The 115,343-nt window shown below is 71.9% G+C and carries 96 protein-coding genes, 1 pseudogene and 1 riboswitch; of the genes and pseudogenes, 58 read left to right on the top strand and 39 right to left on the bottom strand.

Annotation, left to right across the window (positions count from 1 at the left end):
• The first annotated feature begins 180 nt into the window (after positions 1–180).
• On the top strand, positions 181–2,340 hold the full coding sequence (locus tag KUF83_RS24495) for a primosomal protein N' (protein WP_217457057.1): 2,160 nt from the start codon (positions 181–183) through the stop codon (positions 2,338–2,340).
• A gap of 128 nt (positions 2,341–2,468) precedes the next feature.
• On the opposite strand, the gene KUF83_RS24490 is transcribed toward KUF83_RS24495, so the two are convergent.
• On the bottom strand, positions 2,469–3,014 hold the full coding sequence (locus tag KUF83_RS24490) for a hypothetical protein (RefSeq protein ID WP_217457055.1): 546 nt from the start codon (positions 3,012–3,014) through the stop codon (positions 2,469–2,471).
• A gap of 402 nt (positions 3,015–3,416) precedes the next feature.
• On the opposite strand from KUF83_RS24490, the gene fmt reads away from it, so the two are divergent.
• On the top strand, positions 3,417–4,361 hold the full coding sequence (fmt, locus tag KUF83_RS24485) for a methionyl-tRNA formyltransferase (RefSeq protein WP_217457054.1): 945 nt from the start codon (positions 3,417–3,419) through the stop codon (positions 4,359–4,361).
• A gap of 244 nt (positions 4,362–4,605) precedes the next feature.
• Complete coding sequence (locus KUF83_RS24480; RefSeq protein WP_217457053.1) at positions 4,606–6,030, top strand: RsmB/NOP family class I SAM-dependent RNA methyltransferase; 1,425 nt, start codon at positions 4,606–4,608, stop codon at positions 6,028–6,030.
• A gap of 24 nt (positions 6,031–6,054) precedes the next feature.
• On the opposite strand, the gene KUF83_RS24475 is transcribed toward KUF83_RS24480, so the two are convergent.
• Entirely contained in the window at positions 6,055–8,283 is a 2,229-nt protein-coding gene (locus KUF83_RS24475) for an MMPL family transporter (RefSeq protein ID WP_217457052.1), read from the bottom strand.
• A 155-nt stretch (positions 8,284–8,438) separates the two neighbouring features.
• Between KUF83_RS24475 and rpe the strand changes: the two genes are divergently transcribed.
• From rpe to KUF83_RS24425, 10 genes are all read left to right on the top strand, one after another.
• The gene (rpe, locus tag KUF83_RS24470) at positions 8,439–9,125 is read left to right on the top strand and encodes a ribulose-phosphate 3-epimerase (protein WP_217457050.1); all 687 of its coding nucleotides are present in this window, start codon (positions 8,439–8,441) and stop codon (positions 9,123–9,125) included.
• Positions 9,126–9,203: 78 nt separating this feature from the next.
• A complete protein-coding gene (locus KUF83_RS24465; RefSeq protein ID WP_217457048.1) occupies positions 9,204–10,247 on the top strand; it encodes a sugar-binding transcriptional regulator in 1,044 nt (347 codons plus the stop codon).
• Positions 10,248–10,316: 69 nt separating this feature from the next.
• The gene (locus KUF83_RS24460; RefSeq protein WP_217457046.1) at positions 10,317–10,721 is read left to right on the top strand and encodes a ribonuclease domain-containing protein; all 405 of its coding nucleotides are present in this window, start codon (positions 10,317–10,319) and stop codon (positions 10,719–10,721) included.
• Positions 10,718–11,050, top strand: a complete 333-nt coding sequence (locus tag KUF83_RS24455; protein ID WP_217457044.1) for a barstar family protein — start codon at positions 10,718–10,720, stop codon at positions 11,048–11,050. The genes KUF83_RS24460 and KUF83_RS24455 overlap by 4 nt, the downstream gene beginning before the upstream one ends.
• Before the next feature lie 128 nt (positions 11,051–11,178).
• Positions 11,179–12,621 carry a GuaB1 family IMP dehydrogenase-related protein gene (locus tag KUF83_RS24450; protein WP_217457114.1) on the top strand — a complete coding sequence of 481 codons (1,443 nt, stop codon included), beginning with the start codon at positions 11,179–11,181 and terminating at the stop codon, positions 12,619–12,621.
• Between the two features lie 95 nt (positions 12,622–12,716).
• A complete protein-coding gene (locus KUF83_RS24445) occupies positions 12,717–13,226 on the top strand; it encodes a GNAT family N-acetyltransferase (RefSeq protein WP_217457113.1) in 510 nt (169 codons plus the stop codon).
• A gap of 63 nt (positions 13,227–13,289) precedes the next feature.
• Positions 13,290–13,685, top strand: coding sequence for a hypothetical protein (locus KUF83_RS24440; RefSeq protein WP_217457042.1), 396 nt, complete (start codon positions 13,290–13,292; stop codon positions 13,683–13,685).
• A 292-nt stretch (positions 13,686–13,977) separates the two neighbouring features.
• Positions 13,978–15,447 (top strand): amino acid permease, encoded by a 1,470-nt coding sequence (locus KUF83_RS24435; RefSeq protein ID WP_217457041.1) that lies wholly within the window; start codon positions 13,978–13,980, stop codon positions 15,445–15,447.
• Between the two features lie 61 nt (positions 15,448–15,508).
• Positions 15,509–15,961 (top strand): Lrp/AsnC family transcriptional regulator, encoded by a 453-nt coding sequence (locus tag KUF83_RS24430; protein ID WP_217457039.1) that lies wholly within the window; start codon positions 15,509–15,511, stop codon positions 15,959–15,961.
• 444 nt (positions 15,962–16,405) lie between these two features.
• Complete coding sequence (locus KUF83_RS24425; RefSeq protein ID WP_217457038.1) at positions 16,406–17,626, top strand: MFS transporter; 1,221 nt, start codon at positions 16,406–16,408, stop codon at positions 17,624–17,626.
• On the opposite strand, the gene KUF83_RS24420 is transcribed toward KUF83_RS24425, so the two are convergent.
• Positions 17,595–18,263, bottom strand: coding sequence for a Repetin (locus KUF83_RS24420; RefSeq protein WP_254644304.1), 669 nt, complete (start codon positions 18,261–18,263; stop codon positions 17,595–17,597). The two genes, KUF83_RS24425 and KUF83_RS24420, sit on opposite strands and share 32 nt — an antisense overlap.
• Before the next feature lie 349 nt (positions 18,264–18,612).
• Between KUF83_RS24420 and KUF83_RS24415 the strand changes: the two genes are divergently transcribed.
• Together KUF83_RS24415 and KUF83_RS24410 are read left to right on the top strand one after the other, a co-directional pair.
• Positions 18,613–19,401, top strand: coding sequence for a carbon-nitrogen hydrolase family protein (locus tag KUF83_RS24415; protein ID WP_217457037.1), 789 nt, complete (start codon positions 18,613–18,615; stop codon positions 19,399–19,401).
• A 57-nt stretch (positions 19,402–19,458) separates the two neighbouring features.
• A complete protein-coding gene (locus tag KUF83_RS24410; protein WP_217457035.1) occupies positions 19,459–21,150 on the top strand; it encodes an NAD(P)/FAD-dependent oxidoreductase in 1,692 nt (563 codons plus the stop codon).
• On the opposite strand, the gene KUF83_RS24405 is transcribed toward KUF83_RS24410, so the two are convergent.
• Positions 21,151–21,870: a DUF5995 family protein gene (locus KUF83_RS24405; RefSeq protein WP_217457033.1), complete on the bottom strand. Its 720-nt coding sequence runs from the start codon at positions 21,868–21,870 to the stop codon at positions 21,151–21,153.
• 173 nt (positions 21,871–22,043) lie between these two features.
• On the opposite strand from KUF83_RS24405, the gene KUF83_RS24400 reads away from it, so the two are divergent.
• On the top strand, positions 22,044–23,165 hold the full coding sequence (locus KUF83_RS24400; RefSeq protein WP_217457111.1) for a glycoside hydrolase family 6 protein: 1,122 nt from the start codon (positions 22,044–22,046) through the stop codon (positions 23,163–23,165).
• On the opposite strand, the gene KUF83_RS24395 is transcribed toward KUF83_RS24400, so the two are convergent.
• Together KUF83_RS24395 and KUF83_RS24390 are read right to left on the bottom strand one after the other, a co-directional pair.
• Positions 23,147–24,601 (bottom strand): uracil-xanthine permease family protein, encoded by a 1,455-nt coding sequence (locus tag KUF83_RS24395; protein WP_217457031.1) that lies wholly within the window; start codon positions 24,599–24,601, stop codon positions 23,147–23,149. The two genes, KUF83_RS24400 and KUF83_RS24395, sit on opposite strands and share 19 nt — an antisense overlap.
• A gap of 90 nt (positions 24,602–24,691) precedes the next feature.
• Positions 24,692–25,906 carry an MFS transporter gene (locus KUF83_RS24390; RefSeq protein ID WP_217457028.1) on the bottom strand — a complete coding sequence of 405 codons (1,215 nt, stop codon included), beginning with the start codon at positions 25,904–25,906 and terminating at the stop codon, positions 24,692–24,694.
• A 124-nt stretch (positions 25,907–26,030) separates the two neighbouring features.
• Here KUF83_RS24390 and KUF83_RS24385 point away from each other — a divergent pair, with 124 nt between their 5' ends.
• The 10 genes from KUF83_RS24385 to KUF83_RS24340 all read left to right on the top strand — a co-directional run bounded on the left by KUF83_RS24385 (position 26,031) and on the right by KUF83_RS24340 (position 35,299).
• Positions 26,031–27,239, top strand: a complete 1,209-nt coding sequence (locus KUF83_RS24385) for an ROK family transcriptional regulator (RefSeq protein ID WP_217457014.1) — start codon at positions 26,031–26,033, stop codon at positions 27,237–27,239.
• A gap of 321 nt (positions 27,240–27,560) precedes the next feature.
• Positions 27,561–27,691: riboswitch (FMN riboswitch) on the top strand.
• A 151-nt stretch (positions 27,692–27,842) separates the two neighbouring features.
• Entirely contained in the window at positions 27,843–28,478 is a 636-nt protein-coding gene (locus tag KUF83_RS24380; RefSeq protein ID WP_217457013.1) for a riboflavin synthase, read from the top strand.
• Positions 28,475–29,119 carry a nicotinamide mononucleotide transporter family protein gene (locus tag KUF83_RS24375; protein ID WP_217457012.1) on the top strand — a complete coding sequence of 215 codons (645 nt, stop codon included), beginning with the start codon at positions 28,475–28,477 and terminating at the stop codon, positions 29,117–29,119. Before KUF83_RS24380 ends, KUF83_RS24375 begins: the two co-directional genes overlap by 4 nt.
• Positions 29,116–30,414 carry a bifunctional 3,4-dihydroxy-2-butanone-4-phosphate synthase/GTP cyclohydrolase II gene (locus KUF83_RS24370; RefSeq protein WP_217457010.1) on the top strand — a complete coding sequence of 433 codons (1,299 nt, stop codon included), beginning with the start codon at positions 29,116–29,118 and terminating at the stop codon, positions 30,412–30,414. Before KUF83_RS24375 ends, KUF83_RS24370 begins: the two co-directional genes overlap by 4 nt.
• Before the next feature lie 20 nt (positions 30,415–30,434).
• Complete coding sequence (gene ribH, locus KUF83_RS24365) at positions 30,435–30,920, top strand: 6,7-dimethyl-8-ribityllumazine synthase (protein WP_217457009.1); 486 nt, start codon at positions 30,435–30,437, stop codon at positions 30,918–30,920.
• Between the two features lie 34 nt (positions 30,921–30,954).
• A complete protein-coding gene (locus tag KUF83_RS24360) occupies positions 30,955–31,227 on the top strand; it encodes a phosphoribosyl-ATP diphosphatase (RefSeq protein ID WP_031486114.1) in 273 nt (90 codons plus the stop codon).
• A gap of 65 nt (positions 31,228–31,292) precedes the next feature.
• Positions 31,293–32,150: an ATP phosphoribosyltransferase gene (gene hisG / locus KUF83_RS24355; RefSeq protein WP_217457007.1), complete on the top strand. Its 858-nt coding sequence runs from the start codon at positions 31,293–31,295 to the stop codon at positions 32,148–32,150.
• A 14-nt stretch (positions 32,151–32,164) separates the two neighbouring features.
• Positions 32,165–32,641, top strand: coding sequence for a PH domain-containing protein (locus tag KUF83_RS24350; RefSeq protein WP_217457005.1), 477 nt, complete (start codon positions 32,165–32,167; stop codon positions 32,639–32,641).
• A 199-nt stretch (positions 32,642–32,840) separates the two neighbouring features.
• The gene (locus KUF83_RS24345; RefSeq protein WP_217457003.1) at positions 32,841–34,199 is read left to right on the top strand and encodes a hemolysin family protein; all 1,359 of its coding nucleotides are present in this window, start codon (positions 32,841–32,843) and stop codon (positions 34,197–34,199) included.
• On the top strand, positions 34,196–35,299 hold the full coding sequence (locus KUF83_RS24340; protein WP_217457001.1) for a hemolysin family protein: 1,104 nt from the start codon (positions 34,196–34,198) through the stop codon (positions 35,297–35,299). Before KUF83_RS24345 ends, KUF83_RS24340 begins: the two co-directional genes overlap by 4 nt.
• A 144-nt stretch (positions 35,300–35,443) precedes the next feature.
• On the opposite strand, the gene KUF83_RS24335 is transcribed toward KUF83_RS24340, so the two are convergent.
• Both KUF83_RS24335 and KUF83_RS24330 read right to left on the bottom strand, forming a co-directional pair.
• A complete protein-coding gene (locus tag KUF83_RS24335) occupies positions 35,444–37,312 on the bottom strand; it encodes an AAA family ATPase (RefSeq protein WP_217456999.1) in 1,869 nt (622 codons plus the stop codon).
• Positions 37,313–37,746: 434 nt separating this feature from the next.
• On the bottom strand, positions 37,747–38,409 hold the full coding sequence (locus KUF83_RS24330) for a uridine kinase (protein WP_374106152.1): 663 nt from the start codon (positions 38,407–38,409) through the stop codon (positions 37,747–37,749).
• A gap of 245 nt (positions 38,410–38,654) precedes the next feature.
• Here KUF83_RS24330 and KUF83_RS24325 point away from each other — a divergent pair, with 245 nt between their 5' ends.
• The 3 genes from KUF83_RS24325 to KUF83_RS24315 all read left to right on the top strand — a co-directional run bounded on the left by KUF83_RS24325 (position 38,655) and on the right by KUF83_RS24315 (position 41,135).
• On the top strand, positions 38,655–40,034 hold the full coding sequence (locus KUF83_RS24325; RefSeq protein ID WP_217456998.1) for a peptidase C39 family protein: 1,380 nt from the start codon (positions 38,655–38,657) through the stop codon (positions 40,032–40,034).
• Positions 40,035–40,241: 207 nt separating this feature from the next.
• A complete protein-coding gene (locus KUF83_RS24320) occupies positions 40,242–40,388 on the top strand; it encodes an SCO1431 family membrane protein (RefSeq protein ID WP_217456997.1) in 147 nt (48 codons plus the stop codon).
• Positions 40,389–40,475: 87 nt separating this feature from the next.
• Positions 40,476–41,135, top strand: a complete 660-nt coding sequence (locus KUF83_RS24315; protein ID WP_217456996.1) for a TetR/AcrR family transcriptional regulator — start codon at positions 40,476–40,478, stop codon at positions 41,133–41,135.
• Between the two features lie 55 nt (positions 41,136–41,190).
• Here the strand turns inward: KUF83_RS24315 and KUF83_RS24310 are convergent, their stop codons facing one another.
• The gene (locus KUF83_RS24310) at positions 41,191–42,438 is read right to left on the bottom strand and encodes a glycoside hydrolase family 18 protein (protein ID WP_217456995.1); all 1,248 of its coding nucleotides are present in this window, start codon (positions 42,436–42,438) and stop codon (positions 41,191–41,193) included.
• Between the two features lie 318 nt (positions 42,439–42,756).
• Between KUF83_RS24310 and KUF83_RS24305 the strand changes: the two genes are divergently transcribed.
• The 3 genes from KUF83_RS24305 (at position 42,757) to KUF83_RS24295 (ending at position 46,658) form a co-directional block, all read left to right on the top strand.
• The gene (locus tag KUF83_RS24305) at positions 42,757–43,929 is read left to right on the top strand and encodes an acyl-CoA dehydrogenase family protein (RefSeq protein WP_217456994.1); all 1,173 of its coding nucleotides are present in this window, start codon (positions 42,757–42,759) and stop codon (positions 43,927–43,929) included.
• A 497-nt stretch (positions 43,930–44,426) separates the two neighbouring features.
• Positions 44,427–45,551 carry a hypothetical protein gene (locus KUF83_RS24300; protein WP_217456993.1) on the top strand — a complete coding sequence of 375 codons (1,125 nt, stop codon included), beginning with the start codon at positions 44,427–44,429 and terminating at the stop codon, positions 45,549–45,551.
• Positions 45,552–45,563: 12 nt separating this feature from the next.
• Positions 45,564–46,658, top strand: coding sequence for a phosphotransferase family protein (locus KUF83_RS24295; RefSeq protein WP_217456991.1), 1,095 nt, complete (start codon positions 45,564–45,566; stop codon positions 46,656–46,658).
• A gap of 33 nt (positions 46,659–46,691) precedes the next feature.
• Here the strand turns inward: KUF83_RS24295 and KUF83_RS24290 are convergent, their stop codons facing one another.
• Positions 46,692–47,129 (bottom strand): hypothetical protein, encoded by a 438-nt coding sequence (locus KUF83_RS24290; protein WP_217456989.1) that lies wholly within the window; start codon positions 47,127–47,129, stop codon positions 46,692–46,694.
• A gap of 266 nt (positions 47,130–47,395) precedes the next feature.
• On the opposite strand from KUF83_RS24290, the gene KUF83_RS24285 reads away from it, so the two are divergent.
• The 4 genes from KUF83_RS24285 to fxsA all read left to right on the top strand — a co-directional run bounded on the left by KUF83_RS24285 (position 47,396) and on the right by fxsA (position 51,536).
• Complete coding sequence (locus KUF83_RS24285) at positions 47,396–47,836, top strand: Lrp/AsnC family transcriptional regulator (RefSeq protein WP_217456987.1); 441 nt, start codon at positions 47,396–47,398, stop codon at positions 47,834–47,836.
• 69 nt (positions 47,837–47,905) lie between these two features.
• Positions 47,906–49,600 (top strand): amidohydrolase, encoded by a 1,695-nt coding sequence (locus KUF83_RS24280; protein ID WP_217456985.1) that lies wholly within the window; start codon positions 47,906–47,908, stop codon positions 49,598–49,600.
• A gap of 502 nt (positions 49,601–50,102) precedes the next feature.
• Positions 50,103–50,870: a polyprenol monophosphomannose synthase gene (locus KUF83_RS24275; RefSeq protein WP_217456983.1), complete on the top strand. Its 768-nt coding sequence runs from the start codon at positions 50,103–50,105 to the stop codon at positions 50,868–50,870.
• Positions 50,871–50,954: 84 nt separating this feature from the next.
• Positions 50,955–51,536: an FxsA family membrane protein gene (gene fxsA, locus KUF83_RS24270; RefSeq protein WP_217456981.1), complete on the top strand. Its 582-nt coding sequence runs from the start codon at positions 50,955–50,957 to the stop codon at positions 51,534–51,536.
• 353 nt (positions 51,537–51,889) lie between these two features.
• On the opposite strand, the gene KUF83_RS24265 is transcribed toward fxsA, so the two are convergent.
• From KUF83_RS24265 to KUF83_RS24250, 4 genes are all read right to left on the bottom strand, one after another.
• On the bottom strand, positions 51,890–52,264 hold the full coding sequence (locus KUF83_RS24265; RefSeq protein ID WP_003977404.1) for an RNA polymerase-binding protein RbpA: 375 nt from the start codon (positions 52,262–52,264) through the stop codon (positions 51,890–51,892).
• A gap of 255 nt (positions 52,265–52,519) precedes the next feature.
• Complete coding sequence (locus KUF83_RS24260) at positions 52,520–53,878, bottom strand: MFS transporter (RefSeq protein WP_217456980.1); 1,359 nt, start codon at positions 53,876–53,878, stop codon at positions 52,520–52,522.
• Positions 53,879–53,938: 60 nt separating this feature from the next.
• Positions 53,939–54,706 carry a glycerophosphodiester phosphodiesterase gene (locus KUF83_RS24255; RefSeq protein ID WP_217456979.1) on the bottom strand — a complete coding sequence of 256 codons (768 nt, stop codon included), beginning with the start codon at positions 54,704–54,706 and terminating at the stop codon, positions 53,939–53,941.
• Positions 54,703–55,401 (bottom strand): YitT family protein, encoded by a 699-nt coding sequence (locus KUF83_RS24250; protein ID WP_217456977.1) that lies wholly within the window; start codon positions 55,399–55,401, stop codon positions 54,703–54,705. Before KUF83_RS24250 ends, KUF83_RS24255 begins: the two co-directional genes overlap by 4 nt.
• A gap of 63 nt (positions 55,402–55,464) precedes the next feature.
• On the opposite strand from KUF83_RS24250, the gene KUF83_RS24245 reads away from it, so the two are divergent.
• Positions 55,465–56,964: a PLP-dependent aminotransferase family protein gene (locus tag KUF83_RS24245; protein WP_217456976.1), complete on the top strand. Its 1,500-nt coding sequence runs from the start codon at positions 55,465–55,467 to the stop codon at positions 56,962–56,964.
• 123 nt (positions 56,965–57,087) lie between these two features.
• Here the strand turns inward: KUF83_RS24245 and KUF83_RS24240 are convergent, their stop codons facing one another.
• Both KUF83_RS24240 and KUF83_RS24235 read right to left on the bottom strand, forming a co-directional pair.
• Positions 57,088–58,725 (bottom strand): ATP-binding protein, encoded by a 1,638-nt coding sequence (locus KUF83_RS24240; RefSeq protein ID WP_308403115.1) that lies wholly within the window; start codon positions 58,723–58,725, stop codon positions 57,088–57,090.
• A 37-nt stretch (positions 58,726–58,762) separates the two neighbouring features.
• Positions 58,763–58,957, bottom strand: coding sequence for a hypothetical protein (locus KUF83_RS24235; RefSeq protein WP_217456975.1), 195 nt, complete (start codon positions 58,955–58,957; stop codon positions 58,763–58,765).
• 313 nt (positions 58,958–59,270) lie between these two features.
• Here KUF83_RS24235 and KUF83_RS24230 point away from each other — a divergent pair, with 313 nt between their 5' ends.
• The 5 genes from KUF83_RS24230 to KUF83_RS24210 all read left to right on the top strand — a co-directional run bounded on the left by KUF83_RS24230 (position 59,271) and on the right by KUF83_RS24210 (position 64,773).
• On the top strand, positions 59,271–59,663 hold the full coding sequence (locus tag KUF83_RS24230; protein WP_217456974.1) for an ankyrin repeat domain-containing protein: 393 nt from the start codon (positions 59,271–59,273) through the stop codon (positions 59,661–59,663).
• 300 nt (positions 59,664–59,963) lie between these two features.
• Positions 59,964–61,382, top strand: coding sequence for a HEAT repeat domain-containing protein (locus tag KUF83_RS24225; RefSeq protein ID WP_217456973.1), 1,419 nt, complete (start codon positions 59,964–59,966; stop codon positions 61,380–61,382).
• A 222-nt stretch (positions 61,383–61,604) separates the two neighbouring features.
• Entirely contained in the window at positions 61,605–62,729 is a 1,125-nt protein-coding gene (locus KUF83_RS24220; protein ID WP_217456971.1) for a glycosyltransferase family 1 protein, read from the top strand.
• The gene (locus KUF83_RS24215; protein ID WP_217456969.1) at positions 62,726–63,919 is read left to right on the top strand and encodes a glycosyltransferase; all 1,194 of its coding nucleotides are present in this window, start codon (positions 62,726–62,728) and stop codon (positions 63,917–63,919) included. Before KUF83_RS24220 ends, KUF83_RS24215 begins: the two co-directional genes overlap by 4 nt.
• Positions 63,916–64,773, top strand: a complete 858-nt coding sequence (locus KUF83_RS24210) for an SGNH/GDSL hydrolase family protein (protein ID WP_217456967.1) — start codon at positions 63,916–63,918, stop codon at positions 64,771–64,773. The genes KUF83_RS24215 and KUF83_RS24210 overlap by 4 nt, the downstream gene beginning before the upstream one ends.
• Before the next feature lie 127 nt (positions 64,774–64,900).
• On the opposite strand, the gene KUF83_RS24205 is transcribed toward KUF83_RS24210, so the two are convergent.
• Genes KUF83_RS24205 through KUF83_RS24185 form a run of 5 tightly spaced genes read right to left on the bottom strand, consistent with a single transcriptional unit; the run spans position 64,901 to position 69,299 of the window.
• Positions 64,901–65,776, bottom strand: a complete 876-nt coding sequence (locus KUF83_RS24205; protein WP_217456964.1) for a biotin-dependent carboxyltransferase family protein — start codon at positions 65,774–65,776, stop codon at positions 64,901–64,903.
• Entirely contained in the window at positions 65,776–66,390 is a 615-nt protein-coding gene (gene pxpB / locus KUF83_RS24200; protein ID WP_217456962.1) for a 5-oxoprolinase subunit PxpB, read from the bottom strand. The genes KUF83_RS24205 and pxpB overlap by 1 nt, the downstream gene beginning before the upstream one ends.
• On the bottom strand, positions 66,387–67,145 hold the full coding sequence (locus KUF83_RS24195) for a LamB/YcsF family protein (protein WP_217456961.1): 759 nt from the start codon (positions 67,143–67,145) through the stop codon (positions 66,387–66,389). The genes pxpB and KUF83_RS24195 overlap by 4 nt, the downstream gene beginning before the upstream one ends.
• 19 nt (positions 67,146–67,164) lie before the next feature.
• On the bottom strand, positions 67,165–67,986 hold the full coding sequence (locus tag KUF83_RS24190; protein WP_217456959.1) for a putative hydro-lyase: 822 nt from the start codon (positions 67,984–67,986) through the stop codon (positions 67,165–67,167).
• Positions 67,983–69,299 (bottom strand): MFS transporter, encoded by a 1,317-nt coding sequence (locus KUF83_RS24185; protein ID WP_217456957.1) that lies wholly within the window; start codon positions 69,297–69,299, stop codon positions 67,983–67,985. The genes KUF83_RS24190 and KUF83_RS24185 overlap by 4 nt, the downstream gene beginning before the upstream one ends.
• Before the next feature lie 232 nt (positions 69,300–69,531).
• On the opposite strand from KUF83_RS24185, the gene KUF83_RS24180 reads away from it, so the two are divergent.
• The 4 genes from KUF83_RS24180 (at position 69,532) to KUF83_RS24165 (ending at position 77,680) form a co-directional block, all read left to right on the top strand.
• Complete coding sequence (locus KUF83_RS24180; RefSeq protein ID WP_217456955.1) at positions 69,532–70,224, top strand: GntR family transcriptional regulator; 693 nt, start codon at positions 69,532–69,534, stop codon at positions 70,222–70,224.
• A gap of 171 nt (positions 70,225–70,395) precedes the next feature.
• Entirely contained in the window at positions 70,396–71,922 is a 1,527-nt protein-coding gene (locus KUF83_RS24175) for a hypothetical protein (RefSeq protein ID WP_217456953.1), read from the top strand.
• A 130-nt stretch (positions 71,923–72,052) separates the two neighbouring features.
• The gene (locus tag KUF83_RS24170) at positions 72,053–72,934 is read left to right on the top strand and encodes a hypothetical protein (protein ID WP_217456952.1); all 882 of its coding nucleotides are present in this window, start codon (positions 72,053–72,055) and stop codon (positions 72,932–72,934) included.
• 63 nt (positions 72,935–72,997) lie between these two features.
• Complete coding sequence (locus KUF83_RS24165; protein WP_217456950.1) at positions 72,998–77,680, top strand: hypothetical protein; 4,683 nt, start codon at positions 72,998–73,000, stop codon at positions 77,678–77,680.
• Positions 77,681–77,737: 57 nt separating this feature from the next.
• Here KUF83_RS24165 and KUF83_RS24160 read toward each other — a convergent pair whose 3' ends face one another.
• From KUF83_RS24160 to KUF83_RS24120, 9 genes are all read right to left on the bottom strand, one after another.
• Positions 77,738–79,300, bottom strand: coding sequence for a GMC family oxidoreductase (locus KUF83_RS24160; protein ID WP_217456949.1), 1,563 nt, complete (start codon positions 79,298–79,300; stop codon positions 77,738–77,740).
• A 54-nt stretch (positions 79,301–79,354) separates the two neighbouring features.
• Positions 79,355–80,935 carry an APC family permease gene (locus KUF83_RS24155; RefSeq protein ID WP_217456948.1) on the bottom strand — a complete coding sequence of 527 codons (1,581 nt, stop codon included), beginning with the start codon at positions 80,933–80,935 and terminating at the stop codon, positions 79,355–79,357.
• Between the two features lie 171 nt (positions 80,936–81,106).
• Complete coding sequence (locus KUF83_RS24150; RefSeq protein ID WP_217456947.1) at positions 81,107–82,573, bottom strand: aldehyde dehydrogenase family protein; 1,467 nt, start codon at positions 82,571–82,573, stop codon at positions 81,107–81,109.
• Positions 82,566–83,723, bottom strand: a complete 1,158-nt coding sequence (locus KUF83_RS24145) for an aromatic ring-hydroxylating dioxygenase subunit alpha (RefSeq protein WP_217456946.1) — start codon at positions 83,721–83,723, stop codon at positions 82,566–82,568. Before KUF83_RS24145 ends, KUF83_RS24150 begins: the two co-directional genes overlap by 8 nt.
• 11 nt (positions 83,724–83,734) lie before the next feature.
• A complete protein-coding gene (gene solA, locus KUF83_RS24140) occupies positions 83,735–84,889 on the bottom strand; it encodes an N-methyl-L-tryptophan oxidase (protein ID WP_217456945.1) in 1,155 nt (384 codons plus the stop codon).
• A 127-nt stretch (positions 84,890–85,016) separates the two neighbouring features.
• Positions 85,017–87,467, bottom strand: coding sequence for an FAD-dependent oxidoreductase (locus KUF83_RS24135; protein WP_217456944.1), 2,451 nt, complete (start codon positions 87,465–87,467; stop codon positions 85,017–85,019).
• A gap of 47 nt (positions 87,468–87,514) precedes the next feature.
• On the bottom strand, positions 87,515–88,138 hold the full coding sequence (locus tag KUF83_RS24130) for an MBL fold metallo-hydrolase (RefSeq protein WP_217456943.1): 624 nt from the start codon (positions 88,136–88,138) through the stop codon (positions 87,515–87,517).
• Positions 88,135–89,220 carry an S-(hydroxymethyl)mycothiol dehydrogenase gene (locus KUF83_RS24125; protein ID WP_217456941.1) on the bottom strand — a complete coding sequence of 362 codons (1,086 nt, stop codon included), beginning with the start codon at positions 89,218–89,220 and terminating at the stop codon, positions 88,135–88,137. Before KUF83_RS24125 ends, KUF83_RS24130 begins: the two co-directional genes overlap by 4 nt.
• A 239-nt stretch (positions 89,221–89,459) precedes the next feature.
• Positions 89,460–90,278, bottom strand: a complete 819-nt coding sequence (locus KUF83_RS24120) for an IclR family transcriptional regulator (protein WP_217456939.1) — start codon at positions 90,276–90,278, stop codon at positions 89,460–89,462.
• Between the two features lie 215 nt (positions 90,279–90,493).
• On the opposite strand from KUF83_RS24120, the gene KUF83_RS24115 reads away from it, so the two are divergent.
• Together KUF83_RS24115 and KUF83_RS24110 are read left to right on the top strand one after the other, a co-directional pair.
• Positions 90,494–90,814 carry a bifunctional 3-phenylpropionate/cinnamic acid dioxygenase ferredoxin subunit gene (locus KUF83_RS24115; RefSeq protein WP_217456937.1) on the top strand — a complete coding sequence of 107 codons (321 nt, stop codon included), beginning with the start codon at positions 90,494–90,496 and terminating at the stop codon, positions 90,812–90,814.
• Between the two features lie 157 nt (positions 90,815–90,971).
• A complete protein-coding gene (locus KUF83_RS24110; protein WP_217456935.1) occupies positions 90,972–92,156 on the top strand; it encodes an NAD(P)/FAD-dependent oxidoreductase in 1,185 nt (394 codons plus the stop codon).
• A 267-nt stretch (positions 92,157–92,423) separates the two neighbouring features.
• On the opposite strand, the gene KUF83_RS24105 is transcribed toward KUF83_RS24110, so the two are convergent.
• Entirely contained in the window at positions 92,424–93,122 is a 699-nt protein-coding gene (locus KUF83_RS24105) for a hypothetical protein (RefSeq protein ID WP_217456934.1), read from the bottom strand.
• 420 nt (positions 93,123–93,542) lie between these two features.
• Here KUF83_RS24105 and KUF83_RS24100 point away from each other — a divergent pair, with 420 nt between their 5' ends.
• The 6 genes and pseudogenes from KUF83_RS24100 (at position 93,543) to KUF83_RS24080 (ending at position 99,032) form a co-directional block, all read left to right on the top strand.
• The gene (locus KUF83_RS24100; RefSeq protein ID WP_217456932.1) at positions 93,543–96,539 is read left to right on the top strand and encodes a nitrate- and nitrite sensing domain-containing protein; all 2,997 of its coding nucleotides are present in this window, start codon (positions 93,543–93,545) and stop codon (positions 96,537–96,539) included.
• On the top strand, positions 96,536–96,976 hold the full coding sequence (locus KUF83_RS24095) for a roadblock/LC7 domain-containing protein (protein WP_217456930.1): 441 nt from the start codon (positions 96,536–96,538) through the stop codon (positions 96,974–96,976). Before KUF83_RS24100 ends, KUF83_RS24095 begins: the two co-directional genes overlap by 4 nt.
• Before the next feature lie 9 nt (positions 96,977–96,985).
• Positions 96,986–97,381 carry a DUF742 domain-containing protein gene (locus KUF83_RS24090; RefSeq protein ID WP_217456928.1) on the top strand — a complete coding sequence of 132 codons (396 nt, stop codon included), beginning with the start codon at positions 96,986–96,988 and terminating at the stop codon, positions 97,379–97,381.
• 270 nt (positions 97,382–97,651) lie between these two features.
• Positions 97,652–98,038, top strand: a pseudogene (locus tag KUF83_RS42070) (hydantoinase/oxoprolinase N-terminal domain-containing protein); the annotation flags it as partial.
• Positions 98,039–98,047: 9 nt separating this feature from the next.
• Complete coding sequence (locus KUF83_RS42065; RefSeq protein ID WP_254644307.1) at positions 98,048–98,446, top strand: hydantoinase B/oxoprolinase family protein; 399 nt, start codon at positions 98,048–98,050, stop codon at positions 98,444–98,446.
• The gene (locus KUF83_RS24080; protein ID WP_217456925.1) at positions 98,427–99,032 is read left to right on the top strand and encodes an ATP/GTP-binding protein; all 606 of its coding nucleotides are present in this window, start codon (positions 98,427–98,429) and stop codon (positions 99,030–99,032) included. Before KUF83_RS42065 ends, KUF83_RS24080 begins: the two co-directional genes overlap by 20 nt.
• A gap of 206 nt (positions 99,033–99,238) precedes the next feature.
• On the opposite strand, the gene glpK is transcribed toward KUF83_RS24080, so the two are convergent.
• The 5 genes from glpK to KUF83_RS24055 form a co-directional block, all read right to left on the bottom strand.
• On the bottom strand, positions 99,239–100,750 hold the full coding sequence (gene glpK / locus KUF83_RS24075; RefSeq protein WP_217456924.1) for a glycerol kinase GlpK: 1,512 nt from the start codon (positions 100,748–100,750) through the stop codon (positions 99,239–99,241).
• 35 nt (positions 100,751–100,785) lie between these two features.
• The gene (locus KUF83_RS24070; RefSeq protein ID WP_217456922.1) at positions 100,786–101,511 is read right to left on the bottom strand and encodes an MIP/aquaporin family protein; all 726 of its coding nucleotides are present in this window, start codon (positions 101,509–101,511) and stop codon (positions 100,786–100,788) included.
• Between the two features lie 359 nt (positions 101,512–101,870).
• Entirely contained in the window at positions 101,871–103,505 is a 1,635-nt protein-coding gene (locus tag KUF83_RS24065) for a GGDEF domain-containing protein (RefSeq protein WP_217456921.1), read from the bottom strand.
• A gap of 114 nt (positions 103,506–103,619) precedes the next feature.
• Positions 103,620–104,810 (bottom strand): lipid-transfer protein, encoded by a 1,191-nt coding sequence (locus KUF83_RS24060; RefSeq protein ID WP_217456920.1) that lies wholly within the window; start codon positions 104,808–104,810, stop codon positions 103,620–103,622.
• Positions 104,807–105,232, bottom strand: coding sequence for a Zn-ribbon domain-containing OB-fold protein (locus tag KUF83_RS24055; RefSeq protein WP_217457109.1), 426 nt, complete (start codon positions 105,230–105,232; stop codon positions 104,807–104,809). The genes KUF83_RS24060 and KUF83_RS24055 overlap by 4 nt, the downstream gene beginning before the upstream one ends.
• Positions 105,233–105,533: 301 nt before the next feature.
• Between KUF83_RS24055 and KUF83_RS24050 the strand changes: the two genes are divergently transcribed.
• Together KUF83_RS24050 and KUF83_RS24045 are read left to right on the top strand one after the other, a co-directional pair.
• Entirely contained in the window at positions 105,534–106,343 is an 810-nt protein-coding gene (locus KUF83_RS24050) for a M15 family metallopeptidase (protein ID WP_217456919.1), read from the top strand.
• A 47-nt stretch (positions 106,344–106,390) separates the two neighbouring features.
• Entirely contained in the window at positions 106,391–106,927 is a 537-nt protein-coding gene (locus tag KUF83_RS24045; protein WP_217456918.1) for an NUDIX domain-containing protein, read from the top strand.
• Between the two features lie 89 nt (positions 106,928–107,016).
• Here the strand turns inward: KUF83_RS24045 and KUF83_RS24040 are convergent, their stop codons facing one another.
• A complete protein-coding gene (locus KUF83_RS24040; RefSeq protein WP_217456917.1) occupies positions 107,017–109,377 on the bottom strand; it encodes a glycoside hydrolase family 31 protein in 2,361 nt (786 codons plus the stop codon).
• 213 nt (positions 109,378–109,590) lie between these two features.
• Here KUF83_RS24040 and KUF83_RS24035 point away from each other — a divergent pair, with 213 nt between their 5' ends.
• Both KUF83_RS24035 and KUF83_RS24030 read left to right on the top strand, forming a co-directional pair.
• Positions 109,591–111,558, top strand: a complete 1,968-nt coding sequence (locus tag KUF83_RS24035) for an acetoacetate--CoA ligase (RefSeq protein WP_217456916.1) — start codon at positions 109,591–109,593, stop codon at positions 111,556–111,558.
• Between the two features lie 200 nt (positions 111,559–111,758).
• Positions 111,759–112,655 carry a hypothetical protein gene (locus KUF83_RS24030; protein ID WP_217456914.1) on the top strand — a complete coding sequence of 299 codons (897 nt, stop codon included), beginning with the start codon at positions 111,759–111,761 and terminating at the stop codon, positions 112,653–112,655.
• Positions 112,656–112,737: 82 nt separating this feature from the next.
• On the opposite strand, the gene ptsP is transcribed toward KUF83_RS24030, so the two are convergent.
• Both ptsP and KUF83_RS24020 read right to left on the bottom strand, forming a co-directional pair.
• Positions 112,738–114,408 carry a phosphoenolpyruvate--protein phosphotransferase gene (gene ptsP, locus KUF83_RS24025; protein ID WP_217456912.1) on the bottom strand — a complete coding sequence of 557 codons (1,671 nt, stop codon included), beginning with the start codon at positions 114,406–114,408 and terminating at the stop codon, positions 112,738–112,740.
• Between the two features lie 78 nt (positions 114,409–114,486).
• On the bottom strand, positions 114,487–114,936 hold the full coding sequence (locus tag KUF83_RS24020) for a PTS glucose transporter subunit IIA (RefSeq protein WP_217456906.1): 450 nt from the start codon (positions 114,934–114,936) through the stop codon (positions 114,487–114,489).
• Positions 114,937–115,343: the final 407 nt, after the last annotated feature.

Raw genomic sequence — 115,343 nt, 5'->3', positions numbered from 1 at the left:
GCCACCGGATCGGCCGACCCGTCAGCCGTGCAGCTCCGTACGCCGAGGGCCGCCCGGTGCGCCGGCCGCGCGTACTCCGTGGAGTGCGCACGGTGCGTGCGGAGAAGGTGGTTCACGAAGGGCTGCCGGACTGATCCCGGGCGGGCGGCGGTGTCAGTGCGGTCTGGTAGGAATGCAGCTGTGAGCAGCACGGACGGGCAGGCGGGCGGCGGGGCCGAGGGGGCGCCGCCCGAGCAGCTTGCGCTGATCCGGGACGCGGTGCGCAAGGCGCCGCGGGCCAAGCCGCGGACCTGGCGCGGCGCGGCGGTCGCGAAGGAACTGCCCGTCGCGCGGGTGCTCGTCGACAAGGGCGTGCTGCATCTCGACCGCTACTTCGACTACGCCGTCCCCGAGGAGCTCGACGCCGACGCGCAGCCGGGAGTGCGGGTGCGGGTGCGGTTCGGCGCCGGGCGGCACCGGGTGCGGGAGGGGCGGCGCGAGGGCGGCGGACTGATCGACGGGTTCCTCGTCGAGCGGCTGGCCGAGTCCGACTATCCGGGGCCACTCGCGGCGCTCGCCCAGGTCGTCTCGCCCGAGCCCGTGTTGAGCGAGGAGTCTCTCGGCCTCGCGCGAGCCGTCGCCGATCGGTATGCCGGGAGTCTGGCCGATGTGCTGCAGCTGGCCGTCCCGCCGCGCAACGCCCGGGCCGAGGGGAAACCGTCGCCCGAGCCACTGCCCGCGCCTGAGGTGCCCGCGGCGGGCACCTGGTCCAGGTACGCGCGCGGGGCGGCCTTCATCGAGTCACTGGCGGGCGGCGGGGCGCCCCGAGCGGTCTGGAACGCCCTGCCGGGCCCCGGCTGGGCCGAGGAGCTGGCCCGGGCCGTGGCGGCGACGCTCGCATCGGGGCGCGGCGCGCTCGTCGTCGTGCCGGACGGGCGGGCCGTCAGCCGGGTCGACGCCGCGCTGACGTCGGTGCTGGGGGAGAGCCGGCATGCCGTGCTCACCGCCGAGGCCGGGCCGGAGAAGCGGTACCGGCAGTGGCTGGCCGTGCGGCGGGGCTCCGTACGGGCCGTGGTGGGGACCAGGGCCGCCATGTTCGCGCCCGTCCGGGATCTGGGGCTGGTGGCCGTCTGGGACGACGGGGACGGCAGCCACAGCGAACTGCACGCGCCACAGCCGCACACGCGGGAAGTGCTGCTGCTGCGGGCTGCCCACGACAAGTGCGCTTTCCTGCTGGGCAGTCGGAGCTGCACCGTCGAGGCCGCCCAGCTCGTGGAGAGCGGCTGGGCGGCCCCGATCGTCGCCGAGCGGGAGACGGTACGGGCGGCGGCCCCGCTCGTACGGACCGTCGGGGACGGGGACCTCGCGCGGGACGAGGCCGCCCGGGCCGCCCGGCTGCCCAGCCTCGCCTGGCAGGCCGTCCGCGAGGGGCTGAAGCAGGGGCCCGTGCTGGTGCAGGTGCCCCGGCGCGGTTACGTGCCGCGGATGGCCTGTGCGCAGTGCCGGGCGCCCGCGCGGTGCCGGCACTGCGCGGGGCCGCTGGAAGGTCAGGACGCCGGGGGCCTGCGGTGCGGGTGGTGCGGGCGTGACGAAGGCGGCTGGCACTGCCCCGAGTGCGGCGGGTTCAGGCTGCGGGCGCAGGTCGTGGGGGCGCGGCGGACCGCCGAGGAGCTGGGGCGCGCATTTCCCGCGGTGCCCGTACGGACGTCGGGGCGCGAGCAGGTGCTGGACACGGTGCCGGGATCGCCGGCGCTCGTCGTCAGTACGCCGGGCGCGGAGCCCGTCGCCGAGGGCGGCTACGCGGCTGCTCTGCTGCTCGACGGCTGGGCGATGCTGGGGCGGCCCGACCTCAGGGCCGCGGAGGACGCGCTGCGGCGGTGGATCGAGGCGGCGGCCCTGGTGCGGGGCCAGCGGGACGGCGGGACCGTGGTGGTCGTCGCCGAGCCGACGCTGCGGCCCGTGCAGGCGCTGGTGCGGTGGGATCCGGTCGGGCACGCCGTCCGTGAACTGGCCGAGCGGGCCGAGCTGGGTTTCCCGCCGGTGTCGCGGATGGCATCGGTGGCCGGGACCGCGGAGGCGCTCGCCGGGTTTCTCGCCGCGGTCGAACTGCCCGGTGAGGCAGAGGTGTTGGGCCCTGTCCCGATGCCTTCGGCCGATCCGGGACGGCCGCGGCGGCCGGGGGCGCCGCCGACGGGGGAGCCATGGGAGCGGGCCCTGATCCGGGTGCCACCGGGGAAGGGCGCCGCACTGGCGTCGGCCCTGAAGAGCGCGCAGGCGGCCCGGATGGCGCGTGGCGGGAGCGCCGGCAGCGGGGGAAGCGATGCGGTACGGATCCGGATCGACCCGCCCGACATCGGGTGACCGCCCGGGCAACCCGGCAGGACGTCTCAGGCGGGGAACTGTGACCGGCTGCCGGTCGGGCGTACAGGTCTGCCCCCGAACTCGGTCGGGGGCAGCCAGGGAGTGCTCAGTACGGACAGGTGTGCGCGTCAGCCGTTGCGTGGGCCCGGGAAGGCGCTCGGCCTGACCTCCTCGCGGAGGGTGGGGCTGCCCGCCGTCGGCTGGGTCGGCAGGGGCATGGGCATGGAACGGGCGGCGGGGACCGTGGGCATGCCGGTGTTGACGGCGACTGCGCGGGATCCGGACGGCTCGGTCGCGCGCTCCGCCTCGGCGGCGGCCTGCGCGGTCGCTCGACGGGCTCCGTAACGGCGGTGCACCGCCTGCTTCGTGACCCCGAGAGCCGAGCCCACCGCGTCCCACGAGAAGCCCAGCGAGCGGTCGAAGTCCACGGCGGCCGTGACCAGGGTCTCGACGCTGTCCCGCAGCTCCTGGGCGAGGCGGACGGTCGGGGCGGGGGCGCGTCCGTAGACGACGAAACCCGTGGAGGGTCCGGAGCGGCGCGGGCGGTAGACGTTGCCCAACTGGGCGGTCAGCGTGCGCAGTGCGTCCACCTGCCGGCGGACCCGCTCGATGTCCCGCACCAGCAAGTGCAGGCTGGCCCGAGCCTGGGCGTCGTGGGTTGCGTGGTCGGCCATGAACAAGCCTCTCGAACCGGCGTTGAAAAGGACCGGGCCGCGATTGCGGCCCGTTTTGGTCAACTCTTTCTTGACCAACGCGTTTCGGGGTGAGTGGTCACGCAGCAGGGGCGTGGGGGCATATGCGTACGCCCCCGGCGGGCGGACGAGCGCTCGCCTCCGTACACCCCTGACAAGGGCTTTTGCCATGCCTCACGGGCCGTGCGGCGGCCTCGGCGGGACGTTCGGTGCCGTCGTCCGCCGCCCCCCGGGGAGGACCCGGGCGGCGGGCACAGGACGCCCGGCCGTCGTCGTGCGTTGCCGTCCGGCACGGTCCCGCGGGCGCAGGGGTCCACCGGCCCGGCGCCCCATAGACTGGTGCGCTGCCCGTTGTGAATCCGCCCGAGAGGCCGACTGTCACCCATGAAGCTCGTCTTCGCCGGTACCCCCGAAGTCGCCGTTCCCGCACTGGACGCCCTGATCGCCTCCGGGCGGCACGAGGTGGCCGCCGTCGTCACGCGGCCCGACGCGCCGGCCGGGCGGGGACGCAGGCTGGTCGCGAGCCCTGTGGCTCAGCGCGCCGAGGACGTCGGGATCGAGGTGCTGAAGCCGCCGCGGCCACGGGACGAGGCCTTCCTCGCGCGGCTGAGGGAGATCGCCCCGGACTGCTGCCCCGTCGTGGCCTACGGCGCGCTGCTGCCCCGGGTCGCGCTCGACATCCCCGCCCACGGCTGGGTCAACCTGCACTTCTCCCTGCTTCCCGCCTGGCGCGGGGCGGCGCCCGTGCAACACGCGGTCATGGCCGGGGACGAGATCACCGGTGCCTCCACCTTCCTCATTGAGGAAGGGCTCGACTCCGGGCCCGTCTACGGGACCGTCACCGAGGAGGTGCGGCCCACCGACACCAGCGGGGACCTGCTGACGCGGCTCGCCTTCGCCGGGTCCGGGCTGCTCGCGGCGACCATGGACGGGATCGAGGACGGCACCCTGAAGGCCGTGCCGCAGCCGGTGGACGGCATCACTCTGGCGCCGAAGATCACCGTTGAGGACGCCCAGGTGGACTGGGCGGCGCCGGCGCTGCGGGTCGACCGGGTCGTACGCGGCTGTACGCCCGCGCCCGGCGCGTGGACCGTCTTCCGCGCCGAGCGGCTCAAGCTGATCCAGGTCGTGCCGGTGCCCGAGCGGACGGATCTGGCGCCGGGGGCGTTGGCGGTCGGGAAGAACAACGTGTACGTCGGTACCGGGTCGTACGCCGTCGAGCTGTTGTGGGTGCAGGCACAGGGCAAGAAGCCGATGCGGGCGGGGGACTGGGCCCGGGGCGTACGGATCGCCTCCGGCGAGGTTGTGGGGGGTGGCGGGGCGCTCTAGTGGCGGGCCGTCGCCTGCCGGGGGCCGGTGTGACGTCATGCGCGGGTCGTTGGGGGTTGGTCGCGCCGTTCCCCGCGCCCCTTGAAGGACTGCGCCGTTCCCTGCCCCGCAAGAGCCTGCGCCGTTCCCCGCGCCTGTCCTGGGCTGCGCCGTTCGTCTTCGAAGACGTGGAGGGCGTGCTCGTGGGGTGGGCGGGCGACGTACGCTGGGGCGGTATCTCTTCCACGAGCCGGAGCACCTTTACGTGAACGAGCAGTCCCCTCGGCCCCGCCAGCAGCGCAAGCCCTACCGCCGTCCGCAGAAGGACCCCGTACGGATGCTCGCCTTCGAGGCGCTGCGGGCCGTGGACGAGAGGGACGCGTACGCGAATCTCGTCCTGCCGCCCCTGCTGCGGAAGGCCCGGGAGAAGGGCGACTTCGACGGGCGGGACGCGGCACTGGCGACGGAGCTGGTGTACGGGACGCTGCGCCGGCAGGGCACCTACGACGCCGTCATCGCGGCCTGCGTGGACCGGCCGCTCCGCGAGGTCGACCCGCCGGTGCTCGATGTGCTGAGCCTGGGCGCGCACCAGCTGCTCGGGACGCGGATCCCGACGCACGCCGCCGTGTCCGCGTCCGTCGACCTCGCGAGGGTCGTGCTCGGGGACGGGCGGGCGAAGTTCGTCAACGCCGTGCTGCGGAAGATCGCGCAGCACGATCTGGACGGCTGGATCGAGAAGGTCGCGCCGCCCTACGACGAGGACCCCGAGGATCATCTCGCCGTCGTCCACTCGCATCCGCGCTGGGTCGTCTCGGCGCTGTGGGACTCGCTCGGCGGCGGACGCGCCGGCATCGAGGACCTGCTGGAGGCCGACAACGAGCGGCCCGAGGTGACCCTGGTCGCCCGGCCCGGACGCTCCACCGCCGACGAGATCCTCGGCGTGCTCGGCGAGGAGAACGCGCTGCCGGGACGCTGGTCGCCGTACGCCGTGCGGCTGTCCGAGGGCGGCGAGCCCGGTGCCATCGAGGCCGTACGCGAAGGACGGGTGGGCGTTCAGGACGAGGGCAGCCAGCTGGTGGCCCTCGCCCTCGCCAACGCGCCGCTCGACGGGCCGGACAAGGCATGGCTCGACGGATGCGCCGGGCCGGGCGGCAAGGCGGCCATGCTCGCCGGGCTCGCCGCCGAGCGCGGGGCCGTGCTGCTCGCCTCCGAGAAGCAGCCGCATCGGGCCGGGCTGGTCGCGAAGGCACTCGCCGGGAACCCCGGGCCGTACCAGGTCATCGCCGCCGACGGGACGCGGCCGCCGTGGCGGGCCGGGACCTTCGACCGCGTCCTGATGGACGTGCCCTGCACAGGGCTCGGTGCGCTGCGCCGGCGTCCGGAGGCCCGCTGGCGGCGCCGGCCCGACGACCTGGACGGCTTCGCCCCGCTGCAGCGGGGGCTGTTGCGCACGGCGCTCGACTCGGTGCGGGTCGGCGGTGTCGTCGGCTACGCCACCTGCTCGCCGCACCTCGCCGAGACCCGGGCCGTGGTCAACGACGTACTCAAGCAGCACGACGCCGAACTCCTCGACGCCCGGCCGCTGTTCGAGGGTGTCCCGGCCCTGGGCGACGGGCCGGACGTCCAGTTGTGGCCGCACCTGCACGGCACGGACGCGATGTACCTGGCGCTGATCCGCCGGACGGGCTGACCTCTCCGGGCGCGCGGATCGGAGTCACTCCGCGGGGCCACCCGGCGAGGCCGGTTCCGACGCACCCGTCCCGGCTGCCGGGGCGGCCGGCGGCCGTGTCGTGGTCCCGCCCCCGGCGCCGTCCTCGTGCGCCAGCCGGTGGGGCCACCAGATCTTCGGTCCCACGTCCAGGAACAGGGACGTCACGAGGACCGAGCGCACGATGAACGTGTCGATCAGTACGCCCAGGGCCACCGCGAAGCCGAGTTCGGCGAAGGCGACCATCGGGAGGGTCGCCAGGGCCGCGAACGTGCCCGCGAGCACCAGGCCCGCCGAGGTGATGACCGCGCCGGTGGTGGAGAGGCCCGTCACCACCCCCTTGCGGGTGCCCTGGCCGGCTGCCTCCTCGCGGATCCGGGTGGTCAGGAAGATGTTGTAGTCGATGCCCAGAGCCACCAGGAAGACGAAGACGAACAGCGGGAAGTCCGTCGACTCGCCCGCGTAGTCGAAGACGTACCGGAACGCGAGCGCGCTGATGCCCAGTGCGGCGGCGAAGGACAGCACCACCGTGCCGATCAGCAGCAGCGGGGCGATCAGGGCGCGGAGCAGGACACAGAGGATCAGCAGCACCACGACCAGCACCAGCGGGATGATCAGGATGTTGTCGTGGGTCGTCGCCTCGTCCATGTCCAGCAGTGACGCCGTACCGCCGCCGACCTGCGCGTCCGCGTCCGGCACGTCGTGGACGGCGTCCCGTACCCGCTCGACCGTCTGTTTCGCGGCCTCGCTGTCCGCCGGGTCGGTCATCGTGGCCTCGAAGAGGACCTTGCCCTCGAACTCGGGTTTCGTGCCCGGTGGCAGGCCGAGGGATTCCGGTACGACTCCTCGGGTGTCCGCGACCGCCCGGCCGACCTCCTCGGCCTGGGCGCGGTTGCTGACGATGACGAGCGGATCGCCGCTGCCCGCGGGGAAGTACTGCGCGGACACCTCCTGGCCGACGATCGAGTCGGGTTCGCCGGTGAAGGCGTCGGCGTTGCTGATGCCCTCCGCGCGCAGTTGGATGAGGCCCAGCGACAGCAGCGCGAGGACCGCCGCCGTGACGGCCCAGATCATGCGCGGGCGAAGCGAGATGCGGCGGCCCATCCGGGCCCAGACACCGCGCTCGGTGGGGTCCGGGGAGCCGAGGTGCGGGATCACCGGCCAGAAGATCCAGCGGCCGCAGATCACCAGCAGGGCCGGGAAGAGCGTCAGCATCGCGATCAGCGCCACCGCGACACCGATCGCGGCGACCGGGCCGAGACCGCGCGTCGAGTTCATCTCGGCGGCGAGCAGCACCAGCATGCTCAGGACGACGGTGGCGCCGGAGGCGAGCACCGCGGGGCCCGCCCGGTGCAGGGCGAGCGCCATGGCCTCGTGGCGGTCCTCGTGGCGGCGCAGTTCCTCCCGGTAGCGGGCCACCAGGAGCAGGGCGTAGTCCGTCCCCGCGCCGAAGACGAGGACCGTCAGAATGCCCGCGCTCTGGCCGTTGACGGTCAGCCCCGCGTGCTCCGCGAACAGGTAGATCAGCGCCTGCGCGGTGAACAGCGCCGCGACCACGCCGAGCAGCGGCACCAGCAGCAGGGTCGGACTGCGGTAGGTCAGCAGCAGCATCACGATGACGACGATCATCGCCGAGAACAGCAGCGTGGAGTCGATGCCCTCGAAGGCCTCGGAGAAGTCCGCTGAGGTGCCGCCCGGGCCCGTGATGTGCACGGCGAGCCCGTCCCCGCCCTCGCCGACGTCCGCACGGATCGAGTCGACCGCGGGCCCGATCTGCTCCCAGCCCTTCTCGTCCATCGTGATCGGCACCAGGACCTGGGCCGCCCGTGGGTCCGTCTGCCGGTCGTAGACGGGGCCACGGGTCTCCGCGCCGCGGATGCCGTGCGCACGCAGTTCCTTGAGCTCCCGTACGTCCTCGGCGATCCGATCCCGGTCCTGTGCCGTGAGGCCTTCCGCACGGGCGTACACGACGATCGCGGGGATCTGCTCCGGCCTGAAGTCCTCGGAGATCTGCAGGACTTGGGTGGACTCGGCGGAACCGGGCAGCCAGGAGGCCGCGTCGTTGTCCTGGGCGTCGGTGAGTTTCTGGGCGAAGGGCGCCGTCAGGACCAGCAGCACCAGCCACAGTCCCACGACCAGCCACTTGGACCGCCGGCCGCAGACCAGCCAGCCGATACCGCGCCGGCCCTGCCCCTGCTGCCCCTGCTGTCCTTGGTTCCCCTGCGCGTCCGTCATGGCCACCCCCGTAGCCGTGTGTGGAGCTGGTGGGCCGCCAAGGATGGCACGCGCCGTCCGGCAGGTGCAGTCACTCGGCGGAGTTGGTACGTACCGACTGGTCCGGGTCGGGGACCGAGGAGGGCAACCGGCGCCGGGCATGGCAGGCTTGTGGCATGGCCGCGCAGATCAACCCCAGCATCCTGTCCGCCGACTTCGCCCGCCTTGCCGAGGAGGCAAGGGCGGTGGAAGGGGCCGACTGGCTGCATGTCGACGTGATGGACAACCATTTCGTCCCGAACCTCACGCTAGGTGTGCCGGTCGTAGAGTCCTTGGCGCGGGCGACGGACACGCCGCTGGACTGCCATCTGATGATCGAGGACGCCGATCGGTGGGCGCCCCAGTACGTAGAAGCGGGTGCCGGTTCCGTCACCTTCCACGTCGAGGCGGCCGCCGCACCCGTGCGGCTCGCCCGCGAGATCCGGGCCAAGGGCGCCCGGGCCTCCATGGCCCTGCGGCCCGCGACTCCCATCGAGCCGTACGAGGACCTGCTTCCCGAGCTCGACATGCTGCTGATCATGACCGTCGAGCCCGGCTTCGGAGGCCAGGCCTTTCTCGACATCATGCTGCCGAAGATCCGCCGCACCCGCGAGTTGATCAACAAGCACGGCCTCGAACTGTGGCTGCAGGTCGACGGCGGTGTCTCGGCCTCCACCATCGAGCGTTGCGCGGAGGCGGGCGCCGACGTCTTCGTCGCGGGGTCCGCGGTGTACGGGGCGGACGACCCCGCCCAGGCGGTACGTGCATTGCGCACGCAGGCGGAGGAGGCGACGGCCCAGGCAGCATGGGCATGCGGCCACTGAGCCAAGGGAACATGAACGCCGCCCCTCAGGGCTGATCAAGTACGCCGCATCTGCAAGGATGAACGGCGAATCCAGAGTGTGAACAGCAGTGAGGAGAACGCCGTGTCGGGTATGTCGGCGGGCCGGTCGGCCATGCGGATGGGACCCGCTGAGCTGGTGCAGGCGGCGGCCATGGCCCGTCGCTTCTACCTGGAGGGCAAATCCAAGATCCAGATCGCCGAGGAGTTCGGCGTCAGCCGCTTCAAGGTGGCCCGGGTCCTGGAGACCGCCCTCGAACGTGATCTCGTGCGGATCGAGATCCGTGTCCCCGCCGAGCTGGACGCGGAGCGCTCGGACGCGCTGCGTGCCCGCTACGGCCTGCGGCACGCCGTCGTCGTCGAGTCCCCGGCCGAGGCCGAGGAGTCACCCGACCCGGAGAACCTCGGCGAGGTGGCCGCCGACCTGCTCGGCGAGCTGGTCGCCGAAGGCGATGTGCTCGGCCTCGCCTGGGGCCGTTCCACCATCCACATGGCGGCCGCGCTCGACCGGCTGCCGCCGTGCACGGTGGTGCAGCTGACGGGTGTGTACGACGCCGGGACGGCCGAGCGCGGCTCGGTCGAGGCCGTCCGCCGGGCCGCCCAGGTCTCCGGCGGCGACGCCCACCCCATCTACGCGCCGATGCTGCTGCCGGACGTGGCCACCGCGGCCGCGCTGCGCAGCCAGACAGGCATCGCCCGCGCCTTCGAGTACTTCGACAAGGTCACCGTCGCCTGCGTGTCGATCGGCTCCTGGGAGGCGGGCATCTCCACGGTGCACGACATGCTCACCGAGGAGGAGCGCGCCCACTACGCCACCCTCGGTGTGGCCGCGGAGATGTCCGCGCACCTCTTCGACTCCGAGGGCCGTCGTGTCGGCCGGGACCTGGGGGAGCGGTGCATCACCGTCGAGGCCGACCGGCTTCGGCGGATCCCCGAGGTCGTCGCGATCGCCGGCGGACAGCGCAAGGCGGCCGCCATCGACGCGGTGCTGCGGTCCGGCCTCGTCACCAGCCTGGTGACCGACACGGCCGCCGCGGACGCCCTGATGACGGCGGGTCCGACACCCCGTCCCGCCCTCGACCGGGCGGACCCCGACGGCATGTGATCCTCCAGCCGGTCCGGCCGGCGGTTCGACAGCACGCCTCGCGGGGACGGCTGTGGCAGCATCGGCGACATGCTGCTCCGGTCCGTCCCCCGTCTGCTGTCCGGGCTGCTGATCTGTCTGGCCGTCCTGACGGCCGGCTGCTCGTCGACGGGCACCGGGACGGCCGCACCGGCCTCGGTCCCCGCCTGGGCCGCCGGGACGGAGACCGTCAGGGAGTCCGACCTGCCCGCCGAGGCCCGCCGGACGCTCACCCTTATCGACGAGGGCGGCCCTTTCCCGTACGCCAGGGACGGCGCCGTCTTCGGCAACCGCGAGCGCGAGCTGCCGCGGCGCGAGCACGGCCACTACCACGAGTACACGGTATGGACACCCGGCGAGCGGGACCGCGGAGCCCGGCGCGTTGTCACCGGGCGGGGCGGCGAGGTCTACTACACCGATGATCACTACGACTCGTTCAGGGCGGTGCTGAGATGACGGACGACGTGCCGGGCCGCCACGTGGTCACGCTGGACCTCGACGGTGTCACGGACAAGGCTGGCCTCATGGAGCGTTGCGTGAGCGCCCTGGGCCTGCCGGACTGGTTCGGACGGAACTGGGACGCGCTCGCCGACAGCCTCACCGACCCGTCCGTGTGGCCCGAGGCCGCCGGCGAGGGCGGACTGCTCGTCGTCGTCACCGGCTGGCGGGCGTACGCGCGGACGCGGCCCGAGGAGTGGGAGGTCGCCGAGGACGTGTTCGCCGGGGCGGCGGACCTCGTGCCGGCGCTCACCGTGGCGCTGGCCCTTGGAGGATCCCACCAGTAGGCCGCCGACCGGCCTGGACGATCGGCCCGGAGCGTGCGAACCCGTCGACATGGGACAATGAGGTACGTGCTCTTCCCCCGGGCTGTCCTGTTCGGGGGCCACCTCTGATCGACTGGGATGTGCAGCACGTGCGTTTCCTCAACGACATCCAGCCCGCGTACGACCTGACGTACGACGACGTCTTCATGGTGCCGAGCCGTTCCGCGGTCGGCTCGCGGCAGGGCGTCGACCTGGCTTCGCCGGACGGCACCGGCACCACGATCCCGCTGGTGGTCGCCAACATGACGGCGATCGCGGGCCGCCGCATGGCCGAGACCATGGCCCGCCGGGGCGGGCTCGTCGTCATCCCGCAGGACATCCCGATCGAGGTCGTCACCGAGGTCGTGTCCTGGGTCAAGAGCCGTCACCTCGTCCTGGACACCCCGATCATCCTCGCCCCGCACCAGACCGTCGCCGACGCGCTGTCCCTGCTGCCCAAGCGCGCCCACAACGCCGGCGTCGTGGTGGACGGGGACGGCAGGCCGGTCGGTGTCGTCACCGACGCCGACCTCAGCGGCGTCGACCGCTTCACCCAGCTGTCCGAGGTCATGTCGAAGGACCTGCTGCTGCTCGACGCGGACATCGAGCCCGGCGAGGCCTTCGGCAGGCTCGACCACGCCAACCGCCGCTACGCCCCTGCCGTGGACAAGGACGGCAGGCTCGCCGGCATCCTCACCCGCAAGGGCGCCCTGCGCGCCACTCTCTACACGCCGGCGACCGACGCGGACGGTCGGCTGCGCATCGCGGCCGCCGTCGGGATCAACGGCGACGTCGCGGGCAAGGCCAAGCAGCTGCTCGCCGCGGGCGTCGACACGCTCGTCGTGGACACCGCCCACGGTCATCAGGAGTCGATGATCGCCGCGGTCCGTGCCGTCCGCGGACTCGACCCGCAGGTGCCGGTCGTCGCGGGCAACATCGTCGCCGCCGAGGGCGTACGCGACCTGATCGAGGCCGGCGCGGACATCATCAAGGTCGGTGTCGGACCGGGCGCCATGTGCACCACGCGCATGATGACCGGTGTGGGCCGCCCGCAGTTCTCGGCGGTCCTGGAGTGCGCCGCCGAGGCGAAGAAGTACGGCAAGCACGTGTGGGCCGACGGTGGTGTGCGGCACCCGCGCGACGTCGCCATGGCACTGGCCGCGGGCGCCTCGAACGTCATGGTCGGCTCGTGGTTCGCCGGGACCTACGAGTCGCCGGGCGACCTCCAGCAGGACGCCGACGGCCGCCTCTACAAGGAGTCGTTCGGCATGGCGTCCGCGCGTGCGGTACGCAACCGGACGTCGGAGGAATCGGCGTACGACCGGGCCCGCAAGGCGCTGTTCGAGGAGGGCATCTCGACCTCCCGGATGTTCCTGGACCCGTCCCGGCCCGGCGTCGAGGACCTGGTCGACTCGATCATCGCGGGCGTGCGCTCCTCGTGCACCTACGCGGGTGCCAACTCCCTGGAGGAGTTCACGCAGAGGGCCGTCGTGGGCATCCAGAGCGCGGCCGGCTACGCGGAGGGCAAGCCGCTGCACGCCAGCTGGGGCTGAGCCCGACTCTCTTTCGTGCGGCCCCTGTTGCCCCGTGACGCGGGACAACAGGGGCCGCCCCGCGTCCGGTTGTCGCTAAGGTCGGGCGGATGCGGATGCGGATCGATGCCTGCCGGGCCGAGGACGTCGCGGTCCTGGAGCGGTTCATGCCCTCGCACAGCGTGGACGGGAGCCATGGGGCGCGGTTCGCGCGGCAGGAAGCGGGCGGGAGCACGTATCTGATCCCCTGGCTCGACGGCCGGCCCGTCGGTCACGCGGAGGTCCGCTGGACCGGTTGCGCGGCCACCGAGGTGCGCGCCGCGCGGCCGGGCTGCCCCGAGATCAACGGACTGTTCGTCTGGCCCGCGACGCTGCGCTCACGGGGTATCGGCGGGGCGCTCGTGCGGGCCGCCGAGGAACTGGCCGTCGCGCGCGGAACCGGGCTCATGGGACTCGGTGTCGGTGACGACAACCCGCGGGCCGCGGCGCTCTACGCACGGCTCGGCTACCGGCCCGTCGTGACGTACGTCGACCGCTGGGCGTACCTCGACGTCGACGGCGAGCGCCGCGAGTGCGCCGATCCCTGTGTCTTCATGGTCAAACGCCTTGATGCCCTGCAGGCGTGACGTCAGGCCACCTTGTCGTCAGGGCGTCTTGACGTCAAGTCTGCCTGACGGGACGCTGGGGTCATGACGACACCGCAGAGCACCGAGCCGCAGTACACGCTGCTGACCGCCGTGGCCCGTCTCGACGAGCTGAGGGTCCGGGAGTCACTGGCGGGAGCGGGCAGCGACGAGGAGGCCCTCGGGCGGGGCGAACTGCTGGAACTGCTCGCCCTCAGCGAGGTGGTGGCCCGAAAGGCGGCGTACGGCCGTCAGCTCAGCGTGCGCGCGGCCCGTGCGGCCGGGGCCTCCTGGTCGCAGATCGGAGCGGCCCTCGGGACCAGCAAGCAGGCCGCGTGGGAGGCCCACAACCGGTGGATCGACGAGCAGGCGGCCGCCCACGGACAGCCCGGACAGCTGGGCTTCGACGCGGGTGACGTGGCCGAGGCGCGAGCGATCGCCGGGCGGCCCGACGGCCTCTGAGCGGGCAGCACGCGCACCTCGCCGTCTGCGACTGCGGCCTGCGACTCCGGCCTCGGCGTGCTCGTTTCGCGCAACGGTCGAAAGGCCCCGCGCAACGATCGCCCGGCTGCCCCCGATGAACGCAACGATCCTGCGGACACGCGCAAGGTTGCTGCATTACGGCCGGAAAGCCAGGACTCATAGAGTCGTGCGCTGAACGTAGTGTGGCGGGGACCCCGTGCACGGTGGTCCCTCCTCAGGGCTGCCGTGGGGCCGCGCCGCCCTCACCGGCAGCGATGAAGGAGCCAGCCGCGTGCTCGACCACGGCGCACCCCCGCAGTCCCGCAGTCACCCCACCCCCGCGCCTCCGGGCCCCGGCGCGCGTCTGATGCGCCGCAAGCCCGTGGAGAGCCTGGTCGCCGAGGGCGGCCAGGGGGAGGGCGGCAGCCTGCGCCGCTCCCTCGGCCTGTGGCAGCTGACGATGATCAGCATCGGTGCCACGCTCGGCACCGGCATCTTCGTGGTGCTCGGCGAGGCCGTCCCGAAGGCCGGCCCGGCCGTCACCGTCTCCTTCGTGATAGCCGGACTCACGGCACTCTTCTCGGCCCTCTCGTACGCCGAGCTCGCGGGCACCATCCCGGTCGCCGGATCCTCGTACTCGTACGCGTACGCAACCATGGGCGAACTCGTCGCCTGGATCTGCGGCTGGTGCCTCGTCCTGGAGTACGGCGTCTCCGTCGCGGCCGTCGCCGTCGGCTGGGGCGAGTACCTGAACGAGCTCCTCGACGGCACGATCGGCGTCACCATCCCGGACGCGCTCTCCGCCCCGCCCGGCGACGGCGGGATCTTCAACCTGCCCGCGCTGATCGTCGTACTGCTCGCCATGGCGTTCCTGCTCGGCGGCGCCCGGGAGTCCGCACGCGCCAACACCGTCATGGTCGTCGTCAAGATCGCCGCACTGCTGCTGTTCTGCGCGATCGGCATCCAGGGCTTCCGCTCCGGCAACTACGAGAACTTCATGCCGCTCGGCATGGCCGGCGTCAGTGCCGCCGGGGCGACCCTCTTCTTCTCGTACATCGGGTTCGACGCGGCCTCCACCGCGGGCGAGGAGGCGAAGAACGCCCAGCGCGACCTGCCCCGCGCGATCATGCTCTCCCTGATCATCGTGACGGCCCTGTACGTGCTCGTCGCGGCCGTCGCCGTCGGCGCCAAGCCCTGGCAGCGGTTCACCGGCTCCGAGGCCGCCCTCGCCGGGATCATGAAGGACGTCACCGGTGACGCCGTCTGGGGCACGCTACTGGCGGCCGGCGCCGTGATCGCCATCGCGAGCGTCGTGCTGACCGTCCTCTACGGGCAGACCCGCATCCTCTTCGCCATGTCCCGCGACGGACTCGTCCCCAAGGTCTTCTCCCGCGTCCACCCGAAGACCGGGACCCCGCGCGTCAACACGGTCATCGTGTCCCTGTTCTGTGGCGTACTCGCCGCCGCGATCCCGCTCGGGCAGCTCGCCGACGCGACCAGCATCGGCACGCTCTTCGCCTTCGCGCTGGTCAATGTGGCCGTCGTGGTGCTGCGGCGGACACGGCCCGAGATGCCGCGCACGTTCCGGGTGCCGCTGTCGCCGTTGATGCCCGCGCTGGGCTTCGGGTTCTGCGTGTGGATGATGGGCAGCCTCGACACCGTGACCTGGGTGGTCTTCGGCGTCTGGATGGCTGTCGGGCTCGTGTTCTACTTCAGTTACGGCTACCGGCGCTCACGTCTCGCGACCGGGCCGGTCGGCTGAGCGGGTCCTCGCGGGGCCCGGCGGTTCCCAGCGGTCTCCGAAGAGAAGTGATCCACCCGCAGTGCTGAACAATCTCGACGAACGCATCGTCCACGCCCTTGCCGAGGACGCCCGGCGCTCCTTCGCCGACATCGGACAGGAGGTCGGGCTCTCCGCGCCCGCCGTGAAGCGGCGGGTGGACCGGCTGCGGGCCAGCGGGGCCATCACCGGGTTCACGGTGCGGGTGGACCCGGCGGCGCTCGGATGGGAGACCGAGGGGTTCGTCGAGATCTACTGCCGCCGGAACACCTCGCCCGAGACCATCCAGCGAGGGCTGGAGCGGTACCAGGAGGTCGTGGCCGCGTCCACCGTCACCGGGGAGGCCGACGCCGTCGTGCAGGTCTTCGCCTCCGACATGCGGCACTTCGAGCGGGTGCTGGAGCGGATCGCCGGGGAGCCGTTCGTGGAACGGACGAAGTCCGTGCTGGTGCTTTCGCCGTTGCTGCGGAGGTTTTCTTCCGGGTCCCCCACGTAGCGCTCCGCGGGTCGGTGGGGCTTGTTGCGCAGTTCCCCGCGCCCCTGGGGGTGGGTGGGTGTTCGGGATGGTGTGTCGTGTGCGGGTGGGTGGGGGCTGGTCGCGCCGTTCCCCGCGCCCCTGGGTGGGTGGGTGTTCGGGGTGGTGTGTCGCGTGGCCGCCGGCCTGGGCTGATCGCGCAGTTCCCCGCGCCCCTGAGGGTGGGTGAGTGCCCGGGGTGTAGGGCGAATGCGGGTCGGTCTGGGCTGGTCGCGCCGTTCCTCGCGCCCCTTTTCGGGGTGGGTGTGGGGGAGGCGTAAATCGCTGGGCCGGGGCGGAGGGGCGGGTCTAGCATCGGGGTATGACCTGGCGACATTGATCCATCAGCCGTGCCTCCCGAGGGCCGCCTCGGGCGCCGTATCTCCGGCGTCCGACATCTCTTCGCGGTCCCTTCGGGAAGGCCTCATGACACTCTCACCCGCGCGCGTGCCCGACACCTCCGTCCGGCGGCTGACGGCCACGCTGTACGGCTACGCGTTCCTCGACGACTTCGTTCTGCTCTACCCCGTGTACGCCCTGCTGTTCGCCGACAACGGGCTCACGGTCTGGCAGATCTCCTCGCTCTTCGCCCTCTGGTCGCTGACCGGTGTACTCCTGGAGATCCCCTCGGGGGCCTGGGCCGACGCCGTGTCCCGCCGTGCGCTCCTGTGGTTCGGGCCGCTGCTCACCGCCGCGGGCTTCACGCTCTGGGTGCTCGTCCCGTCCTACTGGGCGTTCGCCCTCGGCTTCGTCCTCTGGGGAGCCAAGGGGGCGCTCGGCTCCGGCGCGCTGGAGGCGCTGGTGTACGAGGAGCTCGACCGGCTCGGCGCCGCCGACCGCTACGGACGGATCATGGGCCGGGCCCGCGCCGCGGGACTCGTGGCCGTGATCGCGGCGCTGGGTCTGGCCGGCCCGGTCTTCGCGTTCGGCGGCTACCCGGCCGTCGGACTCGCCAGCGTGCTGGCCTGTCTGCTGACCGCGGTCACCGCGGCCCGGTTCACCGAGCACCGGGAACCGGCCCCCGCGGCCGGACCCGGCGAGGGATGGGCCCGCTCGCTGCGGGCCGGGCTCGCCGAGGCCCGCGAGGACCGGTCCGTCCGCGCCGCCCTGCTGCTCGTCCCGGCCGTCACCGCTGTATGGGGCGCGCTCGACGAGTACACGCCCCTGCTCGTCCGCGACACGGGAGTCACGGAGAACTCCGTACCGCACTGGCTGTTGCTGATCTGGGCGGGTGCGACGGTCGGCGGGCTGCTGGCCGGCGCGGGAGAGCGGCTGGGCAAGGGCGGGTTCGCGGCGATCCTGGCCGGTTCGGCCCTGGCGCTCGCCGTGGGCGCGGGGGTGCGGACCCCGGCCGGTATCGGCCTGGTGGCCCTGGCCTTCTGCGGATTCCAGCTGGCGAGCGTCCTGGCCGACGCCCGGCTCCAGGAGCGGATCGAAGGAACCGGCCGCGCCACCCTGACCTCGGTGGCCGGGGTGGGCACCGACCTGGCCACCATCGCCGTGTACGGCGCCTATGCCGTGGTCGGATCGGCGGCCACGCACGGCGCGGCCTTCGCGCTGTCGGCGGCGCCCTACCTCCTGACGGCGCTGATCGTGGCCACCGGGAGGAAGGCGGTCAGAGCTTCGGACGCCACGGCACGACCGTGAAGTCGCCGGTGCCCTTCCTGACCTTCTCGAAGGGCGCCGAGCCGACGCACTTGGGCAGTCCCTCGGTCTCGACGGGACTGCCCGTGGAGGCCCAGCTGTAGCCGAGCCGGTCCTGCCCTCCGGTGTCGTGGACGGTGATGCCGACCCGCTTGCCCTTCGCGCCGGGCAGGTCGGAGTCGGTGACGACACCGGAGACGACCGCCACCTTGCCGCCGGTGATCAGGCAGTCCACCTCGGCCTTCGCCCAGGCACCCTTGCCGCCGGCGTAGTGGCTCCATTCGAAGGTGCCCGTCGCCTTCAGCGGATCGGCGGTGTCCTCGGCCGCCAGGTGCGCGTCGAAGGAGAACGTGATGTCGTCGCCGGCCGACCGGTACAGCTTCGCGCTGCCGGTGAGCGCGGCGGCCTCGCGCGGCGACCGGCCGGACGAGCCGGAAGGGGCGGTCCCGCGCGGGGTGCCCGACGCCACGGCGGCCTCGCGCACGGTCTCGGACGCGGGCTCCGGCGCGCTCTCCGACGCGATGGCGGACCCCGCCAGCCCGGTGGTGACGAGCAGGGCCGCACCCAGCACGGCGCCCTTCGTCCGGCGGGTCGGGGTGATCCTCGTACGGAGGCTCGTCGCGGTGCTTCGACGGTTCATGACAGTCCTTTCGGCGGGTGCTGCGGACAGGACCCACTGTTCCGGCGCCGCCGCCGCGCCACATCGCGCCGGGGGCTGCACCGCACCTCCGCCACCCGGCGGGGAGCACGTCGGTGACCTGCGCCCAGGGGAGGACTGGCCCTCATACCGGGGGGCGCGCAACGAATCGCCGCCGGACCGCCGGTGGACGCAACGATTCGTCCACCGGCACGCAACGGCTCCTTCTTGTCCGCCCGAACCCGTCGCCCGTACCGTCTATCTGGCCCGCCTTTCCGGCCCGGCCGACCGGCCTTGTCCCTCCGGCCGTCCGCCCGGCTCCCACTCCCTTCCGTCCCGGTGAGGAACACGCATGCGCACCGCCCTGCTCCAGAGCTCCGGCCGACCCGGCTCCGTCGCCGAGAACCTCAGGGTCCTCGACGAGGCCGCGGGCCGGGCCGCCGCCGCGGGCGCCGGGCTGCTGATCACCCCGGAGATGTTCCTCACCGGCTACGCGATCGGCGCCGACGTGCACCGGCTCGCCGAGCCCGCCGACGGGGACTCCGCGGACGCGGTCGCGGAGATCGCCGGCCGGCACGGCGTGGCCGTCGTCTACGGCTACCCGGAGCGGTCCTCGGAGTCGGTCTTCAACTCGGTCCAGCTGATCTCCTGCGACGGCACGCGCCTGGCGAACTACCGCAAGACCCACCTCTTCGGCTGCTTCGAGCAGAAGTGGTTCACTCCTGGCGACGAGCCGGTCGTCCAGGCCGACCTGGACGGCCTCCGGGTCGGCCTCATGGTCTGCTACGACGTGGAGTTCCCGGAGAACGTCCGCGCGCACGCCCTGGGCGGCACCGACCTCCTCGTGGTGCCGACGGCCCAGATGCACCCCTTCCAGTTCGTCGCCGAGTCCGTCGTCCCGGTGCGCGCCTTCGAGAACCAGATGTACGTCGCGTACGTCAACCGGGTCGGTACGGAAGGGGAGTTCGAGTTCGTCGGGCTCTCGACCCTGGCCGGCCCCGACGGCGGCGCCCGCGCCCGCGCGGGCCGCGCGGAGGAACTCGTCCTCGGCGAGGTGGACCCCGCCTTCCTCGCCGCCTCCCGGGAGACGAACCCGTATCTGAAGGACCGCCGCCCCGGCCTCTACGGGTCCCTCGTCTGACACCCCCACCAGACCACCAGCCTCGCCCCAGCTTTCCCCGCAAGGAGTCCGTACCCCATGACGTCCACGGTGCCCCCCGCCGTCCCGCACACCGACGCGCAGCCGCCGATCACCATGTTCGGCCCGGACTTCCCGTACGCGTACGACGACTTCCTCGCGCACCCCGCGGGCCTCGGCCAGATACCGGCGACCGAGCTCGGCACCGAGGTGGCCGTCATCGGCGGCGGCCTCTCGGGCATCGTGGCCGCGTACGAGCTGATGAAGATGGGCCTCAAGCCCGTCGTGTACGAGGCCGACAAGATCGGCGGACGGCTGCGGACGGTGGGCTTCGACGGGTGCGACCCCTCCCTCACCGCCGAGATGGGCGCGATGCGCTTCCCGCCGTCCTCCACGGCGCTCCAGCACTACATCGACCTGGTGGGCCTGCGGACCGAGCCGTTCCCCAACCCCCTCTCCGAGGCCACGCCCTCGACCGTCGTCGACCTCAAGGGCGAGTCCCACTACGCCGAGACGGCCGACGACCTGCCACAGGTCTACCGGGACGTGGCGAAGGCCTGGAACGCCTGCCTGGAGGAGGGCGCCGACTTCTCCGACATGAACCAGGCGATGCGCGAGCGCGACGTGCCCCGCATCCGCGAGATCTGGGCGAAGCTCGTCGAGAAGCTCGACAACCAGACCTTCTACGGCTTCCTCTGCGACTCCGAGTCCTTCAAGTCCTTCCGGCACCGCGAGATCTTCGGCCAGGTCGGCTTCGGCACGGGCGGCTGGGACACCGACTTCCCGAACTCCATCCTGGAGATCCTGCGCGTCGTCTACACCGAGGCCGACGACCACCACCGGGGCATCGTCGGCGGCAGCCAGCAGCTCCCGCTGCGCCTGTGGGAGCGTGAGCCGCAGAAGATCGTGCACTGGGCGTACGGGACGTCGCTGGCCACGCTCCACGACGGTGAGCCCCGGCCCGCCGTGACCCGCCTGAACCGCACCGCGGGCAACCGGATCACCGTCACCGACGCCTCCGGCGACATCCGTACGTACCGGGCGGCGATCTTCACCGCCCAGTCCTGGATGCTGCTCTCCAAGGTCGCCTGCGACGACGCACTGTTCCCGATCGACCACTGGACCGCCATCGAGCGGACCCACTACATGGAGAGCTCGAAGCTGTTCGTGCCGGTCGACCGGCCGTTCTGGCTCGACAAGGACGAGGAGACGGGGCGGGACGTCATGTCGATGACGCTCACGGACCGTATGACGCGGGGTACGTACCTCCTGGACAACGGTCCGGATCAGCCCGCCGTCATCTGCCTGTCCTACACGTGGTGCGACGACAGCCTGAAGTGGCTGCCGCTGTCCGCGAACGAGCGGATGGAGGTCATGCTGAAGTCGCTCGGCGAGATCTACCCGAACGTCGACATCAGGAAGCACATCATCGGCAGCCCGGTCACCGTGTCCTGGGAGAACGAGCCGTACTTCATGGGCGCGTTCAAGGCCAACCTGCCCGGCCACTACCGCTACCAGCGGCGCCTGTTCACGCACTTCATGCAGGACCGGCTGCCCGAGGACAAGCGGGGCATCTTCCTCGCGGGCGACGACATCTCCTGGACGGCCGGCTGGGCGGAGGGTGCCGTACAGACCGCGCTCAACGCCGTGTGGGGCGTCATGCACCACTTCGGCGGCGGGACCGACCCGGCCAACCCCGGGCCCGGTGACGTCTACGACGAGATCGCCCCGGTGGAACTGCCGGAGGACTGATCACCAGGCCGGCGGCGGAGCGCTCAGCGGGGTGAGGAGACAGCGGCCGACCAGCCCCACCCCCGTGTCGAGGCGCTCGACGAACTCCTCGGCCAGGTCGGGGAGTTCGCGCAGCGCCCAGACGGCGCGGGCGGCCGACCAGGCAGCGTCCCGGGCCCGCTCCAGGCTCCAGGCGCCCAGCAGATGGGTCAGCGGGTCGGCGATCTGGAGGAGGTCCGGGCCCGGCATCAGATCCTCGCGGATGCGCTCCTCCAGCGAGACGAGGACGTCGCCCACGCGGTCGAAGTCGTCCTCCAGCTCGTCCGGTTCGCAGCCGAGCGTACGACAGGTGTCCACCACCGCGAGCGCCAGGTCGTGCCCGATGTGCGCATTGATGCCCGCGAGGGCGAACTGCAGCGGACGTACTCCGGGATGGCCCCTCAGCTGGAACAACGGCCGCCAGCAGGCGGGCGGCCGGCGCTCGTCCGCGACCGCCTCGACGGCCCTCAGATAGCGCTCCGCGAAGCGTACGTCCAGGGTGATCGCGGCTTCCGCGTCGGTGAAGTGCCCCGATTCCAGGCGCCTGTCGACCTCCTCGGTGACGGCGAGGTACACACGGTTGAAGACCGCGACACCGTCCCGCTCCGGCCAGCCCGCACCGAGCGCGCGCATCCGGTGCACGACCGCGTCGACGCCGTGCACGCGAGCCGTGTCCTGCCCGAAGCGTTCCAACCGCACCATGGGGGCAGGGTGCCAGGCCTAGGCTGTGCCCAGGGCCGCCGGGCCGAGCGCTTCCCCAGAACGGGGGAACACGCGGGACCCGGTGGAGGGGGGAGCACCACGTGTCAGGCCGACGTGCCGAGCGCCTGGCCGCACGGAGAGCGGAGCGCGGTCGCGCTGCCCGGCGCGGCGCCATGGTGGCGGTGGCATCCGCCGTCGTCGCGGTGGGGACCGTGACGGGAATGATGTCCGCGCTGGACGACGGCCGTGGATCCGACGAGGCACGCCCCGAGGTGACCAGCTCACCGCTGCTGCAGCCGCTGCCCGCCGTGCCGACGCCCTCACCCTCGAGGACGTCCGCCTCCCCGTCGCCGTCGCCCTCGCGGTCCACGGCGCGGCCGAGTCCGAAGCCCTCCAGGTCCGCGTCGACGAAGCCGAGGTCCGAGCCCGTGTCGGTGCAGCTGTACAGCCATCCCGATTCCCAGGTCCTGGACTGGGTCCGGGCCAACCGTGACGATCCGCGCCGCCCGGTCATCGAGTCCCGGATCGCCGACCGTCCCGCCGCGGTCTGGTTCGCGGACTACACGCCGTCGAACATCACCTCCCGCGTCAGGGCGGTCACCTCGGCCGGCTCGGCGAGGGGCAGCGTCCCCGTCGTCGTCCCGTACGCGATATCGAACCGCGACTGCGGCGGGGCCTCCCAGGGCGGGGCGCCCGACCTCGGCGCGTACGACGGGTGGATCCAGAAGTTCGCGGCGGGCCTCGGCTCCGGGGAGGTCGTCGTGATCCTGGAGCCCGACGCGATCGCCCAGTCCGACTGCCTCTCCGAGGGCGAACGGTCCGCCCGCTTCGCCTCGCTGGCCCGCGCGGGCCGCGTTCTGAAGGCGGCGAACCCGAAGGCGCGTGTCTACTACGACGCCGGGCACTCCGACTGGAACTCGCCCCAGAAGCAGGCCGGGCTGCTGCGCAGGGCCGGCGCCGCGTCCGCCGCCTCCTCGGACGGGATCTTCAGCAACGTCTCCAACTTCAACCGCACGGGCGACGAGGTCGCGTACGTCCGCCGGACCCTCGACGCGCTCGGCGGCCCCGCGGGCCTGGGCGCCGTCATCGACACCAGCCGCAACGGCAACGGCGCCCCGGCCGACGGCGAGTGGTGCGACCCCTCGGGCCGCAAGCTCGGCCAGGCGCCGACCCTGAGGACCGGAGAGGCACGGATCGACGCCTACCTGTGGGTGAAGCTGCCGGGCGAGTCCGACGGCTGCAAGGGCGCACCGGGGACGTTCACGCCCGACTACGCCTACGACTTGGCGCGCTGACCCCCCGCCGAGCCGGGGCCGGTGCCTGACCCGCTCTCCGGCTCCGTCCCGCTCTCCGCCCCGGCCTCGGAGCTGTACGAGGACGTGCCCTCGTCGAGCAGCGGTTCCTGCGCCTTGAGGTGCGCGGGGGCCAGCGCCCGCAGCGCGTGGTAGCCGGTGATGACCACCACCGTGCCGAGTGCGATGCCACTCAGCGAGAAGGTGTCGGTGAACTCCATCGTGACGTTGCCGACGCCGATGATGATGCCCGCCGCGGCCGGCACCAGATTCAGCGGATTGCGCAGGTCCACCCCGGCGTTGAGCCAGATCTGCGCGCCCAGCAGGCCGATCATGCCGTACAGGATGACGGTGATCCCGCCGAGTACGCCGCCCGGAATGGCGGCCACGACCGCGCCGAACTTCGGGCAGAGGCCGAAGAGCAGGGCGAAGCCGGCGGCGGCCCAGTAGGCGGCCGTCGAGTAGACGCGGGTCGCCGCCATGACGCCGATGTTCTCGGAGTACGTCGTGTTGGGTGGGCCGCCCACGGCCGTGGAGAGCATCGAGCCGACACCGTCCGCGGAGATCGCGGTGCCCAGCCTGTCGTCCAGCGAGTCACCGGTCATCTCGCCGACTGCCTTCACATGGCCCGCGTTCTCGGCGACCAGCGCGATGACGACGGGCAGTGCGACGAGGATCGCCGACCACTCGAACGACGGGCCGTGGAAGGCGGGCAGCCCGATCCAGTCGGCCTTCCCCACACCGGAGAGGTCGAGCCGCCAGTGGTCGACGAGTCTGCCGCTCGCGTCGAGCGAGTGGATCCGCCCGAAGACGCGGTCGAAGACCCACGAGATCCCGTACCCGAAGACCAGCCCGAGGAAGATCGCGATCCGTGACCAGAATCCGCGCAGGCACACCACGGCCAGCCCGGTGCACAGCATCACCAGGAGAGCCGTCCACTGGTCCTGCGGCCAGTAGGTGGCGGCGGTGACCGGCGCCAGGTTGAAACCGATCAGCATGACGACGGCGCCCGTGACGACGGGCGGCATCGCGGCGTGGATGATCCGCGCCCCGAAGCGCTGCACCGCGAGGCCGACCAGGAACAGGGCGACGCCCACGACGAACACGGCACCGGTCACGGTCGCGCTGGTGCCGCCCTGCGCGCGGATCACCGCGGCGACGCCCACGAAGGACAGCGAACAGCCCAGATAGCTGGGCACCCGGCCGCGGGTCGCGAGCAGGAAGATCACCGTCGCGACACCCGACATCATGATCGCGAGGTTCGGGTCGAGGCCCATCAGGACCGGCGCGACGAACGACGCCCCGAACATGGCCACGACATGCTGGGCGCCGAGGCCGGCGGTCCGGGGCCACGAGAGCCGTTCGTCGGGGCGGACGACCGCCCCAGGAGCGGGCGTCCGCCCGTCACCGTGCAGCTTCCAGCGCACGCCGAGGTCCATGGTGGGTCTTCGCTTTCTCTGTACCGGTGATTCCGTATGTGAAGATCAGCGCCATGGTAGGCCGGAGCCGGAACGGGAGCGGGAGGCGGTTCAGGTCCTGGGGCCGGGGACCTTCGCGTCGGTGACGGTGACCGCTTCGCCCGTCCGGCGGCCGCTGGCACGCAGGACGCCCGCGAACGCGGCGAGTCCGAAGGCCAGGACGGTCACCAGGACGAACGACGTCACCAGGCTCGTCGCGTCGGCGACGGTACCGATCGCGGAGGGCGCGATCAGGCCCGAGGTGTACGTGATGGTGGCGACGCCCGCGATGGCCTGGGCCGGGTTGGGGCCGCTGCGGCCGGCCGCGGCGAAGCAGAGCGGCACGACCACGGCGATACCGAGGCCCAGCAGCGCGAAGCCGGTCATGGCCACGGCGGCGTTGTCCGCCACGACGACGAGCACGCCGCCGAGGGTGGCGAGCACGCCGCTGACCCGGACGGTGCGGACCGGGCCGAACCTGTCCACCACCGCGTCACCGGCGAAGCGCGCGAGGGCCATGGTGAGCGTGAATCCGGTCGTGGATGCGGCGGCGAGTCCCGCGGAACTGCCGAGGACGTCCCGCAGATAGACCGCCGACCAGTCCAGACTCGCGCCCTCCGCGAACACCGCGCAGAAGCCGATCGCGCCGATGAGCAGGGCCGACCTCGGAGGCAGCGCGAAACGCGGGGGCGGTTCCTCGTCCTCGGTGGCGCGCAGGTCCAGTACGCCCTGACAGGCGGCCAGACCGACGAGAGTGAGCGTCACCGCCGCGAGCGCGTGGTGCAGCCGGGCGTCCGAGCCCAGGTGCGCGGCGAGCGTGCCGGCGGCCGAGCCGATCAGGGCGCCCGCGCTCCACATGCCGTGCAGCCCGGACATGATCGACTTGTCCAGCCGGTTCTCCACCTCGACACCCAGGGCGTTCATCGCCACGTCCGCCATGCCCGCCGTCGCCCCGTAGACGAACAGGGCCAGACACAGGGTGAGCAGGTTCGGCGCGAGCGACGGGAGTACGAGTGCGAGTGTCCACAGCGCCATGAGTCCGCGCAGGGCTGTGCGGGCGCCGAAGCGGTGGCTGACGCTGCCCGCGAGCGGCATCGCCACGGACGCGCCGATCGCGGGGAAGGCGAGCGCGAGGCCGAGCTGACCCGCGCTCACCGACGCATGGTCCTGGATCCACGGAACGCGCGTCGCGAACGAACCGGCGACGGCCCCGTGCACGGCGAACACCGCCGAGACGGCGTACCGGGAGCGCTTCACGTCGCGCTCCTCGTAGACCACTGCGCTCATGCTTCCGGCCCCTCCCTGCCCTCTTTCCGTCAGCCGCCGCCGTAAACTATCAGGCAGCCTGCCTGATAGATAGGCGGTATTGGGCCCCGCCGCCCGGCCGCCCCTGATCTGGAAGGATCCCGGCATGCCCGCATCTCCGAGCACCGCCCGGGCCATCAACGACCGGCTCGCCCTGCGTCTCCTCCAGCAGGAAGGCCCTTTGACGGCAGGCCGGTTGAAGCAGCTCACCGGCCTGTCCCGGCCCTCGGTCGCCGACCTCGTGGAACGGCTCGCCGCCGCCGGACTGATCGGCGTGGTGGGGGAGTCGGGCGAGCAGCGGCGCGGCCCGAACGCCCGCCTGTACGGCATCGTCGCCGACCGGGCGCACCTGGCGGCCCTCGACGTCCGCACCGAGGGCGTGGCCGTGGTCGTCGCGGATCTGCTGGGCTCGGTGCTGGCCGAGGCGTCGGTGCCGATCGCCTACGAGACGGACACCGGGCCCGCCGTCGAGCAGGCGGTCGCGCTGGTCGAACGCACGGCCAAGGAGGCAGGCGTCGAGCGGCTGCACACCGTCGGCATCGGTGCCCCCGGCCTGATCGACCCCGCCACCGGTGAACTCCGCGACTCCTCCGGGCTGCCCGAATGGCACCGCAGGCTCGCCGCCGCCCTCCAGGAGCGGCTCTCGGCCCGCGTCCTCGTCGAGAACGAGACCAACCTCGCGGCCCTGGCCGAGCAGCGCGACGGGGCCGCCCGTGACCGGGACACCTTCGTGCTGCTCTGGCTCGGCCACGGCATCGGCGCCGCCGTGGTCCTGGACGGCGTGCTGCGCCGGGGCGCCTCGGGCGGCACCGGCGAGATCGGCTTCCTGCCGGTGCCGGGTACGGACGGACTGCCGTCAGCGACGGGCTGCGACGGCGGCTTCCACTCCCTGGCGGGCGCCACCGCGATCGCCGAACTGGCGCGCCGCCATGGCGTCGTGACGGCCGTCGCCTCCCATGAACCGCATGCGGCGTCGTTGGTGCGGGAGGCGGTGTCGCGGGCCTCGGGCCCGGTCGCCGGACCGGTGTCCGACGCCGCCTCGGGATTCCTCGACGTGCTCGCCGACCGCGTCACCCTGGGCGCCGCGTCGGTGATCGCCGTGCTGGACCCCGGATGTGTGGTCCTCGCGGGGGAGATCGGGCGGGCCGGCGGCGAGGTGCTCGCCACCCGGGTGCGGGACCGGCTCGGCCGGATGTCGCCGCTGCCCACGGAGGTGCGGGCCGGCGCCCTGGGGGGCGGCGCCGTCCTGCGCGGGGCGCTGCTGATGGCGCGTGACGGGGCCCAGGACGAGCTGTTCGCGCCTCCGGAGAGGTGACCGGGGCGTGGACCTGCGTCCGCGCCCGTTTCCGGAACGGAGACCCGGCGGCGGGGCAAGGGCCTCCGTCACCGCCGCCGGGTCGATCTGGGGGCGGGCCGGCGAACGCGGACCCGAAGAGGCGTCGGTGAACGCAGACCCTAGAGAGGACTAGACCACTCCGTCAATAGGTATGGACCAGTACCAAGACGCCTCGTTCGCGGGGAACTTGACGCGTCACGAGTGTCCCGTGAAGTCCATCCGTACACCTTGTGAGCCACCCCACAGCATTCACCCGCATGGGCGTCGATCAGGCGTGGCACACTGAGTCTGTACCAGAAGCAGCGCACTCCGGGGTCGGTGAAAGTCCGAACCGGCGGTTACAGTCCGCGACCCGGTCGCTTCCAGCGGCCGGTTGACCAGGTGAAATTCCTGGACCGACGGTTAAAGTCCGGATGGGAGGCAGTGCGCGGCGGGCGGGCATTCGTGCGCGCCGCCGTCTGTTTCGACGTGTCCCACGGGCACGTCCTACGCGGCGTCGCCCCCGGTGTCCTCGTCCGCTCACAGCTGTCGTCATCGACAGGCCCCGGAGTCCGTGCCCTATGAGGCAGGAGGACCCGGGAAGTGTTCACCGGAATCGTCGAAGAGCTGGGTGAAGTCACCGCCGTCGAGAACCTCGGCGACGCCTCCCGTTTCCGGCTCCGTGGCCCCGTGGTCACCGAAGGTGCACGTCACGGGGACTCCATCGCCGTCAACGGCGTCTGTCTGACCGTCGTCGACCACGAGGACGGCGAGTTCACCGCCGACGTGATGGCGGAGACCCTGAACCGCTCCAGCCTCGGCGCCCTCACCGTCGGCTCCCGCGTCAACCTCGAACGGCCCATGGCCGTGGGTGAGCGCCTCGGCGGGCACATCGTGCAGGGCCACGTGGACGGCACGGGCGAGGTCCTCGAGCGCAAGCCGTCCGAGCACTGGGAGATCGTGAAGATCTCGCTGCCCGCGGACCTCTCGCGCTACGTGGTCGAGAAGGGCTCCATCACCGTCGACGGCATCAGCCTGACCGTCGTCGACGCCGGGCCCGACTTCTTCACCGTCAGCCTCATCCCGACCACCCTCGACCTCACCACGCTGGGCCGCAAGCAGCCCGGCGACCCGGTCAACCTCGAGGTCGACGTGATCGCCAAGTACGTCGAGCGCCTGCTCGGCCCGCGGGGACAACAGACGGCCGGCCTGCCCGGCATCCAGGGAGCGACCTCGTGAACTGGCTGAACTCCGAGGCGTTCACGCTCTTCGGCCAGCACATCAGGTGGGCCGACATGATCGGCAACGTGATCGGGCTGATCGGCCTCGCCCTCGGGTGGCGCCGCTCCATCTGGACCTGGCCCGTCCAGTTCCTGTCCGGAGCCATCCTCCTCGCGGCCTTCGCCACCGCCCACCTCTCGGGCAGCGCGGGCAAGCAGCTGGTCGTCATGGCCGTCGCCGTGTGGGGCTACTGGCAGTGGAACCGCGGCCGGGGCACCGCCCAGGACGGCTCCATCGCCGTCCGGTTCGCGACCTGGCGCGAGCGCGGCTACCTGCTCGGGGGCGCCGCCGTCGGCACCCTCGCGGTCGGGAGCCTCTTCACGGCGTACCCGTCGCTCTCCTGGGACCCCTGGCCCGACGCGTACATCTTCGTCGGCACCATCGTCGCGATGTACGCCCAGGCGCGCGGCATGGTCGAGTTCTGGTTCGCCTGGCTGCTCGTCGACCTGGTGGGCGTGCCGCTCAACTTCGCCAACGGCTTCGCCTTCTCCGGCTTCGTCTACATCATCTACGGCGCGCTCGTCCTGTGGGGCATGCGCGACTGGTGGCTGCGCTCCCGCAAGGCCGGGCAGCCCTCCCTGGAAGGAGTCCCGGCATGACAAGCGCACCTGTCTGGTACAGCACCGGGCATGATCAGGACACCTCGGACTTCGCTCTCGACCCGGTCGAGAAGGCCGTCGCGGACATCGCCGCGGGCCGCCCGGTCGTGGTCGTCGACGACGAGGACCGGGAGAACGAGGGCGACCTCGTCATCGCCGCCGAGAAGGCGACCCCCGAGATCATCGCCTTCATGATGAGCGAGTGCCGGGGTCTGATCTGCGCGCCCATGGAGGGCGACGAGCTCGACCGCCTCCAGCTCCCGCAGATGGTCGAGAACAACACCGAGTCGATGCGTACCGCCTTCACGGTCTCCGTCGACGCCGGCCCCGCCCACGGCGTGACCACCGGCATCTCCGCCGCCGACCGTGCCACCACGCTCCAGCTCCTCGCCGGCGGCCAGGCCGCGGCGGCCGACTTCGTCCGCCCCGGTCACATCTTCCCGCTGCGCGCCAAGCCCGGCGGCGTACTCGTCCGCAACGGCCACACCGAGGCCGCCGTCGACCTCGCCCGGCTCGCGGGCCTGCGGCCGGCCGGCGCCATCGTGGAGATCGCCGGCGAGGACGGGCGGATGCTGCGCCTGCCCGAGCTGATCCCGTTCGCCCGCAAGCACGGGCTGACGATCATCTCCATCGAGGACCTGATCGCCTACCGCCGCACCGCCGAACCCACGGTCCGGCGCGAGGCCAAAACCCATCTGCCCACCGCCTTCGGCGAGTTCACGGCCTACGGCTACCGCTCCACCGTCGACGGCGTCGAGCACGTCGCCCTCGTCCACGGCGAGATCGGCGACGGCGACGACGTCCTCGTGCGCGTCCACTCCGAATGCCTCACCGGCGACGTCTTCCACTCGCTGCGCTGCGACTGCGGCCCCCAGCTCGAAGCGTCCCTGCAGCGCATCCAGGCGGAGGGCCGCGGCGTCGTCGTCTACCTCCGCGGTCACGAGGGACGTGGCATCGGGCTCCTGTCCAAGCTGCGCGCGTACGAGCTCCAGGAGCGCGGCCGCGACACCCTCGACGCCAACCTCGAACTCGGCCTGCCCGCCGACGCCCGCGACTACGCTGCCGGCGCGCAGATCCTGGAGGACCTCGGCGTCCGCAGCCTGCGGCTGATGACCAACAACCCCGACAAGACCGACGCGCTCGTCCGCCACGGCCTCAAGGTCACCGACCGCGAGCCGATGCCCGTACAGGCGGGCGAGCACAACCTCCACTACCTGCGCACCAAGCGGGACCGGATGGGGCACGACCTGCCCTGGCTGGACACGACCACCGTGTCCGCCTGCGGCAACCAGTAACTCAGAGCACGAGGAGACACGTGAGCGGCAAGGGCGCACCCGAACTGTCCGTACGCAACTGCGGTGACCTGCGGGTCGCCGTCATCGCGGCACAGTGGCACACGAAGGTGATGGACGGACTCGTCGACGGCGCCCTGCGCGCCCTGCACGAGCTGGGAATCGACGAGCCGACCCTCCTGAGGGTCCCCGGCAGCTTCGAACTGCCGGTCGTCGCGAAGGTCCTCGCGGGCCGCGGCTACGACGCGATCGTCGCGCTCGGCGTCGTCATCCGCGGTGGCACACCCCACTTCGAGTACGTGTGCCAGGGAGTCACCCAGGGCCTCACCCAGGTCTCCATCGACACCGGGGTCCCCATCGGCTTCGGCGTGCTGACCTGTGACACCGAGGAGCAGGCCCTGGACCGCGCGGGCATCGAGGGCTCGAACGAGGACAAGGGGCACGAGGCGGTGACGGCGGCCGTGGCGACCGCGGCCACCCTCCGTTCAGTATCCGAACCCTGGCGCTGACGCGGGCCCCCGAGCGCGTAGGGTGAGGACCACCATGTCCAAGAAGACTTTCGAGGAGCTCTTCACCGAGCTCCAGCACAAGGCAGCCAACGGCGACCCCGCCACCTCCCGCACCGCGGAGCTGGTCGGCAAGGGGGTCCATGCCATCGGCAAGAAGGTCGTCGAAGAGGCCGCCGAGGTCTGGATGGCCGCAGAGTACGAGGGCAAGGAAGCAGCCGCCGAGGAGATCTCGCAACTGCTCTACCACGTCCAGGTGATGATGGTCGCCCGCGGCATCTCCCTGGACGACGTGTACGCCCACCTCTGAGCCTCTTCGGCCCCGAGCCCCTCGCCCCGACTCCCGCACCCGCACGAACGAAGGAAGCCGACCTCATGCTGCGCATCGCCGTCCCCAACAAGGGTTCCCTGTCAGGCCCCGCGGGGGAGATGCTGCATGAGGCCGGCTACCAGCAGCGCCGGGAGGCCAAGGAGCTCAGGATCGTCGACCCGGAGAACGAGGTCGAGTTCTTCTACCTCCGCCCCCGCGACATCGCGATCTACGTCTCCTCCGGCCGCCTCGACATCGGCATCACCGGCCGCGACCTGCTCATCGACTCCGCCGCCGACGCGGAGGAGATCCTGCCGCTCGGCTTCGCCCGCTCCACCTTCCGCTTCGCCACCAAGCCCGGCACCGCCGGGAGCGTCGAGGACCTGGCCGGCAAGACCGTCGCCACCTCGTACGAGGGCATCGTCGACAAGTACCTCGCCGACAAGGGCGTCGACGCGTCCGTCGTGCACCTCGACGGCGCCGTTGAGACGGCCATCGAGCTCGGCGTCGCCGAGGTCATCGCGGACGTCGTCGAGACCGGCACCTCGCTGCGCAACGCGGGCCTCGAGGTCTTCGGCGAGCCGATCATGAAGTCCGAGGCCGTCGTCATCCGCCGCACCGGCGCGGAGGTCACCGAGGAGACAGAGCCCAAGGTCCAGCAGTTCCTGCGCCGCCTCCAGGGCGTCCTCGTCGCACGGACCTACGTGATGATGGACTACGACTGCCGCGTCGAGCAGCTGGAGAAGGCCGTCGCCCTCACTCCCGGCCTGGAGTCGCCGACCGTCTCGCCGCTCCACAACGAGGGCTGGGTCGCCGTACGCGCCATGGTCCCGAGCAAGGAAGCCCAGCGGATCATGGACGACCTGTACGACATCGGCGCGCGGGCCATCCTGACCACGGCCATCCACGCCTGCCGCCTCTGAGGAACACCTTCGCCATGTCGGACGCACCAGAGCTGCCCGCTCTCCCCGTCACCTTCCGGCCGGGCCGTACCCGTGCCGTGCTGCTGACCGCCGGTGCCGCGATCTTCGTGGTCATCTCCACGGTCGCGCTGCTGCTCGAAAAGCTCGGCCCGGGGGAGCGGCTCAGCTTCGTCTTCACCGCCGCCCTGCTCTTCGGCGTACTCGCGCTGCTGTCGCGGCCGAAAGTCGTCGCCGACGAATCCGGCGTCACCGTCGTCAACATCGCCAGCCGGCGGCGGCTGGCCTGGGCGGAGATCCTGCAGGTCAACCTGCGCCCGGGGGACCCCTGGGTCTTCCTGAACCTCAGCGACGGCACCAGCCTGCCCGCGCTCGGCATCCAGCCGGGCATCGCCAAACAGCGCGCGATCAGCGACGCCCGTACGCTGCGCGCCCTCGCCGAGGCCCGCTCGCCCGGCGACGACGCCGGGCAGCACGACGAACATCACGCCTGACTCCCGGCCTTCCACCCTGCCGTACGGGGCCCTGTCTTGATTAACCTGTTGGCGGAGGCGTTTTCGTTGCGCCTCCGCCGCTGACCTTCCCCCCGGAACTCAGCGGCCCCCTGCTATTCGAGGAGTGACTCCCTCCAGCGATGGACGGATCGTCCTGTAGTACCTGCGCCGCCCCCTCCCGGCACATCGAGGCGGCGGCATGACCATCCCCCTGCTGCTCCTCGGGGCGGCATTTCTCCTGATTCTCGCCAACGGCTTCTTCGTGGCGGCCGAATTCGGCCTCGTCACGGTGGAGCGCCCCGAGGCCGAGAAGGCCGCGGCCGAGGGCGACCGACGGGCCCGTACGGTCGTCAACTCGCTCAAGGAGCTGTCCTTCCAGCTCTCCGGCACCCAGCTCGGCATCACCATCACCTCACTGGTGGTCGGCATGCTCGCCGAACCGGCGCTCGCCGAGCTGCTGAACGGACCCATCACCGCGGTCGGCATCCCCGGCGGAGCCGTGTCCGGCGTCGCCGTGGTCGTCGGCATGCTGCTCGCCTCGGCCGTGCAGATGGTGATCGGCGAACTCGTACCCAAGAACTGGGCGGTGTCCAAGCCCATGCAGGTCGCGCGGTTCGTCGCGGGCCCGCAGCACGCCTTCTCGACCGTGTTCCGGCCGGTGATCTCGGGGCTGAACTCCGTCGCCAACCGGCTCGTCCGCACCCTGGGGGTCGAGCCCACCGCGGAGCTGGCCTCCGCCCGCACCCCCGGCGAGCTCGTGTCCCTGGCCCGGCACTCGGCCCGGGCCGGCGCCCTGGAGCAGGACACCGCAGACCTGTTCGTCCGTACGCTCTCGCTGGCCGACCTCACCGCACAGCACGTCATGACCCCGCGGGTGAGGGTCAGCGCCCTCCAGTCCTCCGCGACCGCGGAGGACGTCGTCAACCTCACCCGCGCCACCGGCCTCTCCCGCTTCCCCGTCTACCGGGAGCGGATCGACGAGATCGTCGGCATGGCGCATCTGAAGGACGCCCTCGCCGTGCCCTCGCGCGACCGGCTGCGCACGCCCGTCACGAGGATCGCCCAGGCCCCGCTGCTCGTCCCGGAGACGCTGCCCGTGCAGCCGCTCCTGGAACGCCTGCGCAAGGAGCAGCCCATCGCCGTCGTCGTCGACGAGTACGGCGGCACCGCCGGAGTCGTCACCCTGGAGGACATCGTCGAGGAACTCGTCGGCGAGGTCCGCGACGAGCACGACGACGTGCTCAACGAACCGCCCGAGCTCGCCGCGGCGCCGGCCGAGGACGGCCGGCCCGCCTGGGACGCCGACGGCAGCTGCCGCGTCGACATCCTCCAGCGCATCGGCCTGGACGTCCCCGAGGGCCCGTACGAGACGGTCGCCGGCCTCGTCGCCGACCTGCTCGGCCGGATCCCCGCTCCCGGCGACCGGGCCGAACTGCCCGGCTGGCGTCTTTCGGTGCGCCAGGTCGGGCACTACCGGGCCGAGCGGGTCCGGCTCGTCAGGACCGCCGACGCCGGGTCCGTCTCCGCTCCCGTCCCCGCGGTGGAGGCCGTCCGATGAGCGTGCTCCAACTCCTGTTCGCCGGTCTGCTCGTGCTCGCCAACGGATTCTTCGTCGGCGCCGAGTTCGCACTGGTCTCCGTCCGGCGCAGCCAGATCGAACCGCTCGGCACCGCACGGGCCCGGCAGGTCATGTACGGCCTGGAGAACCTGCCGCAGATGATGGCCGCCGCGCAGTTCGGCATCACCGTCTGCTCGCTGACGCTCGGCGCGGTCGCCGAACCCACCGTGGCGCACCTCCTGGAGCCGGTCTTCCACGCCGTGCACCTGCCGGAGGGCATGATCCACCCGCTCGGGTACGTCATAGCCCTCGCCGCGGTCGTCTTCCTCCACCTGGTGGTCGGCGAGATGCTGCCGAAGAATCTGGCGATGGCCGCCCCCGAGAAGACCGCGCTGTGGCTCAGCCCCGGCCTGGTCGCCTTCGCCCGGCTGTGCAAGCCGGTCACCGTGGGCCTCGGCGCCTGCGCCCGCGTCATCCTGAGGCTCTTCCACGTCGAGCCCAGGGACGAGGTCGAGGCGGTCTTCACCAGCGAGCAGCTCAACCGGCTCGTCGAGGACGCCGGTCAGGCCGGTCTTCTCGACCCGGGGGAGCAGGAGCGCCTGGAGGACGCCCTGGAGCTGGGCTCCCGCCCGGTCACGGACGTGCTCCTGGACCGCGAGTCGCTGGTGAGCGTGGGCCCCTCGGTCACCCCGGGCCAGGTCGTCGCGCTCACCGCCCGCACCGGGTACTCGCGTTTCCCGGTGGTCGCGGAGAACGGCGCCTTCATGGGGTACCTGCACGTGAAGGACGTCCTCGATCTGGAGGAGTCCGAGCGGGCCGTACCGCAGCAGGTCTGGCGCCCGATGACCACCCTCAGCGCCGAGCTTCCGCTGGACGACGCCCTGACGGTGATGCGCCGGGCGGCGACGCATCTCGCGCAGGTCGCCGACGCGTCCGGGCGGGTGCTCGGCCTGGTCGCCCTGGAGGACGTGCTGGAGCTGTTGGTGGGCGAGGTCCGCGACCCCGCCCACCGGCAGGCTCCGGCGACCCGGGTGGGCGAGCCGCGCAAGGAGACACCGGGCCCGGCCCCGGAGGCGGCGGAGCAGGCGCTGGCCAGCTGACGCAGCAGGCCCCGCGCCCCTTCGTACGGGGGTGCGGGGCCTGCTGTGGCGCTTTCAGGGGTGCGGGGAACCGCGCGACAAGCCACGACGGTGCCGCTCACGCGGGACGACCTCAGGCTGCCGAGCTCGTGGGCGCACCCGCACCTACACGCCCGAGGGATCCTGGGGGCCCCGCCCCGACAGCACCTCTCCGTACGCCTGCATCAGGTCCGCCAGCCGCAGCGTCGACAGGTCGTCACGGCTCAGGCTGCCCGGGTAGCCCGACAGCCGCAGGTCGCGGTAGGCGCAGCTCTTCTCGTAGAGCGTGCGCAGGAACCGTCCGTTGCCGAGCTCGTCGATCCAGCCCTGGTCCACCACGTGCCCGCTGATGGAGCGCAGCTCGTCGAGGGCCTCCTCGTCCCACACGTCGCCGTTCTCGGCGGCCAGCACCTCGCCGATGGAGGTGAGTTCGAGCGGGCGGTACGAGGGGAAGTCGACGCGGGTCGTGAAGCGGGACGAGAGACCGGGGTTGGCGGCCAGCAGGCGGTCCATGCCCTCCGGATAGCCGGCCAGTATGACCACCAGGTGGTCGCGGTTGTCCTCGGCGCGCTTCAGCAGGACCTGGAGGGCCTCGTCCCCGTACGCGTCGCCCTTGCCGTAGCCCGAGTTGGAGAGCGAGTAGGCCTCGTCGACGAACAGCACTCCGCCGATCGCGGAGTCGATCAGTTCGTTGGCCTTCACGGCGGTCTGGCCGAGGTACTCGCCGACCAGGTCGGCGCGCTGGGCCTCGACGAGGTGGTCGCCGCCGAGCAGGCCGAGCGCGTAGAAGACCCGGCCGAGAATGCGGGCCACGGTGGTCTTGCCGGTGCCGGAGGGCCCGGAGAACACGAAATGCCGCTTCGGAGGCTGGACCGGCAAACCCTGACCGGCGCGCAACCGGGCCATGTTCAGCTGTGCCGAGAGCGCCTTCACCTGGCGTTTCACCGGTTCGAGACCGACCATGCGCTCCAGTTCGGAGAGCGCCTCCTCGAGCAGTGCGGGGTCGGTGGGACCGGTCGGCAGATGCGGTGGCAGCACCGGCACGATGGCCTTCTCGCGGACCCGGTCCGGCGGGGAGGGCAGCCCACCGGTCGGCGGCAGCTCGGGCTCCGACAGCTTCAGGTCACGGCCCTCGGCGCCGAACAGCGGTTCCACGCCGTCGGGGCCGTCCAGCATGTCCTGCCCGGCCCCGGTCAGCGTGATCGCCGCGAGGTCGGCCGTGTCGTCGTACCCGTCGCCCTCGGAGATCGCGGCGAGCCGGGCCGAGGTGTCCATGAACGCCGGATCGACCCGGTGGACCGCCCGGTAGAGGGGGAGAGCCGCGGCGGAGCGGCCCGTGCCCTCGTGCGCCCGCGCCAGCCAGTACCGCAGTTCCTTGCGCTGGGGCTGCTCGCTGCGGCAGCGCATCAGCGCCGACGACAGCAGCGGCTCGGCCTGTCCGAACATCTCCAGGCGCACGCGGGCCATGCCACCGAACAGGCCGGCCTCGATGCCCAGCATCGGATCGTCGATCAGCGGATCCGTGTGCCGGACCAACTGCTCCCAGTCCTTGACGAGATAGGCCCGGCAGGCGTGCAGGAACCGCACCTGCGGATCCGTGTCCACCGGGGGCAGACTCGCCAACGCCCGGTCCAGCTCCGGGACATGACGTCCGTCGAGCCAGTGCGAGGAGTGCGCGAGCAGCAGGTCGCGCGGCGACTCCAGGACCGGCTGCACCCACCAGCCCAGCCAGTACCAGGAGTTGAGCGTGCGCCGGTGGCGGGTGCGCTGCTCCCCGAAGCGGTCGCGGTGCCGGAACATCCGCAGCAGCGCGGTCGTCGTGTCGATGCGCAGCGCGTGCAGCCCGAGCCAGCCGTCCGCCATTCCCGGATCCATCCGGACCGCGGCGCGGAACTCCTCCTCCGCCTGCGGATAGGCCCCCATCGTGTAGGCGTCCACACCCCGCAGCCAGGCGAGGTCGGCCGGGGCCTCGGGGCCCTGCATGCCGAAGTCCATCACGTCCCCCACAAACCGTGCCCCCGTTGATCGCCGGGCGGGCCGGTGCCCGTCGGCAGTCTTCGTCGAACCGCTGTGCCGCGGACGGGAGTTGCGCGTGGTGCGGAGAGCAGCCGTCCGAAGGTCGCACCAAGAGGCATCGTACCTGCGGGGGAGCACCGGGCCGAAGGGTGCCGCACGACGGGTTCTTCGAGGTGGGAGCGGACGGGGCGCACTCAGGACGGTCACTGAGCGTGAACGAATTGCGCCTCGGAGCGTCCGAAAAGGTCCTGAAGGCAGAACGAAGCCCCCGATCACGGGGGAACAACCGGGGGCTTCGCGTCTGCGGGGCGTCCTCGGAAGGCCGCTCATTGAGAACGTAAGACCTGTACGGCCCCTCGGTCAAGCCGAGTTGGAGGACTCAGGCAACTTCTCGGACAGGCCTCTTCACGAGTTCAGCACATAGACGCAGGGCCGTCACGGTCGGTGACGGCCAGTGCCCTCACCGGCGTCTCCGCAGGTCCCGGGAGCACCTCGTATCCGTCTGAACACTGCCGTACCAGCAGGTCGGCGAACGGCTCTGAAGGGTCCTCGGCGAAGTGCCGGCGCTCGGCGGGAACCCACCCCGCCCAGAAGTCGCTCTGTGCCGAACCGTCCCGTCGGCGTCCGCGCGCCCAGGCGTCCTCATGGGGCAGCTCCATCCACAGCAGTCCCGCCAGATGCGGCCGCAGCGCGCGGCGGCCCGCGCCCACCCCCTCGACGAGGACCACGGGCGCGGGCGGCAGGGTGCGGTCCGGCCCGAAGTCGCGCAGCTGCCAGTCGTACGGGCGGTAGTGCGCCGTCTCACCGCGGCCCAGCGGCCCGACGACCTCCCGGAGCAGCCGCCCGGTCCACGCGAAGAGCTCCTCGTGCGTGGCGATGTCGTCCAGGTGCAGTACGGGGGCGCCGTCCAGCGCTCCGGCCAGACGGTCCGCGAACGTGGTCTTGCCGGAGCCCGCGTGGCCGTCCACGCCGACCAGCCGGACCGGGCCGCAGGAGGGCGGCAGCCGGTGCAGCAGAGGGGCGAGGGTGTGAAGGCGGATGAGGGGTCCCGGGGTGCGGAGGGGTGTGTACGTGATCCGGTGGAACACCCTACCGAGCCCGGTACGGGGTGAATGGGAGGAAGGTTCCGGTCCTGTGCCCGGGGTGTGCGGGGCCTCGCGCGGTGGCCGCGGGCGGCCCGGAGCGTGCCAGTGGTCCTGACCAATATTGGTCGGCGCCGCGACGCTTGAAGTGCTGGCAGAAGCGCTGATCGCGTTCCATAGTGGGCGCACGCCCGCGCACACGCCCAGCCCGTTCCGTACACCCAGGGGGTCACCCGTCCATGACCAGAGCCGAACAGCCGTCCCGCAGAAACGTTCTGGCCGCGGCGGTGGCCGCGGCCGCCGCCGGAGCGGCGAGCCCGGCGGCCGCCGCGGAGCCGACGGCCCGCACGGCGAAGGCACCGGCCACCGCCTCGTCGAAAGCACCCTCCGCACTCGTGGACAACCGCGCCTGGCTCTCGCACAAGGACTGGCTCGAAGGCACCGACGAGGGGACCCGTGCCGTGGCGGGCGCCCGTCCGGGCCTGGAGATCCGGACGCCCGCGGGGCGCCTCGACCACACGGACCCGCACACGGGTACGACGAGCACCTGGGAGTACGCGCGCTGGACCTCACCCGTCCACCGCCTCGGCGTCCCGTCCACCGAGGTCATCCCGTCCTGGAACGCGCGGACCCCGGCCGGCACCTGGCTGCAGATCGAGCTGCGGGGCACGTACTCCGACGGCACGGACACCCCCTGGTACGTGATGGGCCGCTGGGCGGCCGGTGACCAGGATCTCAAACGGACCTCGGTGGACGACCAGAGCGACGGCAGGAGCAGCGTCTGGACGGACACCTTCTCCATCGACGACGCGGCCTCGGGGCTGCGCCTGGTGTCGTACCGGCTGCGGCTGACCCTGTACCGCAAGCCGGGGAGCAAGGTGACGCCGACCGTGTGGCGGCTCGGCGCGATGGGATCCGACGTCCCGGACCGCTTCACCGTCCCGGCGTCGGCGCCCGCTCTCGCGCGGGAACTGCGCGTGCCGCGCTACTCGCAGGAGATCCACAAGGGCCAGTACCCCGAGTACGACAACGGCGGCGAGGCCTGGTGCAGCCCCACCTCCTCCCAGATGATCATCGAGTACTGGGGGCGGAAGCCCTCGGCGCAGGACCTGGCCTGGGTCAACCCCGAGTTCGCGGACCCGCAGGTGTGTCACGCCGCCCGGTTCACCTTCGACCACCAGTACGCCGGCTGCGGTAACTGGCCCTTCAACGCCGCGTACGCCGCGACGTACAAGGACCTCCAGGGCGTGGTGACGCGGCTCGGCTCGCTCACCGACCTGGAGACGCTGATCGCCGCCGGTGTCCCGGCCATAACGTCCCAGTCGTTCCTCGCGACCGAGCTGACGGGCGCGGGGTACGGGACCTCGGGGCATCTGATGACGGTCGTCGGTTTCACCGCCGACGGGGACGTGATCGCCAACGACCCCGCGTCGCCCGACAACGACTCGGTGCGGCGTGTCTACCGGCGGCGCGAGTGGGAGAACATCTGGCTCCGTACGAAGCGGTACAACGCCGCCGGGAAGGTCGTCTCCGGTACCGGCGGGGTCTGCTACCTCTACTTCCCGGCCAGTCCCACGGCCCGCCAGCGCAGGGCCCTCGCGGAGGTGGGCGTCCGCTGAACACCACCAGTCGCTGATCACGACCCGTTCGGTACGGCCAGGGGCGGCTCCTCGCGTAGGGAGGGGCCGCCCTTCGGCCGCCTTGTGGTGCGCGCCACACGGCCCGCCGCGCGTGACCAAGCTCTCCCCCGCAAAAGCCCGATCCGGTGGCAAGGTGGACACACCGGTGGGGGGAGTCCACCGAAAGACGACCGTGAGCGAGCCGCCATGACCACGACCTCTGCCACCGCCGGACGAGTCCGTACCCGCACGGGCGGACCCGAGGACAACGGGCCGAAGATCCTCGAACACGTCATGGGCTGGACCTTCGTGCTGGTGCTGGCGATGTTCGTGACGCAGCTCGGTCTCCTCTGACGCCCGTCGAAGGCAGTCGAACAGCCTGGTGATGCGGCTCTGCCATACTGCGGAGGTCCCGCTCGCAGTTGGAGACCAGGTCCGGATTTGAGTAACAGCCCTCAGGGTGGTGCCGACCGCCCCGGAGCCCGCGGCACCGACCGTTCCTCAGCGCGCCGTGCCGAACTCATCGTCATCGGGCGGAAGTTGTTCGCCGACACGTCCTACGACGCGCTGTCGATGGACGACATCGCCAAACAGGCGCATGTCGCCAAGGGATTGATCTACTACTACTTCCGGTCCAAGCGCGGCTACTACCTGGCCATCGTCCAGGACTCGGTGGCCGAGCTGATCTCCCGGGCGGCCGGCGGACTCGAACTGCCCCCCGAGGAACGGGTGCACCGCACCATCGACGGCTATCTGCGCTATGCCGAACACAACCAGGCGGCGTACCGCACGATCATCAGCGGCGGAGTCGGCTTCGACGCCGAGGTGCACGCAATCCGGGAGAGAGTGCGGGAAGCCATCGTGGAGACCATCGCCGAAGGGGCGTACGGGCGGCGGAAGGTGGCCCCGCTGCCCCGGATGGCGTTGCTCGGCTGGCTGTGCAGTGTGGAGGGGTCCACCCTCGACTGGATCGACCACTACGGCGTCCCGCGTGACCTGATGCGCGAGCTGCTGGTGAAGACGCTCGGCGGCACGATGCGCGCCGTCGAGGAACTCGACGCCTCGTACCCGGCTCCGCGGGCCGCCCGCCGGGACACCTGACAGAGGGCGGGAGCCGGTCGACCGGCCCCCGCCCCCAAATCCCGCACTGGTGAAGCTAGTTGATCGCCTTGATCAGTTCACCGTTCGACGTGTCGCCGCTCAGCTCCCAGAAGAACGTGCCTCCCAGGCCCTGCGCGTTCTTGTAGTTCATCTTCCCCGCGATGGTCGACGGGGTGTCGTAACTCCACCAGTTGTTACCGCACTTGGCGTACGCGGTGCCGCCCACCGTGCCGGTGGCAGGGCACTTGGTCCTGAGCACCTTGTAGTCGTCGATGCCCTGCTCGTACGTTCCCGCCGCCGGGCCGGTCGCCGTGCCGCCGGGTGCCGCCTGGGTGACTCCGGTCCAGCCGCGTCCGTAGAAGCCGATGCCGAGCAGCATCTTCGAGGCGGGGACCCCCATGCCCTTGAGCTTGGCGATCGTCGCGGAGGTGTGGTTGCCCGCCTTCGGAATCCCGGTGTAGGAGTTCAGCGGCGAGTGCGGCGCCGTCGGGCCGGTCGCGTCCCAGGCGCCGAAGAAGTCGTACGTCATCGGGTTGTACCAGTTGACGTACTGTGCGGCGCCCGCGTAGTCCGCCGCGTCGAGCTTGCCGCCGGCCGTGGCGTCGGCGGGGATCGCCGAGGTGACCAGTGCGGAGCCGCCGAACCGGGCGCGGACGGCCGACATCAGGTTCTTGTACGCGGCCCTCCCGCTGGTGTCACAGGTGAGACCGCACGTGTTCGGGTACTCCCAGTCGATGTCGATCCCGTCGAAGACGTCCGCCCACTTGGAGTTCTCGACCAGGTCGTAGCAGGACTGGGCGAAGGCCGCCGGGTTCCTGGCCGCCTCCGTGAAGCCGCCGGACCAGGTCCAGCCGCCGAAGGACCACAGGACCCTGAGGTTCGGGTTCTTCTTCTTCAGTTCGCGCAACTGGTTGAAGTTGCCGCGCAGCGGCTGGTCCCAGGTGTCCGCGACCCCGTCGACCGACTCGGCCGCGGTGTGGGTCCGCTCGGTGGCCGCGTAGTTGTCGCCCATCGCGCACTTGCCGCCGGTGACGTTGCCGAAGGCGTAGTTGATGTGCGTCAGCCTGGCAGCGGAGCCGGACGTCTGGATGTTCTTGACCAGGTACTTCCGGTCGTAGGTGCCCCATTCGGTGAAGTATCCGACGACCTTGGAGCCGGCCGCCGCGGGGGCGGGGGCCCGGTCGGGCGCGGTGGCCGCGGTGGCCGTACCCGCGCCGGCGAGCAGTCCGGCGCCGAGGACGGCGCAACAGACGGTGGACAGGAGCGCCCGGAACCGGACGCGGGGGCGGAGCGAGGTGAGCATCGTGTCTCCTCGTGGGGGAGAGGGGAACAAACGCCGATTGGCATGAACGCGGTGAGGCGTTGGAGCGAAACAGTAGGAGGACTAGACCAGTCGGTCAATGGTTCGGACCAATTTGGTGAGCCGGCCTCTACTCTTGAGTAAGCGGTCGTTAACTGGTGACTCGATGCCTCCGATCGGGCATACTCACAGCGCACAGCCGCTGATCAGCCGCTCCCGCGACCCGGAGGCGCAAGCATCGTCGGTGCCCAGTGAGACCCGGCGGGCCGCCCCACCCAGGTGTGCTTCGCCGATGTGCCCGACAGGGAGGAGAGCGTCGACATGCCTGACCGCGCCCCGCAGCCGGTGGACCGTCAACTGCCCACGGACGAGGCCCGGGATCTGATCTCGCTCGTCCGCGACATCGCGCAGCGTGAGATCGCCCCGAAGGCGGCCGAGGAGGAGGACGCCGGACGCTTCCCGCGTGAGACCTTCACCCTTCTTTCGGAGTCGGGACTGCTCGGCCTTCCCTACGACGGCGAGTACGGCGGCGGGGAGCAGCCGTACGAGGTCTACCTCCAGGTGCTCGAAGAGCTCGCCGCCGCCCGCCTCACCGTGGGCCTCGGGGTCAGCGTGCACTCGCTCGCCTGTCACGCCCTCGCCAACTACGGCACCAAGGAGCAGCGGGCCGAGCACCTCCCGAAGATGCTCGGCGGCGGCCTTCTGGGCGCCTACTGCCTCTCGGAGCCGTCGTCCGGCTCGGACGCCGCCAGCCTGCGCACGAAGGCCGTGCGGGACGGTGAGGACTGGGTGATCACGGGGACCAAGGCCTGGATCACCCACGGCGGGGTCGCCGACTTCTGCACGGTGCTCGCGAGGACCGGCGGCGAGGGCGCGCGGGGCATCACGGCGTTCCTGGTGCCCGGTGACGCCGAGGGGCTGAGCGCCGCGGTGCCCGAGAAGAAGATGGGCATGAAGGGCTCACCCACCGCCCAGGTCCACTTCGACGCGGTGCGGATCCCCGACGACCGGCGTATCGGCGAAGAGGGGCAGGGCTTCGCGATCGCCCTGTCCGCGCTGGACTCGGGACGGCTCGGTATCGCGGCATGCGCCATAGGCGTCGCCCAGGCGGCCCTGGACGAGGCCGTCGCCTACGCGGGCGGGCGCGAGCAGTTCGGGCGGCCGATCGCGGACTTCCAGGGCCTGCGCTTCATGCTCGCGGACATGGCGACCCGGATCGAGGCCGGCCGCTCGCTGTACCTCACGGCGGCCCGGCTGCGCGACGCGGGACGGCCCTTCGCCCGGCAGGCGGCCATGGCGAAGCTGTTCTGCACCGACACCGCGATGCAGGTCACCGTGGACGCCGTCCAGGTGCTCGGCGGTTACGGCTACACCACGGACTTCCCCGTCGAGCGGTACATGCGCGAGGCCAAGGTGCTGCAGATCGTCGAGGGGACCAATCAGATCCAGCGGATGGTCATCGCCCGTCACCTCGCGGGTCCCGAGTCGCGCTGAACCTCCCGTACCCGTACATCGCCGCGGGAGCCACGAGCCTGGCCCACTCGGGGTCGTGGCGCCCCGGCAGGGTCCGGCCGCGGTCGGCCCAGGCGCGGATCATGGCCCGGTAGATGGGAGGGTCCACGGGCTGGTGGGGCGCGTGGGCTGCGTGGGGCTCCTGTGACTCATGAGTCACCCGTGTCCACTGTGGCTCCTGGGGAACCGATTCTGCGATGGGAAGAAGAAACCCGCGGCGCCGGCCTGTCTCTGCGTAGGTGGAGGTCATACCGGGGCAACGCGTCCCGGGGCGGACAGGTCACCGACTCCCGAATTCGCCTGTGCGTTCACGGGCGGGCCCATACGGGGGCCGGGCGAGGGAGCCCACTGGAGGGCGAAGCCCGGGGCGGGCCAGGGCTCTGGCCCCCTGAAGGCATCTGACGTACCGTCAACTCCGCTGCCGGGGGCTGCCGGAACCCTCCGCGCGGCGCCCTCGCAGCGCACCCGGGAGGCAGCCGATGCCCGACGACCGTCCCGTAGCCCTCGACGAGTACCCCGTGCACCAGGTCCCCCTCTCGATGAAGCATGTGGCGACGGGGGACCGGAACGCCTACGACCGCTGCATCTTCCATGTCTTCGACCACCAGGGGCGCGCCCTGCTCGTCCTGGGGCTCGGGGTGTACCCGAACATGGGCGTCATCGACGCGTACGCCACCCTGCGCGTCGGGGACACCCTGCACGCCGTGCGCGCCTCGGACGCGCTGGACGACGACACCCGGATGCGGATGGCCGTCGGCCCCCTCCGCATCCTCGTCGAACGCCCTTTGCGGGACTTCGTCCTGAGCTGCGCCGCCGACCCCGACGACCCGGACGGACTGTCGTACGAGATCAACTGGTCCGCGGACTTTCCCGCGCTGTGGGAGCCGCACCACCTCCAACGCCGGGGTGCCCGGCTCACGTTGGAGGGCAGACGCTTCGTCCAGGCGGGCCGCTGCGACGGCTGGTTCCGGGTCGCGGGCAAGGAGACGCGGTTGTCCGGCGACGGCTGGACGGCGACCCGTGACCGCAGTTGGGGGACGCGGCCCCTCCCCGGGGAGGAGGGCGGCCGGCTGGCCGAGGAGCACCGCACCGAGGGCTTCCACTGGCTGTGGTGCCCCGTCCGGTTCGACGACCAGTTCCTGATGGTCGTCACCCAGGAGGACGCCGACGGCTACCGGACGCTCAACGACGCGACACTCGTACGCCCCGGGCACCGGGACCACCAACTCGGCTGGCCCCGGGCCGAGATCACCTACCGGAGCGGTACCCGCCACCCGGAGCGCGCGACCGTCCACCTCGGTGACCCCCGCAAGCCGCTCGAACTGGGCGTGGAGATCCTGGCCTCCTCCCCGCTCGCCGTCGGCGCGGGATACCCGCCCGCCGACGACTGGCAGCACGGCACCTGGCAGGGCAGGGGCTGGACCGACCGCCGTACGTACGACCTCTCCGACCCGGCCGCCCTCGGGGTGGCCGCCTACGGCGTGACCGACCACGCGGCCCGCTTCACCCTCGACGGGCGCACCGGCCACGGGATCTTCGAGCACGGCTCGTTCGGGCGGCACGACCCGAGCGGGTTCACCGGGTTCGACTCGGTCGCGCCCTGAGGGAGTGACGACATGGCGACAGCACCCCGTCCGCGTACGACCACCCGCGACCCTCAGGAACTCGCCCGTCGGCTGACCTGCTGGCTCACCGGACGTCTGCCCGGTGCCACGGCGGTGGACGTCCGGGTCCCCGCGTCCAACGGACTGTCCAGCGAGACCCTGCTCTTCGACATCGAGCACCCCGAACCACCCGTCCGGGCCTGCGCGTTGAGGCTCGCGGCGGACCCGGCCGCGTACACCGTCTTCCCGGTCTACGACCTGCCGCGTCAGTACCGCACCCTGCGGCTGGTGGCCGACCGCACGGACGTCCCGGTGCCGCGCGTGCTGTGGCTGGAGGAGGACCCGGAGCCGCTCGGGGCGCCCTTCTTCGTGATGGAGCGCGTCGAGGGCCGTGTGCCGCCGGACGTCATGCCCTACACGTACGAGGGGAACTGGCTGCACGCGGCGAGCGACGCCGAGCGCGAGCGGCTGGAGGCGGCCTCGGTGGGCCTCCTCGCCCGCCTCCACGACCAGGTCCCGGTGGGCGAAGCCGAATTCCTCAGGACGCCCGGCACCGGAAGTCCCCTGCGCGACCACGTCGACGGCCAACGCGCCTACTACGCATGGGTGGTTGACGGACTGTCACGCTCGCCCCTCATCGAGGACGCCTTCGCGCGGCTCGACGCACTGTGGCCGCGCGACGAGGGCGCGGCCGTCCTGAGCTGGGGCGACGCACGCATCGGCAATGTCATCTACGACGGCTTCGAACCCGCCGCCGTCCTCGACTGGGAGATGGCGGCACTGGCACCGCGCGAGGTCGACCTCGGCTGGATGATCTACCTGCACCGCTTCTTCCAGGACCTCACGGTGAGCTTCGGGCAGCGCGGGCTGCCCGGCTTCCTGCGCCGCGACCGGGTGGAGGCGCGCTACGCCGAACTGACCGGCCACACACCGCGGGACATGGACTTCCACATCCTGTACGCAGCCCTGCGGCACGCCGTCGTCATGCTGCGGGTCGCCTACCGGCAGGTGCACTTCGGCGAGGCGTCCGTCCCGGCGGATCCGGACACACTGATCCTGCACCACGACAGCCTGCGAGCCATGGTGCAGGGCAGTTACGGGGACTGAGAGCCTCTCGGCGGGGACCGGGCCGCGGACCGCTCAGGCGGCCTGGTCGCGCATCACCGGCACCCGCATGGGGCGCGAACCGGGGCCACCGACGTGCGAGAAGGGCTGGGTACGCCAGTCGAGTCCCTGAGGGAGCGTCAACAGCAGGGCGGTGTCCTGCTCCTGAACCTCCATCGTCTCGTCGGCGGGCCGTGCCTCGGCCGCCGCGCGGCCCGTACCGGCGCAGACCGTCAGCCCGAACGGGTTCCACGGCGACGCGCAGAGCGCGTGCTCCGGCAGGCTCTCCTCGTCCGCCAGGAGCGCGATGGGCTGAGCGCAGTCCGGGCAGATCACCCGGTACATCTCGAAGGTGTCGTACGCGTCGAGTTCCTCGCCGTCCAGGGCGTCCGGTTCGACGCCCTCCGGCTCGGGCTCGACGACCGACTGCTGCCGCTTGGGCGCGGTGCGGCCAAGGCGCTTCAGACTCTGCATGGGCTACTCCCCCTCGGGTGGGCCGAAAAGGCACTGCGACCTCGGCCACAGCAAGCACTTCCCGTCCCGTCTCTGCGGTAATCACGAGAACATCACGGAAGCCGGCGACGCCATGTGGCGTTCGTCACATGCCGCCCGCAGGTGCCCGACCCGGCGGGTTTGTCCCCCCGCCCGTCCCGCCCGCGCACCCATTACACATCACGAACCGGGTATGACCTGCGCCGCTGAGTATCCGGGGGGATCAAGGGCACTGTAGGTTCTCCGCCATGGAGGAGCTGGACCGCCACATCGTGCAGCTGCTCGTCGAAGACGGGCGGATGAGCTACACCGACCTGGGCAAGGCCACGGGCCTGTCCACATCGGCCGTGCACCAGCGGGTACGCCGACTGGAGCAGCGCGGCGTCATCCGCGGCTATGCCGCGGTCGTCGACCCCGAGGCCGTGGGACTGCCGATGACGGCCTTCATCTCGGTGAAACCGTTCGACCCCAGCGCCCCGGACGACATCGCCGAGCGACTGGCCGGCGTTCCGGAGATCGAGGCCTGCCACAGCGTCGCCGGCGACGAGAACTACATCCTCAAGGTCCGCGTCTCGACACCGCACGAGCTGGAGGAACTCCTCGCGCGCCTGCGCACGCTGGCAGGGGTGTCCACCCGGACGACGGTGGTCCTCTCGACACCGTACGAGGCACGGCCACCGAGGATCTGAGGACCGCTGCTCCCTCCTCCACGGGGCCCCGCGCACGAGGCCGCCCCCACAGGGGTGAGACTGTTCCCCATGAGTGACAGCACCGCCGATCCCGAGCCGCACCACGCCGCGCCGGGCACGCTTTCGGACCCGCACGCCCCCAGGACCGAGGACGACCGTTCCTCCGGAGCGCGGACCGTGCTGCTGCGCGGCGGGGAGGTCCACAGCCCCGCCGACCCGTTCGCCACCGCGATGGTCGTGGAACGCGGGCAGGTCGCCTGGGTCGGTTCGGAGGGCGCCGCCGACGCGTTCTCGGACGGCGTCGACGAGGTGGTGGACCTCGAAGGGGCGCTCGTCACCCCGGCGTTCACGGACGCGCACGTGCACACCACGGCCACCGGCCTGGCCCTCACCGGCCTCGACCTCTCCGGCGCCCGCACCCTCGCCGACGCCATGGCCCGCGTACGGGACTTCGCGGCCTCCCGTCCCGCCGACCGGGTACTCCTCGGTCACGGCTGGGACGCCGCCCGCTGGCCCGAGCGGCGGCCCCCGCGGCGTGACGAGCTCGACGAGGCCGCCGGTGGCCGCCCGCTCTACCTCAGCCGCATCGACGTCCACTCGGCCGTCGCCACCACCGCCCTGCTGGACATGGCACCCGGCGTACGCGGGGCGGCCGGATTCACGGACGGCGAGCCGCTCACCCGCGACGCCCACCACGCCGTACGCGCCGCCGCGTTCGCAGCCGTGACGCCGACACAGCGCACGGAGGCCCAGCGCGCCGCCCTCCGGCACGCCGCCTCGCTCGGCATCGGCTCCGTGCACGAGTGCGCGGGCCCGGAGATCTCCTCCGAGGACGACTTCACCGGTCTGCTCCGGCTCGCCGCCGAGGAGCCCGGACCCCGTGTCATCGGCTACTGGGCCGAACAGGACGTCACCCGGGCCCGCGAGCTCGGAGCGGCGGGCGCCGCGGGCGACCTCTTCGTGGACGGCGCCCTCGGCTCGCACACGGCCTGCCTGCACCGGCCCTACACCGACGCCGGTCACAGCGGTACCGCGTACCTGGACACCGCCGCTGTCGCCGCCCATGTCGTGGCGTGCACCGAGGCGGGGCTCCAGGCGGGCTTCCACGCGATCGGGGACGCCGCCGTGACCTCCGTGGTCGAAGGCATGCGCGCCGCCGCCGAGAAGGTAGGCGTGGCCCGGGTGCGCGCCGCCCGGCACCGCGTCGAGCACGCCGAGATGCTCACACCCGAGACGATCGCCGGCTTCGCCGACCTCGGCCTCACCGCCTCCGTCCAGCCGGCCTTCGACGCACTGTGGGGCGGCGAGGACGGCATGTACGTCCAGCGCCTGGGCGCCGAACGGGCCCGCACGCTCAACCCCTTCGCCGCGTTGCTGCGGGCCGGAGTCCCGCTCGCCTTCGGATCCGACAGCCCTGTCACCCCGCTCGACCCGTGGGGCACCGTCCGCGCCGCGGCCTTCCACCGGACCCCCGAGCACCGGGTGTCCGTGCGCGCCGCCTTCACGGCGCACACGCGGGGCGGCTGGCGGGCGGTCGGACGGGACGACGCGGGGGTCCTGGTACCCGGCGCGCCCGCGGACTACGCCGTGTGGCGTACCGGCGAACTGCTGGTCCAGGCCCCGGACGACCGGGTCGCCCGCTGGTCGACGGACCCCCGCTCCGGCACGCCGGGACTGCCCGACCTGACACCCGGAGCGCGCCTGCCCGTCTGCCTGCGCACCGTGGTGGACGGCCGAACCGTATTCGTACGGCCGGACGAGTGATGTCCCGGGGTGGCGCGGTGCCGATCATGGCCCGCCGGCCTGTCGTGCGACCTGCGTATCCTCCGCGCTGACCAGGCATTTGACGGAAAAGCAGCAGCTCAAACGGCTGTTGACAGCGAGCGGCAGGTGGCCGGTAGGTTCGGCCGGGTCCACCACCGGACGTCCGACCGGTGAACTTCCGCGCAGTCGCCGCAGCGCAGTTGGGTCAGGGGTGGTGTGCCGCACCGGCGCACCGCCACTGGGAGCCAGGCCCAGCGCCCGCGCCACGGGGCGAGGGAACGTTCCGGCCGGATGGTGTGACCCGGGTGGGGCCCGGACGCTCAGTAGACAACGGCTTTCGGTCGACCCGCAGCCAGCGGGTCCCAGGTCGGCCCGAAGGGCGCCGGGCCCCGATCCGCAGTACCACCCCTTCGCGGGACTTTCGAGTCGGCGCCTAACCGGCGTGAAGAGCGGCGCTCGCTATGGTGGAGCCCCTCTCGCACGGAAGTCTTAAGGGGAAGCTGTGAACGACGGCGGTGAACGACGGTTCGGTCCGCTCGGTACGACCCTGGTGATCATCCCGACCTTCAACGAGGCGGAGAACATCAAGGCGATCGTCGGCCGAGTACGGGCGGCCGTCCCCGCGGCGCACGTCCTGATCGCCGACGACAACAGCCCCGACGGCACGGGAAAGCTCGCCGACGAACTGACCGTCGAGGACGATCACGTCCACGTGATGCACCGCAAGGGCAAGGAGGGCCTCGGCGCCGCCTACCTCGCGGGATTCCGCTGGGGCCTGGAGCACGGGTACGGCGTCCTGGTCGAGATGGACGCCGACGGCTCGCACCAGCCCGAGGAACTGCCCCGGCTGCTGACCGCGCTGAAGGGCGCCGACCTCGCGCTCGGCTCCCGCTGGGTGCCGGGCGGCCGGGTGGTGAACTGGCCCAAGTCCCGCGAGTTCCTCTCGCGCGGGGGAAGCCTGTACTCGCGCGTCCTGCTGGACGTGCCGATCCGTGATGTCACGGGCGGCTACCGGGCCTTCAGGCGCGAGACCCTGGAGGGCCTCGGACTCGGCGAGGTCTCCTCGCAGGGCTACTGCTTCCAGGTCGACCTGGCCCGCCGGGCCGTCAAAGCAGGCTTCCACGTGGTCGAGGTGCCCATCACGTTCGTCGAGCGTGAGCTCGGCGACTCCAAGATGAGCCGCGACATCCTGGTGGAGGCGCTGTGGCGGGTCACCACCTGGGGTGTGGGGGAGCGCGCGGGGCGTGTCCTCGGGCGCCTCAAGCCCTGAAGCCCTGAAGCGGGATTCCGTCGCGCGGGCGGCTCTGACCACCCGCTTATGCCGTACTGAGCCTGAGCCAGGCACACTGGACGTATGACGACTGGCGCTTCGACCCCGCCCCCCTCATCCCGGCCCCGCCGCTCCAAGGTGCTCAGGTTCCTGCCGCTGGGCATCGCCGCGTGGCTCGTGCTGGAAATCTGGCTGCTGATGGTGGTGGCGGGCGCGGCGAGTGGCCTCGCGGTCTTCCTGCTGCTGGTCGCCGGCTTCGTCCTCGGCTCCGTGGTCATCAAGCGCGCCGGGCGCCGGGCCTTCCGCGCGCTGAGTGAGGCGCTGCAACAGCAGCAGAGCGGCGTGCTGCCCGAAGGCCGGACCAATTCCGAGGGCAACGGCCTGATGATGCTCGGCGGCCTCCTGCTGATGCTGCCGGGCCTGATCTCCGACGCGCTCGGCCTGCTCCTGCTGGTCCCGCCGGTCCAGAAGGCTCTCGGCCGCTACGCGGAGCGTACGTTCGAGCGCAAGATGCGTGAGGTCTCCTCCGGCGGCCTCGGGGATGCCTTCCAGCAGGCCCGTATCCACCGTCCCGACGGCAAGGTCGTCCAGGGCGAGGTCATCCGGGACGCCGAGCCGCGGGGGTACCAGGAGGACGCGGGGTCACGGCCGCCGCTGACCGGCTGAGGCAGGACCTGCGCCGGGGGCTCGGCCCCCGGCCCCGCCCGTCCGGTTCGGAGACGCCCGCACGCTACCGCGGATGCCGAACGCCGCCGGTGAGCCGAGACGCCGCCGGAGGGGCCACAGCGGCCAGGGACCGTTCGAGGACCGGACCTGCGCGATCGGCGATCGGCAGTGGACATCGGCAATGGACCACGACGGACCCGCCCCCACGAAAGCGGGCAGCCGGACCTGCCCCGCCAGGCAACCACCAGCATCCAGACCGGTATCGGGACGCACAAAACCGCAGGAACCGTACTCACAAGTACGGCGCCCGCGGTCGCGTGCGTGCGATCTATGCCGCCCAACCCCCGGAGGGGTTACGCGGACTTGCGGCTGTCCCGAGGGTGGACCGCGATGTTCATGGCTCCGGATCGAAGCACGGCCAAGCGCTCTTCGAGGACCTCTTCGAGCTCCTCCCGCGTACGCCGCTCCATGAGCATGTCCCAATGCGTACGGGCGGGCTTGGCCTTCTTCTCTTCAGGGCCGTCACCGTCCACCAGGAGTGCTTGGGCCCCGCAGACCTTGCACTCCCACTCCGGCGGGATCTCCGCCTCCACCGAGAAGGGCATCTCGAATCGATGGCCCTTCTCGCATGCGTACTCAACGGCCTGGCGTGGAGCCAGGTCGATGCCGCGGTCCGTCTCGTAGCTGGTCACCACGAGGCGCGTGCCGCGAAGAGCTCGCTCACTCATGAATCGTGCCTCCCGGGCTTGTCGCCCACAGGACAGGTGTCGCTGTCGTCGTCATCCGGTCAACGTCCGGTCGGCGGTAAAGATTCCCGTTCAGGGTCATGCGTCGCCGTCGTAGCCGCCCCTTGTTGTACCCACCTGCGCCCGGTTTGTCACATCTGACAGTAGATGTCACCCAGCGTTGCGGCATCTTTGACGCGCAGTAACGGTACGCCTGGCAGGCCAAACGCGTACACTACCGGCCTTTGGCCCCGAGTGCTAAATCCTCGCGGGAACGGGATTGCCCGCGTCGCGCACCGCCTGGCGCACCGGAACCCTCGCGAGCAGCGCGAATCCCAGCACGAAGAAGGCCACGAGCGAGATGATCGCGTCCCGATAACTTCCGGTCAGCTGGTACGTCAGGCCGAACAGGAGCGGGCCCAGCCAGCTCATGCCGCGGTCGCTCATCTCGTACGCCGAGAAGTACTCGGCCTCCTTGCCGGGCGGCACCAGGTGCGAGAACAGGGACCGGGACAGCGCCTGGCTGCCGCCGAGGACGAGTCCGATGCCGGCGGCGAGCACGAAGAACCAGAGGGGTGCTCCGGCCGGCAGGAAGTATCCGGCGCCCAGGGTGAGGGTCCAGGCGACCAGCGAGCCGAGAATGGTCCGTTTGGCTCCGTACGTCCGGGCCAGCCGGCCCATCCCGAGGGCGCCGGCCACCGCGAGCAGCTGGACCAGCAGCACGGCGACGATCAGTGTCGACTGGTCGAGTCCCAGTTCCTCCGAGCCGTACACGGAGGCCTGCGAGATGACCGTCTGGATGCCGTCGTTGTAGACGAGGTACGCGAGGAGGAAGGCGAGCGTCAGAGGCTGCCGTCGCATGTCGCGCACGGTGGCCGCCAGCTGCCGCCAGCCGTGCCCGGACACGGTGGACGAGCCCGGAGCGGCCGACGTGCGGCGGTCGCGCAGCCGCTTGAGCGGGATGAGGGTGAAGGCGCCCCACCAGATGCCCGCCGAGGCCAGGCAGATCCGGACCGCCATCGCCTCCGAGAGGCCGAAGTCGGCGTGGGCGGTGTAGAGGACCAGGTTCACCACGAGGACCAGCGAGCCCGCCGCGTAGCCGAAGGCCCAGCCCCTGGAGGAGACGGCGTCGCGCTCCTCGGACGGCGCGATCTGCGGCAGATAGGAGTTGTAGAGCACCATCGACACGGCCAGGGAGGCGTTGGCCACGATCAGCAGGAGACCGCCCAGCAGGTAGCGGTCGCCGTTCAGGAAGAACATGCCGGTGGTGGCGGCTGCCCCCAGGTAGGCGGCGGTCGCGAGGAGCGGCTTCTTGCGGCCCGTCCGGTCGGCCGCAGCGCCCGCGAGCGGCATCACGAAGATCGACAGGATCACCGAGGCGGACACGCAGTAGGCGAAGAAGGATCCGGCGCGCAGGGGAACGCCCAGCGGGTGGACGAAGCCCTCCGCGTCCGCGGCGGCCTTGGCGATCGATGTCAGATACGGACCGAGGAACACGGTGAGCACGCTCGTCGAGTAGACGGAGCAGGCCCAGTCGTAGAAGTACCAGCCGCGTTGTTCGCGCCGCCGTTCGGCGGCTCCGTCCGCCGCCCGTTCCCGCACGGTGTCGGTGCCCATCCGTGCCCTCGCTTCCCCGTCTTGTCCCCGTACGCGGACGCCGCGCGGTGCGCCGGGCCGTCAGACCCAGGTGCCACGGTCCTTCAGGACCCCGCGCAGTGTCTCGATGTGATCGGTCATGATGCCATCGGCTCCCAGGTCCAGGAGCCGGTGCATCCGCTCGGCCTCGTTGACCGTCCACACGTGGACCTGCAGCCCGCGCGCGTGGGCGGCGCGCACGAAGCGGCGGTCGACCACGGGGACGCCCGACTGGGCCTCGGGAACCTGGGCACAGACCGCCGAGCGGCGCAGCGCGGCGGGTACGCCCCACGACCTCAGGCGCAGCCCCAGTACGCCCCGGGTGCCGTACGAGGTGGCCAGGCGGGGGCCGGCCAGGTGCTGGGCGCGGGCGACCCTCGCCTCGGAGAAGGAGCCGACACAGACACGGTCCCAGGAATCCGTGCGACCGATCAGGTCGAGGAGCGGGCGCAGCGCGGGCTCCGCCTTGACGTCGACGTTCCAGCGGACCCCGGGGAAGGTCTCCAGCAGTTCCTCGAAGAGGGGGACCGGTTCGGCGCCCGCCACGCGCGCGTGGCGCACGTCGTCCCAGGGGAGGTCCGCTATCCGGCCCGCCCCGTCGGTCACCCGGTCCAGCGTCGAGTCGTGGAAGGCGACGAGTCGTCCGTCCCTCGTGGCGTGCACATCGGTCTCGATGTACCGGTAGCCGGCCTCGACCGCGCGGCGGAACTGGGTCACGGTGTTCTCCAGGCCGTCGGCGGCTCCGCCCCGGTGGGCGAACGCGATGGGGCCGGGATGGTCGAGGTAGGGGTGGCGTATGCGCGAGGTCACCCGCGCAGTATCGCCCCCTGTGACGACCCGCCGGCAACGACCGTGCTGCCGTCCGGTGATGCCTGCGGGACGGCGAACACCCGCAGGAAGAGCTGGGCCAGCGGGCCGATGGCCACCGCGTACAGGACTGTTCCCACACCGACCGTGCCGCCCAGGGCGAAGCCCGTGGCGACCACCGCCACCTCCAGGGCCGTGCGCACCAGGCGGATCGACCGGCCGGTGCGCCGGTGGAGGCCCGTCATCAGGCCGTCGCGCGGACCCGGACCGAAACGGGCCGCTATGTAGAGGCCCGTCGCCACCCCGTTGAGCAGGATGCCGGCCACCAGCAGGGGGACACGGATCCCGAGGGCGTGCACGTCCGGGAGCAGGGCGAGGGTGCCGTCCATCGCGATACCGACCACGAAGACGTTGGAGACCGTCCCGAGCCCCGGGCGCTGGCGCAACGGGATCCACAGCAGGAGAACCGCGGCGCCCACGATGATCGAGACGACACCGATGGTCAGCCCGGTCAGCTCGGCGAGGCCCTGGTCCAGGACGCTCCACGGAGCCAGACCCAGGTCCCCCTCCACGAGGAGGGCCACGCTCGCGCCGTACAGCGCCAGACCCACGTACAGCTGAAGCAGTCTGCGGGTGAGGCGCCCCGGCGCTGGAGTGGACAAGGAGTGCTCCCTGGTGGTGGTAGTGGACCGACTCATGACACTCTGTGGCGTGAGAAGAGGCCTCTTCCATGGCCAATTCGGGGAAGGTGGACTGAAATCATGGCGCAGTGGACCTCGGCGGTGGGAGCCGCTCAGCTCGCCCGGCTGCTCAACTCCCAGCAGGAGCGCCCGGCGGGCCCCGGCGCGCGCCGTCCGCCGGCCTATCGTGCCCTCGCCGACGGTGTCCGGCTGCTCGTCCTCGAAGGCCGGGTGCCCGTCGCCGCGCGACTGCCCGCCGAGCGCGAACTGGCCCTCTCCCTGTCCGTGAGCCGCACGACGGTGGCCGCCGCCTACGAAGCGCTGCGCGCCGAAGGGTTCCTGGAGTCCCGCAGGGGAGCGGGCAGCTGGACCGCCGTACCGGCCGGGAACCCACTGCCCGCCCGCGGCCTCGAACCCCTGCCGCCCGAGGCCCTCGGCTCCATGATCGACCTCGGCTGCGCGGCCCTGCCCGCACCCGAACCCTGGCTCACCCGGGCCGTCCAGGGCGCTCTGGAGGAACTGCCGCCGTACGCCCACACGCACGGCGACTACCCGGCGGGGCTGCCCGCGCTGCGCGAGACGCTCGCCGAGCGGTACACCGCGCGCGGCATCCCGACCATGCCCGAGCAGATCATGGTGACCACCGGAGCCATGGGTGCCATCGACGCCATCTGTCACCTCTTCTCCGGGCGAGGGGAGCGCATCGCGGTCGAGTCGCCCTCGTACGCCAACATCCTTCAGCTGATGCGCGAGGCCGGGGCCCGTCTGGTGCCCGTCGCCATGGCCGAGGGGCTCGCCGGCTGGGACATGGACCGCTGGCGGCAGGTGCTGCGTGACGCGGCGCCCCGCCTCGCCTACGTCGTCGCCGACTTCCACAACCCGACCGGTGCGCTCGCCGACGAGGACCAGCGGCGCCGGCTCGTCGACGCCGCGCGGTCGGCCGGCACCGTACTGGTCGTCGACGAGACCATGAGCGAACTGCATCTCGACGAAGGGCTCGCACTGCCGCGCCCCGTCTGCGGATTCGACCCGGCCGGGTCGACGGTCGTCACGGTCGGTTCGGCCAGCAAGGCCTTCTGGGCCGGCATGCGGATCGGCTGGGTCCGCGCCGCGCCCGACGTGATCCGCAGCCTGGTCGCGGCGCGCGCCTACGCCGACCTCGGCACCCCCGTCCTGGAGCAGCTCGCGGTGAACTGGCTGCTGAGCACCGGCGGCTGGGAGCAGGCCGTGGACGTGCGGCGCCTCCAGGCCCGCGAGAACCGGGACGCCCTGGTGGCGGCCCTGCGCCGGGAGCTTCCCGGCTGGGAGTTCGACGTGCCGAGCGGCGGTCTCACCCTGTGGGTGCGTACGGGGGGCCTGTCCGGCTCGCGGCTGGCCGAGGTCGGCGAGCGTGTGGGCGTACGGGTGCCGTCAGGGCCCCGTTTCGGCGTGGACGGTGCCTTCGAGGGGTACGTGCGCCTGCCCTTCACGGTCGGCGGGGCGGTCGCCGACGAGGCCGCGGCGCGGCTGGCGGCGGCGGCCCGGCTGGTCGAGAAGGGCGCGAACGGAGGAACCGAGACACCGCGCACGTTCGTGGCGTGATGCCGCGCGTCCCACGCCCCGGTGCCTCAGTCGGTGGCGTGTGATCCGGGCGTCGTCCGTGGGGTGCGGGCCTCGCGGCCCGGCTCGTGGCCGGGTCCCTCCGGTCCCCGTTGGCGCCGGGGCTCAGCCCTCCGCGGGGATGCCCACGGGGCCGGACGCCGTGACGCGCACGGGGCTCTGCGGTGTCTCGTCCGCGAGGCTTCCCTGCACCGGGTCCGCGGCGGCCGGGGGCGCGGCCGCCGCGTCCACCGGAGTGGTGAGCGGCGGCAGCAGGCCGAGCACCGCCCGGCGGTGGGTCTCGCTGGTCGCCTCGTCGTACGGGTCCGGGGTCGCCGGTACCTGGAGGCGGTGGACCGGGCCCGCACCCAGCCGGGCGTACCCGCGGCCGGGCGGCACGTCGGGCGTGGGAGTCGTGTGCGGCGGCGACCCGAGCACCGCTTCGAGCTGACCCGCCGATGCCGGACCGAGTACGACACGCGCGCGCGTGTGCCCCCGTACCGCGTCGCCGAGCGAGTCGAGAGCGTCGAACTGCTCGGCCACCACGACCGTCACACCTGCCGCGCGGCCGTGGCGCAGCGGCACCTGGAGCAGGTCCAGCGGATCCCTCCGGCCGTCGGCCGCCGCGAGGTGGCCGAGCGCGGTCGGGCGGTCCAGGAGGAGCCACAGCGGACGCTTCGTGTCCTCCGGCGGAGCCTGGCCCGACTGCCGGGCGCGGTTCGCGGCGATGAGACGGCGTTCCGTCTCGTGCGCCGCCCATTCGAGGCCGGTCAGCGCGCCCGCCAGGCCGCACTCGACCCCCAGGACGCCGTCGCGCCCCGTCAGGCAGGCGAACTCGCCCGTGCCGACGCCCTCGACGACCAGCACGTCTCCGTGCTGGAGGGCCTGCAGGGCGATCGAGCGCAGAAGAGTGGTCGTGCCGCTGCCGGGCCCGCCGACCGCGAGCAGATGCGGCTCGGTCGAGCGGGCACCGGTGCGCCAGATCACCGGAGGGACGTCCCGCCGCTCCTCGCCGGACGTGAGCGGAAGCGTGCGCTGGACGCCGGCCGGGTCGGTGAAGCCGAGGAGGGTCTCTCCCGGGGCCGTGACGAACCGCTGGGCGGCGACGTCGGTGGGGAGCGGCGGCAGCACGGCGACCGTGAGCTGGTTGCCCTCCTCGTCCCACGCGAAGCGGTACTCCCGGCCGCGGCCCGACTTGGCGTGCAGCAGCTGCTCGATACGGGCCCGGGAGCCCGCCTCCCCGTCCGTGAAGTAGGCGGGGTAGCGGATGGACAGGTGTGAGACGCGCCCGGTGTCGTCGAACTCGTACGACTCGAAGGCCTTGCCCCACTCGCCGCCGTGGGCGTAGAGCGGGGCCGGGTCCTCGGGGACGGAGAAGTACGGCACGAGTGCTTCGTAGAGGGACTCCAGGCGCTTGCCCTGCGCCTCGTCCGGCCCGGTGGGTCCGGGCGGAGTGCGGTCCTTGCCCTGCCACGCGGCCGCCGCCATCAGGGTGATGACGGCGAGCAGCGGTCCGTACGGGATGAGGGCCACGACCAGGACGACCGAGGCCACCAGGAACAGCAGTGGACCGCGCCGGTCCTTGGGGGTGTCCGCCCACCTGCGCCGTCCGGCGGCCGCCAGCCGGCGCAGTCCACGACTGATCGTGATCAGTGGGTGGAGGACGTCGGTGGCGCTGTCGGCGGCCGTCCGGGCCAGGTCCCGGCTGCGGGCGATCTGCGCGCTGCCGGTACTCAGAATGCGGGGGAGGGGGCGCCGGGCCACTGCTGTCTCCTGGAGGTGCGTGCGAACAGGGTGGGCGTCAGAACTTGATCCCGCTGAGCATCCCGGCCAGGCTCGCGCCGCCGGCCGTGATGCTCGGCGCGATGGCCGTACCCGCGAGGTAGAACCCGAAGAGGGCGCAGACCAGCGCGTGCGAGGCCTTGAGGCCGTCCTTCCGGAAGAAGAGGAAGACGATGATGCCGAGCAGGACCACACCTGAGATGGACAGGATCATGAGAGTTCTCCTGGTCGATGGGGACAGTCACCATGAGTACTTCCAGGCTCACAGCATGTATCCATACGATTAAAGGTGCAACTGGGTGAAATTCCGCTTATTTCACCTCTATGGCCCTGTCCTGTAAGGCCTTGCGGGCGGCCTCTCGGCGGTTTGCCGGATTCGTGGTGATCTTTGCCTCGGCCGGGCCCGGTCATGTGCGCGCGGAGCCAGTACGCTGGCGATTCACTCGTACGGTCGCACCGCTGGCAGCCGTACGTTCCCGCAGTCCCGTTCGTCGTCGCAGTTTTCGCAGTGAGAGGCGGTCCCGCCGATGAGTGAAGCCCCCGACCCCGAGGTCGTGGAGCTGGCGACCAAGATCTTCGATCTGGCCCGGCGGGGGCAGACCGAGGCGCTCGTCGCGTACGTCGACGCGGGTGTCCCGGCCAACCTCACCAACGACCGCGGCGACTCCCTCGTGATGCTGGCCGCCTATCACGGCCACGCCGACGCCGTACGCGCCCTCCTCGAGCGCGGCGCCGAGGCGGACCGCATCAACGACCGGGGTCAGACTCCGCTCGCCGGAGCCGTCTTCAAGGGCGAGGACGCGGTGATCCGTGTCCTCCTGGACGCGGGCGCGGACCCCGCGGCGGGGACACCCTCCGCCGAGGACACGGCTCGTATGTTCGCCAAGATCGAACTGCTCGAGCTGTTCGGTACACACTGAACCATCCGCCTTGACCAGGCGAAACATCATTTTTGGGGGAGGCGGTACGGGGCCGCCGGAAATGCGGTCGCGGCAGCGAGAACCGCTGGGTCATCATGACGTCGTGATTCACGGACGTGATGGCTGGGCAGGTGTTGCCGCACCGCGCGGACCGTGATGCGGCCCGCACGGGCCACCGACGAGAGGCAGAGGAAGATGGTCTACAGCAAGCAGGAAACGGCGGGCGCCCCGACGTGTTGTCACGCGGCCAGGTGAATCAGGATCCCGGTTGCGTCGACGCTTGATGTGAGGCTGTTTCCCATGTTCGATCCGGTCATAGCGCCCAGCGGTACGCTGCTCGGCCTGCTTCAGAGGGGCCGCGGCGACGGCACGCTGCACGCGCTCACGGCACCGCGTGCCGAAGCGCTCGCGGCGCTCAACCACTGCGTGCTGAGCGACCCCCGCCACGACTGGCAGGTGGAGAACCGCTCCCTCTACTACGCCCGCCTCTACCTCGATCTGGGCGGCGGTCTCGACGAGATCGCCGCGCACCTGTTCGACGCGGCGGACGTCCTCGACACGGACGAGTCACGCACGGGCCTCGCGCTCGCCGTCCTCGGCCACCTCGCCTCGTACGGTCGGCAGGACGCCCTCGAGATGCTGCGGCGGTACGCCGCCTGCGGCGCCAACTGGGCCTGGGCCCTCGACGAACTGGCGTTGCGCGACGACGACGCGGGCCTGCGAGCCCTCGCGGCCCCCGTGCTCGCCCGGTTCCCCGCCGATCCCGAGGGCGAGGCCGAACTGGCGGCGGTCGTACGGGACTCCTTCGAACCCCGGCCCTGGCGGCTGTGGGCCGACGATCCCCGCGCATCCGTCGGCCCCCGGGTGCGTGCCGCCCGGGAAGCCGGTTCCTTCGACCGGTGGCAGCAACAGATGCGACCACCCGGGCCCCGCCCCGGATGGAGCGTCCGGGCCGTCTTCGAATGGGCCCAGCAGGGCATCGAGCGCGGAGCCGCCCTCCATGTGCCGGCGGCGCGGTGTCTCACCGCCGTCGCCGGACCCGAGGACCGACCCGAGATCGTCGAGGCCGCCCGCACCGGCGACGACGGCGCCCGGTGCACCGCCCTGCGCTACCTCGCCGACAGCCACGATCCCGACGCACTGGATCTGGTCGAGGCCGCACAGGCCTCGGGATCACGACTCGTCGTCGACGCCGCCGTGGACGCCTTCGAGCGGATGCGGAGCGTGGCCGCGGTGGAACGGGCCCGCGGCTGGGCCCACCGGCCCGACGCCCTGGGAGAAGCCGCAGGCCGAGTCCTCGCGTGCCGGGGCGGCGCCCAGGACAGCGAGCTCGTCCTGGGCGCCCTGCGCGAAGCCGTGCGGGGAGAAGGGCCGGACGCGCAGACCCTGTGGACGCTGGTCGACGGCGCCGGACGCCTCGGGATCGCGGGCGCGGCCCCCGTCCTGCGGCACGTCTACCGCGAGACCGCCTCGTCCCATCTGCGCGGGCGGGCGGCTCGCGCGCTGGCCGCCACCGACCCCTCCTTCGCCGCCGGCTTCGCCGTCGAGTGCCTCTGGGACTGCGAGGAGACCACCCGTGAAGTGGCCGCCCGGCACGCCGAGACCGGTGACGCCCGAGTGGTCGACCAGCTCCGGCGGCTCGCCGCCGACCCGGCCGAGGAGGCCGAGGTACAGACCGCGGTGCGCAGCCGCATCGGACCGGACGCGTCCGCCGTGTGACGCGTCCGGGACAGCCGGGAAGAGCGCCGGGTGCGACCGGCGTGCGAGACACCGCGTGTGAGGGTTCCGTCGCCGGCCCGTATCCCGCAGGTACGGGCCCGGACGCCGGAGCGTGACCGGCCCGTGATGCCGGGCCGTGCGGAGCGCAACGCTCACGGGACGTTCCTCGGCCGGAAAGATCCACGTTGACGCGTCCACGTCCAGCGCGACGACAACAGCCGTATGCGTGTCGTCATCGTGACCGAGTCCTTTCCCCCCGACGTGAACGGCGTGGCCCACTGCGCCCTCCAGACCGCCCGACACCTCGTCGAGCGCGGTCACGCCCCCGTCGTGGTCGCCCCGGCCACGGCCGTGGGCAGCGGACCCGACGCCCTCGCTCCGTGCCCCGTCGTCCGGATCCCCTCCCTGCCGCTCCCCGGCTACCCCCAGGTCCGCGTCGCCCTCCCCAGCCGACGCGTCGCCGCCGCGATCACCGAACACCGCGCCGACATCGTCCACCTGGCCAGCCCCTTCGTCCTCGGCGTCCGCGGCATGGCCGCCGCGGCCCGCCTCGGCGTTCCCGCCGTGGCCGTCTACCAGACCGACCTCGCCGGCTACGCCCGCACCTACATGGGCGCGGGCGAGGCCACCGCCTGGCGCCGTATCCGCTCCGTCCACACCGCCGCCCACCGCACCCTCGCCCCGTCCAGCGCCGCCCGGCACGACCTGGAGACCCACGGGGTGCCCCGCGTACGGCTGTGGCCGCGCGGCGTCGACACCGTCCGTTTCCGGCCGGAACACCGGGACGAGGCGCTGCGCCGTGAACTCGCCCCGAACGGCGAGCTGATCGTCGGCTACGTGGGCCGGCTCGCCCCCGAGAAGAAGGTCGAACTCCTCGCCGGGGTCTGCGGCCTGGACGGTGTCCGCGTGGTCGTCGTGGGAGACGGGCCCAGCCGTCCGAGCCTGACCCAGGCACTCCCCGGGGCCGTCTTCCTGGGACGCCGCACCGGCGACGAACTCGCCCGGATCTTCGCCTCGCTGGACGTCTTCGCGCACACCGGACCGTTCGAGACCTTCTGCCAGACCGTCCAGGAGGCGATGGCGAGCGGCGTGCCCGTCGTCGCCCCTGCCGTGGGCGGACCGCTCGACCTGGTGGCGCACGGGCGCACCGGACTGCTGGTCGCGCCGCGCGACGGGGCCGCCGTGCGCGACGCCGTCTGGTCGCTCGCCGCCGACCCGGCCCGGCGGGCCGCGTACGGCGCCGAGGCGCGGCGCACCGTCGAGGGCCGCACCTGGGCCGCCGTCGGGGACCAGCTCATCGGGCACTACACGGACGTCCTCGCCGGCCGGGCGGTGGTGGCCGCATGAACGGGTCCCTGCGCATCGTCCGGCTCGCCAACTTCGTCGCCCCCGCCTCCGGGGGCCTGCGGACCGCGCTGCGCGAACTGGGCACCGGCTACCGGGCGGCGGGGCACCGGCCCGTACTGGTGGTGCCCGGCGAGCGTGCCTCGGACCGCGAGACCGGACAGGGTCGGATCATCACCCTGCCGGGCCCGCTGCTGCCGGGCACCGGCGGCTACCGCGTCCTCACCGACAGGCGGCGCGTGGCAGACCTCCTGGAAAAGCTCGCGCCCGACCGCCTGGAGGTCTCCGACCGTACGACGCTGCGCTGGACCGGCGTCTGGGCGCGGCGGGCCCGGGTGCCCGCCGTGATGGTCTCCCACGAGACCGCCGACGGGGTGCTGCGCACCTGGGGCATGCCGCCGGGCCTGGCCCGGCGGACCTCCGACGCCCTCAACCTCCGTACCGCGCACCACTACGCGCGCGTCGTGTGCACCACGGAGTTCGCGGAGCGCGAGTTCGTCCGCATCGGCGCCCGCAACGTCGTACGCGCCCCTCTGGGCGTCGATCTGGAAGGCCGCCACCCGGCGCTGCGGGACGCGGGGCTCCGTGCCCGGTACGCACGCGTGGACGAGACGCTGCTGGTGATGTGTTCCAGGCTGTCCGTCGAGAAGCGGCCGGGCACGGCACTGGACGCGCTGGAGGCGCTGCTGCGGAGCGGACAGCGCGCGGTGCTCATGGTGGCCGGTGACGGGCCGCTGCGGGCCCGGCTCGAACAGCGGGCGCGCGAGCGGCGGCTGCCGGTCACCTTCCTCGGGCATGTCGCCGACCCCGCGCTCCTCGGTGGTCTGCAGGCCTCCGCCGACGTGTGTCTGGCACCCGGGCCCGCCGAGACCTTCGGGCTCGCCGCCCTGGAGGCGATGGCCTGCGGCACGCCCGTCGTCGCCAGTGCCTCCTCCGCCCTCCCGGAGGTCGTCGGGTCCGCCGGAGTCACCGCGGCGGACACCGGAGCGGCCTTCGGCATCGCGATCCGGAAGCTTCTGGACCGGCCCGAGAACGAGCGGCGGGAGGCGGCACGCGCGCGTGCCGCCTGTTTCGGCTGGCCGGCCGCCGTGGAGGCGTTCCTCACCGCGCACGACGCGCCCGTCCGCGTGGGGCGGCCCGACCTGCCCGCGGTCGTCCGCCCCGTGCCGCGGGCGCGGGAGGGCGTCGCATGAGACCCCTCCGGTTCGCGGCCCTGGGCGACTCCCTGACGGAAGGGGTGGGCGACCCCGTGGGCGAGGCGTGGCGCGGCTGGGCCGCACTGCTCGCGGCCGGCCTCACGCCGCCGGATTCGCCGGTCGAGTTCGTCAACCACGCGGTCAGCGGCGCCCAGACGCGCGACGTCCTGGAACGCCAGACACCGGCGGCGCTGGCCGGGCTGCCGGACATCGCGTCGGTGGTCATCGGTGTGAACGACACCCTGCGGTGCACCTTCGACATCCGCGCCGTGGCCGAGCGGCTCGACGAGGTGTACGCGGCGTTCACCGCACAGGGCGCCGTGCTCCTCACCGCCTGTCTGCCCGACCCCGGGGCGATGCTGGGGCTGCCGGGAGCGCTGGCCCGGCCGCTCGCGCGGCGGCAGCGGGCCGTGAACGCGGTCGTGCACGCGCTGTCCGAGCGGTACGGCGCGGTGCATCTGCACGCGGCGGCGGGCGAGTGGGTCGCCGACCGCGCGATGTGGAGCGCGGACCGGCTGCACCCGGGGGAGCGCGGGCACCGGCAGCTCGCCCTCCACTTCCACGCGCTGCTCGCGCGGACGGGGCATGCCACAGGGCCGGTGCCGTCCCCCGAGCCCGACTTTCCCGAACCCACCCGGGCGGCGAGCCTGCGGTGGCTGGCCACCGCCGGAACCGGGTGGGTGGCCCGCCGGTGCACCGACCTGCTGCCCCAGCTCCTCACCCTGGCCGCCTCGGAAGTCCGCCATCGGGCCCGGGGGACCAGCGCCCGCCTCGACCTCGTCGCGACGCACGCGGTGGCGTCGGCGCTGGCCGCGCTGACGGCGACCGGCGAACAGCCGGACGCCGCGTGAGCCCGCCCGGCCGCGTCGGCCTGTTGCGGGTCCGTCCGGGCCGGGCACGCGATCGCCCCTGGGAGCCGCGCGGTTTCCCGCGCCCCGCCGACGGCGCACGGCTCCTTGCGCGCCTCGTCGGGGGTGGTCAGGGGCTTGTGCGCCGTACCGGCACGAAGCGCACCGGTGTGCCCGGCGCGGCCTGGGCCGTGGCGGGGAGGTCGCCGGGGTGGACGACCGCGATCACCGGATAGCCCCCGGTGGTCGGGTGGTCCGCCAGGAACACCACGGGCCTGCCGTCCGGGGGCACCTGCACCGCGCCGAGGACCATGCCCTCGCTGGGCAGTTCGCCGCTGGTGGCCCGCTCCAGCCCGGGCCCTTCCGTGCGCAGACCGATGCGGTTGCTCGCCGACGACACCCGGTAGACGTGGGTGGTGAAGACGCGCACGGCGGCTGCCGTGAACCAGTCGTCGCGCGGGCCGAGCATCACCCGCAGGACGAGCTCGGCCGGTGGAGCCGGCTGTGCGGCGACGTCCACGCGCGCGTAGTGGCCGGTCGGCCGCCCCAGAGGGAGTATCGCCCCGTCCACCAGGGGCGGCGGACCCAGACCCGACAGCAGGTCCGTCGACCGGCTGCCGAGCACCGGCTCGACGGCCACCCCGCCCGAAACGCCCACGTAGGCGCGTACTCCGGAGACCGCCGTCCCCACCGAGAGCAGGGCCCCGGCGGGCACGCGCACCGGCGCTCCCCAGGCGGCCGGGCGCCCGTCCACGGACACGGGACACGGGGCACCTCCCACGGCCACGGTGACCGTCGAACGCGGCCGTAGGTCGCACCCGTTGAGCGTCGTCTCCAGAACGGCGGCGCCGGGCGCGTTGCCCACGAGCCGGTTCACCAGCGCGGCGGCGGGCGCGTCCAGCGCGCCGGAGCGCGGTACGCCGAGGTGCGCGTGGCCCGGGCGCCCCCGGTCCTGCACGGTGGTCAGCGCCCCGGCCCGTACGACGGCGAGTGCGCGGTCGGTCATCAGGAGTCCACCGGGACGAAGCGGACCGGTGTGCCCGGCGACAGCAGCGCGGCCGGCACGCGCGCGTGGTCCCACAGCACGGCGTCCGTCGTGCCGATCAGCCGCCAGCCGCCCGGCGAGGAGCGCGGGTACACGCCCGTGTACGGGCCCGCCAGCCCCACGGAACCCGCGGGGACGGTCGTACGGGGTGTCGCGTGCCGGGGCACGTCGTACCGGTCCGGCAGCCCGGTGAGATAGCCGAAGCCGGGAGCGAACCCGCAGAAGGCCACCCGGAACTCGGCCGACGCGTGGATCCGCGCCACCTCGTCCGGGGACACGCCCCACCGCGAGGCGACGTCCGCGAGGTCGGGGCCGTCGTAGCGCACGGGGATCTCCACGGTCTCCTTCGCGGGCGGGGGGACGGGCGGCAGCCGCGCCACGGACAACTGCGCGGCCAGCCGGGCTGGCTCGTCGAGGCCGTCGAGGAGAACCGTACGGGCGGCGGGAACGATCTCCCGCACGGAGAGGGAGCCCTCCGCGCGGCGGCGGAGCAGCTCGGCGTGCAGGGCCTGCGCCTCCTCGTCCGAGGACACTTCGACGAGCAGGGCACGGTCACCGACCGGCAGTGCCCTCATACGAACGCCTCCACGGGGACACCCGACTCCTCCAGCCGGGCGCGGACCCGGCGGGCCAGGTCCACCGCGCCGGGCGTGTCGCCGTGCAGGCACAAGGAGCGGGCCCGCACCGCGATGTCGCGCCCCGACAGGGACGTGACGACACCAGAACGCGCGAGCCCCACCGAGCGTTCCACGACGGCGCCGGGCTCGGTGATCACCGCACCGTCCCGGCCACGTGGCACGAGCGTGCCCTCGTCGGTGTACGCGCGGTCCGCGAACGCCTCGGTGACGACCGGGAGTCCCGCCCGGCCGGCCACGTCGAGGAACCGGGAACCGGGCAGCCCGAGCACCGGGAGTGCGGCACCGGCGAGCAGCACGCCCTGCACGACGGCCCCGGCCTGCTCCTCGTCGTGCACGACCCGGTTGTAGAGCGCGCCGTGCGGTTTGACGTACGCCACGCGTGCGCCCGCCGCGCGCGCGAACACCTCCAGGGCGCCGATCTGGTAGGCCACCTCGGCCGCCAGCTCGTCGGACGGCACGTCCATCGCGCGCCGCCCGAAACCCGCCAGGTCCCGGTAGGAGACCTGGGCACCGATCCGCACGCCGCGCCCGGCCGCCAGTTCGCACACCCGCCGCATGGTGGAGGCGTCCCCGGCGTGGAACCCGCAGGCCACGTTGGCGCTGGTGACGACGGACAGCAGCTGCTCGTCGTCGGTCAGCCGCCAGCGGCCGAAGCCCTCGCCGAGATCGGCGTTGAGGTCGATCGGGGTCATGGAGTGCTCGTTCCTCGGGTCAGGCGACGCGGTACTGCTCGTCGCGGGAGTCGGTGATGAACATCTGGCCCGGCGCGTGGGTGATCGCGAACGGCGGACGCGAGGCCATCACCGCGGCCTGCGGCGTCACACCGCAGGCCCAGAACACCGGGATGTCGTCCGGTTCGGCGTCCACCGGATCGCCGAAGTCGGGGCGGCCGAGATCCTCGATGCCGAGAGCGCCCGGGTCGCCGCAGTACACGGGACTGCCGTGCACCGCGGGCAGGAGGCTGGTCTCCCGGATCGCCACGGACAGGCGCTCGGGTGGCACGGGACGCATGGACACCACCATGGGGCCGTGCAGCCGCCCGGCGGGACGGCACCGGCGGTTGGTCACGTACATGGAGACGTTGCGCCCCTGCTCGATGTGACGCATCGGCACGCCGGCCTCGGTCAGCGCCCACTCGAAGGTGAAGCTGCACCCGATGAGGAACGACACGAGGTCGTCGCGCCAGTGCGCCACCACGTCCGTGGGCTCCGCCACCAGCTCGCCGTGCTCCCACACCCGGTAGCGCGGCAGATCGGTGCGCAGGTCGGCGTCGGCGGCCAGGACGGTCGTCCAGGAGCCGGCGTCGGTGACGTCGAGCACCGGACAGGGCTTCGGGTTGCGCTGACAGAACAAGAGCATGTCGTACGCCCAGTCGGCCGGCACCGATATCAGGTTCGCCTGGGTGTGGCCGCCCGCGAAGCCCGCGGTGGGGCCCGAGACGCCCGTACGGAACAGGGAGCGTGCCTCTGCCGGGCTCCACGCGTGCGCGTGGTCGTCGAGAAGGCCGGCCGGGCGGTGCTGCGTGCGGTTCACAGGAGCTCCTTCCCACGGGTCTCGGGCAGACCGATCAGGGCCAGTGCCGCGAGGCCGTATCCGATCGCGCCGAAGACCAGCGCACCGCCCACGCCCCAACTGTCGGCGAGAAAGCCGACCAGAGTGGGGAAGACCGCGCCGACGGCACGGCCCGTGTTGTACGTGAATCCCTGCCCCGTGCCGCGTACGGCCGTCGGGTAGAGCTCGCTCAGGAACGAGCCGAAGCCGCTGAAGATCGCCGACATGCAGAACCCGAGCGGGAAACCGAGCACGAGGACGAGGGTGTTGGCGCCGCTGGGGATGTTCGCGTAGGCCAGGATGCAGACGGCCGAGAGGATCGCGAACAGCAGGATGTTGCGCTTGCGGCCCAGCTTGTCGGTGAGATAGCCGCCGGTCAGGTAGCCGATGAAGGCCCCCGAGATCAGGAACGCCAGGTAGCCGCCGGTGCCGACGACGGACAGTCCGCGGTCCGTCTTCAGGTACGTCGGGACCCAGGTGGCCAGCGTGTAGTAGCCGCCCTGGACGCCCGTGGAGAGCAGCACCGCGAAGACCGTCGTCTTCAGCAGTCCGGGTGCCGCGGCCGTGCCCGGCTTGAAGATCGCGGCGAAGGAACCCTTCTCGGGGCTCTTCTTGCGGCGCTCGGCGGCCTCCGGCGCGTCCTTCACGTTGCGGCGCACCCAGATGACCAGCAGGGCCGGCAGCGCCCCGGTCCAGAACATCACGCGCCAGGCCAGGTCGTCGCTGAGGAACTGGAAGACCAGTGTGTAGACCACCACCGCGAGCCCCCAGCCCACGGCCCAGGAACTCTGGATCGCGCCGAGCGTGCGGCCGCGGTGCTTGGGGCTCGCGTACTCGGCGACCAGGATCGCGCCGACCGCCCACTCGCCGCCGAAGCCGAGTCCCTGCAGGGCGCGGAAGACCAGCAGGGTCTCGTAGTTGGGCGCGAAACCGCAGGCCACGGTGAAGACCGCGTACGTGATGACAGTGATCATCAGCGCCTTGACGCGTCCGATCCGGTCGGCGATGACTCCCGCGCCGGCACCGCCGATCGCGGACACGACGAGCGTGACGGTCGTGAACAGCCCGGTCTGGCCGCTGTTGAGACCGAAGTACGCCGACAGGGCCACCATGCTCAGCGGCAGCGTGAAGTAGTCGTACGAGTCCAGGGCATAGCCGCCGAACGCGCCGCCGAAGGCGCGGCGGCCGCGCGGCCCGAGGGCCCGCAGCCAGGCGAACGCGCCCTCGTCGGCGGGTTCACCCGCTCCGGGGTGCGTCTCGGTGGGCAGGGCCTGCGGTGGAGGGGTCGTGCTCATGGGCACCTCACAGACGAGGAGGGGGAGGGTGCTTCGGGGCTGAGCCGTGCCGTACGCGAACGCTTGCTTGCCGTTGTGTGCCGATATGTGTTGGCCGGTGCGGAGTTGCGGCGTGCGGAAGCCGTCGGATCCGGGGCGAGAAGCCGGTGCCTGATGAGTAAGGTAGAGGATCGTTGAACGATCCCTCAATACCCATGTTGTTTCGTTCTGGTATCTGCGATTGAATTCGGGCGTGGCCGAACTGAACGGACTGGCGGACGACCGCGCGCTGCTGGGCCGCACCAGCACCGCCGAGCGGGTCTCGGACATCCTCAGGAGCCGGATCGCCGAGGGCTACTTCCCGCCCGGCACCCGCCTGTCGGAGGACACCATCGGCAACGCGCTCGGCGTCTCGCGCAACACGCTGCGCGAGGCGTTCCGCCTGCTCACACACGAACGGCTGCTGGTCCACCAGCTCAACCGGGGTGTGTTCGTACGGGTCCTGACGGTCGAGGACGTCGAGGACATCTACCGCACCCGCAGGCTCGTCGAATGCGCGGTGGTGCGCGGCCTCGGCGAGCCGCCGTACGCGGTGGACGGTCTCGCCAGGGCGGTCGCGGACGGTCAGCGGGCGACCCGTGAAGGTGACTGGAAAGGCCTGGGCACGGCCAACATCCACTTCCACCGGGAACTGGTCGCGCTCGCCGGCAGCGCCCGCACCGACGAGCTGATGCGCAGCGTCTTCGCCGAACTGCGGCTCGCCTTCCACCTGGTGGACGACCCGCGGCGCCTGCACGCGCCGTACCTCGCCCGCAACGACCGGATACTGCGGGCCCTTCAGGACGGGGACCGTGCGGAGGCGGAGAACCTGCTCGGGGTCTACCTCGACGACTCACTCAAAAGGGTCGTGGAGGTCTACGGCCGACGGGTGTCGGAAGAACTCTGAGCGGGGACGTGCCTCGCCGGTGACGCTCCGGCCGGAGCGCACCCGACGGGCCGCGCGGAACTGCGCGACCAGTAACAATCCGCCCGCACCCGGCAAACGGCCCGAAGTGGCACAGCGGCCCCGGCGGAGCGCTTTGTGCCGTTGTCAGACCGAGGACCTAGTCTGTGCACCGTGACTTCGCCTGCATCGACGGACAGCGTTCCGCCCCAGCTCAGCGCGGGGCCGCGACCCGCATTGGGCCCGGCCGCCGACGAGGGCCTGGCGCGGCGGCTGCGCGCGCTCGCCTGCACCGCCCCCCTGCACGACCTGGACGTACGCAAGGCGAACCTCGCGGGTGAGTACACGGTCTACGGAATGGCGGAGGTCGCCCTCGCCGCCATCGACCTCGTCACACTGAACATGGACTTCGACACCGGCGCCGACCACGACCAGATAGTGGCCAGGCTCATCCCGCGCATCGCCGCCCAGGCCCCGCGCCGACCCGTCACCGAGCACGAACGCGTCGCGCGCTGGGTCCTGGAGAACCTGATCAACGTCGGCAGCGTCGACCGCGGCTTCCGCGCCGTGTACGGCACGTTCGCGCCCGACGGCTCGTACGTGCGCCGCGACTACGACTTCAAGCTGATCGAGGAGGTGCCCGGCTACGGAGGGGTCGTGTACCTGCGTACGACGGACGAGGCGGTCAACGTTCTCGTGGGCGCCCTCGACACCGACGTCACCAGCGCGCAGATCGCCGCCGAGGTCAAGCTGGAGGTACTGATCAGCCGGGGCCGCCTCGCGGACGCCCAACTCGCCGCCGAGCAGGCCCGCTACCGGACCGTGCAGTACTCCGAGACGCTCCGCAGGGCCCTCGACGCGACCCGGCGCAACGTCCGGGCGGTGGACTGGCTGCAGACCGTGCCCGACATGATCGCCGAGGCCCTCGACCACGTGGCCGACCGCTACCGCCACGAGAACGCGATCCTCACCAACATCCGCAAGGCGCGGGACGAGTCGGAGGACCCCGAGCAGAAGCGCCGTGCCGCCGAGCTCGTCGACATCGTCAAGGACTGCATCCGGCGCCACACGCAGCTGCAGTCCCGGCTTTTGGAGGCCGGGCCGCTGTTCCGCGCCGAGCAGGACCGGCAGGCCTTCGCCACCCCGATGACGACCTCCGGGATAGACCTCTACGGCCATCTGGTCGCCCCCGTGCTGCCGCTGCCCGTGGAGCAGGCGCTGCGGGTGACCGACGCCTTCTTCGCGCGCGGGACGGGCCTTCGGACCTCCGCGTCCGTCCGGGTCGGGGATCTCGTCGACCTGCTGCTGACGCCTCCCGTGGAGCGGGAGCACCTGGGCGCCGAGATGCCCGAACCGGACCTGATCGCCACGCCGGACGACAGCCGGTTCAGCGAGGAGCAGCTCGCCGTCGCCATGGAGTTGCTCGACCTGCCGGCCGACGCGCCACGCCGGCTCTCCGGGCTGCTCGCGGACGCCCGGCGGCGGGACCCCGAACTGCCGTATCTGGTCGCCCTGCTGGCGGTGCACGCCGCCAGCCCGCCGGTCGGCACCGCCTACCGGCAGGGTGAGGAGAGGCTGTTGTTCGCCGTGGACGACGGAACCGAGCTGGACGACCCCGAGTTCGGCGGAGCGGATCTCATCGTCGGCATGGCTCTCCTGGACGCAGCGGGCATGGCCGCCGGCCGGACGGAGGCGGCGTGACGCCGCACCGGCCGGCGCCCGGCCGCGGACCGTCCGCAGTTCGTCGCACCGTTCCCCGCGCCCACACGCGTGCCCCTGCGAGGGCGCTCGTCCCCCGTCCCGCCGTCCAGTTGAAGGAGTTGCAGCAGTCGTGACCGAGCACGTCGAGTGGAGTGAGCCGGAGGCGGCCGCCGCGCCGGCCGCCTCCTCCGCCGTCACTCCCGCGGACACCGCCGATGCCGCGCGGCTCGTGGCCTTCGGGCTGCAGCCCAAGGTGCAGCCCGCGCGGGACCAGGAGTACGCGGAGCTGCTGCGGCGCTATCGCGAGGACCCGGCCTTCGCCCGGCTCGCCGACGCCGTGGCCACCGGGCTCGGACTCGTCGTGCTGGAAGTGTCCCCGAGGGCCGGAATGGCGGTGACCGCCGCCGAGGACTCGGTGTTCGCCGTCCGCATGGGTGACTACGCGCGCCGGACGTCCGCCGACTCGGGCGACCGCTTCCTGCACGGGCTCGCCCATCTCGCGGTCGCCGCCATGGCCTTCCCGAGGCCGGAGGACCTCGCGGACGACGGGTACATCGGGCGGGTGTCGGTCAACGGCGTCGACGCGTTCGTCCGACAGGCCTGCCGCCGCCTGGAGGAGCGGGCCGAGGAGCAGGGGGAGAACACCGACCCGGCGACGGACGCGCCCGGACTCGAGTCCGCCTGGCGGATCTGGGCGCGGCGCAGCTCCGCCGGCGCCACCAAGGACGCGCGCAGACTGGCCGGTTCGACCACCGGCATCATCGGCAAGGCGGTCGCCTTCCTCACCGACTCCGGGTTCCTGCAGCGCACCGGGGACGATGCCGGGGGGACCTACCGGACGACGGCTCGTTATCAGCTCCAGGTGCGGGACATGGCGGGCAGCGCCGCCCTCGCCGAGCTGCTGGAGCTGGGCGTCGTGCCCGTGACCGACGGCACCGCCACCCTGCTGCCCGCGCAGGACACCGACGACCTGGAGCTGGCCGCCGACGCCGGGCTGCCGTTCCACTCGTAACCGACCATCCGACCGCACCACCGACCGCCTCAACTCCCCATACGACTACGAGAGTCCGCCGCCATGTACGAGCTGTCCCGGGTCCGCCTCTACTCCATCGGGCCTGCCGGTGCGCGCTACGCCGACACCGTGCTGGACCTTCGGGGTGTCGGCGGGCTCGTGCCCGACCCCGCTCCCACGCAGGCGGAGTTCTTCGAGGAGGAGCCCGTCGGGCCGCCGCGTCGCCCCGCCCCCGCCGGCGTGCTCTTCCTGGAGAACGGCGGCGGCAAGTCCGTCCTGCTCAAACTGATCTTCTCGGTGATGCTGCCCGGGCACCGCAACACCCTGGGCGGAGCCAGCTCCGGTGTGCTGCGCAAGTTCCTGCTCGCGGACGACTGCGGGCACGTGGCGCTGGAGTGGCAGCACACGCTGACCGGCGAGTGCGTCGTGGTCGGCAAGGTCAGCGAGTGGCGGGGGCGCCAGGTCTCCAACGACCCGCGGAAGTTCGCCGAGGCCTGGTACTCCTTCCGGCCCGGCCCCGGGCTGAGCCTGGACAACCTGCCGGTCGCCGAGGCCACCTCCGTGCGGCCGCCCGTCGAGGGCGTCTCGGGCGCGCAGGGGCGGCGGCGCACCATGAAGGGCTTCCGGGACGCGCTCACCGAGGCGGGCAAGGCGTACCCGCACCTCGAAGTGCACTGGGAGGAGATCCACGACCGCTGGATCGAACACCTCGGCGACCTGGGCCTCGACCCGGAACTCTTCCGCTACCAGCGCGAGATGAACGCCGACGAGGGCGAGGCCGCCGGCCTCTTCGCCGTCAAGAAGGACTCCGACTTCACCGACCTGCTGCTGCGTGCGGTCACCGACACCCGGGACACCGACGGCCTCGCCGACCTGGTGGGCGGCTTCGGCAACAAACTGGGACGACGGGCCGAGCTGATCGCCGAACGGGAGTTCACCGCCGGATCCGCCGACCTCCTCGGACGGATCGTCGAGGCGGCCGGAGCCCGCTCCCGGGCCCGCGAGGTCCACGCGGCCGCCGAGCGGCGTACGCGCACACTGGCCCGGCGGCTCTCCGCACGCGCCGTGCTGGAGCGGGGACGCACCGGTGACCTCGCCCAGCAGGTCACCACCGCCGCCCGCCGGGTCACCGAGGCCGAGGGTTCCCGGGGGCGCAGCGCGCTGATCGCCGCCGAACTGGCATACCGGCACGCCTCGTTGGCGCTCGCCGGGGCGGAGAAGGGAGCGGCCGCGCAGAAGCGGGAACTCGCCGAGGCGCGCACCCTGCACTCTGCCTGGCAGGCGGCCGAAGCCGTCCTGCGGCACCGCGCCGCCGCCGACCGTTCCGCGCGCGTGGCCGCCGCGATCCTGGAGGCCGAGCGGGACGCCGCGCCCGCCCTCGCCGCACGTGCCCGGGCCGCCGCCGATCTCGTGCGGGCCCTGCATGCGGCCGCCGAAGGGGCCGAGTCGGTCGCCAACGAGGAGGAGGAGCGGTCCGCCACGCTGCAGGAGGTCGGTGAGGCCGCCCACCGGGACTCGACGTCGGCCGCCACCGAGGCGCAGCGTGCCCGCAGCGAGGTCGGGCATCTGCGCCAGCGCCTCGGCGAGGTCGAGCAGGAGACCGCCGAGGCGGTGCGGGCCGGCTGGCTCGACGACACCGCCCCGGACGCCGATCCGGCCCGCGCCGCGCTCGCCGCCAGCGATGCCGAGAAGACCGCCGTCGCCGCCTGGGACACCGCCCGCGAGGCGTCTCGCCGCACCACGGACCAGGCCCGCGAAGCCGCCTCGGCCGAGTCCCGCGCCGAGCTCACCGCGGCCCGCGCCGCCGACGCCGCCACGGCGGCCGAGCGCGCGTACGACGCGGAGCGGCGCACCGCGCAGGCGCTGGCGGAGGAGGAGCGCCTGGCCGAGCTTCTGAGCCTGCCCGGGGCCGTCGGCGCTTCGGGGACTGCCGGGCGTCCCGCGCTGCCGCAGCCCCGGCACGCCGCCCCGCAGGACGGTTCCGGCGGCACCGGCGCCCCGGCAGGAGGCCCGGACGCCTCCGCGGCCGACGGCCCCCTCACCGCCACGGAGCTCGACCACTACGCCGACGAGCTCCGCCGGCTCCTCGACGACACGGTCGCCTCCGCCGAGCGGCAGCTCTTCGACCTGCGGACCGCCGCGGCCGACGACGCCCGGATCCTCGGTGCCCTCGGCGACGGCGGACTGCTGCCGCCCGGCCCCGACGTACTCGCCACCGTGGAGTACCTGGGCGAGCACGGCATCCCCGCCCTGCCCGGCTGGCGCTACCTCGCGCAGGCCGTCGATCCCGTCGACCACGCCCGCGTCCTGGCCGCGCGGCCCGAGCTGGTCGACGGCGTGATCATCACGGACCCCGCCACGCACGCGCGGGCCCGGGAAGCACTCACCGACGCCGCGTTGCTCCCGCGCTCCGCCGTCGCCGTGGGTACGGCCGCCGCGCTGCTCGCCCCGACCCCGGCCCCCGGCGCGGGCGAGGGCGACGTCTTCCTCGTCCCGCCGAACCCTGCCATGCACGACGAGCACGCCGCCGACGAGGAGCGGCAGGCGCTGCGCACGCGCGCGGCGGGGCGGGACGACGAGATCCGCGCGTCGGCGGCCCGGCTCGCCAAGGACAGGGAGCTGTCCGCGCGGCTCGCCTCCTGGCGGACGGGCTGCCCGGCGGGGCGCCTCACCGAGCTCGCCACGGCGGCCCGCGACGCGCGCACGTTCGCCGAGGAGGCCGAGGCCGAGCTCGCCGAGGCGCGCACCGTCCGCACCGAGGCCGACGAGGCGGCGGCCGAGGCGGCCCTCGTGCGGGACGAGCGGCAGGAGGCCGCACAGCGGGCCCGACGCGCCGCGGATGCGCTCGCAGGACTCGCCTTCCGGCTGCGCGAGCGCGCCGGCTGGCAGGTCAAACTGCGGGAACTCGCCGACGACGCAGCCGAGTCGGAGGCCCGCGCCCAGTCCTGTCTGGAGCGCGCCCGCGCCGCCGACGAGGACCGGCGCGGCGCCCAGCGGGCAGCCGACGACGCCCGCCGCACGGCCCGTGCGCTGCGCGCCGAGCGCGCGGAGATCGCGGGCGCCCCCGACGACGTACCGGAAGCGGACCCGGGCACCGCGAAGTCGTCGCTGCCGGCCCTGCGCGAGGCCTACCGGGCCGCCTCCCAGCTGTACGAGAAGGTCGGGGTCGGCGCCGACCTGCGCGCCGAGCAGGCCCGGGCCGAGAGCGACGAGAGCACGGCGCTCACGGAGCTGAACCGGCTGACCAACAAGGTCCGCACGCGCGCGGCCCAGCTCCTGGAGTCCACCGACGGCTCCGACGGCCCGTCCCGGCAGGCCGCCGCGGCCCGCGCCGAGGAGCTGGTCCAGCTCCTCGAGACGCGCATGTCGACCGCGAGCGAACACCTGGGCCGGCTGCGGGGCGAGGCCGAGCGGCACGCGCCCGAGGACGCCGAGGCACACACCGAGCTGCCGGACGACCTGATTCCGCGCGACGCCGAGCACGCACAGAGCCTGCTGCGTACCGCCACCGGCGAACTGGCCTCCCGCACCGAGGCGTTGGGCCAGGCACGCGCGGCGCACACCGAGCTGCTGGACGCCCACCGTGCCGCCGAGGACGCGGCAGGCGGCTTCGACGAGACGGCCGCCCTGCTCCGGGACCTCCTCAGGGAGCACTCGGACGACGAGCAGGAGGACACCGAGCCCCACCCCGGCACGATCGAGGAGGCCAGGCAGTCCGCCGCCGAGACGCGCCGCTCCCTGCGGGGCTGCGCGGCCGACCTCTCCGCCGCCGAGTCGGCCGTGCGCGAGGCCGGCGACATCCTCGTACGGCATGCCAACTCCACGCGCTACGAACAGGTGCGCACCCCCGCGCGTCAGCAGATCCGGGAGCTGCCCGCGTCCGCGCTGCCGGAGCACGCGCAGAAGTGGGCGGACGCCTTCGCGCCCCGGCTTCGGGTCCTCACCGACGAGTTGGAGCAGCTGGAGCGCAACCGCGACTCGATCGTGGACCGGCTGCGCGGGCTGGTCGAGTCCTCACTCGCCACCCTGCGGTCGGCCCAGCGGCTGTCCCGTCTCCCCGAGGGACTGGGGGAGTGGTCCGGCCAGGAGTTCCTCCGCATCCGCTTCGAGGAGCCCGACCAGGCCACGCTCGCCGAGCGGCTCGGCGAGGTCGTCGACGAGGCGACCAGGGCGGCGGTCAGGAAGAACTCCGACCTGCGCCGCGACGGAATGTCCCTGCTGCTGCGAGGCGTCGCAGCGGCCCTCCAGCCGAAGGGCGTCGCGGTCGAGATCCTCAAGCCCGACGCCGTACTGCGCGCCGAGCGCGTCCCCGTCGGGCAGATGGGCGACGTGTTCTCCGGCGGCCAGCTGCTCACCGCCGCGATCGCGCTGTACTGCACGATGGCGGCCCTGCGCTCGAACGACCGGGGGCGGGACAAGCACCGCCACGCCGGCACGCTGTTCCTGGACAACCCCATCGGGCGCGCCAACGCCACGTACCTGCTGGAGCTGCAGCGGGCCGTCTCCGACGCGCTGGGTGTGCAGCTCCTCTACACCACCGGCCTGTTCGACACCACGGCGCTGGCGGAGTTCCCGCTGGTCATCCGCCTGCGCAACGACGCCGACCTGCGGGCGGGCCTGAAGTACATCAGCGTGGAGGAACACCTCCGCCCGGGCCTCCCGAAGGAGACCCCGGCAGGGGAGGCGTCCCACACGGAGATCACGGCGACCCGTATGTACAAGCGGCCCGCGCCGAGCGTTCCGTAACCGCGGGGCAGGGGACTGCGGGCCGTTCGTGGCTGGTCGCGCGGTTCCCCGCCCCCTCTACAAGGCGCTGTCCGCATCCTCTTTGAGGAGGTCCGCGCACTTCTCGCCGATCATCATCGTCGTGATGCACGGATTGACGGTGACGAGGTTCGGCATGACGGATCCGTCGGCGACCCGCAGCCCGTCGATGCCCTTGACCCGCAACCGCGCGTCGAGCGGCGCCGAGGCGTCGTCGTCCGCGCCCATCTTCACCGTGCAGGACGGGTGGTAGACGGTGTTGTGGGTCTTGTGGATGTAGTCGAGCAGCTCGTCGTCCGTCCTGACGTCCGGCCCGGGGGCCAGCTCCGCCCCCGCCCAGCCGCTCAGCGCGGGCTGCTCCGCGATGCGACGGGCCAGCTTCAGCCCGTACGTCATCACGCGCGCGTCGTGCTCGTGCGTGAAGTACCGCGGATCGACCCTGGGTTTGTCCCGGTAGTCGCGTGTCCGCAGCCGCACCGTGCCGCGTGACTTCGCGCGGGTGACGTTCGGCGTGAGACAGAACGCGTTCTCGGAGGTCGGATAGCCCCACCGGGCCGTGTTCATGTCGAAGGGCACCGACCCGTAGTGGAACATCAGGTCCGGCCGGTCCAGGCCGGGCTCGGTGTCGTAGAAGATGCCCGCCTCCCACCACTGGCTGGAGACGGTCGGCATGGGCTGCTTCGCGTCCCACATGATGACGCCCTCGGGGTGGTCCTGGAGGTTCTCGCCCACGCCGCGCGAGTCCACCACCACGTCGACGCCCACCTCACGCAGGTGCTCGGCGGGCCCGATGCCGGACAGCATCAGCAGCTTCGCGCTGTCGATCGAGCCGCAGGACACGATCACCTCGCGCCTGGCCCGGACCGTCCGGGTGTGGATCAGGTCCGGGTCCAGGTACTCGGCGCCCACACAGCGCCGCCCGTCGAGCACCAGCTTTTTGGCCCGCACCCCGGTCCGTACGTCGAGGTTCGGACGCCTGCCGAGGATCGGGTGCAGATACGCGACGGACGACGACTGCCTGATGTTGTTCTCGTCGGAGTTGATCTGGAACCAGCCGGCGCCCCGGATCACCGTCCTGCCCGTGTTGAACGGGGTCGTCGGAATGCCCGCCTGGGCGCAGGCCTCCAACAGGGCGGTGCCGCAGGGGTCGTCACTCTTCAGCGTGCGCAGCTTCACCGGGCCGGTGCGGCCGTGGTGCTCGCCGGGCGCGTCGTTGTTCTCCAACCGCCGGTAGAGCGGCAGGAGTTCGGACGAGCTCCACCCCGTACAGCCCGCGGCGGCCCAGTCGTCGAGGTCCTCCGCCGGTGCCCAGAAGGCGATACAGGAGTTGTGCGACGAACAGCCGCCGAGCACCCTGGCGCGGGCGTGCCGCATGAAACTGTTGCCGCTGGCCTGCGGCTCGACCGGGTAGTCCCAGTCGTAGCCCGACTCCAGCAGCCCCATCCAGCGTTCCAGCTTCATGACGTCGTCGTCGCCGACGTCGCTGGGACCCGCCTCCAGGACGCACACGGTGACGCTCGGATCCTCGGAGAGCCGCGCCGCGACCACGTTGCCCGCCGTGCCGCCGCCGACCACGACATAGTCGAACTCGTCCTCGTTCATCGGGGGTTGACCTCCTTGGAGTCCTTGCGTCGTTCTGCTTCCGGATCGGTGCGGTCAGTCGGCCGTCGGGGTGGCCGCGGGGGAGGAGGGCGGCAGGGGAGTGTCGTCCGCGGCCTTGTACTGGTGCTCCGCGAGCACTCCGGTGCGGTGGCGCTGCACGAACCAGTAGTAGGCGAAGCCGCCGCCCATCACGATGCCGACGAACAGGACGGCGCCCCAGCGCAGGTACCAGTGGTACGGGGCCGCGGCGTTGTAGACCGCGGCGCGCGGCCAGATCAGGTTGAGCATCATGGCCGTGCCCCACAGCACGGCGACGATGTTGACGGGCAGCCCCCATCGGCCGAGGGAGAACTTGCCGTCGCCCGCGGGCTGCCAGTTGCCGCGCAGCCTGGCCACCAGCATGGGCCCGGTGACCAGCAGATACGCGAGATAGATCAGGATGATGCCGATACTGGTGACCACGGTGAAGATCTGCGGCTGGCGGATGTTGACCACCAGGATCGCCAGCGCCAGGATGCCGATGATCACCGCGGGCAGGATCGGGGTCTGGAAGCGCGGATGGACCTTGGCCAGCTTGGCGGAGGCGGGCAGGTTGTTGTCGCGGGACATCGCGAACGCCAGCCGGATCGCCGCCGTGTGCACGGCCAGCGCGCAGACGGTGACCGCGATGAACACGCACCACAGCATGGCCTTGCCCGCGTCCTCCCCGAGGACGTTGAGGACGATGTACTGCAGGCCGTCCGTGGACAGCCGATCGCCCTTCAGGCTGGACACGCTCATCAGCGCGAGGATCAGGATGAGGCCGCCGAGGATGAACGAGGCGACGATGGCGCGGATGATGGCGCGCGGCGCGTTGCGGGACGGGTCGAGGGACTCCTCGCCGAGCGAGGCGGCCGTGTCGAAGCCGTACATCACGTACGCGGACGCCAGCGACGCGACCAGGAACGCGCCGAGGTAGCCGCCGGGCTGACCCGCTCCCGTGCCGTTCGTCTCCAGCACGACCTGCGGTCCACGGGTGATGTGCACGGCGAACAGCACGATCAGTACGACCGTCGCGACGAGCTCGATGAAGACACCCGCCGTGTTGATCCTGGCCATCAGCTTCACACCGAGGGCGTTCACCAGCGTGGTGAAGACGATGAGTACGGCGGCCAGCAGCACGGCGTTGGTGGCGACGTCGTACTTGCCCGTGCCGTCGCCCACGAACTGGAACGCGGAGGAGATCTGCGGAAGGGTCAGCTGATACGCAAGGGCCACGGCAGCGATCGACACGATCGAGGCGATCAGCATCGTCCAGCCGGCCAGCCAGCCTATGTGTGGATTGCCCACCTTCTTGGACCAGTTGTAGACGGAACCGGCCACCGGGTAGCGGGCGGCGAGTTCGGCGAAGCACAGCGCGACCATGAACTGGCCGACGAAGACCATCGGCCAGGACCACCAGTAGGCGGGCCCGCCGCTGCCGTATCCGAAGTAGAAGAGCTGGAAGGTGCCGGTGAGGATGGAGATGTAGCTGATGCCGGCGGCGAAGGTGTGGAAGTTGCCGAGCGTGCGCTTCAGCTCGGGCTTGTAGCCGAACTCGTTGAGTTCCGAGTCGTCGTTACTGTGTTTCTCAGGTGGTTGAGCGGTGGTGGTCATGAGCGCCTCCTGGGAAGGGGGAGTTCTCCCGGGCGGGAGGGGAGTGCGGCTCGTGCGGGGTCGGTGGTGCGCGGGTGCTGGATCTTCGGGTGAAGAAGGCTGGATCTTACGGGGGGTGCGGCCGGTTCCGACCATGGGGAGCGTCGATTTCTTGCGATTTCCTGCGGTGGGTCACGAGAACCAGCCCTGAGGGCTGGGGTTCGTCGTGCGCCAGATGTGCTTGGTCTCGCGGTACTCGGCGAGACCGGCCGGTCCGAGTTCCCGCCCGAACCCGGACTGCTTGTAACCGCCCCACTCGGCCTGCGGGACGTACGGGTGGTAGTCGTTGATCCAGATGGTGCCGATCCGCAGCGCGGACGCGACCCGCTGTGCCTTGGCCTCGTCGGAGGTGAAGATCCCGCCCGCCAGGCCGTAGATCGTGTCGTTGGCCAGCCGCACCGCCTCCGCCTCGTCGGCGAACCGCTCCACGGTCAGCACCGGCCCGAAGGACTCCTCCTGGACGACGGACATCCGCCCGGAGCACTCGTCGAGGACGGTCGGCGGGTAGTAGAAGCCGTCCGGATGCGGAGGATCGGCCGGGCGCTCTCCCCCGCAGCGCAGGACCGCTCCCTCCGCCAGCCCCTGGGCGACGTACGCCTCGACCTTCGACCGGTGCGCGGCGGAGATCAGCGGCCCGGTCTGCGCCCGCTCGTCGAACGGTCCGCCCAGCCTGATCCGCCGGGCCCTGCTGACGACCTCGTCGACGAACCGGTCGTGCAGCGAGTCCTCGACCAGGAGCCGCGCCCCGGCCGAGCAGACCTGCCCGGAATGCAGAAAGACGGCCGTCAACGCCATGTCGACGGCCGTCTCGAAGTCCGCGTCGGCGAAGACGATGTTCGGGTTCTTGCCGCCCAGTTCCAGAGCGACCTTCTTCACCGTCCCGGCCGCCGCGGCCATGAGTCTGCGTCCCGTCTGCAGGCCGCCGGTGAAGGAGACGAGGTCCACGTCCGGATGGTCGCCCAGCGGAGCGCCGGCCTCGGGGCCGGCGCCGAGGACCAGGTTGGCCACGCCGGCCGGGAGCCCGGCCTCCTCCAGGAGCCGCATCAGATGGATCGCCGTGTGCGGGGTCAGTTCGCTCGGCTTGAGGACGAAGGTGTTGCCCGCCGCCAGCGCGGGGGCGACCTTCCAGGCCGTCTGGAGCAGCGGATAGTTCCACGGCGTGATCAGCGCACAGACTCCGACCGGTTCGTGCACGACCCGGCTGTCGACGCCCTCCGTGCCCGTCTCCACCACTCGGCCGGCCTCACTCGCGACGAGTCGGCCGAAGTAGCGGAAGCAGTTCTCGATGTCGTCGATGTCGTACTCGCTCTCCACCAGGCGTTTGCCGGTGTCGAGGGACTCGGCGCGGGCGAGCACGTCCTTGTCGCGGGCGAGCAGGTCGGCGACCCGGAGCAGCAGGTCGCCGCGCTCGTTCGCCGGTGTCCGCGGCCAGGGGCCCTCGTCGAAGGCGCGGCGCGCGGCCGCGATCGCGTCGGCCGTGTCCAGGCCGCCCGCCTCGTCCACGACGGCGACGAGCGAACCGTCGGCCGGACAGCGGATCTCGCGGGTCCCCTTCTCCCGCGCAGCCGTCCACGTGCCGCCGATGTAGAGATCAGGCATCCATGCCTCCCAGCATGCCGATGAGCCACTCGTGAAAGATCCCGATGTGGTGCTCGGTGGGCACCAGCACCCCGCCCCCTCGGTAGGCGCGGGACGCCATCGCGGGCTGCGTACGCTCGCAGGCCTCGAAGTCCTGGGTGTTGACCCGGTGGAAGAGTTCCACGGACTTCGACACGTCGGCGCCCGACTCGACGACCTCGGGTGCGTAGAGCCAGTCGCACTCCACGATCGTCCGGTCCTCGGCGAGGGGGAACATGCGGTGCAGGATGACATGGTCGGGGACGAGATTGATGAACACGGTGGGTTTGACCGTTATCGCATAGTAACGGCGGTCCTGATCCTCCGCGACCTCGGGCAGCCTGGCGAAACCCTCGCTGCCGTCGACCGTGAAGCCCTTGATCTCCTCACCGAACTCGGCGCCGTGGCCCACGTAGTACTGGGCGGCGTATCCGTCCGCGAACTCCGGCAGCACGTCCGTGAGTTCGGGGTGGATGGTGGCGCAGTGGTAGCACTCCATGAAGTTCTCGACGATCAGCTTCCAGTTCGCCTTCACGTCGTACACGATCCGTTTGCCCAGCGCGAGGCTCTCGGTGCCGTAGTGCTCGATGGCCGCCGTGTTCCCGAGGCGCTCCACGGCCGCGCCCGTCACCGTCTCCTCGAAGGACGGCGGCTCGTCGGCCAGGCACACCCAGGCGTACCCGAGCCACTCCCGCAGCGCGACCCCGACCAGGCCGTACTCGGTGCGGTCGACGTCCGGCATCCTGACCAGGTTCGGAGCGGCGATCAGCCTGCCGTCGAGGTCGTACGTCCAGGCGTGGTACGGGCACTGGAGGTTGCGCCGGAGTTCGCCCGACTCCTCCGTGCACAGCCGGGCCCCCCGGTGCCGGCAGACGTTGAGGAAGGCGCGCAGCTCACCGGTGCGGGACCGGGTGAGCAGGACGTTCTCGCGGCCCACCTGGACGGTTCGGAACGCGCCGGGTTTGGCCAGGTCGGCGCTGCGGACCGCACAGAACCACATCGACTCGAAGAGACGTTCCTGCTCCTGCCGGAAGATCTCCGGATCGGTGTAGTAGTGCCCCGGCAGCGTGGTGACCAGGCTCGGGGACGGCTGGGCGGAGGCGGTGGAGGGGGAGACGGGGGTCGTCGTCACGTGCGTGCTCCTCAGGCGGGCGCGGCGGCGAGGCGGTGGGGGTCGAACAGGCCGATCGGGTGACCGGTGGTGCCCGTGAGCGCCAGATCGGCGAGGATCTCGCCGACGATCGGCACGAACTTGAAGCCATGGCCGGAGAACCCGCAGGCCACGGTCACGGAGTCGGGATGTGCGGGATGCCGGGCGATGACGAAGTGCTCATCGGGGGTGTTGGAGTACATGCAGGTGGCGGCCTTGAGGAAGGTGCCGGGCAGATCCGGGATGCAGCGGGACATGTGGCCCGCCATGGCCTGGATCTCGTCCTCGTGGACCGTCCGGTCGATGGTTTCGGGGGTGCACTCGACGCCCTTGCGGAAGAAGGCGACCTTGGCGCCGAGCTCCGGACCGTCGATGGCGGGGAAGCCGTACACCTGGACGCCGTCCGCGTCCTCCCAGACGTAGATGGGGTGGTTCCCGGGCAGGAAGGGCTGGACCCCGCCCTCGGGCTGGAACCAGTACATGACCTGCCGCTCGATGGTGAACGGCACCCCGAGGTCGGTGAGCAGCTGCGGCGCCCACGCGCCCGGACAGATCACCAGCCGGCCCGCCGTGTACGTGTTCTCGGCCGTGTGGACGCGTACGCCGTCCCGGTACGGCTCCCAGCGCGTCATCGGTTCGTCGAAGTGCAGTTCGGCGCCCTGGCGGGTGGCGAGCTGGAGGTGGGCCGCGACCATGTTCTCGGGGCGGACGAAGCCGGCCTTCTTCTCGTAGAGAGCGACCTCGTCGTCCCTGGGGTTGAGCGTCGGGAAGCGACGGCGGATCTCCGCCGCGTCCAGCATCTCGTGCGGCAGGTCCCACTGGGTGGCCGAGCGCAGCGAGCCGGAGACGGTCAGCGAGTCGGGCGGGCCGACCATCACACCGCCGCACAGGGTCGCGATGTCCCGGCCGGTGGACCGCTCCACGTCCTCGTACAGCTCGTACGCACGCAGCAGCAGCGGGACGTACGCGGGGTCCTCGAAGTAGGACTGGCGGGTGACCCGTGAACCACCGTGACTGGAGCCGCGGTTGTGGACCGGCCCGAACTTCTCCAGGCCGAGCACCCGCACGCCGCGCGAGGACAGGTGGTGGGCGGCGGCGCTGCCCATTCCACCGAGACCGATGACGATCACGTCGTAGGTAGGGGACACAGGGGACCTCCAGAACTCGTGAGGGTGATGTGCCTGCTCGTCGGCGCCCCGTCACCGAGGGGCGCGGGGGACCGCGCGGCCGGCCCCCACCGGCTCGCGCGTCTGGTCACCACCGAACGCGCAGCGGTCAACGGCGAATGCGGGTCATCTTCGGGTCGAAGAGCGGTTCCTCGGCGACGGTCGCGGGCACCTTCTCGCCGAAGTACTCCACGTGCACGCTCGCCCCGGTGGGGAGCACGGGCAGCCAGGCGTACGCGACGCACCGGCCCAGCGTGTACCCGTACGACGCGCTGGTGACGTGACCCGCGGGGGAGCCGTCGACGTAGACCGGCTCCTTGCCGAGGACGACGGACGCCGGATCGTCCAGAAGAAGCGGCGTGAGCCGACGCCGTGGCTCGCCCCGGGCCTCCAGCGCCCGCCTTCCCGTGAAGTCCCCCTTGTCCAGGCGGACGGCGAAACCGACCCCCGCCTCGTACGGGTCGTGCTCGTCGGTCATGTCGGTGCCCCAGGCGCGGTAGCCCTTCTCCAGACGCAGGCTGTTGAAGGCCGAGCGCCCGGCCGCGATCACGCCGTGTTCCCGTCCCGCCTCCCAGAGGGTGTCCCAGAGGCGGAGTCCCAGGTCGGCGCTGGTGTAGAGCTCCCAGCCCAGCTCGCCGACGTAGCTCAGCCGCATCGCGGTGACGGGGACATGGCCGAGGTGCGTCTCCTTGGCGCGGAAGAAGCCGAAGCCCTCGTGCGAGAAGTCGTCCCGGGTCAGCGGCTGGACGAGGTCCCGGGCCAGCGGACCCCAGACGCCGATGCAGCAGGTGCCGGATGTGATGTCCCGGATGTGTACGCCCTCGGGGGCGTGCCTGGTCAACCAGTCCAGGTCCGCCGGGGAGTTGGCGCCCACCTGGAAGCGGTCGGGACCGAGGCGCGCGACGGTGAGGTCGGACCGTATACCGCCCGTCTCGTCCAGGAGCAGGGTGTACGTGACGGCGCCGGGCTTCTTGCGGAGGTTGTTGGTGGTCATGCCGTGCAGGAAGTCGAGGGCCCCGGGGCCGGTGACCTCCAGACGGCGCAGGGGCGTCATGTCGTAGAGCGCGACCTTCTCGCGGGTCGCCCTTGCCTCCGCCGCCGCGACGGGCGACCAGTACCGCGCCGACCAGGCATCGCGCTCGGGAAGCGGGCCGAGGGCGTCGACGAGCGGGGCGTTCGCCTCGTACCAGTGCGGCCGCTCCCAGCCACCGCCCTCCAGGAAGTGCGCGCCGAGCTCCTGCTGACGGGCGTAGAAGGGGCTGACCCGCAGCGGCCGCGGTTGCTCCATCGGCTGGAGGGGGTGCAGGACGTCGTACACCTCGACGAACTGCTGCGAGCCGCGGTCCCTGACGTACGAGGGGGAGCGCTGGGCGTCCTCGAAGCGCGTGAGGTCGCATTCGTGGATGTCGGTCCCGGGGCGGCCGTCGACCATCCACTCGGCCACGGCCCTCGCGACACCGGCCGAGTGGGTCACCCACACGGCTTCGGCCAGCCAGAAGCCCCGCAGTGCGCGGGATTCGCCGAGGACCGGCATGCCGTCGGGCGTGAAGGAGAAGACGCCGTTGAAGCCCTCCTCGATCTCGGCCTCGCGCAGCGAGGGCATCAGCCGGCGGCAGTCGTCCCAGCTCGGCGCCCAGTCCTCCTCGGTGAACGGGAACGAGGAGGGCATCTCCAGGTCGTTCGCGCGCGCCTCGTCGTAGGGGAGGACGGCGAACGGGTCGACGGGGAGCGGCTTGTGGGCGTAGCTGCCGATGCCGAGGCGGTCGGTGTGCTCGCGGAAGTAGAGGTCGCGGTCCTGGAAGCGGAGGATGGGCTTCGACGCCTCGACGGTGGCTTCGGCCAGCTCGGGCAGGGGCTTCGTCCGCGCGTACTGGTGGGCGAGTGGTTGCAGGGGTACGTCGATGCCGGCCATGCGGCCGATGACCGGGCCCCAGAAGCCGGCCGCCGAGACCACGTGGTCGGCGGGGAAGGTGCCCCGGTCGGTGACGACGGCGGTGACCCTGCCGCCCTCCTGTTCGATCCCGGTGACGGTGTGCCGGTCCAGGAAGCGGGCACCGCGGGCCCCGGCCCGTTCCAGCTGGGCGCGGGACGCGAGCAGGGCGCGGGCCAGGCCGTCGTCGGGCGTGTGGAAGCCGCCGAGGACCATCGACTCGTCGATGAGCGGCCACAGTTCCTTGCACCGGGCCGCGCTCACGACCTCGCCGCGGATGCCCCAGGAAGCGGCGTATCCGGCCCGGCGGTGCAGCTCTGTGAGCCGCTCGGGAGTCGTCGCGAGTTCAAGGCCGCCGACCGGGTCGAAGCAGGAGACCCCGCCCACCTCGAGGGAGTTGAACTTCTCGACCGTGTACCGGGCGAACTCGGTGAGGGTCTTCGACGGGTTCGTCTGGAAGACCAGGCCGGGCGCGTGCGACGTGGAGCCACCGGGAGCGGGCAGCGGTCCCTGTTCGAGGACGGTGACGTCGGTCCAGCCGCGGGCGGTGAGTTCGTCGGCGAGGGAACAGCCGACGATTCCGGCGCCCACGATGACCACGCGGGGAATCGTTTCGGGCGTGCTGGACATGCCCCTCCTTGTCGTGGTGGGGGTTGTCGTGGCGGGGGTGAACGCGCTCAGGGAGCGGGGACGTTGGGGCGTTCGGCGGCGATCGTGGTGTCGTCGCCGTGTCCGGTGTGGACGTCCGTGTCGCCGGGCAGTGTGAGGAGCCGGTCGCGGATGGAGGCCTCGATGGTCGGCCGGTCGGAGTAGGAGCGGCCGGTGGCGCCGGGCCCGCCGTGGAAGAGGGTGTCCCCGGTGAAGACCGCGTCGAGGAACGTGGCGTACAGCGAGCAGCTGCCCCAGGTGTGGCCGGGGTTGTGGATCACCTGGAGCTCGATGCCCGCGACGGCGATGCGTTGTCCGTCCTTGAGCTCGCCGTCCGGTGTGCGGCCGGGGTGCGTGGCGGACCACAGTTCGAGGTCGTCCGGGTGCAGGAGCACCGGAGCGCCGGTGAGCTCGGCCAGTTCGGCCGCAGCGTCGATGTGGTCGTCGTGCGCGTGGGTGCACACGATCGCCGTCACCCTGCGGTCCGCGACGGCCTCGCGGATGGTGCGGGCGTCGTGCGCGGCGTCGACGATCAGTACCTCCTCGTCGTCGCCGACCAGCCAGACGTTGTTGTCGACGTCGAACGTCTCGCCGTCGAGACTGAACGTGCCGGAGGTGACGACACGCTCGACGCGTACGGTCCCCGTGCTCACAGGACCACCACCGAGCGCAGCACCTCGCCGCGGTGCATCTTGGCGAAGGCCTCCTCGACCTGGTCCAGGGCGATGGTCTCCGTGACGAAGGCGTTGAGGTCCAGCAGGCCGTACAGATACTGGTCGATGAGGAACGGGAAGTCACGGCTGGGCAGGCAGTCGCCGTACCAGGACGACTTGATCGCGCCGCCGCGGGAGAACACGTCGATCAGCGGGAGCTCGACCTTCATATCCGGGGACGGGACACCGACCTGGACCAGCAGGCCCGCGTGATCACGCATGTAGAAGGCCTGTTTGAAGGTCTCCGGCCGGCCCACCGCGTCGATGGCGATGTCCACGCCGAAGCCGTCGGTGAGCGCGCGGACGGCCTCGACCGGGTCGGTGCCACGGGAGTTGACCGTGTGGGTGGCGCCGAACCGCTCCGCCTGGTCGAGCTTCTTGTCATCGATGTCGACGGCGATGACCTTCATGGCGCCGTTGAGACAGGCCCCCGCGATGGCCGCGTTGCCGACGCCGCCGCAGCCGATGACGGCGACCGTGTCACCGCGGCCGACGTTGCCGGTGTTCACGGCGGCGCCGTAGCCGGCCATCACTCCGCAGCCGATCAGGCCCGCGGCCTCGGGGCGGGCCGCCGGGTCGATCTTCACCGCCTGGCCCGCCGCGACCAGGGTCTTCTCGGCGAAGGCGCCGATGCCGAGCGCGTTGCTGAGCGGCGTGCCGTCCAGCAGGGTCATCGGCTGGGAGGCGTTGCGCGAGTCGAAGCAGTACCACGGGCGGCCGCGGCGACAGGAGCGGCAGGAACCGCAGGGGGCCCGCCAGGCGAGGACCACGTAGTCGCCGGCCGCGAGGTCGGTGACGCCCTCGCCGACCGCCTCGATCGTGCCGGCCGCCTCATGGCCCAGCAGGAACGGGAAGTCGTCGTTGATGGCTCCCTCCCGGTAGTGCAGATCCGTGTGGCAGACCCCGCAGGCCTGCACGGCGACGAGTACCTCGCCCGGACCGGGGTCGGGCACGACGATCGTCCGCACCTCGACGGGTGCGCCCTTCTTCACAGCGACTACGGCACGGACCTCATGTGGCACGACCTAGCTCCTCTGCTGTTGCGCAGTGCACTATGGGTTGCGCGATGAGGAACATAGTGGGAATCCGTCGGGCGGTCGTCAAGAGGTACGGGTTAACCCTTGGCAAAAGGAACGGGCGGCACGAAATCCGCCCGACACACGAAAGCGCGGGGCCAGGTGTTCCTGGCCCCGCGCTCGTGTTTCCCGGTCCCGTCAGCCGCCCGGTCCGTGTCTCCGGTCCGCGTCCGCTCCCGCTTCCGTCAGAAGCCGTATCCCATCCGGCGCGACAGGTCGGCCGCGGCTGCGACCGTGCGCTTGGCCAGCTCCGGCAGACGGTCCGGATCCAGCCGGTACACCGGGCCCGAGACGCTGATCGCGCCGATCACCTTGCCGTCGTGGGCGCGCACCGGCGCGGCCGTGGCGGCAAGGCCCAGCTCCAGCTCCTCCAGGGCGAACGCGTAACCCTGCTCGACCACGGCCTCCAGCTCGGCACGCAGCGCGGCCGTGCCGGTGATCGTGCGCTCGGTGAAACGGGGGAGAGCCCTGGCCAGCAGCCCTTCGCGGAGCGTCGGCGGCAGGTGGGCCAGCAGCACCTTGCCGCTGGACGTGGAGTGGAGCGGGGTGCGTCTGCCCAGCCAGTTCTGCGCGGTGACGGACGCCGCGCCGCGGGCCTGCATGATGTTGACCGCCGCGTTGTCGTCGAGCACCGCGATGTTGACGGTCTCACCCAGCTCGTCCGCGAGCTCCCGGCAGACGGGCACCCCCTCCTGCGAGATGTCCAGGCGTACTGCCGCCGCCCCCGCCAGGCGTAGCACCCCCGCACCCAGGAAGTACTTCCCGCGGTCCTTGGCCTGGGCGACCAGGCCCCGGTTCTCCAGCACTCCGAGGAGGCGGAAGGCCGTGGACTTGTGCACCTCGAGCTCGTCGGCGATCTCGGTGACGCCCGCCTCGCCGAGCCGGGCCAGGATCTCCAGCACGCTCACCGCGCGGTCCACCGACTGGACCGCGCTCCCCGCGCCTCTGCCCTGCTTCTCGGATGTCTCCTCTGTACGGTCAGCCTGCTTCTGCGTGCGGGTCATAGCTCGACTCTCACCACCTGGCGGCTCGGTTTGAGCCGCATCTGCCGGAAGCCCTTGACGCGGCGGGCATCCCGCGCGGATTCTGTTGCGCATAGCGCTCCCTCGTGCGCCATACGAAACATCATGTTACCGAAGAGTCCTTGACCGGGAAGGTCTCGGACCAGACCGGACCTGAGAGGTCCAGGACCGTGGGTCCCGGACCGAGAGGGGGGCCCATGATTCCCGTCTGCCGCTTTGCTGACCTCCCCGCGGGCGAATCCGTCCGTGTCGACACCATGCCGCCCATCGCCGTCTTCAACGCCGACGGCGAGCTGTACGCCATCGACGACACCTGCACCCATCAGGACGCGTCTCTCTCGGAGGGGTGGCTGGAGGGCTGCCTGGTCGAATGCCCGCTGCACGCCGCCTCATTCGATCTCCGCTCGGGGCAGCCGACGTGCCTCCCCGCGCGGCGTGCCGTCCGCACCCACCGAGTGACCGTCGACGACGGTGTCATCCACGTCCACGTGGCAGCCGAGGAGGGTACGGCGGCATGACGATCCCTTACTCGGGGGGCGCGACAGCGCGTGCCCCCGGACCCCACCTTCCCACGGGCTCCCCCGGGCCGGGTGGCGGGACGCCCGCGTCCCCTCCCGCGAAGGCCGTTGTGGGAAGCGCCCGCTCGGCACCCCCTCCCTGGAAGAGGTCCGGCGCATGAGGACCGTCACCGTCGTCGGCGCCTCCTTGTCGGGGCTGTACGCGGCCAGGGAACTGCGCGCCCAGGGATTCGACGGTCGGCTGGTCATCGTCGGGGACGAGCCGCACCAGCCGTACGACCGTCCGCCCCTCTCCAAGGACTTCCTCACCGGCCGGACCACCGAGGAGGGGCTCGCCCTCAGCGACGCCGAGGAGAGCGCCGAGCTCGACGCGCAGTGGCTGCTCGGAATCCGCGCCCGGGGCCTCGACGCCCGCGGCCGCACCGTCCTTCTGGACGATGGCCGCACCATCTCCAGCGACGGCGTCGTCATCGCCACAGGAGCCTCGGCACGCCGGCTCCCCGGCTGCGAACTCGCCGGCGTCCACACTCTGCGTACCCTCGACGACGCCCGCACCCTGCGGACCGAACTGAGCGCAGGCGCCCGCCGGGTCGTCGTCATCGGCGGAGGCTTCATCGGCGCCGAGACCGCGTCCTCGTGCGCCGGACTCGGCCACGACGTCACCGTCGTCGAAGCGGCGTCGCTGCCGCTGGTGCCCCAACTCGGCGCGGAGATGGCGCCCTTGTGCGCCGCGCTGCACCGTCGTGGCGGCGTCGGCCTGGTCACCGGTACGGGCGTCGCCGGACTGCGCGGCACCGTCGCGGTCACCGGCGTGGAACTGTCCGACGGCCGTCTCCTTCCTGCCGATGTCGTGATCGTGGGCGTCGGGGCGACCCCCAACACCGGCTGGCTGGCGGGCTCGACACTGGCGCTGCACGACGGCGTGCTGTGCGACGACGGCTGCGTGACGGCCCTGCCCCAGGTGGTCGCCGTCGGTGACGTCGCCCGTGTGGGCGGAACCCGCGCCGAACACTGGACCAGCGCCACCGAGCAGCCCCGGATCGCCGTGCGCAACCTCCTCGCGGGGCACACCGCGGAGACCGTACGCCCGCTGCCCTACTTCTGGTCCGACCAGTACGGCGCGCGGATCCAGTTCGCCGGACGGCGGCTCGACACCGACACCGTCCGCATCGCGGAGGGCACGGTCACCGACGGAGAGCCGGGGGAGGACGGTTTCCTCGCCCTGTACGAGCGCGACGGCCGGACGGCCGCGGTGCTTTCCGTGGACCGTCCCCGCCCGTTCATGCGGGCCCGGCGTGAACTCGGTCGCGGGGCGGGCGCGATGGAGGCGACGGCTTCCTGAACGGGTCCGTAGCAGCCTCCGGGAGAGGCAGGCGAGGCAGGCGAAGGCCGCGTGTGCGTCGCCCTCGCCTGCCCTCGCTCGGGCCTGTCGCCGCCCGGGGCAGCGCCTCTGAGTGCCCGTGAAAGAGCGCCACTTCAGCCGTCCCGTCGGTGCGCACCGTCTCGGAGCGTCCCCGGCCGGCTCCGTACGGAGCCGGCTCCCGCTCCTGGCCTTCTCGCAGGGTCACCAGGAGTGGACTCCTGCGAGAAGGCCGCATCGAGACGACTGCTAGGAGTGCGACAACTGCCCCGCGCTGCCGCCCCGTCGGCGTATCCGCTCCTTGGCCCGCTCCGCCGTCCGCTCCTGACGCCGGGCCTTGCGACGCTCGCGCCGCAGGGCGCGGGCCGTGCTGCTCGGCTCCGACACCACGCCGTTGCGCTGGTTCCACACCTGGCGTGTCACCCAGACGTCCAGCGCACCCCACGTGGCCACCACCGTGCTCGCCACGCTGCTCAGCACCATGGGGAACGCGAGCCATGAACCGGCCAGCGTGCACAGGAAGGCGACCATCGCCTGGATCAGGGTGACCGCGATGATGATGACGGCCCGCACCGCGGACGTACGCACGGGATCGGGCAGCCGACGCCGGGTCGTGGGCACTTCCACCCACAACGGCCGGTAGTACTCCCGCTGTTCCGCCGCCGCCTCCGCGGCGAACTGTCTGTCACTCCCGGGCGAGGGCGCGGCCGCGGCCTTCGCGACGGGCTCCGCCTCCGCCGTCACCGCCTCCGCCGTCACCGCCTTCGCGGTCACCGCCTCCGCCTCGACCGCCGGTTCACGCTCCGTCCTCGCCGGGATCTCCATCGCTGAGATGTCGGCCGGGATCTCGGCCGGACTGTCCCGCGCGGGTGCCCGTGGCTCCCGCTCCACCTCCGCGGTCGTCGCGACGCCCGTCCCAGGTGCCCCGTACCGCTCCGCCGTGCCCATCAACTTGTCACTCCCCACCGCCTGACAGCCGCTCGCTCCGGTGTCACGAGACTCCGGCTCCCCATTGGCTGCCCGGCTTGCGCTGCTTTACGCCGCCTCGGCGCGGCCTACGGCACCCGCAGCCGATTCCGCCCCAACTTCCATACAGAAAGACGATCGACGTAAGCCGAAGATTCCCGGCGATCGAAAAATTTCGGCCAAGTGATCTGCTGTACGGACTGAATTGCACCCGGTGTCCCGTGTCGGATTCGGGGAGGCAATCTCCCCCAATGAACGGACAACTGCGGATGTCTTGTTCCCGACGCGGACCGAGACGGCCCGGACAGGTCTTCGAGATACCTGTGTGTCGGTAGTAGGCTCACGCCGTTTGTTGACGTACATGTGTGCCCCCGGCCTGCGGGGGTCGAGCTGGGGGAGGCCATGCGCTTTCGCGGGAAGTCCATCCGCCGGAAGATCGTGGCGCTGCTTCTCGTGCCGCTGGTTTCGCTGACCGGGATCTGGGGCTTCGCCACCGTGCTCACGGGACGCGAGGTCAACCACCTGTTCGACACCACGTTCGTCGTCCAGGAGATCGGGTATCCCACCGAGGATGTCATCAGCGTGCTCCAGGACGAGCGCCGCCAGACCCTCGTCTACCTCGCGGACCCCCGGGCGTCCGACGCCCTCGCAGACCTGCGCCGTACCCGGACCGCCACCGACGAGGTCGTGTCGAAGATCCGCAGGAACGCCAAGGACGCGGACGTACGCGACGAGATGAGCGCCGACGCCACCGAGCGCCTCGCCGCGATCCTTGACGCCTTCGACGGCATCGGGTCGCTGCGCCAGACCGTCGAGGACGGCACCGTCGGCCGCGACGCGGCCCTCCACCTCTACAACCGTCTGGTGGACCCCTGCTACATCCTCCTGGCCAACCTCCAGGTCCTCGACAACGTGGACGTGGACAAGCAGAGCCGCGCCCTCGTCAACATGTCGCGCGCCCGTGAGCTGCTCGCGCGTGAGGACGCCCTACTCGGTTCCGCGCTCGTCGTCGGCCGCGTCACCCGCGACGAGGCCCGCGACATCTCCGACCTCATCGCCCAGCGCACGCTCATGTACGACATCAACCTGCCGCAGTTGCCCTCCACGGAGCGCGCACGGTACGACCGCTACTGGAAGAACGCCTCCACCGCGCCCCTGCGCGTGGCCGAGCAGTCCGTCCTCGCCTCCACGCCGGGCACCGCCCCCCGCGGCGTCACCGCCAAGAGCTGGGACGGCCTCGCGAACGAGGTCCTCGACGGCCTCGACCGACTCGACACCCAGGCGGGCGACCGCTTCCAGGACCGGGTCCGCCCCGTCGCGGTCGGCGTCATCGTCAAGGCCGCCGTCGCCGGTGTGCTCGGCCTCGCCGCGCTGCTGGTCTCACTCTTCATGTCCGTACGCATCGGCCGCGGCCTCATCAGGGACCTGCGCCGGCTCCGCCAGGAGGCCCACGAGACGGCCGGGGTCCGGCTGCCCAGCGTGATGCGCCGCCTCTCCGCGGGCGAACAGGTCGACGTCGAGACCGAAGTGCCGCGCCTGGAGTACGAGAAGAACGAGATCGGCGAGGTCAGCCAGGCACTCAACATCCTCCAGCGGTCGGCCGTCGAGGCGGCGGTCAAGCAGTCCGAACTGCGCAGCGGAGTCTCCGAGGTCTTCGTGAACCTCGCCCGCCGCAGCCAGGTCCTGCTGCACAAGCAGCTCACCCTGCTGGACACCATGGAGCGCAGGACCGAGGACACCGACGAACTCGCCGACCTCTTCCGTCTCGACCACCTGACGACCCGTATGCGCCGGCACGCCGAAGGCCTGGTGATCCTCTCCGGCGCGGCCCCCTCCCGGCAGTGGCGCAAACCCGTTCAGCTGATGGACGTCGTACGCGCCGCCGTCGCCGAGGTCGAGGACTACGAGCGCATCGAGGTGCGGCGGCTGCCGAGGATGGCCGTCACCGGCTCCGCCGTCGCCGACCTCACCCACCTGGTGGCCGAACTCCTGGAGAACGCCACGGTGTTCTCGCCGCCCCACACCGCGGTACAGGTGCTCGGTGAGCGCGTCGCCAACGGCTTCACACTGGAGATCCACGACCGCGGACTCGGTATGGCCGCCGATGCGCTCCTCGACGCCAACCTCCGGCTGGCCGAGACTCCCGAGTTCGAGCTCTCGGACACCGACCGGCTCGGTCTCTTCGTGGTCAGCCGGCTCGCCCAGCGGCAGAACGTACGCGTCTCCCTGCAGCCCTCCCCGTACGGCGGGACGACCGCCGTGGTCTTCGTGCCGGACGCACTGCTCTCGGACGACGTGCCCGACACCAACGGTGTGGGGTTCCGGCTCGACCGGGCGCTGTCCCCGAAGCGCTCGGACATCGAGGGCGACGAGGACCGCAAGGCGGCGTTGTCCCAGGTGCCGGTCACGCTGCCGGGTCTTTCGCCATCGCTTCTCGACGGACCGGTCGAACTGGAGGCGCCCGTCGGCCTGGACGCCCTCGAAGGCTTCCCGGGTGCCTTCGACGACGAGGACGGCGAGCGGGGCGGCATCTTCCGCCCCCGCCGTTCCATCGCCGGGGTGCCGGGGGACGAGGTGCGAGAGCCGTCGCGCTCCGCCGACGACGAAGACCGGTCCGGCGGCCCGCTGCCGCTGCCGCACCGACGTGCTCCCAAGCTCGTCAGCTCGCACGGGCGCCCCGTGACGCAGACCAAACCGCGACGCGACGAGGCGACGGACCGGGCCGACACGGGCGAGGTCACGGAGCTGCCCCAGTCGGCCCAGGAGACAGCCGAGCGCTCCGGCGTGCTCGAAGAGCTGCCGAAGCGGTCGAGGGGCGCGAGGCGTGGGCCCGCACGCCGTGAGGCCGGGGACTCGCGCGCCGCCCGCCGGGGGCCGTCCGACGACTGGCCCGCGGGCAGCGGACCGGCGGACCGCGAACTCCGCCCGGCCGCGGATCGTGACAGCGACCGGGACGGTGAGCGCATCGCGCCGACAGGCCGGGCCGCCGAGCCCGGCAGAGCGCCCGTGCGCGGACCGCGAGCCGGGGACGGCGGCGAAGCCCCTGTCCTGCCGCAGCGCGGATCGCGTCGCGGAATCGAACCGGGGGGTACCCGTCCCGGTTCCCCCGCAGACAGCGGAGGCTCCCGCCCCGCCGCCCCGGGTGCGGGTGGCACGGGCGCGCTGCCCCGCCGGGTTCGGCAGGCCAATCTCGCACCCCAGTTGAAGGACGGGCCCGACCGCCGCGCCGCGCGCGACGCGGCCCGCACGACGGACCCCACGGAGCGCGACGCCGACGAGGTACGCAGCCGGATGGCCTCGCTCCAGCGCGGCTGGCAGCGCGGTCGCGTGGAGAACGCCGCGGGCGACGAGGCCCAGGACGGCACAGCACCAGGAACGACTAAGGGAGACGGTCGATGACCGCACCGAAGGCCCCCGGCCACACCACGACCAGCACGGCGACGGGGGAACTCAACTGGCTCCTCGACGACCTGGTGGCGCGTGTCGCCAGCATCCGCAAGGCACTCGTGCTCTCCGGAGACGGTCTCCCCACGGGGGTCTCCAGTGACCTGACACGGGAGGACAGCGAACATCTGGCCGCCGTCGCCTCCGGATTCCACAGCCTCGCCAAGGGCGTCGGCCGCCACTTCGAGGCGGGCAGTGTCCGGCAGACGGTCGTCGAACTCGACGAGGCCTTCCTGTTCGTCACGGCGGCGGGCGACGGCAGCTGCCTCGCCGTCCTCTCGGACGCCGATTCCGACGTCGGGCAGGTCGCGTACGAGATGACCCTGCTGGTGAAGCGGGTCGGCGCACATCTCGCGGCGGCCCCGCGCACCGAACTGTCCTCGGGCGGGTAGTGAGAGGGCATGAGCGGAGACGGTCAGGGGATGTCCCACTGGTTCGACGACGAGGCCGGACCGGTGGTCCGTCCGTATGCCATGACGCGCGGCCGTACCACCAGCGTGGGGCAGCACCGCCTCGACCTCATCGCGGTGGTGGTGGCGCAACAGCACGCCGACGACCCGGAGGCGGACCACTCCCTGTCCCCGGAACACGTGGACATCGTCGGACTCTGCCGTGACACCCCCCAGTCGGTCGCCGAACTCGCCGCCGAACTCGACCTGCCCATCGGGGTCGTACGCGTCCTCATCGGCGACCTCGTGGCCGACGAGCTGGTCCATGTGACGCGTCCGGTACCCCCGGCCGAGCTGCCGGACGAGAGCATCCTGCGAGACGTGATCAGCGGCCTCCGGGCCCTGTGAACCGGAGGCCCGGCCGGCCCCGGCCTCCGGGCTCGTCGACCGGGGCGACGGGCCCGGAGGCCTGGGCGACGGGGCATCCGCAGCGCTTCCGTGGCCGTCTCCGGCAGGTGGACGAACCGCCCGTCGGTACCGACGCCGGGCGTCGTCGCACCCGCGAGCCGGGCGGCCGGGCAGCGGTCGCCGGGACCGCCGGCGCCGATATGATCCGACCGATCGTCGACCGGCGTTTCGGGCCCACAGTCGAAGCAGCGCGACATCGGGGAGACAGATGTGAGGGGCTGGCAGTTCTGGGCCGACCGCGGCGACACCTTCACGGATGTCGTCGCGCAGCGCCCCGACGGCCGGCTGCTCATCCGCACATTCCTCACTCCGGAGCCGGAACACCGCAAGGGTCCACCGGTCGAACCCGTCCGCATGGGCACCACCGTCGCCGCGAACGCCCTCCTGGAACGCACCGGCGAACGCACGCTCCTCGTCGTCACGCCGGGCATTCGCGACGCGCTGCGCATAGACCACCGGAACCGACCGCAGATCTTCGCCCGCGAGATCGAACTCCCCGCGCTGCTCCACGAACGCGTCATCGAGGCCGACGAACGCATGGCCGCCGACGGCACCGTCCTGCGCGCCCCCGATCCGGACGCCCTCGCAGGCCCCCTCCCAGGTGCTCTGCGGGTACCGGCCGAAGGCTCCGGCACCACGAACAACGTCACCTTCGGCAACGAGCGCGCTACCAGTACTACGACCGTCTCCACGCTCCCGCAGCACCGCAGGGTCCCGCCCTGCGGCATGGGCGGCGGCGAGCCGGGGGCACTGGGCGCCAACCGTGTGGAGCACGCGGACGGCACGGTCACCGAACTCGCCGGGAGCGGCACGGCGTCGGTCGTGCCCGGCGACGTCCTGGTCATCGAGACACCCGGCGGTGGCGGGTACGGCCCGCCACCGCACGACACGGCCGAAGCGCACGAGACCGCCGTAGCATGCGACGTCTCCGAAGCACGCGGCACCACCGAAGCACGTGACACCACTGAAGCAGGAGAAGAGACCGATGATCTTCGGGCGCACTGAACGCGGCAAGGCCCCGATCGAGCCCGTCACCCTCAAGATCCTCGTGGCGGGCGGCTTCGGCGTGGGCAAGACCACCATGGTCGGCGCCGTCAGCGAGATCAAGCCGCTGCGCACCGAGGAGCTGCTGACCGAGGCGGGCCGTCCCATCGACGACACGAGCGGTGTGGAAGGCAAGCACACCACCACGGTCGCCATGGACTTCGGCCGCATCACGCTCCGCGAGGACCTTGTCCTGTACGTCTTCGGGACGCCCGGCCAGGACCGCTTCTGGTTCCTGTGGGACGAGCTCGCGACCGGGGCCCTGGGTGCCGTCGTGCTCGCCGACACCCGCCGTCTGGAGGACTGCTTCGCCGCCGTCGACTACTTCGAGCGGCGTTCCATACCCTTCGTGGTGGGCGTCAACTGCTTCGAGGGCGCACCCCGTTACCCGGTCGACGACGTCCGCCAGGCCCTCGACCTCGACCCCGGGGTCCCCGTGGTCCTGTGCGACGCGCGCGGCCGGGAGTCGGTCAAGGAAGTCCTCATCGAGGTCGTCAAGCACGCGATGGCGTACGCCGCCGACCGCCGCCAGGCCGTCACCTCCTGAGACACGCGGCCGCGGCAGGGCAGCCCCGGCCCGAAGGCGGCCGCCCCGCACGGCACGAGCGCGGCCCGTACCCCCGCCGACAGGGGTACGGGCCGCAGCCTCAGGCACGGCACACGGACCGCACCTGCGAGGCGTGCGCCGTCAGGGCCCCACGCGCGCGACGCGCTACAAGGGCGGCACGCGCGCGTGGAGCACGACGGCGCGGCTCAGCTCGGGGCGTCCTCGTGCCAGCCGAAGCTCTTCTCCACCGCCTTGCGCCAGTTGTGGTACTCCCGGTCGCGGGCCGGCGCCTCCATGGAGGGCGTCCACTCGACGTCCTTCTGCCAGTGCGACTTCAGCTCGTCGAGGTCGTTCCACACCCCGGTCGCCAGGCCGGCCGCGTACGCCGCTCCCAGGCAGGTCGTCTCCGAGACCTTCGGACGGATCACCGGCACGTCCAGCACGTCCGCCTGGTGCTGCATGAGGAGGTTGTTCTTGGTCATGCCGCCGTCCACCTTCAGGGTCGTGATCTGCACCCCGGAGTCCTGGAACATGGCGTCCACCACCTCGCGCGTCTGCCAGCTCGTCGCCTCCAGGACGGCCCGCGCGAGATGCCCCTTCGTGACGTACCTGGTCAGACCGGTGACGACTCCCCGGGCGTCGGAGCGCCAGTACGGCGCGTACAGCCCCGAGAACGCGGGCACGATGTACGCACCGCCGTTGTCGTCGACGCTCGCCGCCAGGGTCTCGATCTCGTCGGCGGTACGGATGATGCCGAGCTGGTCGCGGAACCACTGCACCAGCGCACCGGTGATCGCGATCGAGCCCTCCAGGCAGTAGACGGGCGCCTCGGTGCCGATCTTGTACCCCATGGTCGTCAGCAGGCCGTTCTTCGAAGGCACGGGCCTGTTCCCGGTGTTGAGCAGCAGGAAGCTGCCCGTCCCGTACGTGTTCTTGGCCGTGCCCACGTCATAGCAGGCCTGTCCGAACACCGCCGCCTGCTGGTCGCCCAGCGCGGACGCCACCGGAACTCCGGCGAGTTGGCCCACGGCCGTTCCGTACACCTCGGACGAGGACCTGATCTCGGGGAGGACCGCTTCCGGGACGTTCATCGCGGAGAGGATGGACGCGTCCCACTGGAGCGATTCGAGGTTCATCAGCATGGTGCGCCCGGCGTTGGTCACGTCGGTGACGTGCTTGCCGCCGTCGGTGCCGCCGGTGAGGTTCCAGATCAGCCAGGAGTCGATCGTGCCGAAGGCGATCTCGCCGCGCTCGGCCCGGGCCCGCAGTCCCGGCACGTTGTCGAGCAGCCAGGCCGCCTTGGGTCCCGAGAAGTAGCTGGCCAGCGGCAGTCCGGTCTGCTCGCGGAAGCGGTCCTGGCCGTCCGAGCCGCCGAGTTCGTTGCAGAGAGCGGAGGTACGGGTGTCCTGCCAGACGATCGCGTTGTGGACGGGCTTGCCCGTGGCGCGGTCCCACAGGACCGTCGTCTCGCGCTGGTTGGTGATGCCCAGCGCGCTGAGCTGGTCGGCGCGAAGCCCGGCCTTCGCGAGCGCACCCGCGACCACCGCCTGCACCTTCGACCAGATCTCGGTGGCGTCGTGCTCCACCCAGCCGGGCTTGGGAAAGATCTGGCGGTGCTCACGCTGGTCGACGGCGACGATCGCGCCGTCGTGGTTGAAGACGATGCAGCGGCTGGACGTGGTGCCCTGGTCGATTGCGGCGACGAACTTGTCCGTCATGACGTCCCCTTCGTCGGGTTCTGCGGAAGGCCGCGTTAGAAGGCCACGTTGAAGATGAGCCCGGCCAGCACCGCGCCGATCAGCGGCCCCACCACCGGGATCCACGAGTAACTCCAGTCCGATCCACCCTTGTTGGGGATCGGCAGGATCGCGTGGGCGATGCGCGGACCCAGGTCACGGGCCGGGTTGATGGCGTACCCCGTCGGGCCGCCGAGGGACAGGCCGATGCCTACCACCAGGAACGAGACGATCAGGATCGCGGTGCCGGACTCGCCGAGCCCCTCGGTCAGACCGAAGGCGAGGATCGGCAGGACCAGCGCGATCGTCGCGATGATCTCCGTGACGAGGTTCGCCACGGTGTTGCGGATCGCGGGCGCGGTGGAGAAGATCCCGAGCGTCGGCTGCGCGATCTCCTCCTCGGCATTGGCCTGGAACTGCGCGAAGTAGACCAGCCAGCACAGCACCGCGCCCAGGAAGGCGCCGACCATCTGCCCGGCCACGTAGAGGTGGACCTTGTCCCAGTCCCCGGTGTCGATGGCGATGCCGACCGTCACGGCCGGGTTGAGGTGTCCGCCGGACAGCGGGGCGGCGGTGTAGGCCCCGGCCAGCACGCCGAAGCCCCAGCCGAACGCGATGACGACCCAGCCGGCGTCCTTCGCCTTGGAGTAGTTGAGTACGACGGCGGCGACCACTCCGGCGCCGAAGAGGATCAGAATCGCTGTGCCGATGACCTCACCGACGAAGATGTCTCCGTTGCTCATGGCGGCTCCTAGGCCCAAGCCCGGAGCGGTTCGCCCCGGTCCACCGTGCAGGGTGCGTTCCCATGGCTACTTCAGCCGGAAGGCAGGGAGAACCCGCGCCCCGCCCGGCGTCCGTGACGAGCGTGCCGTCGCAGTCGAACCGCCCCTGGGAGATGGCCCGTTGGCGCGGACGAGAGCCCGCGGCGCAGTGCCTGAATACGCCGGAATGCGGCGATGCCGACTGACACCCGGAAGTGTTCACCGGCACTGTGGGAGCGTCAAGGTCGCGGGCGAGAACGGTTCGGGCCCGCACCTTCGGCAGGCCGTGAGCGGCCACCGGCCGACCCGGTGCCGTGAGGACCCTCAGGGCCGTCCGGGCTCTACGCCCGGCTTCCGGCCGGCTCGGGCGCGGCCCCCGACCCGCGTCGGATCTCGTGCCCCGGCGCTCCCGCTCGGCCCAGCACCCAGCTCGCGCCCCGAAGCGACTTCGCGGCCTTCTTGAGGGGGGCCAGACACGCGGCCGCCTGGCGGTGGTCGGTCACGCTCCCCGGGGCGCACAGCACGGTCGCGAGGGACAGGGTGACGGCCGGCCCTCCCGCCGACCAGGGTGTGTCGAGCACCGACCCGGCCAGCGCATCGAGCCCTGCCGGATCCGCCAGGACCAGGAAGTCGTCACCGCCGATGTGCCCCACACGGGTGTCCCCGGCCGCGGCCGCCTGCAGCGCCCGCCCCACCGCTCGGATCAGTTCGTCGCCCGCGGCGAACCCGGCACTGTCGTTGACCTGCTTGAATCCGTCGACGTCCAGCCAACTCAGCGCGAACAGCCGGCCCTCGGCGATCCTGCGGTCCACCTCCTCGGTGATGGCGTCCGAACCGGGCAGCCGCGTCAGCGGATTGAGCCCGGCCGCCTCCTCGACACGGCTCTCCGACAGCGCCCGTACGAGATCCGCCAGCCGTACGACGCCCACACACCGCCCGTGCCGGTCGACGACGGCCACGTCGTCCGACGTGCGGTCCCGCTCCCCGTCCGCCACCACGTCGAGGACCTCCCACGCGGTGGCGTCGACGCCGACCGTGCGCGGCGGATCGCCGAGCCGGGCAGCCGGACGATCGGCGTACAGGGCATGCCCGTAGCGCCCCGACATCGACAGCAGGAACCGCGAACGGTGCACCGACCGCACCGGCACCCCGGCCCGGTCCACGAGCACCACCCCGGACACGTCCGGCGAGCCCGTCAGCAACGCCCGCACCCGCCCCGCGGACACGTCGGCGGGCAGCAGCGCGGCAGCCCGTACGAACTGCCGTACGGGCGGACCGTCGGGCCGTGCGAGCGTGGGGACGGGGGAGAGGACCGGCACGTGGACATCCGCAGCCGGTCTGCGGGCGGGAGGCCCGAACAGATCGCCCTGCGCGAGCTGTGCACCCGCCGACAGCGCCGCCGCGCACTGCGACTCGGTCTCCACGCCCTCGACGGACAGCAGCGCGCCGAGCTGCTCGCTCAGGGTCCGCATGGCCCGTACCACCGCCGGCCGTGACAGCAGCGACGCGTCCAGTTTCACCAGGTCGGGTGCCAGGTCCGCCAGTACGCGCAGGGGCACGTCCCCGTCACCGATGCCGTCCGCGCAGATCCGGAAGCCCTCGTCCCGCAACGCCGTCACCGACTCGACCAGCGCCCGATGCGGCACATGGGTGAAGGGCGGACCGACGTCGACCGTCACCTCCCACGGCAGGCGCCCGGCCCCGCGCACCGCGTCCCGCAGCGCCGCCAGGCGACCGAGATCGGCGAGGGTCCCGGCGAACACGTTGACGTGCAGCGGCAGCAACGTCTCCTGACGGGCCGCCGACCGGATCGCCGACGCGGCCAGCAGGCCGTCGAGTTCGGGGTCCCGGCGGGCCTGCGCGAGCACGTCGCCGGACTCGGGACGGGCGAGTATCTCCAGCGCCACGACCCCTCCGGTCGTGAGGTTGACGACGGGCTGGAAGGCGAAGCGGAGAGTATCCGTCCAGGAGGGCACGGCAGCATGATGGCCCTCTGCGATCACGCCCAAGGGCAGTTCACGAGCTGTTCACGCACGATTCCCGGCCGATCACACAGAGTGCACGGAGCCCTTCGTGGACGGCCCGGCACGTCATCTGACGGCGATCACCGACGATCCGTGCCCGAACAGCCCCTGGTTCGCGGTGACTCCCACCCGGGCGCCCGCGATCTGCCGGTCGCCCGCCGCACCCCGCAACTGCCACGTGAGCTCGCAGACCTGGGCGATGGCCTGCGCGGGGACGGCCTCTCCGAAGGAGGAGAGCCCGCCGCTCACGTTGACGGGTATGCGCCCGCCCAGCGCCGTGGCACCCTCCCGCAGGAGCTTGGCCGCCTCTCCTTCGCCGCACAGCCCCAGGTCCTCGTACCACTGCAACTCCAGGGCTGTGGACAGGTCGTAGACCTCGGCGAACGAGAGGTCCTCCGGGCCGATGCCCGCCTCCTCGTAGGCGGCCCGCGCGATCGACTCGCGGAACGTGGCGGCCGGGGGCTGCGCCGCGACCGCGGAGTCCGTCGCGATGTCGGGCAGGTCCAGCACGGTGTTGGGGTAGCGCGGTGTCACCGTGGACACCGCGCGGATCCGCACCGGTGCCGCCACCCCGTGCCGGCGGGCGAACTCCATGCTGGACAGCACCAGCGCCGCCCCGCCGTCCGAGGTGGCGCAGATGTCGAGCAGCCGCAGCGGATCGGCCACCACGGCCGACTCGGCGACCTCCTCGGCCGTGACCCGCTTGCGGTAGCGGGCGTTCGGGTTCAGTGCCCCCATGGCCGCATTCTTCACCTTGACCTGTGCGAAGTCCTCCAGGGTGTCTCCGTGGAAGGCCATCCGCCGGCGCGCGTACAGCCCGAAGTACGTCGGGTTCGTCGCCCCCAGGACGCGGAACCGCAACCAGTCGGGATCGTCGGCCCTGTCCCCGCCCGCGGGCCGGAAGAACCCCTTCGGCGCCGCGTCCGCACCCACCACCAGGACCACGTCCGCGAGGCCCGCGAGGATCTGTGCCCGTGCCGCGCCGACGGCCTGCGCCCCCGACGCGCACGCCGCGTACACGCTCGTGACCCTGGCTCCCTGCCAGCCCAGAGCCCTGGCGAACGTCGCTCCTGCCACATACCCCGGATAGCCGCCACGGACGGTGTCCGCGCCGACGATCGAGCCGATCTCCCGCCAGTCGACCCCCGCGTCGGACAGCGCCGCGCGTGCGGCCACCGTCCCGTACTCGGCGAATCCCCGCCCCCATTTGCCCCAGGGGTGCATGCCCGCGCCGAGCACCGCCACGTCGTCCGTCATGCCGTCACCCCCGTCGGCCGCCAGTGCCAGGTCGTCCAGGTCGTCTCCGCGTCCTCGCTCAGCACGCCGGGGACGACCTCCACCTCCATGCCCACCGTCAAATCGGCGACGGAGATCCCGGGGACCGTCTGTCCGAGCACCACCAGGCGCTCGGGCCGCAGTTCCACTGCGATCAACGCGTAGGGCCGCCATTCGAGTTCCGGATCGGACACATACGGTGACGGCGGCCGGTACCGGCTGTCGGTGTAGGACCAGATGCGGCCGCGCCTCGACAGCGGCACCTCCTCCAGCTCACCGCCCGGACAGCCCGGGTTGCGGCAGAAGACGTCCTCCCGGGGGAAGAACACGGACGCGCAGGCCGAGCACCGTGTGCCGAGGAGCCGGAAGCCGTCCCCCTCGCCGGTGAACCAGCCGGTGACCACGGGTGTACGAGTGCGTGACAAGGCCCCTCCACGGCAGTGGATCTGACGGAACGTCAGAAGTCTGCCACGGGCCACGCCGATTGGGCAGTGCGCCGAAGTGCGCCACCGAGAACCGCTCAGGTCTCCTGAGCGTCGGAGTATCGGTAGGGACGGCCGGGGCCCACGGGGGTGGTTCCGGCCGTCCCTCGCCACCGGGCCCCGCCCGGCGCTCTCCCGAAGCCCGGCCGGGTCGGCCGAATCGGGCGCGGACCGTATCCGATCACTTCCCTCGGGGAACCTTCACCTGATAGACGCAGGGGTCATGACCCGACTCTCCACGGCGGTACGCGGCCTCGTCACCTCGCTCGCCGCCCTGCTGACCGTCACCGCAGCCTCCGCGACCGCCACGGCGACGCCCGAGCCGAAGGCCCCCGAGGACTTCGTGTCCCTGAGATCAGTGGACCGCACGATCATCCAGGAAATGCGCTACTTCACGCCGCACAACTTCGTGGGCGAGCGCATCGACGGCTACCGGCAGCCGCTCTGCATCCTCACGAGGCCCGCCGCCGAAGCCCTCCACACGGCCCAGCAACGACTGCTGCGCCAGGGCTACTCCCTGAAGGTGTACGACTGCTACCGGCCCCAGCGCGCCGTGGACCACTTCGTGCGCTGGGCCGAGGACCTCGACGACCAGACCATGAAGGGCGAGTTCTACCCGAACGTCGACAAGACCCGCCTGTTCGAGGACGGCTACATCGCCGAGAAGTCCGGTCACAGCCGCGGCTCGACCATGGACCTCACACTCGTGAAGCTCCCGGCGAAGCCCACCCGGCCGTACGTCCCCGGAGAGCCCCTCGTGCACTGCTTCGCGCCCCAGCAGGAGCGTTTCCCGGACAACTCCGTGGACATGGGCACGGGTTACGACTGCTTCGACACCCTGTCGCACACGCTCGACCCGCGCGTCCAAGGGCAGCAGCGCGCCAACAGACTCCTCCTGAAGGACACCCTCGAAGGCCTCGGCCTCGTGAACCTGGCCGAGGAGTGGTGGCACTTCACCTTCAAGCCCGAGGCCTACCCCGACACGTACTTCGACTTCCCCGTGTCGGCGAAATCCCTCGTCACGTCCCACTGAGACGGCCCGCGAAAACACCCTTGTGATGATCGGATACAGTCCCGGGCGTGTCTCCAACCCAGATCCCCTCCGCCAACTCCGCGCCGGACTCCCACTGTTCGAGCTGCGGCGCGCCCTACGGAGCTGGCGTCTCCGGCTGGCCCCGTGCCTGCGCCTCCTGCGGTCGTACGGCCTACCGCAACCCCTTGCCGGTCGCGGTGGCCCTGCAGCCCGTGTACGACACGAAGGGCGCGGCCCTGGTCGTCATCACCCGAACCATCGCCCCCGCGCGCGGGGGCGTCGCCCTGCCCGGAGGGTTCATCGACCACAGGGAGGACTGGCGGCAGGCCGTCGTCCGTGAGCTCAAGGAGGAGACGGGCATCGCCGCGGCGAGCCGCGACGTACGGCTCGTCGACGCCCTGAGCTCACCCGACGGTCACCTGCTGCTCTTCGGGGCTCTCCCGGAGCGCCCCGCGACCGACCTCCCGCCGTCTGTCGCGATGGACGAGACGGAGGGCTGGCACCTGCTGCGGGGAGCGGCCGAACTCGCCTTTCCGCTGCACACCGTGGCGGTCCGGGCGTGGTTCGAGGGCAGGTACGTCTGACGGCTCCCAGGGCCCGGTGAGAGCCCGTCGGCGGCCCCGGAAACCGACGAGCCCCTCCGGCGCCGACGAGCCCCTCCGGTGCCCCGCGATCAGGCACCCAGTCCCCGCACCCGTACGGGAAGCGACGGCTCACCCGGGCCGTCCTCCCCGTCCCGCACCACGACCACGCGCTTACCGGTCCGACGCGTCACATAGCGCTCGATCTCCGGCTCCTCCCAGCCGTCCCCGCGGTCGGCGACCACCAGCCCGCCCCCGGTCCTCCCGCGGGCGGGCGCCCACACCTCCAGCTCCACGGCCCCGTCGTCGCCGCGTACGGGCAGGACGGCGCCCGCACGGACCAGCACCGGAATCCGCGACAGAGGGGCGTCGATCAGTACCTGCGCCGGCCCCTCGTACGCCTTCTCGGTCACCGCGTCGTACCAGCGGCCCCGGGGCAGCTGCACGGCCCGCCGGTCGGCACCGGGATCCAGGACCGGCGCCACCAGCAGGCAGTCGCCGAGCATGAAGGCGTCCTCGCAGTCGCGCAGCGCCCTGTCCTCCGGGGCGTTCCACCACATCGGCCGCACATACGGCGCACCCGTCCGCCGTGCCAGATGCGCCAGCGTCATGAAGTACGGCAGAAGCCGGCGCCGCTCGACGAGCGCCACGCGCGCGTGCCCGAGGATCTCGTCACCGAACTCCCACGGTTCCCCCCGCTCCGCACGAAGGCCCACGTGGGTACGGAAGAGCGGCAGATAGGCGCTCAGCTGAAGCCACCGGAGATACATCTCGGGGGAGGGGCTCCCGCCGGAGCCGCCCACGTCGGGCCCCGAGTACGGCACTCCACAGAGACCGAGACCGACCACCAGCGACAGGGACGCCCGCAGGCCGGGCCACCCCGTGGCGACCTCACCGGACCAGGTCCCCCCGTAGCGCTGCATTCCGGCCCACCCGGAGCGAGAGAAGAGGAACGGCCGCTCCTGGGGTGCCAGTTCCCGCAGCCCTTCGTAGGCCGCACGGGTCATGCCGAGCGCGTACACGTTGTGTGCCTCACGGTGGTCGCCCCCGCGGCCCTCCAGGTCGTGCCGCGCCGAACGGGGCAGCGTGGCCTCGCCGAAGGCCGTGAGGGACACCGGTTCGTTCATGTCGTGCCAGAAGCCGGCGAACCCGTGAGAGAGCCGCTCCTCGTAGAGCCCGCCCCACCAACGGCGCGTACGCGCGCGCGTGAAGTCCGGATGGACCACCTCGCCGGGACGGACGACTCCGCGCACCACCTGCCCGGCGGGGTCCCGCACGAACACGTCCTCGGCGCCCCCGCTGTCGTACACGGCGTATCCCGGTTCGGCCCTGACCGCCGGTTCCACGCTCGACACCAGCCGGATCCCGTCCCGGCGCAACTCCTCCGCGAGCACCGGCAACTTCGGGAATCGGTCCTGGTCGACCGTGAACACGCGCTGTGCGTCGAGGTGGTCGATGCCGAGGTGCACGGCGTCCAGCGGCAGCCCACGCTCGTGGTACCCGCCCACGATCCGCCGCACCTCCTGCTCGTTCCCGAAGCGCCGCGAGTGGTGGTGCCCCAGCGCCCAGGCCGGCGGCAGCGCGGCGGCACCCGTCAGCGACGCCCAGGTCTGCAGCACGCGCGCGGGAGTACCCACCATCACCCAGCAGCGCAGTGGGCCGCCGTCCATGCGCAGTTCGCTCGTCCCGGCCCGGTCGTGCCCGGACCCGGCGCCCTCCTCGCCCTCGCGCAGGGTCACGGAGCCGTCCCAGGCGCTGTCGTGGAACACGAGGTGCGTGGCCGCGTCGGCCACCACCATCTGCACCGGCATGGTCAGGTACAGCGGGTCGTCACCGGGACCGAAGGCACGTCCGGGGTCGGTGTTCCACAGCCGGTACGTCCCGTCGCGCAGCCGGGGCCCCGACGCACGCCCACCGAGACCGAAGAACCGCGCGTCCGCGGCCACTTCGGACCGCTGCATCCAGCGCGCCTGCCCACCGCCGACCGGCTCCCACCAGCGCGGCGGCAGATCGCGCCGCAGGCTCACCCCGCCCGGCGTGAGCACCTCCACGGCGCCGTGCCGGGACACGACCACCGTCATCCGCTCCGCCACGACCCGCCACGCACCGTCCTTGTCCGGCTCCAGGACGGCTCGCGGGTCCGGTTCGGGAGCCTCACCCGCGAGCGCGTACGAAGGCCCGGGCTCCGCCCCGTCCCAGCCCCAGAAGACGGCCCCGTTGACCGCGACGGCTATCCGCAGCCGCGACCGGGCGAACCGGACGACTCCGCCGCCGGGCGCGGACTCCACGGACAGCACGGCCCCCGGAACCCGCGCACGCTCGGCGCCGCGCGCCGGCAGCCCCGAGGCGTCGGTACGCCTCCTGCGCCACGCGGCCCGCACGGTGAGCCAGCCCTGGGCCGCCCCCGCCGAACCGACTGCCTTCACCGAACGCACCAGGTCACGACCGTCCATGCTGTTCAGCCTGCCATTCCGAGGGGCCGTTCAGCGGGTCGTTCAACTTCCGTTCACCCATGGTTGGACCACATCTTCACGAGCCGGACTATGTGGCGCCCGCCCTGGTGCGGAAGTCGATCACATGGCATCGTCCGTCTCAGCCGCGTGACGCGCACACCCCAGCACGTGCGCGGTACACGCACACGACGCGCGCAGTCCGGGAGCCGCCCCATGACCTCATCGAACCCCTCGCCGCTCTGGCAGCCCGACAGGGAACGCATCGACCGGGCGCAGATCACCCGATTCCAGACCTGGGCGGCCGAGCACCACGGAGCCCCCGCCGACGGCGGCTACGCCGCCCTGCACCGCTGGTCCGTGGACGAACTGGACACGTTCTGGGAAGCCGTCACCCAGTGGTTCGACGTACGGTTCACCGCCCCCTACGCGCGCGTGCTGGCCGACCGCTCCATGCCCGGAGCCCAGTGGTTCCCCGGAGCCACCGTCAACTACGCCGAGCACGCCCTGCGAGCGGCCGACACCCGAGCGGACGAACCGGCCCTCCTGTATGTCGACGAAACCCACGAACCGATCCCGGTCAGCTGGTCCGAACTGCGCCGGCAGGTCGGCTCCCTGGCCGCGGAACTCCGCTCCCTCGGCGTACGGCCGGGAGACCGCGTCAGCGGATACCTCCCGAACGTCCCCCAGGCCGTCGTCGCCCTCCTCGCCACCGCCGCCGTGGGCGGAGTGTGGACGTCCTGCGCCCCGGACTTCGGCGCACGCAGCGTCCTCGACCGTTTCCAGCAGGTCGAGCCCGTCGTCCTCTTCACGGTGGACGGCTACCGCTACGGAGGCAAGGAACACGACCGCCGGGACACCGTCGCCGAACTGCGCCGCGAACTGCCCACCCTGCGCGCCGTCGTCCATATCCCGCTCCTCGGTACCGAGCCCCCCGAAGGCGCCCTGGAATGGTCCGCCCTCACCTCCACGGACGTAATGCCCCTCTATGAAGAGGTGCCTTTCGACCACCCCCTGTGGGTGCTCTACTCCTCCGGCACGACCGGTCTCCCCAAGGCCATCGTCCAGTCCCAGGGCGGCATCCTCGTCGAGCACCTCAAACAGCTCGGTCTGCACTGCGACCTGGGACCCGAGGACCGCTTCTTCTGGTACACGTCCACCGGCTGGATGATGTGGAACTTCCTCGTCTCAGGCCTCCTGACGGGCACCACGATCGTCCTGTACGACGGCAGCCCCGGCCATCCCGACATCGGCGCCCAGTGGCGCATCGCCGAACGCACCGGCGCCACCCTGTACGGCACCTCGGCGGCGTACGTCATGGCCTGCCGCAAGGCGGGCGTACACCCCTCCCGCGACTTCGACCTCTCCAAGGTCCAGTGCGTCGCGACCACCGGCTCGCCCCTGCCGCCCGACGGATTCCGCTGGCTGCACGACGAGGTGCGCGACGACCTGTGGATCGCCTCCGTCAGCGGTGGCACCGACGTGTGCTCCTGCTTCGCGGGAGCCGTCCCCACCCTCCCCGTGCACATCGGTGAACTGCAGGCCCCGGGCCTCGGCACCGACCTCCAGTCCTGGGACCCGAACGGCGAACCCCTCACCGACGAGGTCGGCGAGCTCGTCGTCACCAACCCCATGCCGTCCATGCCGATCCGCTTCTGGAACGACCCCGACGGCAGCCGCTACCACGACAGCTACTTCGACACGTACCCCGGAGTGTGGCGCCACGGTGACTGGATCACCGTCACCTCCCGCGGCTCCGTCGTCATCCACGGCCGCTCGGACTCCACGCTCAACCGCCAGGGCGTACGCATGGGTTCGGCCGACATCTACGAAGCGGTCGAGCGCCTCCCGGAGATCCGCGAATCCCTTGTCATCGGCATCGAACAGCCCGACGGCGGCTACTGGATGCCTCTCTTCGTCCACCTCGTTCCAGGAGCCGTGCTCGACGAGGCGCTCCTCGGCCGCATCAAGCAGACCATCCGGGACCATCTCTCACCGCGCCACATCCCCGACGAGGTCATCGAGGTCCCCGGCGTGCCCCACACCCTGACCGGCAAGCGCATCGAGGTCCCGGTCAAACGCCTCCTCCAGGGCACGTCCCTCGAAAAGGCGGTCAACCCCGGTTCCGTCGACAACCTCGACCTGCTCCGCTTCTACGAGAAACTGGCTCACGAACGCGCCTGACCACCCCGCCGACAGCCTCGGACGCATCCCCGCGACGACGTCACCGTCCGAGGTCGGCGCCCTTACGCAGCCAGACAGCAGACACGCCTCTGACCTGCGCATTTAGATCAATCTCCATACATGCGCCACAAGCCGCGAGGGCATTGTCAGTGGCGACGGTTACGGTGAGTGAGCATTGATCACTGCGCACAGGGGGAAAGATGGCGCACACCCAGCACCGGACCATGCGACGCGTCCTGCGCCGCGAAATCGCCGGAACAATCGGCCTGCTGACCGACGAACAGGACTTCACGGCGATGCGGCGGCGCTACCGCACCTTCGCCTTCGACGACCACGCGAGCTATCTCCAACAGGTGGAGACCCTGCTCCGGACCCTCGCGTCGGAGGGCGGCCACACCACCGTGGCACTCTTCGACCCCGAGGAGTACGCCCAGTTCTGCGCCGAGCACGACCTGGACGCCGACACCGCGTCCAGCCGCACCCGCTTCACGGCGGAGCTCGCCGCCACAGGCGCGACCGTTCCCTACGAGGGCCAGGCCCTCGACGACCTCGTCCCCCACCTCGTCGACGAAGCCGTCCGCCAGGCCACCTGGGAGTACGCGACCACGCTCCTGTCCCGGATCGGCAGCTGCGCCTCCTGCGGCGAGGACATCGGCCGAGCGGCGTTCGTACGGGCCTCGGACCTGGTCGTCCGCATCCTCGAGGCCACGGGCCCGGGCGAACGGCACCTTGTCTGCAGCGTCTCCACAGAGCCCGAGACGCTCGTCGCCGTCCTCCGCACCGACGACGACCAGCACGGGACGCCGCATCTCGACGAGGCCGAGGCCCTCGAATTCACCACCGTCCTCGCCCTCGGCATCGCCACCCGCAGCGCAGGCGGCCTCGTCATGCGCACCAGCACACCCCAGGCGACCGACCGGGTCTTCGGCTGGCGCCTGCGGGGCGAAGGGCTCGAAGCACTCACCGCCGGAGAAGTCTTCGACGCCTACTGCACGGACGTCGAGTCCGGCGACCTCGTCTCCCCGGAGTCGGGCGTCGACTACTGCGCACCACCGGATCTGGGTGACGACGGGCACACGACCGCCCACACCCACTGAACACACGAGGGGCGCCCCACCCTTCGGTGGAGCGCCCCTCGACCACAGGCACCGCGCGCCGACGAGCGCGCGGTACCCGCCACTACTCGCCGGACAGAACCGCCTGAGCCGCCGTGCGCGCCTCCTCGGCGCTGTCGCAGGCACGAGCGGCCGCCGCGGCCCGCTCGCACTGCGCCAGCGTGTACTTGGCCAGCGTCGCGCGGACGTAGGGAATCGACGCCGCGCCCATGGAGAGAGAGGTGACGCCGAGACCGGTCAGCACACATGCCAGCAGCGGGTCCGAAGCTGCCTCGCCACAGACGCCACAGCTCTTGCCCTCGGCTCCGGCCGCTTCGGCGGACAGCGCGACCAGGTCGAGCAGCGCGGGCTGCCACGGATCCTGGAGCCGGGACACAGCGCCCACCTGGCGGTCGGCGGCGAAGGTGTACTGCGCGAGGTCGTTGGTCCCCAGCGACAGGAACTCGACCTCCTGCAGGATCGACCGCGCCCGCAGGGCGGCCGACGGAATCTCGACCATGGCACCGAACTTCGCCTGCAGGCCCGCGGCACGGCACGCGTCGGCGAACGCCTTGGCGTCCGCACGGTCCGCGACCATCGGCGCCATGACGTCGAGGTAGACGGGCAGGCTTTCGGAAGCCTTCGCCAGCGCCGTCAACTGCGTACGCAGCACGTCGGGGTGGTCGAGGAGGGACCGCAGACCGCGTACGCCCAGCGCCGGGTTCGGTTCGTCGGCCGGCGTCAGGAACTCCAGCGGCTTGTCGGCGCCCGCGTCGAGCACCCGCACCACGACCCGCCCCTCGGGGAAGGCCTCAAGCACCTGCCGGTACGCCTCGACCTGCTTCTCCTCCGACGGCGCGTTCTTGCTGTCGTCGAGGAAGAGGAACTCGGTACGGAACAGACCCACGCCCTCGGCACCGGCCTCCACCGCAGCCGGAACGTCCGCGGGACCGCCGATGTTGGCGAGCAGCGGAACCTTGTGACCGTCGGACGTCGCACCGGGCCCGGTCGACCCCGCGAGCGCCGCCTTGCGCGCAGCCGCCGCAGCCTCCATCTCGGCCTTCTTCTCCGCGCTCGGGTTCACGAAGATCTCGCCGGTGCTGCCGTCCACGGCGATCATCGTGCCTTCGGCCAATTCACCGGCTCCGGGGAGCGCCACTACGGCCGGTACGCCGAGAGCTCGCGCCAGGATCGCGCTGTGGCTGGTCGGCCCGCCCTCCTCGGTGACAAAACCGAGGACCAGCGTCGGGTCCAGCAGAGCCGTGTCGGCCGGCGCGAGATCACGGGCGATGAGGACGTACGGCTCGTCACTGTCGGGAACACCCGGCATCGGAACGCCGAGCAGCCGGGCGACGATACGGTTCCGCACGTCGTCGAGGTCCGCCACGCGCCCCGCCAGGTACTCACCGGCGTTCGCGAGAAGAGCGCGATACGCGGCGAACGCGTCGTACACGCCGCGCTCCGCCGTGCTGCCGACCGCGATACGCCGCTCGACATCGGCCATGAGCTCGGGGTCCTGGGCCATCATGGCCTGGGCCTCGAGAACCGCCTGGGCCTCGCCGCCCGCCAGATTGCCGCGGGCCATAAGGTCGGCCGCCACGGCCTCGACGGCCTTGCGGGCACGCCCCTGCTCGCGCTCCGCGTCCTGAGTCGGTATCTGCTTGGCAGGCGGCTCGAGTACCGCCGTTCCCATATGCCGAACCTCGCCGATCGCCACACCGTGGCTCACGCCGACGCCTCGCAGCGTTGTCTCCATGTCACCCGTCTCCGATAGAGCGGCGGGCCCTGCCGCCGAGATGTTGTGCTGTGCCTGCCGTCACTGACGGCGATGGGATCAGTGCCAGCTGAAGAGAGCGTCGCCGGCCTTCACGTCGCCGTCCACGCTGACGTCCGAGAGGGCCTCGGCTGTGGCCTCGAGTGCCACGACGGGACAGATGGGGGACTTGCCGCTCGCTTCCACGGCAGCCGGGTCCCAACGCACCACGGCCTGACCTCGCGTCACGGAGTCGCCCTTGTTGACGAGCAACTCGAAGCCCTCGCCGTTGAGCTGAACGGTGTCGATACCCAGGTGCGTCAGCACTCCGTGACCCTGGTCGTCGACCACGACGAAGGCGTGCGGGTGGAGGGAGACAACAACGCCGTCGATGGGGGCAACGGCTTCGGACGCCTCCCGAACGGGGTCGATCGCGGTGCCGGGGCCCACCATGGCCCCGGAGAAGACCGGGTCGGGTACAGCTGCGAGTCCGATGGTGCGTCCTGCAAGAGGGGACGTCACGGTGGTCATGGGAAGCCTCCCAGGGGCGGTGATTCATATGGGCCGTCACTGCCTGTCCCGGACGGCGCACTGTTGAGCAGCGTAAGTCATATGAAGTGACGGTTCCGCGCCAGAGGACCCGGTTGGGGGTCGTAGCGCACAGCGCAAACGATTTGCGCCCGCTCCGGGGCCCCATGTACTGTCGTACTCCTGCCTGGGGCTGAGCGATGCGACTGCACGCTCCTTGTCTGGCAGCACCCAACTTGTCAGATCCCATCTCGGGTCTCGTTCTGCATGTCCGCAGAGCGGTGGTCAGAGGGACGGAAATTCACTGATAGAGTTTGGGAACACGAAGGGAAGCGCCCGGAGGAAAGCCCGAGAGGGTGAGTACGAAGGAAGCGTCCGTTCCTTGAGAACTCAACAGCGTGCCAAAAATC

Source organism: Streptomyces sp. BV286, from assembly GCF_019090165.1.
Classification (GTDB): Bacteria; Actinomycetota; Actinomycetes; order Streptomycetales; family Streptomycetaceae; genus Streptomyces.
This window is presented reverse-complemented; position numbering and strand designations above follow the sequence as displayed.

Bases quoted from the DNA above. Each gene is read 5' to 3' on its own strand.
- KUF83_RS24490 (WP_217457055.1), bottom strand. From the start codon at position 3,014: ATGGCCGACCACGCAACCCACGACGCCCAGGCTCGGGCCAGCCTGCAC.
- fmt (WP_217457054.1), top strand. From the start codon at position 3,417: ATGAAGCTCGTCTTCGCCGGTACCCCCGAAGTCGCCGTTCCCGCACTG.
- KUF83_RS24475 (WP_217457052.1), bottom strand. From the start codon at position 8,283: ATGACGGACGCGCAGGGGAACCAAGGACAGCAGGGGCAGCAGGGGCAG.
- rpe (WP_217457050.1), top strand. From the start codon at position 8,439: ATGGCCGCGCAGATCAACCCCAGCATCCTGTCCGCCGACTTCGCCCGC.
- KUF83_RS24460 (WP_217457046.1), top strand. From the start codon at position 10,317: ATGCTGCTCCGGTCCGTCCCCCGTCTGCTGTCCGGGCTGCTGATCTGT.
- KUF83_RS24455 (WP_217457044.1), top strand. From the start codon at position 10,718: ATGACGGACGACGTGCCGGGCCGCCACGTGGTCACGCTGGACCTCGAC.
- KUF83_RS24445 (WP_217457113.1), top strand. From the start codon at position 12,717: ATGCGGATCGATGCCTGCCGGGCCGAGGACGTCGCGGTCCTGGAGCGG.
- KUF83_RS24440 (WP_217457042.1), top strand. From the start codon at position 13,290: ATGACGACACCGCAGAGCACCGAGCCGCAGTACACGCTGCTGACCGCC.
- KUF83_RS24425 (WP_217457038.1), top strand. From the start codon at position 16,406: ATGACACTCTCACCCGCGCGCGTGCCCGACACCTCCGTCCGGCGGCTG.
- KUF83_RS24420 (WP_254644304.1), bottom strand. From the start codon at position 18,263: ATGAACCGTCGAAGCACCGCGACGAGCCTCCGTACGAGGATCACCCCG.
- KUF83_RS24415 (WP_217457037.1), top strand. From the start codon at position 18,613: ATGCGCACCGCCCTGCTCCAGAGCTCCGGCCGACCCGGCTCCGTCGCC.
- KUF83_RS24410 (WP_217457035.1), top strand. From the start codon at position 19,459: ATGACGTCCACGGTGCCCCCCGCCGTCCCGCACACCGACGCGCAGCCG.
- KUF83_RS24405 (WP_217457033.1), bottom strand. From the start codon at position 21,870: ATGGTGCGGTTGGAACGCTTCGGGCAGGACACGGCTCGCGTGCACGGC.
- KUF83_RS24400 (WP_217457111.1), top strand. From the start codon at position 22,044: ATGGTGGCGGTGGCATCCGCCGTCGTCGCGGTGGGGACCGTGACGGGA.
- KUF83_RS24395 (WP_217457031.1), bottom strand. From the start codon at position 24,601: ATGGACCTCGGCGTGCGCTGGAAGCTGCACGGTGACGGGCGGACGCCC.
- KUF83_RS24390 (WP_217457028.1), bottom strand. From the start codon at position 25,906: ATGAGCGCAGTGGTCTACGAGGAGCGCGACGTGAAGCGCTCCCGGTAC.
- KUF83_RS24385 (WP_217457014.1), top strand. From the start codon at position 26,031: ATGCCCGCATCTCCGAGCACCGCCCGGGCCATCAACGACCGGCTCGCC.
- KUF83_RS24370 (WP_217457010.1), top strand. From the start codon at position 29,116: ATGACAAGCGCACCTGTCTGGTACAGCACCGGGCATGATCAGGACACC.
- KUF83_RS24360 (WP_031486114.1), top strand. From the start codon at position 30,955: ATGTCCAAGAAGACTTTCGAGGAGCTCTTCACCGAGCTCCAGCACAAG.
- hisG (WP_217457007.1), top strand. From the start codon at position 31,293: ATGCTGCGCATCGCCGTCCCCAACAAGGGTTCCCTGTCAGGCCCCGCG.
- KUF83_RS24350 (WP_217457005.1), top strand. From the start codon at position 32,165: ATGTCGGACGCACCAGAGCTGCCCGCTCTCCCCGTCACCTTCCGGCCG.
- KUF83_RS24345 (WP_217457003.1), top strand. From the start codon at position 32,841: ATGACCATCCCCCTGCTGCTCCTCGGGGCGGCATTTCTCCTGATTCTC.
- KUF83_RS24340 (WP_217457001.1), top strand. From the start codon at position 34,196: ATGAGCGTGCTCCAACTCCTGTTCGCCGGTCTGCTCGTGCTCGCCAAC.
- KUF83_RS24335 (WP_217456999.1), bottom strand. From the start codon at position 37,312: ATGGACTTCGGCATGCAGGGCCCCGAGGCCCCGGCCGACCTCGCCTGG.
- KUF83_RS24325 (WP_217456998.1), top strand. From the start codon at position 38,655: ATGACCAGAGCCGAACAGCCGTCCCGCAGAAACGTTCTGGCCGCGGCG.
- KUF83_RS24320 (WP_217456997.1), top strand. From the start codon at position 40,242: ATGACCACGACCTCTGCCACCGCCGGACGAGTCCGTACCCGCACGGGC.
- KUF83_RS24310 (WP_217456995.1), bottom strand. From the start codon at position 42,438: ATGCTCACCTCGCTCCGCCCCCGCGTCCGGTTCCGGGCGCTCCTGTCC.
- KUF83_RS24305 (WP_217456994.1), top strand. From the start codon at position 42,757: ATGCCTGACCGCGCCCCGCAGCCGGTGGACCGTCAACTGCCCACGGAC.
- KUF83_RS24300 (WP_217456993.1), top strand. From the start codon at position 44,427: ATGCCCGACGACCGTCCCGTAGCCCTCGACGAGTACCCCGTGCACCAG.
- KUF83_RS24295 (WP_217456991.1), top strand. From the start codon at position 45,564: ATGGCGACAGCACCCCGTCCGCGTACGACCACCCGCGACCCTCAGGAA.
- KUF83_RS24290 (WP_217456989.1), bottom strand. From the start codon at position 47,129: ATGCAGAGTCTGAAGCGCCTTGGCCGCACCGCGCCCAAGCGGCAGCAG.
- KUF83_RS24285 (WP_217456987.1), top strand. From the start codon at position 47,396: ATGGAGGAGCTGGACCGCCACATCGTGCAGCTGCTCGTCGAAGACGGG.
- KUF83_RS24280 (WP_217456985.1), top strand. From the start codon at position 47,906: ATGAGTGACAGCACCGCCGATCCCGAGCCGCACCACGCCGCGCCGGGC.
- fxsA (WP_217456981.1), top strand. From the start codon at position 50,955: ATGACGACTGGCGCTTCGACCCCGCCCCCCTCATCCCGGCCCCGCCGC.
- KUF83_RS24265 (WP_003977404.1), bottom strand. From the start codon at position 52,264: ATGAGTGAGCGAGCTCTTCGCGGCACGCGCCTCGTGGTGACCAGCTAC.
- KUF83_RS24260 (WP_217456980.1), bottom strand. From the start codon at position 53,878: ATGGGCACCGACACCGTGCGGGAACGGGCGGCGGACGGAGCCGCCGAA.
- KUF83_RS24250 (WP_217456977.1), bottom strand. From the start codon at position 55,401: ATGAGTCGGTCCACTACCACCACCAGGGAGCACTCCTTGTCCACTCCA.
- KUF83_RS24245 (WP_217456976.1), top strand. From the start codon at position 55,465: ATGGCGCAGTGGACCTCGGCGGTGGGAGCCGCTCAGCTCGCCCGGCTG.
- KUF83_RS24235 (WP_217456975.1), bottom strand. From the start codon at position 58,957: ATGATCCTGTCCATCTCAGGTGTGGTCCTGCTCGGCATCATCGTCTTC.
- KUF83_RS24230 (WP_217456974.1), top strand. From the start codon at position 59,271: ATGAGTGAAGCCCCCGACCCCGAGGTCGTGGAGCTGGCGACCAAGATC.
- KUF83_RS24225 (WP_217456973.1), top strand. From the start codon at position 59,964: ATGTTCGATCCGGTCATAGCGCCCAGCGGTACGCTGCTCGGCCTGCTT.
- KUF83_RS24220 (WP_217456971.1), top strand. From the start codon at position 61,605: ATGCGTGTCGTCATCGTGACCGAGTCCTTTCCCCCCGACGTGAACGGC.
- KUF83_RS24215 (WP_217456969.1), top strand. From the start codon at position 62,726: ATGAACGGGTCCCTGCGCATCGTCCGGCTCGCCAACTTCGTCGCCCCC.
- KUF83_RS24210 (WP_217456967.1), top strand. From the start codon at position 63,916: ATGAGACCCCTCCGGTTCGCGGCCCTGGGCGACTCCCTGACGGAAGGG.
- KUF83_RS24205 (WP_217456964.1), bottom strand. From the start codon at position 65,776: ATGACCGACCGCGCACTCGCCGTCGTACGGGCCGGGGCGCTGACCACC.
- pxpB (WP_217456962.1), bottom strand. From the start codon at position 66,390: ATGAGGGCACTGCCGGTCGGTGACCGTGCCCTGCTCGTCGAAGTGTCC.
- KUF83_RS24195 (WP_217456961.1), bottom strand. From the start codon at position 67,145: ATGACCCCGATCGACCTCAACGCCGATCTCGGCGAGGGCTTCGGCCGC.
- KUF83_RS24185 (WP_217456957.1), bottom strand. From the start codon at position 69,299: ATGAGCACGACCCCTCCACCGCAGGCCCTGCCCACCGAGACGCACCCC.
- KUF83_RS24165 (WP_217456950.1), top strand. From the start codon at position 72,998: ATGTACGAGCTGTCCCGGGTCCGCCTCTACTCCATCGGGCCTGCCGGT.
- KUF83_RS24160 (WP_217456949.1), bottom strand. From the start codon at position 79,300: ATGAACGAGGACGAGTTCGACTATGTCGTGGTCGGCGGCGGCACGGCG.
- KUF83_RS24155 (WP_217456948.1), bottom strand. From the start codon at position 80,935: ATGACCACCACCGCTCAACCACCTGAGAAACACAGTAACGACGACTCG.
- KUF83_RS24150 (WP_217456947.1), bottom strand. From the start codon at position 82,573: ATGCCTGATCTCTACATCGGCGGCACGTGGACGGCTGCGCGGGAGAAG.
- KUF83_RS24135 (WP_217456944.1), bottom strand. From the start codon at position 87,467: ATGTCCAGCACGCCCGAAACGATTCCCCGCGTGGTCATCGTGGGCGCC.
- KUF83_RS24120 (WP_217456939.1), bottom strand. From the start codon at position 90,278: ATGACCCGCACGCAGAAGCAGGCTGACCGTACAGAGGAGACATCCGAG.
- KUF83_RS24115 (WP_217456937.1), top strand. From the start codon at position 90,494: ATGATTCCCGTCTGCCGCTTTGCTGACCTCCCCGCGGGCGAATCCGTC.
- KUF83_RS24110 (WP_217456935.1), top strand. From the start codon at position 90,972: ATGAGGACCGTCACCGTCGTCGGCGCCTCCTTGTCGGGGCTGTACGCG.
- KUF83_RS24105 (WP_217456934.1), bottom strand. From the start codon at position 93,122: ATGGGCACGGCGGAGCGGTACGGGGCACCTGGGACGGGCGTCGCGACG.
- KUF83_RS24100 (WP_217456932.1), top strand. From the start codon at position 93,543: ATGCGCTTTCGCGGGAAGTCCATCCGCCGGAAGATCGTGGCGCTGCTT.
- KUF83_RS24095 (WP_217456930.1), top strand. From the start codon at position 96,536: ATGACCGCACCGAAGGCCCCCGGCCACACCACGACCAGCACGGCGACG.
- KUF83_RS24090 (WP_217456928.1), top strand. From the start codon at position 96,986: ATGAGCGGAGACGGTCAGGGGATGTCCCACTGGTTCGACGACGAGGCC.
- KUF83_RS24080 (WP_217456925.1), top strand. From the start codon at position 98,427: ATGATCTTCGGGCGCACTGAACGCGGCAAGGCCCCGATCGAGCCCGTC.
- glpK (WP_217456924.1), bottom strand. From the start codon at position 100,750: ATGACGGACAAGTTCGTCGCCGCAATCGACCAGGGCACCACGTCCAGC.
- KUF83_RS24070 (WP_217456922.1), bottom strand. From the start codon at position 101,511: ATGAGCAACGGAGACATCTTCGTCGGTGAGGTCATCGGCACAGCGATT.
- KUF83_RS24060 (WP_217456920.1), bottom strand. From the start codon at position 104,810: ATGACGGACGACGTGGCGGTGCTCGGCGCGGGCATGCACCCCTGGGGC.
- KUF83_RS24050 (WP_217456919.1), top strand. From the start codon at position 105,534: ATGACCCGACTCTCCACGGCGGTACGCGGCCTCGTCACCTCGCTCGCC.
- KUF83_RS24040 (WP_217456917.1), bottom strand. From the start codon at position 109,377: ATGGACGGTCGTGACCTGGTGCGTTCGGTGAAGGCAGTCGGTTCGGCG.
- KUF83_RS24035 (WP_217456916.1), top strand. From the start codon at position 109,591: ATGACCTCATCGAACCCCTCGCCGCTCTGGCAGCCCGACAGGGAACGC.
- KUF83_RS24030 (WP_217456914.1), top strand. From the start codon at position 111,759: ATGGCGCACACCCAGCACCGGACCATGCGACGCGTCCTGCGCCGCGAA.
- ptsP (WP_217456912.1), bottom strand. From the start codon at position 114,408: ATGGAGACAACGCTGCGAGGCGTCGGCGTGAGCCACGGTGTGGCGATC.
- KUF83_RS24020 (WP_217456906.1), bottom strand. From the start codon at position 114,936: ATGACCACCGTGACGTCCCCTCTTGCAGGACGCACCATCGGACTCGCA.